Source organism: Niastella soli (assembly GCF_017742245.1).
Classification (GTDB): domain Bacteria; phylum Bacteroidota; class Bacteroidia; order Chitinophagales; family Chitinophagaceae; genus Niastella; species Niastella soli.
In genome coordinates this window covers 57,672-173,014 of the sequence record NZ_JAGHKO010000001.1, presented here as the reverse complement: position 1 = coordinate 173,014, position 115,343 = coordinate 57,672, and the positions used below count along the sequence as shown (strand labels likewise).

77 protein-coding genes (2 of these 77 cut by a window edge) are annotated in these 115,343 nt (G+C 45.2%); 58 read left to right on the top strand and 19 right to left on the bottom strand.

Annotation, left to right across the window (positions count from 1 at the left end):
- Both J7I42_RS00640 and J7I42_RS00635 read right to left on the bottom strand, forming a co-directional pair.
- Nucleotides 1-4,687, bottom strand: the 5' portion of a protein-coding gene (locus tag J7I42_RS00640) for a T9SS type A sorting domain-containing protein (protein WP_209136831.1). Its footprint begins 11 nt before the window's first position; only the first 4,687 of its 4,698 coding nucleotides appear in the window; it begins with the start codon at nucleotides 4,685-4,687; its stop codon lies off the left edge, out of view.
- Nucleotides 4,688-5,012: 325 nt separating this feature from the next.
- The gene (locus tag J7I42_RS00635) at nucleotides 5,013-5,891 is read right to left on the bottom strand and encodes an AraC family transcriptional regulator (protein WP_209136830.1); all 879 of its coding nucleotides are present in this window, start codon (nucleotides 5,889-5,891) and stop codon (nucleotides 5,013-5,015) included.
- Between the two features lie 473 nt (nucleotides 5,892-6,364).
- Between J7I42_RS00635 and J7I42_RS00630 the strand changes: the two genes are divergently transcribed.
- From J7I42_RS00630 to J7I42_RS00620, 3 genes are all read left to right on the top strand, one after another.
- The gene (locus J7I42_RS00630) at nucleotides 6,365-7,279 is read left to right on the top strand and encodes a dihydrodipicolinate synthase family protein (RefSeq protein ID WP_209136829.1); all 915 of its coding nucleotides are present in this window, start codon (nucleotides 6,365-6,367) and stop codon (nucleotides 7,277-7,279) included.
- 270 nt (nucleotides 7,280-7,549) lie between these two features.
- Entirely contained in the window at nucleotides 7,550-9,259 is a 1,710-nt protein-coding gene (locus J7I42_RS00625) for a DUF885 family protein (RefSeq protein ID WP_209136828.1), read from the top strand.
- A 183-nt stretch (nucleotides 9,260-9,442) separates the two neighbouring features.
- Nucleotides 9,443-11,713, top strand: coding sequence for a glycoside hydrolase family 127 protein (locus tag J7I42_RS00620; protein ID WP_209136827.1), 2,271 nt, complete (start codon nucleotides 9,443-9,445; stop codon nucleotides 11,711-11,713).
- 196 nt (nucleotides 11,714-11,909) lie between these two features.
- On the opposite strand, the gene J7I42_RS00615 is transcribed toward J7I42_RS00620, so the two are convergent.
- The gene (locus tag J7I42_RS00615) at nucleotides 11,910-12,113 is read right to left on the bottom strand and encodes a hypothetical protein (RefSeq protein ID WP_209136826.1); all 204 of its coding nucleotides are present in this window, start codon (nucleotides 12,111-12,113) and stop codon (nucleotides 11,910-11,912) included.
- A 432-nt stretch (nucleotides 12,114-12,545) separates the two neighbouring features.
- Between J7I42_RS00615 and J7I42_RS00610 the strand changes: the two genes are divergently transcribed.
- Complete coding sequence (locus J7I42_RS00610; protein ID WP_209136825.1) at nucleotides 12,546-13,133, top strand: SET domain-containing protein; 588 nt, start codon at nucleotides 12,546-12,548, stop codon at nucleotides 13,131-13,133.
- A 91-nt stretch (nucleotides 13,134-13,224) separates the two neighbouring features.
- Here the strand turns inward: J7I42_RS00610 and J7I42_RS00605 are convergent, their stop codons facing one another.
- Entirely contained in the window at nucleotides 13,225-14,010 is a 786-nt protein-coding gene (locus J7I42_RS00605) for an RMD1 family protein (protein WP_209136824.1), read from the bottom strand.
- Between the two features lie 489 nt (nucleotides 14,011-14,499).
- On the opposite strand from J7I42_RS00605, the gene J7I42_RS00600 reads away from it, so the two are divergent.
- The gene (locus J7I42_RS00600) at nucleotides 14,500-15,528 is read left to right on the top strand and encodes a Kelch repeat-containing protein (RefSeq protein ID WP_209136823.1); all 1,029 of its coding nucleotides are present in this window, start codon (nucleotides 14,500-14,502) and stop codon (nucleotides 15,526-15,528) included.
- 75 nt (nucleotides 15,529-15,603) lie between these two features.
- Here the strand turns inward: J7I42_RS00600 and J7I42_RS00595 are convergent, their stop codons facing one another.
- Nucleotides 15,604-16,968, bottom strand: a complete 1,365-nt coding sequence (locus J7I42_RS00595; protein WP_209136822.1) for a hypothetical protein — start codon at nucleotides 16,966-16,968, stop codon at nucleotides 15,604-15,606.
- 65 nt (nucleotides 16,969-17,033) lie between these two features.
- Between J7I42_RS00595 and J7I42_RS00590 the strand changes: the two genes are divergently transcribed.
- A complete protein-coding gene (locus J7I42_RS00590) occupies nucleotides 17,034-18,644 on the top strand; it encodes an NAD(P)/FAD-dependent oxidoreductase (protein ID WP_209136821.1) in 1,611 nt (536 codons plus the stop codon).
- Nucleotides 18,645-18,763: 119 nt separating this feature from the next.
- Here J7I42_RS00590 and J7I42_RS00585 read toward each other — a convergent pair whose 3' ends face one another.
- Nucleotides 18,764-19,972: a hypothetical protein gene (locus tag J7I42_RS00585; protein WP_209136820.1), complete on the bottom strand. Its 1,209-nt coding sequence runs from the start codon at nucleotides 19,970-19,972 to the stop codon at nucleotides 18,764-18,766.
- Between the two features lie 497 nt (nucleotides 19,973-20,469).
- The gene (locus J7I42_RS00580; RefSeq protein WP_209136819.1) at nucleotides 20,470-21,705 is read right to left on the bottom strand and encodes an ROK family transcriptional regulator; all 1,236 of its coding nucleotides are present in this window, start codon (nucleotides 21,703-21,705) and stop codon (nucleotides 20,470-20,472) included.
- Nucleotides 21,706-21,884: 179 nt separating this feature from the next.
- Between J7I42_RS00580 and J7I42_RS00575 the strand changes: the two genes are divergently transcribed.
- The 24 genes from J7I42_RS00575 to J7I42_RS00460 all read left to right on the top strand — a co-directional run bounded on the left by J7I42_RS00575 (nucleotide 21,885) and on the right by J7I42_RS00460 (nucleotide 57,509).
- Complete coding sequence (locus J7I42_RS00575; RefSeq protein ID WP_209136818.1) at nucleotides 21,885-23,120, top strand: AGE family epimerase/isomerase; 1,236 nt, start codon at nucleotides 21,885-21,887, stop codon at nucleotides 23,118-23,120.
- 290 nt (nucleotides 23,121-23,410) lie between these two features.
- Nucleotides 23,411-25,261 carry an FAD-dependent oxidoreductase gene (locus tag J7I42_RS00570; RefSeq protein WP_209136817.1) on the top strand — a complete coding sequence of 617 codons (1,851 nt, stop codon included), beginning with the start codon at nucleotides 23,411-23,413 and terminating at the stop codon, nucleotides 25,259-25,261.
- A 45-nt stretch (nucleotides 25,262-25,306) separates the two neighbouring features.
- Nucleotides 25,307-28,504 (top strand): SusC/RagA family TonB-linked outer membrane protein, encoded by a 3,198-nt coding sequence (locus J7I42_RS00565; RefSeq protein WP_209136816.1) that lies wholly within the window; start codon nucleotides 25,307-25,309, stop codon nucleotides 28,502-28,504.
- 19 nt (nucleotides 28,505-28,523) lie between these two features.
- The gene (locus J7I42_RS00560; protein WP_209136815.1) at nucleotides 28,524-30,230 is read left to right on the top strand and encodes a RagB/SusD family nutrient uptake outer membrane protein; all 1,707 of its coding nucleotides are present in this window, start codon (nucleotides 28,524-28,526) and stop codon (nucleotides 30,228-30,230) included.
- An 89-nt stretch (nucleotides 30,231-30,319) separates the two neighbouring features.
- Nucleotides 30,320-32,002: a DUF5018 domain-containing protein gene (locus J7I42_RS00555; protein WP_209136814.1), complete on the top strand. Its 1,683-nt coding sequence runs from the start codon at nucleotides 30,320-30,322 to the stop codon at nucleotides 32,000-32,002.
- Nucleotides 32,003-32,019: 17 nt separating this feature from the next.
- Nucleotides 32,020-33,429, top strand: a complete 1,410-nt coding sequence (locus J7I42_RS00550; protein WP_209136813.1) for an alpha amylase family protein — start codon at nucleotides 32,020-32,022, stop codon at nucleotides 33,427-33,429.
- Nucleotides 33,430-33,734: 305 nt separating this feature from the next.
- Nucleotides 33,735-35,132 (top strand): DUF5009 domain-containing protein, encoded by a 1,398-nt coding sequence (locus tag J7I42_RS00545; protein WP_209136812.1) that lies wholly within the window; start codon nucleotides 33,735-33,737, stop codon nucleotides 35,130-35,132.
- 108 nt (nucleotides 35,133-35,240) lie between these two features.
- Nucleotides 35,241-37,103, top strand: a complete 1,863-nt coding sequence (locus tag J7I42_RS00540) for a sodium:solute symporter family protein (protein WP_209136811.1) — start codon at nucleotides 35,241-35,243, stop codon at nucleotides 37,101-37,103.
- Nucleotides 37,100-37,780 (top strand): GDSL-type esterase/lipase family protein, encoded by a 681-nt coding sequence (locus tag J7I42_RS00535; protein WP_209136810.1) that lies wholly within the window; start codon nucleotides 37,100-37,102, stop codon nucleotides 37,778-37,780. The genes J7I42_RS00540 and J7I42_RS00535 overlap by 4 nt, the downstream gene beginning before the upstream one ends.
- Nucleotides 37,781-38,082: 302 nt before the next feature.
- Complete coding sequence (locus J7I42_RS00530) at nucleotides 38,083-38,649, top strand: GDSL-type esterase/lipase family protein (protein WP_209136809.1); 567 nt, start codon at nucleotides 38,083-38,085, stop codon at nucleotides 38,647-38,649.
- Between the two features lies 1 nt (nucleotide 38,650).
- The gene (locus tag J7I42_RS00525) at nucleotides 38,651-39,535 is read left to right on the top strand and encodes an alpha/beta hydrolase (RefSeq protein WP_209136808.1); all 885 of its coding nucleotides are present in this window, start codon (nucleotides 38,651-38,653) and stop codon (nucleotides 39,533-39,535) included.
- An 8-nt stretch (nucleotides 39,536-39,543) separates the two neighbouring features.
- Entirely contained in the window at nucleotides 39,544-40,479 is a 936-nt protein-coding gene (locus tag J7I42_RS00520) for a DUF4434 domain-containing protein (protein ID WP_209136807.1), read from the top strand.
- 476 nt (nucleotides 40,480-40,955) lie between these two features.
- Entirely contained in the window at nucleotides 40,956-44,189 is a 3,234-nt protein-coding gene (locus J7I42_RS00515; protein WP_209136806.1) for a SusC/RagA family TonB-linked outer membrane protein, read from the top strand.
- 25 nt (nucleotides 44,190-44,214) lie between these two features.
- A complete protein-coding gene (locus J7I42_RS00510) occupies nucleotides 44,215-45,780 on the top strand; it encodes a RagB/SusD family nutrient uptake outer membrane protein (protein ID WP_209136805.1) in 1,566 nt (521 codons plus the stop codon).
- A gap of 27 nt (nucleotides 45,781-45,807) precedes the next feature.
- Entirely contained in the window at nucleotides 45,808-47,397 is a 1,590-nt protein-coding gene (locus tag J7I42_RS00505; RefSeq protein ID WP_209136804.1) for a hypothetical protein, read from the top strand.
- Nucleotides 47,398-47,435: 38 nt separating this feature from the next.
- Complete coding sequence (locus J7I42_RS00500; RefSeq protein ID WP_209136803.1) at nucleotides 47,436-48,158, top strand: FadR/GntR family transcriptional regulator; 723 nt, start codon at nucleotides 47,436-47,438, stop codon at nucleotides 48,156-48,158.
- 36 nt (nucleotides 48,159-48,194) lie between these two features.
- The gene (locus J7I42_RS00495) at nucleotides 48,195-50,486 is read left to right on the top strand and encodes a chondroitinase-B domain-containing protein (protein WP_209136802.1); all 2,292 of its coding nucleotides are present in this window, start codon (nucleotides 48,195-48,197) and stop codon (nucleotides 50,484-50,486) included.
- Nucleotides 50,473-52,599 carry a heparinase II/III domain-containing protein gene (locus tag J7I42_RS00490; protein WP_209136801.1) on the top strand — a complete coding sequence of 709 codons (2,127 nt, stop codon included), beginning with the start codon at nucleotides 50,473-50,475 and terminating at the stop codon, nucleotides 52,597-52,599. The genes J7I42_RS00495 and J7I42_RS00490 overlap by 14 nt, the downstream gene beginning before the upstream one ends.
- 5 nt (nucleotides 52,600-52,604) lie before the next feature.
- A complete protein-coding gene (locus J7I42_RS00485; RefSeq protein WP_209136800.1) occupies nucleotides 52,605-52,943 on the top strand; it encodes a cupin domain-containing protein in 339 nt (112 codons plus the stop codon).
- A gap of 38 nt (nucleotides 52,944-52,981) precedes the next feature.
- Nucleotides 52,982-53,866 (top strand): alpha/beta hydrolase, encoded by an 885-nt coding sequence (locus J7I42_RS00480; protein ID WP_209136799.1) that lies wholly within the window; start codon nucleotides 52,982-52,984, stop codon nucleotides 53,864-53,866.
- A gap of 10 nt (nucleotides 53,867-53,876) precedes the next feature.
- Nucleotides 53,877-54,632, top strand: coding sequence for a polysaccharide lyase family 7 protein (locus J7I42_RS00475; RefSeq protein WP_209136798.1), 756 nt, complete (start codon nucleotides 53,877-53,879; stop codon nucleotides 54,630-54,632).
- An 11-nt stretch (nucleotides 54,633-54,643) separates the two neighbouring features.
- Nucleotides 54,644-56,014 (top strand): MFS transporter, encoded by a 1,371-nt coding sequence (locus J7I42_RS00470; RefSeq protein ID WP_209136797.1) that lies wholly within the window; start codon nucleotides 54,644-54,646, stop codon nucleotides 56,012-56,014.
- Between the two features lie 14 nt (nucleotides 56,015-56,028).
- Nucleotides 56,029-56,784, top strand: coding sequence for an SDR family NAD(P)-dependent oxidoreductase (locus J7I42_RS00465; RefSeq protein ID WP_209136796.1), 756 nt, complete (start codon nucleotides 56,029-56,031; stop codon nucleotides 56,782-56,784).
- Nucleotides 56,785-56,993: 209 nt separating this feature from the next.
- Complete coding sequence (locus tag J7I42_RS00460) at nucleotides 56,994-57,509, top strand: OsmC family protein (RefSeq protein WP_209136795.1); 516 nt, start codon at nucleotides 56,994-56,996, stop codon at nucleotides 57,507-57,509.
- A gap of 45 nt (nucleotides 57,510-57,554) precedes the next feature.
- On the opposite strand, the gene J7I42_RS00455 is transcribed toward J7I42_RS00460, so the two are convergent.
- Nucleotides 57,555-58,280, bottom strand: a complete 726-nt coding sequence (locus J7I42_RS00455; protein ID WP_209136794.1) for a cell division protein ZapB — start codon at nucleotides 58,278-58,280, stop codon at nucleotides 57,555-57,557.
- A gap of 458 nt (nucleotides 58,281-58,738) precedes the next feature.
- Here J7I42_RS00455 and J7I42_RS00450 point away from each other — a divergent pair, with 458 nt between their 5' ends.
- The 7 genes from J7I42_RS00450 (at nucleotide 58,739) to J7I42_RS00420 (ending at nucleotide 70,385) form a co-directional block, all read left to right on the top strand.
- Entirely contained in the window at nucleotides 58,739-59,326 is a 588-nt protein-coding gene (locus J7I42_RS00450) for an RNA polymerase sigma factor (protein WP_209136793.1), read from the top strand.
- A gap of 61 nt (nucleotides 59,327-59,387) precedes the next feature.
- Entirely contained in the window at nucleotides 59,388-60,452 is a 1,065-nt protein-coding gene (locus tag J7I42_RS00445; protein WP_209136792.1) for a FecR family protein, read from the top strand.
- Nucleotides 60,453-60,533: 81 nt separating this feature from the next.
- On the top strand, nucleotides 60,534-63,662 hold the full coding sequence (locus J7I42_RS00440) for a SusC/RagA family TonB-linked outer membrane protein (protein WP_209136791.1): 3,129 nt from the start codon (nucleotides 60,534-60,536) through the stop codon (nucleotides 63,660-63,662).
- Nucleotides 63,663-63,681: 19 nt separating this feature from the next.
- Nucleotides 63,682-65,229, top strand: a complete 1,548-nt coding sequence (locus tag J7I42_RS00435) for a RagB/SusD family nutrient uptake outer membrane protein (protein WP_209136790.1) — start codon at nucleotides 63,682-63,684, stop codon at nucleotides 65,227-65,229.
- A gap of 13 nt (nucleotides 65,230-65,242) precedes the next feature.
- Nucleotides 65,243-66,604, top strand: a complete 1,362-nt coding sequence (locus J7I42_RS00430) for an alkaline phosphatase family protein (protein WP_209136789.1) — start codon at nucleotides 65,243-65,245, stop codon at nucleotides 66,602-66,604.
- A 258-nt stretch (nucleotides 66,605-66,862) separates the two neighbouring features.
- Nucleotides 66,863-69,415, top strand: a complete 2,553-nt coding sequence (locus J7I42_RS00425) for a TonB-dependent receptor (RefSeq protein WP_209136788.1) — start codon at nucleotides 66,863-66,865, stop codon at nucleotides 69,413-69,415.
- A gap of 202 nt (nucleotides 69,416-69,617) precedes the next feature.
- Entirely contained in the window at nucleotides 69,618-70,385 is a 768-nt protein-coding gene (locus J7I42_RS00420) for a rhomboid family intramembrane serine protease (protein WP_209136787.1), read from the top strand.
- Nucleotides 70,386-70,487: 102 nt separating this feature from the next.
- Here the strand turns inward: J7I42_RS00420 and J7I42_RS00415 are convergent, their stop codons facing one another.
- Nucleotides 70,488-71,156, bottom strand: a complete 669-nt coding sequence (locus J7I42_RS00415; protein WP_209136786.1) for an FAD-binding oxidoreductase — start codon at nucleotides 71,154-71,156, stop codon at nucleotides 70,488-70,490.
- 180 nt (nucleotides 71,157-71,336) lie between these two features.
- Here J7I42_RS00415 and J7I42_RS00410 point away from each other — a divergent pair, with 180 nt between their 5' ends.
- Nucleotides 71,337-71,897, top strand: a complete 561-nt coding sequence (locus J7I42_RS00410) for a porin family protein (protein ID WP_209136785.1) — start codon at nucleotides 71,337-71,339, stop codon at nucleotides 71,895-71,897.
- 100 nt (nucleotides 71,898-71,997) lie between these two features.
- Here the strand turns inward: J7I42_RS00410 and J7I42_RS00405 are convergent, their stop codons facing one another.
- Entirely contained in the window at nucleotides 71,998-75,141 is a 3,144-nt protein-coding gene (locus J7I42_RS00405) for a TonB-dependent receptor (RefSeq protein WP_209136784.1), read from the bottom strand.
- 614 nt (nucleotides 75,142-75,755) lie between these two features.
- On the opposite strand from J7I42_RS00405, the gene J7I42_RS00400 reads away from it, so the two are divergent.
- Nucleotides 75,756-77,723 (top strand): cellulase family glycosylhydrolase, encoded by a 1,968-nt coding sequence (locus J7I42_RS00400; RefSeq protein ID WP_209136783.1) that lies wholly within the window; start codon nucleotides 75,756-75,758, stop codon nucleotides 77,721-77,723.
- A gap of 100 nt (nucleotides 77,724-77,823) precedes the next feature.
- Here J7I42_RS00400 and J7I42_RS00395 read toward each other — a convergent pair whose 3' ends face one another.
- Nucleotides 77,824-79,068: a WD40 repeat domain-containing protein gene (locus tag J7I42_RS00395; RefSeq protein WP_209136782.1), complete on the bottom strand. Its 1,245-nt coding sequence runs from the start codon at nucleotides 79,066-79,068 to the stop codon at nucleotides 77,824-77,826.
- 244 nt (nucleotides 79,069-79,312) lie between these two features.
- Between J7I42_RS00395 and J7I42_RS00390 the strand changes: the two genes are divergently transcribed.
- Nucleotides 79,313-79,663 carry a TfoX/Sxy family protein gene (locus J7I42_RS00390; protein WP_209136781.1) on the top strand — a complete coding sequence of 117 codons (351 nt, stop codon included), beginning with the start codon at nucleotides 79,313-79,315 and terminating at the stop codon, nucleotides 79,661-79,663.
- On the opposite strand, the gene J7I42_RS00385 is transcribed toward J7I42_RS00390, so the two are convergent.
- Nucleotides 79,664-81,502: a WG repeat-containing protein gene (locus J7I42_RS00385; RefSeq protein ID WP_209136780.1), complete on the bottom strand. Its 1,839-nt coding sequence runs from the start codon at nucleotides 81,500-81,502 to the stop codon at nucleotides 79,664-79,666.
- Nucleotides 81,503-81,670: 168 nt separating this feature from the next.
- On the opposite strand from J7I42_RS00385, the gene J7I42_RS00380 reads away from it, so the two are divergent.
- From J7I42_RS00380 to J7I42_RS00370, 3 genes are read left to right on the top strand one after another with little or no spacing between them, the layout of a single operon-like run.
- On the top strand, nucleotides 81,671-83,233 hold the full coding sequence (locus J7I42_RS00380; protein ID WP_209136779.1) for a sensor histidine kinase: 1,563 nt from the start codon (nucleotides 81,671-81,673) through the stop codon (nucleotides 83,231-83,233).
- Entirely contained in the window at nucleotides 83,211-83,894 is a 684-nt protein-coding gene (locus J7I42_RS00375) for a LytR/AlgR family response regulator transcription factor (protein ID WP_209136778.1), read from the top strand. Before J7I42_RS00380 ends, J7I42_RS00375 begins: the two co-directional genes overlap by 23 nt.
- 1 nt (nucleotide 83,895) lies before the next feature.
- Nucleotides 83,896-85,206 (top strand): serine hydrolase, encoded by a 1,311-nt coding sequence (locus J7I42_RS00370; RefSeq protein WP_209136777.1) that lies wholly within the window; start codon nucleotides 83,896-83,898, stop codon nucleotides 85,204-85,206.
- A gap of 94 nt (nucleotides 85,207-85,300) precedes the next feature.
- Here J7I42_RS00370 and J7I42_RS00365 read toward each other — a convergent pair whose 3' ends face one another.
- Nucleotides 85,301-86,461, bottom strand: coding sequence for an alginate lyase family protein (locus tag J7I42_RS00365; protein ID WP_209136776.1), 1,161 nt, complete (start codon nucleotides 86,459-86,461; stop codon nucleotides 85,301-85,303).
- A gap of 251 nt (nucleotides 86,462-86,712) precedes the next feature.
- Between J7I42_RS00365 and J7I42_RS00360 the strand changes: the two genes are divergently transcribed.
- From J7I42_RS00360 to J7I42_RS00330, 7 genes are all read left to right on the top strand, one after another.
- Nucleotides 86,713-89,343, top strand: a complete 2,631-nt coding sequence (locus J7I42_RS00360) for a sigma-54-dependent Fis family transcriptional regulator (RefSeq protein ID WP_209136775.1) — start codon at nucleotides 86,713-86,715, stop codon at nucleotides 89,341-89,343.
- 181 nt (nucleotides 89,344-89,524) lie between these two features.
- Nucleotides 89,525-90,280, top strand: coding sequence for an SDR family oxidoreductase (locus J7I42_RS00355; RefSeq protein WP_209136774.1), 756 nt, complete (start codon nucleotides 89,525-89,527; stop codon nucleotides 90,278-90,280).
- 54 nt (nucleotides 90,281-90,334) lie between these two features.
- Entirely contained in the window at nucleotides 90,335-90,538 is a 204-nt protein-coding gene (locus J7I42_RS00350; RefSeq protein ID WP_209136773.1) for a hypothetical protein, read from the top strand.
- 51 nt (nucleotides 90,539-90,589) lie between these two features.
- Nucleotides 90,590-91,540, top strand: coding sequence for a hypothetical protein (locus tag J7I42_RS00345; RefSeq protein WP_209136772.1), 951 nt, complete (start codon nucleotides 90,590-90,592; stop codon nucleotides 91,538-91,540).
- 14 nt (nucleotides 91,541-91,554) lie between these two features.
- The gene (locus J7I42_RS00340) at nucleotides 91,555-92,328 is read left to right on the top strand and encodes an alpha/beta hydrolase (RefSeq protein WP_209136771.1); all 774 of its coding nucleotides are present in this window, start codon (nucleotides 91,555-91,557) and stop codon (nucleotides 92,326-92,328) included.
- Nucleotides 92,329-92,365: 37 nt separating this feature from the next.
- Nucleotides 92,366-92,707 (top strand): YciI family protein, encoded by a 342-nt coding sequence (locus J7I42_RS00335; RefSeq protein WP_209136770.1) that lies wholly within the window; start codon nucleotides 92,366-92,368, stop codon nucleotides 92,705-92,707.
- Between the two features lie 420 nt (nucleotides 92,708-93,127).
- Nucleotides 93,128-93,850, top strand: coding sequence for a polysaccharide deacetylase family protein (locus J7I42_RS00330; protein ID WP_209136769.1), 723 nt, complete (start codon nucleotides 93,128-93,130; stop codon nucleotides 93,848-93,850).
- Here J7I42_RS00330 and J7I42_RS00325 read toward each other — a convergent pair.
- Nucleotides 93,847-94,320, bottom strand: a complete 474-nt coding sequence (locus J7I42_RS00325; protein WP_209136768.1) for a nuclear transport factor 2 family protein — start codon at nucleotides 94,318-94,320, stop codon at nucleotides 93,847-93,849. The genes J7I42_RS00330 and J7I42_RS00325 overlap by 4 nt on opposite strands.
- Nucleotides 94,321-94,394: 74 nt before the next feature.
- On the opposite strand from J7I42_RS00325, the gene J7I42_RS00320 reads away from it, so the two are divergent.
- Nucleotides 94,395-94,955 carry a sugar O-acetyltransferase gene (locus J7I42_RS00320; protein WP_209136767.1) on the top strand — a complete coding sequence of 187 codons (561 nt, stop codon included), beginning with the start codon at nucleotides 94,395-94,397 and terminating at the stop codon, nucleotides 94,953-94,955.
- A gap of 43 nt (nucleotides 94,956-94,998) precedes the next feature.
- Here J7I42_RS00320 and J7I42_RS00315 read toward each other — a convergent pair whose 3' ends face one another.
- On the bottom strand, nucleotides 94,999-95,805 hold the full coding sequence (locus J7I42_RS00315) for a class I SAM-dependent methyltransferase (protein ID WP_209136766.1): 807 nt from the start codon (nucleotides 95,803-95,805) through the stop codon (nucleotides 94,999-95,001).
- A 61-nt stretch (nucleotides 95,806-95,866) separates the two neighbouring features.
- On the opposite strand from J7I42_RS00315, the gene J7I42_RS00310 reads away from it, so the two are divergent.
- Nucleotides 95,867-97,690 (top strand): ABC transporter ATP-binding protein, encoded by a 1,824-nt coding sequence (locus tag J7I42_RS00310; RefSeq protein WP_209136765.1) that lies wholly within the window; start codon nucleotides 95,867-95,869, stop codon nucleotides 97,688-97,690.
- A gap of 7 nt (nucleotides 97,691-97,697) precedes the next feature.
- Here J7I42_RS00310 and J7I42_RS00305 read toward each other — a convergent pair whose 3' ends face one another.
- Nucleotides 97,698-99,599, bottom strand: coding sequence for a S9 family peptidase (locus tag J7I42_RS00305; protein ID WP_209136764.1), 1,902 nt, complete (start codon nucleotides 99,597-99,599; stop codon nucleotides 97,698-97,700).
- A 171-nt stretch (nucleotides 99,600-99,770) separates the two neighbouring features.
- Between J7I42_RS00305 and J7I42_RS00300 the strand changes: the two genes are divergently transcribed.
- Complete coding sequence (locus J7I42_RS00300) at nucleotides 99,771-100,949, top strand: hypothetical protein (protein ID WP_209136763.1); 1,179 nt, start codon at nucleotides 99,771-99,773, stop codon at nucleotides 100,947-100,949.
- Between the two features lie 116 nt (nucleotides 100,950-101,065).
- On the opposite strand, the gene J7I42_RS00295 is transcribed toward J7I42_RS00300, so the two are convergent.
- Entirely contained in the window at nucleotides 101,066-103,585 is a 2,520-nt protein-coding gene (locus J7I42_RS00295) for an Hsp70 family protein (protein WP_209136762.1), read from the bottom strand.
- Between the two features lie 14 nt (nucleotides 103,586-103,599).
- A complete protein-coding gene (locus tag J7I42_RS00290; protein ID WP_209136761.1) occupies nucleotides 103,600-103,917 on the bottom strand; it encodes a hypothetical protein in 318 nt (105 codons plus the stop codon).
- Nucleotides 103,918-104,046: 129 nt separating this feature from the next.
- On the opposite strand from J7I42_RS00290, the gene J7I42_RS00285 reads away from it, so the two are divergent.
- The 5 genes from J7I42_RS00285 (at nucleotide 104,047) to J7I42_RS00265 (ending at nucleotide 113,734) form a co-directional block, all read left to right on the top strand.
- A complete protein-coding gene (locus tag J7I42_RS00285) occupies nucleotides 104,047-108,597 on the top strand; it encodes an FG-GAP-like repeat-containing protein (protein WP_209136760.1) in 4,551 nt (1,516 codons plus the stop codon).
- A 161-nt stretch (nucleotides 108,598-108,758) separates the two neighbouring features.
- Nucleotides 108,759-109,628, top strand: a complete 870-nt coding sequence (locus J7I42_RS00280; protein ID WP_209136759.1) for a helix-turn-helix domain-containing protein — start codon at nucleotides 108,759-108,761, stop codon at nucleotides 109,626-109,628.
- Nucleotides 109,629-109,744: 116 nt separating this feature from the next.
- Nucleotides 109,745-111,088, top strand: coding sequence for a TolC family protein (locus J7I42_RS00275; protein WP_209136758.1), 1,344 nt, complete (start codon nucleotides 109,745-109,747; stop codon nucleotides 111,086-111,088).
- Nucleotides 111,089-111,100: 12 nt separating this feature from the next.
- Entirely contained in the window at nucleotides 111,101-112,150 is a 1,050-nt protein-coding gene (locus J7I42_RS00270; protein WP_209136757.1) for an HlyD family secretion protein, read from the top strand.
- 6 nt (nucleotides 112,151-112,156) lie between these two features.
- Nucleotides 112,157-113,734 carry an MFS transporter gene (locus tag J7I42_RS00265; RefSeq protein WP_209136756.1) on the top strand — a complete coding sequence of 526 codons (1,578 nt, stop codon included), beginning with the start codon at nucleotides 112,157-112,159 and terminating at the stop codon, nucleotides 113,732-113,734.
- Nucleotides 113,735-113,817: 83 nt separating this feature from the next.
- Here J7I42_RS00265 and J7I42_RS00260 read toward each other — a convergent pair whose 3' ends face one another.
- Nucleotides 113,818-115,343: the 3' portion of a DUF885 domain-containing protein gene (locus tag J7I42_RS00260; RefSeq protein ID WP_209136755.1), read on the bottom strand. 283 nt of this gene lie beyond the right edge of the window; the window shows 1,526 of its 1,809 coding nt (coding positions 284-1,809); its start codon lies beyond the right edge, outside the window — the gene reads right to left on this strand; its stop codon occupies nucleotides 113,818-113,820.

Below are 115,343 nucleotides of genomic sequence, written 5' to 3'. Positions count from 1 at the left end.
GCATCAATTTACCCGTATAAGACTTGCCATCCGTATTGATCAGGTAATAATAAGCGCCTGCTTTCATTTCTGTAGCAGGAATAGTTACCTGGTATTTGCGGTTGGCTGTTGCCATGCCTTTAAATAAGACCTTTTCGCAAGCGCCCAGCGCATTGTACAGGCTTATGGTGGTAAGCGCGTTTTGCGGACTGGTAAATTCAATCACTCCATACGCTATTACTGGATTGGGGTATGCTTTATATGTAAAATTGCTTACGCCAGTTACCGGAATGGTTTGTTCTCCTTTTCCGGCTGTGGTTACTTTACGCGCCCCACAATCAGAATAATCTTCTGTTACTTCTGTAAAGTCTATTGTGTTACAGCCATTGATCGGGTCGGTCACGGTGATGATATAGGTACCGGCGCCACTGGTTGTTGTGGTAGCAGCCATATCTACAAAATCAGGTCCCAGCCATAGGAACTCCGCATTGGGTGTAGTCGTAATGGCCGAGAGGGTAACAATCGGGTTGGCGCAACTGATGGGGCTGTTATTCGCAATGGTCACAACCGGTGCGGCCGTGTTTTCAGCTACATTGGTCGACTTACTGGAGGTACAGCCATTGGCCTGGTTAGTTGCAGTTAATGTATATAAGCCCCCGTACGTAACCGTTGCTGATGAAGAGGAGGAGAGATAACCCCTGGGTCCTTCCCATTTGTAATTCACATCCGATGATGACGAACTTCCTGAGATGGTTACGCTGCTGGTTAAACAGGTAATGATACCCGAGTTGTTGATCGAGATCTCGCCCGGATGAACGGTGTTTTCTTCCACGATTGTATTGGCGCTGGCGTCGCAACCGGTTGCCGCATTGGTTGCTTTAAGAATATAGGTGCCGCCTTTTGATATGGTCGGATTCAAGATAGTAGCGGTGAACCCGTTTGGCCCCGTCCAGCTATAAGTGGTGCCGTTTGCTGAAACAGTACCATTGATTACCAGGTTAGGAGTAATACAGGTAATCGATCCGGTGTGGCTGGCAGTCACTGCCGGTCTTGTTGTATCCTGGCTCACGGTAGCGGATGCAGAGGCGGTACAACTGCCCACGGCCACAGTTAAGATATAGTCGCCTGGTTTGGTAACAACTGGGTTTTGCAGGGTGGAGGTAAAACCATCCGGCCCGCTCCAGGTGTAGTTTGCGCCTGATGTCGCAGAACTTCCCTGAAGCGTAACCGAATTGTTTAAGCAGTTAATAGCCCCGCCTGTTGCATTGGCTGTTATATTGGCTGCTCCTGTTGCCACTACTTGCATGTTGTCAAAATAGTAGAACTCATCATCACCGGTAGCCCTGGCCCTTACAATGATCCGCAGGCTGGTATAAGTGCCATTCTGGATAGCAGTGGTCAGTGCCGTAGGGGTAGTGCTATGGTTGTTTATTACCCCTTTCTTTTCAGCAAATAATACTTCATTCCCGTTGTCGAGTTTGTAATAGAACCGGATGTAATCGGCATAATCGCCGGTTTCATTCATCACGGCATTATTGATGATAGAACTTCTTACGAGGGTGGAAACAGCTATGTTGGTCTTTTGCGTAATGTCAATAGAGGCTGAGGTCCATACAGATTCTCCTGTTGTGGTACAGTTGCTGATCCTTAGTTCATTATTAAGCACGGAGATCAGGGCCGTAGTCGGATTTTTAGTGACCGACCAGCTGGTGGCGCCATTATCGGAAGTAGTGCCATTGGCCAGGGTGAAATCTTCCAGCCAGGTAGCACTGATGGTATTACTGAATGTTACAGTTACACTGGTATTGCTGGTACAGCCGTTCAGCGGGTTGGTCACTGTCAGGTTATAAGTGCCTGCCTTGCTAACCACCGGGTTTTGGGCGGTGGAGTTGAAATTGTTCGGGCCGGTCCAGTTATAACTAACACCCGAAGTGGGTGATGTTCCTGAGAGGGTTGCCGAAGAACCGGTGTTACAGGTTAAAGGTCCGCTCACTGAAGCGGTGGCGCCGGGTTCTGTTTTATTCAGGGAAACAAGCGCTGTATCGCTTCCCGTGCAACCGGTGGAAGGATCGGTAACCGTAAGCGTATAAATGCCCGCTGTTGAAACCGATGGGTTTTGCGTTGTTGAGGTAAAGTTGTTCGGGCCAGTCCAGCTATAACTTACGCCAGAAGCAGTAGAGCTACCGGTAAGCCCAATGTTGGTATTTGTACAGTTCAGGATGTTTGTGGCAGTAGCCAAAGCATTCACTAACGGCAGGGTAGTACCGTTCACCTGCATATTGTCGAAATAATAGAATTCGTCATTACCGGTGGCACGGGCCCGTACCACAATTTGCAGACTGGTACCAGTTAATCCGGCACTTGATATGGGTGTATTGGTGGTACTGTGGTTATTGATGATGCCCAGTTTTTCGGCAAACAGCACTTCCGTACCATTATTGAGTTTGTAATAGAACCGGATGTAATCGGCATAATCACCGGTACCATTCATCACTGCATTATTGATAATGGAGCTTCTAACGCCTGACGAAATGGAGACGTTCGTTTTACCTGTAATGTCAATTACGCCAGAGGTCCACACGGTTTGGCCTGTGGTTGTACAGTTGGTGATCCTGATCTCATTGTTGAGCACAGAACAAACCGCAGTAGTGGGGCTTACAGTTGTAGACCAGCTGGTAGCGCCAGCGTCGGAGGTAGTGCCATTGGCCAGGGTAAAATCTTCGGACCAAAATGTGGCGGTTGTGCCGCCGGCTGTTACGGCAACGGATTGTGATGCGGTGCAACCATTGGCCGGATTGGTTACTGTTGCGGTATAAGTCCCCGCGGTACTAACCACCGGGTTTTTCGAGGTGCTGGTAAACCCATTGGGGCCCGACCAGCTATAGGTAGCGCCGTTTGTTGATGAATTTACATTCAGGGTAATACCCGATAAACAAGCCAGGGTGCCACCCGTAGCTGTGATAGTAGGTGCTGTTTTGTTTTCGGTTACTGTAGTAGTGGCGGTTACCGTACAACCAGAGGCCAGGGTAGCAGTCACTATATATTGTCCGCCCGCATTCACCACGGGGTTTTGCAGGGTAGAAGAAAAGCTATTGGGGCCTGTCCATGACCAGGCAGTTACGGTGCTGCTGGCGGTGGCCGACAATTGCGCCGATGCCGTACAGGTTACCGTGCCGGTTACGGAAGGGGTAATGGTGGTAGTGCCTGCATTACTACCGGTCAATTTAATATTATCAAAAAAGTAACGTTCAGTAGGATCTGAATTGCTCATTCTAATGATCACCTGCAGGGTATTACCGCTCAGGGTTGGGGAGGTAAAGGTCATGGAACCTGTTGTATTGGTGGTAGTGCCAATACCAGCCAGGTCTTCATAAGCCAATGTTTCTGCGCCACCATTCAATTTGTAATACACCCTGATGTAGTCGGTTGTTTCAAAAGCATCATTGGTGCTGGCCAGTTCACTCCGCAGGTCAACCGAAAAGCTGACATTTGTTTTGGTTGAAATGTCAATGGCCTGGGATGTCCAGGTGCTTATTGCCTGACCGGTATAAGAAACTTTGAACTCATTGTTTTGTACAGAATAGGTGCCAACCGTACCTGTGCTGGAGGATGACCATTGAGTAGTACCAGCATCGGAGGTAGTTCCGTTGGCCAAACCGGCAAAATCTTCGAGCCAGAATGTAGAAATGGCACTGGCTGCAACCGATACGGATTGTTGCGCGCTACATCCGTTGGCGGGGTTGGTCACCGTGACTGTATAGGTGCCGGCTGTACAGACCGTGGGATTTTGGGAAGTAGAACTAAAACTGTTTGGGCCGGTCCATTTATAGGTAGCGCCGCTAACGTTGCTGGTGGCGCTGATGGATACGCAGGAGCCACAGGCCAGGGCCCCACCGGTGGCTGTAATGACCGGGGCCGTTTTATTTTCTGTTACCGTAACGCTGGCTGAGCCGGTGCCAGTGCTATTGGAGGCAACAACGGTATATGTACCGGCTGTGGTTATGGTTGGGTTTTGTGCAGTGGAAGTATATCCGTTAGGGCCCGACCAGCTCCAGGTAGTGGTTCCCGTGCCAGTGGCGGTAGCAGATAAACCCAGTGAGGAATTAATACAGGTAAGTATACCTCCATTGGCGGCTGCTGCCGTTACATTGATCGCTGATAAAGCGCAGGGGCCTTTTTCTTTAAATACCCTGTATTCTTCAATATAGTATTTGGAGGTTTGGGTGCCGCCATTATTGTAGTTATAGATCTTTACCACCAGCTGTACATTACTGCCGGTAAGGGTACCGGAGATAAAATCTAATGTGCCGAAATTACCAGTGCGCGAGTCCAGTGGCGTTTCGGCGCCCCCATTGATCTTGTAAAAGATCTTTACATATTCCGAGCTATTCATATCTCCTTCTGCGGTAACCTTTACGGCCACCTGAAAGTCGGAATAACCAGCGGTAGAAAACACCCGTGAATACCAGATGCCTTCGCCACCCAGTTCCTGGGCATGCAGGCGGTTTGATTTTACGGCGAAATAACCAGTAGTACTTACACTGGAAGCATCGAGATACCACCCTGTTGCCGAAGCATCGGTGGTGGTACCGTCTACTTGTGAGAACCTGCCTGTAATGATGGGGCATTCAGGCGTAGCCGATAAGTAATTGCTAAGTAAAACAAAGAACAGTAATAAAGAAAACGGTTTAGGTATTCGTTTTTGCATATATAGGGAATTTGTTCGCTTATACGGTTGCGTGCAGGGCAAAGCATGCCCGCCCGCCTTAGCAGGGATAGCTATTAGTAAAAGGTTATATTAATGGATGGCACCATGCGTAGAAGGCATGGAATAGGGGTAATGTATGGGCGTAGGAAAGGCTGGCTATTATAGGGTTGTCTTTAACGCAGGTTATTGCAGGCGTTCAAATTAATAACAAAGTTTCCGGGGAAACACATTTATTTTCAGCTTATCCTTTTAACAGTGCCTGTCAATCGATGATAAGTTAGAATTATATACAAGATGAGGGGTATGAAAGAATGAAAATATATGATCAGTTTACTTTCTGCATGTATTCAGTAAGGAACTTTTTGGGAGGTTGTCCGGTGATCTTTTTAAAAACGCGGTTAAAGGTAACGGCATTGTTAAACCCGCTTTGATAGGCAACGGCTGCCAGGCTATCAAAATGCTCGCCTACTATTTTCTTACAGGCTTCATTGATACGCACTTCGTTCAAAAAGGCAACATAGGTTTTTAAGGTATGTTTTTTAAAGTACCTGCAAAAAGCCTGGGGGGTAAGGTGGGCCACATCGGCAATTTGTTTAAGCGTAATGTTCTCGGTATAGTGCGCCATGGTATACTGATAGATGTCGTTCATGCGCAGTCCTTCCGATTCGGTGATGGCGCTTTCAGTTTGCGTATTGGAGAGGGATTTGTATTGTTTGATGCGGCAGAGGGTTTGCAGCAATTGAATAAAGAATGCCAGTCTGATGCCATTTCTGGCTTCTTTTACCAGTAACATTTTTTTACTGATGTCCTGCTGGTAGGAAGCCGGTACCTGTAAGCCGGTGCAGGTAATATCCATAAATTTTTTAACATTATTCATTTCCGGTAGATCAAGGATCTTTCCAAAGGGACCGCGCAGGTCAACAAATACAGTAAGCGCATGAATGTCTTTCTGGCTGTTCTTTTCAAAGTAATCCGGGTCGCTTTTGAACAGGTGGGGTTGGTTGGCGCCCAGGATATAGATGTCGCCCGATTGAAAGCGTTGCATACAGGTGCCGGCTATAAGGGTTCCTTCACCTTTTATGATCCAGGTAAGCTGGGTCTCATTGTGACGGTGCAAATGATTGTAAAAATGTGGTAACTTATCTTCCTGAACCATGATGGAATGTTCCTGCGAAACCGGTATGGTGAAATGAACGACTTTCATTTGCAGTAGTTTGGTTGGTTTACCAATATTACCAATTTTTTCTCACAGTGCCGCGCAGGAAGTTAATATTGGTTAAGAAGTGGTGAATGGGCAGAAGGCAGAAGGCAGAAGGCAGAAGGCAGAAGGCAGAAGGCAGAAGGCAGAAGGCAGAAGGCAGAAGGCAGAAGGCAGAAGGCAGAAGGCAGAAGGCAGAAGGCAGAAGGCAGAAAAATTTAGGCGCCGCAAGGTAGTTATTAGTCTCAACAGTCGCGAGTCATGTTTGCCGTTTGCTGTTTGCCGTCTGCCGTTTGCTGTTTGCTGTTTGCCGTCTGCCGTTTGCCGTTTGCCGTTTGCCGTCTGCCGTTTGCCGTCTGCCGTTTCACGATTCACCACTCACCACTGACAACTCACTAGTTAATATCGGTAACAAACTGATTAAAACCCGCTATCCTATACTAACTGTTTCATAATACTTTTATTAAAAATTATTACGAATGAGTATATCATGGAAAGGGATTTTTCCTGCCTTCACAACCAAGTTTACAGCCAATGATACCCTCGACCTGGCATTGTTCGAAAAAGGCTTGCAGTCACAATTGGATGCCGGCGTGGATGGTATTGTATTGGGAGGCAGCCTGGGCGAAGCCAGCACGCTGACAACCGAAGAGAAAGAAACCCTGGTGAAACTGGCCATTGAAATAGCCGGACCAGTACCGGTGGTATTGAACATTGCAGAAGGCGCTACCAAAGAAGCCATCAAACAGGCTGCGTTGGGCAAAAGCTGGGGGGTAAAAGGGTTGATGTTATTACCACCCATGCGATATAAAAGTGATGACCGCGAAACGCTGACGTTTTTCAAGGCCGTTGCACAGTCAACTGATCTGCCCATTATGATCTATAACAATCCTGTTGATTATAAAGTAGACGTAACGCTCGATATTTTTGAACAACTCCTTGAATGCGATAACATCCAGGCGGTGAAGGAATCAACTCGTGATGTATCGAATGTTACGCGTTTGATCAATCGGTTTGGCGACCGGTATAAAATATTATGTGGGGTTGATACCCTGGCTATGGAAGAATTGCTGATGGGCGCCGATGGCTGGGTAGGTGGACTGGTAACCGCATTCCCCCGGGAAACCGTAGCGGTGTATAGATTGATAAAAGCAGGGATGCTGGAAGAAGCCCGCGCCATTTACCGCTGGTTCCTGCCGCTGCTGGAGTTGGATATTCATCCCAAACTGGTGCAATACATCAAGCTGGCCGAAACGCAGGTTGGATTAGGTTCGGAATACGTTCGTGCGCCACGGTTAACACTGATAGGGGAGGAAAGGGAAAGGGTTTTGTCGATCATTAAAGAAGGGATTGCTAACAGACCGGTATTGCCGGAGTTACAGTTTGCGAAATGATGAAGGCAGAAGGCAGAAGGCAGAAGGCAGAAGGCAGAAGGCAGAAGGCAGAAGGCAGAAGGCAGAAGGCAGAAGGCAGAAGGCAGAAGGCAGAAGGCAGAAGGCAGAAGGCAGAAGGCAGAAAAATTTAGGCGCCGCAAGATAGTTATTAGTCTCAACAGTCGCGAGTCATGTTTGCCGTCTGCCGTTTGCCGTCTGCCGTTTGCCGTTTCACGATTCACCACTCACAACTCACAACTGACAACTCACAATAGCCTCACTAAATCGCTTATGAGAAAACAACATACACTTATCCTGAGCATATTGCTCATGGCGGTTTCATCAACGGCCCAAACCGTATTGTATCAGCAAAACAGCGAAGTAAACAACCTGATGGTTCAATACGAAGCCGACCGCGGCAGCCTTAACCGTTTTTATTTTGTAGAAAACTCCCCTGAACGGCGTAACAGGTTTGCATCGCTCGTTACCGATTATACCAAACAGGTACAGCAAATAAATTACGACAACCTGCCCACCGGCAGCCGGATAGATTATATCCTGTTTAAAAGAAACCTAGATGAACAAACGCGTTTGCTGGAGGTGGAGAAAAGAGAATGCGAACAACTGAATAACTGGTTTTCGTTTTCAACAGAGATCTATGAAATGGAAAAGTTCCGCCGGCGTGGCTCCCAGCCCGATGCGCAACAATGGGCGGCGAATATGAAAACCAGTACGCAAAACATTAACCTGTTGTCCAGATCACTGTCCAAAGACTCCAGCATAACCATTGATCTTATCCGCCGGGCGCAGGGAATTGTAAAAGGATTACAGGCTGCCCTGAAAAGCGTGAATGAATTTTATTCCGGTTATGACCCTGGTTATAGCTGGTGGATGCCCGACACCTTTAAACACCTCGACAGTGCGCTGACTGCCTATGGTAAATTATGGCAGGAAAAAGGGAAAGCAGCACCTGGTGGGAAAGACGATGGTAGTCATATCGTAGGATATCCCATCGGAAAAGAGGAGATCATCCGTCAATTGCAACTGGAATATATTCCCTATACACCTGAAGAGTTGATTGAGATTGCCAATAAGGAATTTGCCTGGTGCGATGGGGAAATGTTGAAAGCTTCCCAGGAAATGGGTTTTGGGAAGGACTGGAAGAAGGCGCTGGAAAAAGTAAAGAATACTTATGTGCCACCTGGAAAACAACCCGAGGCCATCATGAAACTATACAACGAATCCGTTGACTTTTTGAAAAAGAATAAACTGGTTACCATTCCCCCTGTGGCGGAAGAAACCTGGCGGATGATCATGATGACGCCCGAACGGCAACTGGTGAATCCTTTTTTTACGGGCGGAGAAGTGTTGAGTATTTCTTACCCCACCAATACCATGGAAGAAGATGATAAGCTGATGAGCATGCGTGGGAATAATCCGCATTTTTCCCGCGCAACGGTACACCATGAACTTATTGCCGGTCATCACCTGCAGGGGTTTATGAACAGACGGTACAAAGCCTATCGAGATTTTGATACCCCTTTCTGGATAGAGGGGTGGTCACTCTACTGGGAAATGCTGTTGTGGGACCTGCATTTTCCACAATCACCCGAAGACCGGGTTGGCATGTTGTTCTGGCGGATGCACCGTTGTGCCCGCATCATATTTTCATTGAACTATCACCTGGGTAAATGGACGCCTCAGCAATGTATCGATTTCCTGGTTGACCGGGTAGGGCACGAGCGGGCCAATGCCGAAGGGGAAGTGCGGCGATCGTTTGTAGGCGGATATAGTCCGTTGTACCAGTTGGCATATATGATCGGCGGATTGCAATTCTATGCCCTGAAAAAGGAATTGGTTGATAAGGGTAAAATGACCTACCAGCAATATCATGATGCTGTATTGCATGAAAACGCTCTGCCGGTTACTATGGTAAGGGCAATATTGACGAATCAACCTATACCAAAAGATTATAAAGCTGAGTGGCGATTCTATAAATAAGAGTCTAGTTTGTAAGTTATTAAGTTCTTAGGTTCATTAGTTTGATGGCTTCAAAAACTTAATAACCCAATAACCTAATAACTGTGTCTTTATATGAAAAAGTGTTCCCTTATTACATATGCGCTATTATTTTGCCAATGCGTTTTCTCTCAATCTTATGTCCCGGAAAAAGTACAGCCAAAAATGAAAGTGAAGCCGGTAGTGCCGCTAAAGGCATACAGCTTCCATCTGCAGGATGTACAGTTGCTCGATGGACCATTTAAGGAAGCAATGGAAGCAGATGTACGTTATTTGCAGGTGATAGAACCAGATCGCCTGTTGGCCGATTTTCGCGAACACGCCGGACTAAAAGCAAAAGGGGCTCATTATGGTGGTTGGGAACACAGTGGACTGGCAGGTCATACCCTCGGTCATTATTTATCGGCCTGTGCCATGCAGTATGCCGTTTCGCACGATAAACAGTTTCTCGATAAAGTAAATTACATCGTAGATGAACTGGCCGAATGCCAACCTAAGCGCAATGGCTATGTAGGGGCTATCCCCAAAGAAGACAGCATGTGGGCCGAAGTAGAAAAAGGTAATATCCGTTCGCGCGGGTTTGATCTCAATGGCGCCTGGTCTCCCTGGTATACGGTCCACAAGATCATGGCCGGTTTGCTTGATGCGTATCTCTATTGCGACAACAAAAAAGCATTGACAGTGGAAACCGGTATGGCCGACTGGACAGCCCGCCTGTTGCGCAACCTGCCCGACAGTTCCCTGCAACGCATGTTATTTTGTGAGTATGGCGGTATGAACGATGTGCTGGTGAATACTTATGGGCTCACGGGCGAAAAAAAATACCTGGACCTTTCTTATAAATTCCACGATAAACGCATCCTCGATTCACTGGCCATGCAAAAAGACATCCTGCCAGGTAAACACAGCAATACACAAATACCAAAGGTCATTGGTTGCATCCGCCGTTACGAATTGACTGCAAGTGATAAGGATAAAACCATCGCTGATTTCTTCTGGCAAACCGTAGTGGACCATCATACTTATGCCCCTGGTGGCAACAGCAATTACGAATACCTGGGGCCTGCTGGTCAACTCAATGAAACGCTTACCGATAATACTATGGAAACCTGCAATACCTACAATATGCTGAAGCTGACCCGGCATTTGTTTGCATTGCAGCCCGCCGCCAGCCTGATGGATTATTATGAACGGGCCCTGTACAACCACATACTGTCGTCTCAAGACCATAGCAACGGGATGATGTGTTATTTTGTGCCGCTGCGCATGGGGACGCAAAAAGAATTCAGCGATTCGTTTAATACCTTTACCTGTTGTGTGGGCTCGGGTATGGAAAACCATGTGAAGTATGGCGAAAGTATTTATTACCAGGGAGTCGATGGCAGCTTATATGTAAACCTGTTCATTGCATCACGATTGAACTGGAAGGAAAAAGGGGTAACTATTGAACAACAAACACAACTGCCCGAAAGTAATTGGATAAGGTTTGCTATCAAGGCGGCAAGGCCGGTGTCGTTTCCCTTGCGTATTCGTAATCCCTACTGGTCAAAACAGGGTGTTTGGGTAGCTGTGAACGGAAAAGAGCAAACGAATATTAAACCCGATGCCGATGGCTATTTTACCATCACCCGGCTTTGGAAAACAGGCGATGCTATACTGTTTAAACCAAGTCTGCAATTATATACCCGATCGATGCCAGATAATGCCAATCGCCTGGCAGTTTTTTATGGCCCGGTGGTATTGGCAGGTGTATTAGGTACTAAGGAACCGGATCCGGTTACCGGTATTCCAGTGCTGGTGTCGGCAGAAGCAAACCCGGCCAGTTGGTTAAAGGCCGATGCCAATCAGCCCCTGGTCTTTCATTCTGTAAATGCAGGTCAACCACAGGAAGTTACACTGATGCCTTTTAACCAGGTACAAAAAGAATTTTACAGTGTGTACTGGGACCTGTTCACCCCACAAAGCTGGGCCGAACAACAAAAGGTGGTGGAAGCCGAACGAAAAAAACGCCATGAGATGGAAGTAAAGACGGTGGATTTGTTGCGCCTGGGCGAAATGCAGCCAGAACGCGATCATGAATTTGCAGGGGAGAAAGTAAATACTGGTGAAGAGCATACCCGGAAATACCGATTGGCATATCCTGACGGGTACTTCTCGTTTAACATGAAGGTCGATGCTGACAAAACAAACAGCTTGTTGTGTACTTATTGGGGAATGGATAATAGAGGCCGGAACTTCGATATACTTGTAGATGATGTAAAAATTGCCACGGAAGACCTCAATAAATACAAGGCCAGTAAATTCTATGATCTCATATATCCCATTCCTGTTGATCTCACTAAAGGAAAACAACAGATAAAAGTAACTTTTAAACCCGCGGCAAACAATATGGTAGGACCTGTTTATGGGGAAGTAAGGATGATGAGGGGGGAGTAAAGTTGCCCACCGATTCGTACGCCAGAGCTTTAGCGAAGGTGAAAGCTTTGCCGCGTCGCGGACTGTCGACTGCCGAATAATCGGAATTCCGCAATTAGGACTTTCACGTTTCTTGACTGCCCACTGCCCATTCAATGTCATTTAGTTAATACTTGTTTTAAGGAATCCTCCCGCAAAGCGGGAGGTAGGGGTGGGTTTACCTTTTGCCCATTGCCTTTTGCCCATTGCCTACTGCCCATTGCCCATTAACGGACCTGAGCGTAGCGAAGGTTCCGTCTGCCGTCTGCCGTCTGCCGTCTGCCGTCTGCCGTCTGCCGTCTGCCGTCTGCCGTCTACCGTCTGCCGTCTGCCGTCTGCCGTTTGCCGTTTGCCGTCTGCCGTCTGCCGTCTGCCGTTTCACGTCCCGTATACAAACAGTTTACATTTAATGAATTATGCCAGTTGCGTATGTGGTACTACATCCGGGCATGGGATTTTCTTACCGGTGGAAATCAGCATAAGTAAATGTGTGTAGTGGTCTTTAGCAAGGTAATTAGCTTGCAAAACAGGCTTCCGGCAACGTTGCCGGTAAAAAAGGCAGTTCCTTTTTAAGCGAGGAACTGAAATAATTACAGTTTTTGCAAGTTGGTGCTGGCAGGTGTAATGAAGCGGTATGTAAAAAATATCACTTAAGTTCTTATCTTCGACGCCTGTTTAACCATGCAATTTCGGTTATTGGCAAACGGAATATTATCGTATCTGCGCACAATAAACTAATGAATAGTACGGTTAATGGCCTGTTGGTTTTGATATATAGTAAAAGCATCTTTTAAACTACTTATTTATTTATTGAATGGCATTTCTGGAGAAACAGTTGTACGTTAAAACATCAACCTTACCTAACGCTGGAAAAGGATTATTTACCAAAAAATTCATTCCAAAGGGAACCCGTATTATAGAATACAAAGGCAGAACAAGGACCTGGAAAGAAGTTCAGGCCGATGAAGACGAAAGCCCTTATATCTACTATGTAAAACGCAATTTCGTAATCGATGCTTTGAACGATAAAAAAGCCCTTGCCCGGTATGCCAATGATGCCCGGGGATTAGAGCGGGTAAAAGATATTAATAATAATGCTGAGTATGCCGAAGAAGGTGTACGCGTGTTTATCGAAGCATCAAAAGATATTCCTGCCGGCGGTGAAATCCTGGTTGGATATGGTCCCGAATACTGGCAGGTGATCCGCCATAACATCCGGATCGACGAGAAAGAGAAAAAGAAGGCCCTGGCAAATGGCGCCAAAGTGAATAAAGCCAAAACAAATGGCAAGAAAGTTAATGGCAAGAAGGTCAATGGTAAAAAGACCAATGGCGCCAAAGTTAACGGTGCCAAAGTAAATGGTAAAGCTGCCAAAGTGAATGGAAAAAAAGTGATGGCTTAGAAAGAGGAGGTAGGTTGGTCGCCAGTTACCGGTTTCCGGTTGGGCTCGAAAGCGCCTGGAAGGCAGTTTTTCTCCTGGCAAACCGGCAACTTTACTTCATCAACTTCTCAATAAATAGATTGATCACTTCAACCAGGATGAGGATGATAATGATCCATTCCAGCACAATGCTGTTCCTGTATTGAAGTAAATCTTTAAATAAATCGAGGTTTTCCTTTACGATTTCCAAACCCTCGCGAATAGTTCTGAACCGGGCCTGCAGGTCGAATGTTCTTTTCAGACCAATGTCGAGCCGGTTCAGACCTTCATCATCCCAGGTCTCTTCCGGTGAATCAAAGATGTATAGGTTAGCCTCAATGCGGTTCTTCAGGTTCAGCGTACGGCCAATATATTTTTTCAGACTGCTGCCCGACAGATCCAAACGTCCTTTCTTTTCCAATTGCTGGGTATGATTGGTTGTTTCCTCCAGCAGCAGGTTGGTTTGCTGGCTAAAATGGTCCAGTGCCACCGACTGTGACACGTTTAACATGATCAATCGAAGACTATCGGTATTATCCCCCTCAATTTCAATTTTATTATAACCGAACTTATTACGACCGGCATTTACTTCAATGTCAAATTCATCACTAATGTGCTGTTCGAACGGGTTTTTACAATAAGGGGTAATTGCCTGGATGAACGCCATGATCTCCACCTCGTTGTAACCCAAAAAACTCACAATACCATATTTGAAGATATACGCAAACTTCTGTGCATGCGATTTCACCTGGTAAAACAATTCGTCGGAATCCCCATGTAACAAGTCGGCTTTGAACACCGTTTTAAATTCTTTAATATCAATGCCATCGGCTATTTGTAAGGATAATACTTTTGACATACCTCTACTGTTTGATTGATCTTTCTGAAAATTCCTGTCTATATCTAAAGTTAACTTTTAGTTCCCAGTTGCTTATTATATTGTTATTAATGATTGATTTTGAGCCCTCTTTCGCAAAGGCTTCGGGGGCGAGGACTAGGCAATGGGGAATAGGCAATGGGCAATGGTATTTAGTTAATGCGTGTTTTAAGGAGTCCCCTCCTGGGAGAGCCTGTCCCGCTTTGCGGGAGGTAGGGGTGGGTTTATATAGGCAATGGCAATAATGTTGGCTCAATCTGTTAACTCGTCAACTTCCAATATCTTACCTCTTATCTCGTACTTCCTGCCTCCTGTATTCCCCCTCGTCAACTGCTCAACCTCCCCAACTTTCCATGACAAACCCCCACTCGAAGATTTAACCGCCACATCGATCCATATACGAACCCAACTCATCGATTTTAAGAAGCCATTAGTAATACAACGGAATAGTTTTAAGTAAACTTAATTAGTATGCAAAACCGCTACACGCAACAGGTTCTCTTGGTGATCATAGGTATGTCCTGCATGATAGGTGCTTGCCATAAACCCGGTTCAGATTCCGAAGATATTAGTGGCAACTGGAGCACCGCTGCCGATTTTAAAGGCGATTCAAGATGCGAAGCCGTTGCATTTGTTATTAATGATGTGGCTTATATCTTAACGGGTACGTCAGACCGTGGCCCATATAACGACATGTATGCCTATGATGTTAGCAATGGAAACTGGACGAAAAAAACGCCACTTCCGGCCGCTGCCCGCTATAGCGCAATAGCCTTTGCTATCAATGGAAAAGGCTATATCGGCACCGGCTATCAAAGTGATGTTTTCCTGAAAGATTTTTGGGAATATGATCCTGTAGCGCAAACCTGGACACAAAAGGATTCACTGCCTGGTGATGCACGGTCCGATGCTGCGGCATTTGCCGTGGGTGGCAAAGGATATGTTTGTGGCGGATTCGATGGCAACAAGGCATTTAATGATTGCTGGGAATTTGATCCCACGGCTCCTGCTGGTTATCAGTGGAAAGAAAAAGCCAGCTTCCCGCACAAGACCCGCTCTGCGGTGGCATTTGTACTGAACAACAAAGGCTATATAGTTACTGGTAGCAATAACTCTGAAATTCAAAAAGAATTATATCAGTATGATCCGGAACAAAACGCATGGAGTACCAAACGTCCTTTATTTAATTACAGCAATGATCCGTACGATGATCATTATACTTCTGTTATCAGACAAAACGGTGTAGCGTTTACGCTGGGGAAATATGCTTTTATTGCTACAGGTGAAAATGGCGGTCCCTATGTGGCCAGTACCTGGGGGTATGATGGCGAGGCAGATACCTGGAAAGAGTATACCGGCTTTGAAGCAAAGATCCGCGAAGGGGCTGTTGCCTTCACCGTAAAAGACCGCGCATTTGTATTAACTGGCAAAACGGGTACCCTCTTTTTAGATAACATGTTTGAATTTAATCCCTTTGCAGAAAAAGTAGATAACGATTAGCGCTAAAAGAGAAAACCCCAAAGCCATATTTCTGTGGGCTTTGGGGTTCAATATATTATTTCGGTGAGATCCTTATTAGGCGTTGTTCGGTTTATTGTCCTCTTTAGCCGCCATTAGTTTATGTCTGTTAATGATAAGATAGCTTATGGCTGCCAATTGGAAAAGCACGGCTGGTAAAACAGTACGTCTTAATTCTATCCCCCCGGAAATACTAAGGAATAGTGCAAAAAAGAAAGAGGTGAAAAGGAGTATCACAACAAAAATAAGCAACTGTTTACCCGCGATGGAAACTGGCCTTTTGAATAGGGGAGTACCTTTCCTGCGCTTCCCGATCACCCAAACAATAAGGGTCAATCCGAAAAAGGCAAGGGCAAAATAAACGCCGTTCTTTCTCAGTATTTTAAAAGCTGGACCATAACAAATGTCTAGACAGGTAAGCCCTAATTGCGTGTCATTTATATATCTTGAAACAGACAAATTCATCAGATTGATCACGTCTTTTGAACGTTGGAAGTAAGCTATCTTAAAGGCTTTGTTTATTGTGTCTGCATAGGCTTTGTCGTTCACTTTCAGCACCTTTTGATCTTCCATTGGCGCTGTAAGCGGATCGGCGTTGTATTTGGTCTGAAGCACCTGAATGTCGTCAATGACCAGGCTGATGAAACGGGCTTCTTCGGTTGTAGTATCTTTTGCCTCATGCAATCTTGCTTTAAGATCATCCACTCTATCAGAGTTTGCGAGGAGATACACGATATTGGCTGAAGAGGAACTGTGGTCTATATTGTAGCGGTAGCTAAACGCAAAAGCGCCAATAGTTACAATAAACAGAACGAGGGCCGGTTTCCTGACAGCGCGGAATGCTTTAATAAACAATGTTATTACGGTGAACAACACACTACAGCCAACGACGTAGATCATGATCCAGGGCTTTAACGTAATGGCAAGCAGGGCGATCGCCAGTGAATACAGCACCATCGATACCAGTGAATTTTGACGTGCGGGAAAAAAGAGTAAGGATAAGAAAATGACAATCCAGATCTCTACCGCAAAAATGATGGATTCCGTTAAACAGATGCCAAAATAACTCCAGGTAGCGGGCATAAGAAGGAACACGATCAGGATGCCAAGATTTGCCAATGACAACAGGTTTTTACGTGGGCCACAAAACCAAAAGAAACAGACCAGGCTCGCCATTTGGATAAAGTAACAAACGATGCTTAATTTCAGGTGTAATGTGTTCGTTATTAGTATCAAAAGCGGAAATAAAATAGGACGGCTGGAAGAAGGATCACTCAGATGTTTTGCCGTTTCCATATAACCATAGGAATCGGGAGCAATGATGACCGGATTTATAATAAGCAATACCAACCAGGAAATTGAGAGAAATATAGCTAAAATCAGGAAAAACACTTTGGGTGTTCGGGAGGGTATATGTAGCATGCTCAAATGTAAAGAAGAAAACATAAACCCATGGAAAAATTATACTACTTTCGCGACCGTACTGCATGAAACAAGACACTGTTAATAACGACAAGAAAGCGATCATTATTGGGGCTGGGCCAGCTGGCTTAACAGCTGCCTATGAATTACTTACACGGACAAATATAAAGCCGATCATCCTGGAAAAAACCGGGGACATTGGAGGTATCTCCAAGACCGTGAACTACAAAGGGAACCGCATCGATATTGGTGGCCATCGGTTCTTTTCCAAATCGGACAGGGTGATGGAATGGTGGTATCGTTTTATGCCATGGGAAGCCAATTCCGAGGGTGAAGTAAACATTAACTATCAGAACCAATCGCGCAAATTAAATACCGCGGCAACTACCGGTTCAGCGCCTGTTGATAAGGACAGGATCATGTTGTTGCGCCGTCGCCTGTCACGTATTTATTTCCTGCGTCAGTTCTTTAATTATCCACTTAATCTGTCGGCCAGTACCCTTCGCAAGCTAGGCCTTCTTCGAACTATAAAAATTGGCTTCTCCTACACATTTGCCAGGTTATTTCCGCGTCGCGAAGAAAAGACGCTGGAAGACTTTATGATCAATAGATTTGGCAAAACCTTATATAAAACCTTTTTTAAAGATTATACCGAAAAGGTTTGGGGCGTTAGTTGTAGCGAAATATCTGCTGAATGGGGCGCCCAACGGATCAAGGGTGTTTCCATTACTAAAGCAATTGCGCATGCACTAAAGAGTAAGAAAAAAGATGACCAGGATATTGCGCAGAAAAATGTAGAGACCAGCCAGATCGAACGATTTCTGTATCCAAAATTTGGACCCGGACAACTTTGGGAAGAAGTGGCCCGGCAGATCGAAAGTCTGGGTGGTGAGATCGTCTTCAATCAAAAGATAACAAGCATAGACAACCGTAAGGACGGCGTTTCCGCTATTCGGTCTGTTGATACTGAAACAGGGGCGTCTAAGTCCTGGGAAGGTGACTACTTTTTCTCTACCATGCCTATAAATGAACTTATAGGCGGGATGTTAGGTGGCGTGCCTGAAGAAGTAAAGGAAGTAGCGGCTGGCTTGCTATACCGGGATTTTATTACAGTGGGCTTATTGCTAAAGCAATTCTCTGTGCCGGATAAAGCGACTGGCGGCTTCAAAAAACTTAGCCTGGACGATACCTGGATCTACGTACAGGAGAAAGATGTAAAAGTGGGCCGGTTACAGCTGTTTAACAATTGGAGTCCTTTCCTGGTAAAAGACCCCACAACAAGCTGGATCGGTATGGAATACTTTTGCAATACTACTGACGAATTTTGGAATCAGTCCGAAGAGGTCATTAAGGAAATTGCCATAACCGAACTGGAACAGATCGGGCTGGCCCGAAAGGAAGACCTGTTGGATTCCACCGTTCTTCGGATGGAGAAAACCTATCCTGCTTATTTTGGGACCTACGATCGTTTTGATGTTATCCGAAACTTTGTTGACGGTCTTCAAAACCTTTATCTTATTGGCCGCAATGGAATGCACAAATACAACAATTCTGACCACTCCATGCTGACCGCTATGACGGCAGTAGACAACATTGTTGCCGGCATTGCTGATAAATCGAATATCTGGTCTATCAATACTGAGATGGAATATCACGAAGAAGAGACTAAATCTTAACTGGTCAACTCTTTCAACATAATAATAAAGGCATCTCGATCATGAGATGCCTTTATCTTTTATTTCCCCTAATGGCGCAAGCGTCCGCTTGTGTCATGCAACTGGTCAACTGATCAACTCTATTCCATCGTTACCGGTATAAATACCAGCGGAGTAGGCAAACAGGAGGCGCCAGGTGGCGAATAGGTAAGTTTAATCACCTGCTCTTCGCCGTTAGCCGCAGGAGGAAATACCTGTACCAGTACTGCCTCCGGCGCTTTTCTGGTAACCAGTTTATCGGCAGGTAGTTGAATGATGCCTTCTTTGAATTTGCCCTTACTTACCACCATCGTATTGGCCATTGCACCGCACCATTGGTTATTATCGCTGCGGGCGTTCCAGGTAACCAGGGCCAAACCCCGGCCATCAGTGCTCTTCCATTTTATTTCCATGTTGTATAGCACCCCATAGTTCCCGGCCAGCGTGGCAATACGGCCACTGCTGCTTTCTTTACCCAGCACCCAGCCATCCTGTTTACCATCGGCAACAATGATCTGTGAAATGCCGTCTTTAGTATCAATAGTGTTCTGTGTTAACAACCGGTAATTGCTTACCCCAAAAATTCCCCGGCCGGCGCCACTCTGGCTTTTTGAAGGCAGTACATTCGTAATGCGTGCAAAAGAGGCCGCTGTAGAAGAGGTGGTGTTGGTTTGCAGCACACTTACTTCACCAGGTTGATCAATTACAAACTCATAAAAGCCATGCACCAGCTCATCGTATTTGACAATGTTTTTTTCATGCGCCGGATCAATGGCCAGCACACCGCCCGGTTGAATAGTACGTATGGTGGTTTGGGGAGTAGAAGCAAAGAAATCGGCCAGTCCCTGCTTACCGGCATAAAAATAACTGGTGGTAGGCTTTTGCGAAGAGAACTTCAGCATCCGCAAATGCATAGGGGTTTTCCCGGTATTCTTTATTACGGCTATTATTTTGGTAGTGATCTTTTCCGGCTCTTTCACGCCATTTACATTGTAAACATACAACCGTACAGTACCAGGTTCCACAGCCTCGCGAAAAGCAACACCTTCAGGTACCCGAATATATTCGGGATCGTCAGAGATCAAATACTGCGGACCGGGTTGCACAATTTTCTGATATGCATTCATGGGAAGCTTTTCCGTTAACAGCCCGGGAAGCTCTACTATTGAACCCTGGGCGGCGGCCAGCAGTTTATGGTTTATCCCCGAATCGATGGCGGGGCCTTGGGCATGAACAGCGGTTTGGGCAAACAGAGCAGCGCCAATGGCCATAGTAGATATGGAAAAGCAATTTTTTGGCAGCAGTTTCATAATATTTGGGATAAAAGAGGATGAAGTAAATAAAAAATATTATTAATTAAGACAAACATAATTATAATATTTATAAATGCCGCGGCTGAAAGAGGATTTTTAGTATTAAAAAGGACTTAATCAAATTGCTGGGGTTGTCTTTGGTATATCACAAGGAGTATCAACATGGCTGAGAGATTCACTTGGTATTGATTTGAGGTCCCTGTGAGATTCCTGGTAGTTCTGGGTTATACTTGCGGATGATTAATGGTTGTTCTGTACATGTCCCGTATCTATATAGGAACGGGATATATACAGGTCATATACGGGATATGTACGGGATATGTACGGAATATCAGTAAATCTGGCAGGGATCTCACCTGAATCTCACCTGAATAAATGAGGAATCCGGTACAGCGAAGAAAGGAGTGCAATACTATGTTGCAGGGATAATTTTCCTTTCGGGGAGCCTGCTAATTATAGCCAGCTGGGCTGTGGTCAATGGCTTTCACCAGCATCTAGTTGCCTATCGCTAACAACTTGTCCCTGGCTATTAAACAACCGCCAATAACCCCGGCCAGTTCGTGGAGTTTTGACATATGTAGCTGGGTATCATTGTTTACCAGGCTAAGGGAGTATTTATTCAGGGCACTTCTAATGGGCAGGCGAATGTAATCACCGGTTTCGGCAAGGGTGCCACCCAGGATCACCAGCTCCGGATTGAAAATATTGATGATCACCGAGATGCCCCGGCCGATCTTTTCACCGATGCCGGCAATCAGTTCAATGCTTAGTACATCCTCGTTTTTAGTGGCTTGTATGATGTCTGCCAGACGGATGTCTTCGGGGAGTTTGTTATGCTGTAACAGGGAAGAGGAGGAGCCCTGTTCTATCTTTTCTTTAAACTGTCTGATGAGGGCCTGGCCGCTGGCTTCCGTTTCCAGACAACCCTTTTTCCCACAATGGCAAATGATCTCATTCGCGAACAGGGGAATGTGTCCGAACTCACCGCCAAAGCCAGATTTGCCCCGGTAGATCTTTCCATCGATCATAATACCCAAACCAATGCCATAATCCAGGTTTACAAACAGCACATTCTTTTCTTCTTTAACAATGCCATTGTGAAATTCGCCATACGCCATGGCCCGCGAATCGTTCTCCAGGAACGTGCGAATGCCAATAGCCTGCTCAATGGTGGCGCTCAACGGCTCTTCATGAAAATGGAAAAAACTGTAACTGTACCCGCTTTCACTGTTGATACGGCCCGACAGGTTTACGCACATGGCCAGGATATTACGGCTTTGCACCGGCAGGGTGCTGATAAAATGCTGAATGATCTTGATAAGCTGGTCAAACGATTCCCGGGTATTTGCCAATACGTACGGCACATGCATTTCCGATGTCACGAGGTTCTTTTTGAAATCGAGCAGACCCAGGTTCACACAGTAATGCTTTACATCCACCCCAATAAAAAAGCCCGATTCCGCCACCAGTCCATACATACTGGCCCTTCGGCCACCTTTTGAATCCACCTTCCCGTAATCCTTTACCAGGCCATCTGTGATCAGTTCATTGATCAGGCTGGTGATCTTGGGCACACTGATATTCAAAGCCTGCGCCAGATCGGTAATGGTTGTATTGCCGATGGCATCCAGGTGATTGATGATCGTACGCTTCAGGGATTTGTTCTTATAAGCCACACCCGAGGTAGTCTCATCTGAAAACAGTTCAAATATGCTTTGCTGGCCAGTCATGGAGAAGGTGAGTTTTTAATTCTTTTTTAATAGTCTAAGGTAAATGGATGATTCTTAAGTAGAAAATGTACTTATACCCTTCCTTTAAATAAAATATTTTAGTAACTATATTCTATTTAATAAATTTAATTATAAATTTACTCGGCAAAGATAAAATAAATTAAAATAACACCGAAACTATGACTGCTGACGAAAGGAATGTAGGCTTTGCAGTGGAGACTATGACCAACAGCGAAGGTACCCCGGCTTCCTATGCTGCCCTTTATCGCCACGAACTGCTTGATAGTGTGCTGCCATTCTGGCTCAAATACAGTAAGGACGAACAACATGGCGGCTATTTTACCTGCCTTGGCCGTGATGGAAAAGTTTACGATACTGATAAATTCATGTGGTTACAGGGACGTGAGGTCTGGTGTTTCAGCTACATGTATAATAATGTAGAAAAAAATGAGACCTGGCTGAACATGGCCCTCCATGGCGCCCGGTTTATGGAAAAGCATGGCCGTGATGCCGAAGGCAACTGGTACTTTTCCTCAACAGCAGAGGGCAAACCCCTCGTTCAACCGTATAACATCTTCAGCGATTGCTTTGCGGCCATGGCCTTTGCCTCGCTCGATAAAGCAACACCTTCCGATAGATATAAAGAAATAGCAGTCACAACGTTTGAAAATATAATTCGCCGCCAGCATAACTGGAAAGGGATCTACAACAAAGCTTATCCCGGTACCCGTACCCTTAAGAGCTTTAGTTTACCTATGATCCTTTGCAATTTGTCATTAGAGCTGGAACATATTATTGGTACCGAACGGGTGAATGAGCTGGCGCCCATCGTTATCAGGGAAGTGATGGATGTGTTTTATAAACCTGAACATGGTTTGATCCTGGAGAACGTACATCCCGACGGAAAATTCAGTAACAGTTTTGAAGGTCGCCTCATTAACCCCGGACACACCATTGAAGCCATGTGGTTTATTATGGACCTGGGCAAACGCATGAACGATCAGCTGTTGATAAGAAAAGCCTGCGACATCATGCTGCACACGCTTGATTATGGCTGGGATAAAAAATATGGCGGCATCCTGTATTTTATGGATGTACTGGGTATGCCTCCGCAACAACTGGAGTGGGACCAAAAACTCTGGTGGGTACATGCCGAAGCGCTGGTAGCCCTTGCCAAAGGATATGCATTGACCGGCGATGAAAGATGCTGGAAGTGGTTTAAAAAAGTACATGATTATACCTGGGCGCATTTTCGGGATGAGCAATATGGCGAATGGTTTGGTTACCTCAACCGCCAGGGCGAAGTATTGTTGAATCAGAAGGGCGGCAAGTGGAAGGGTTGTTTTCATATCCCCAGAGCGTTGTACCAGGTGTGGAAGGTATTGGAAGGAGTTGATATAGGAAGTAAGAAGTAGGAAGTAGGAGGTAGGAAGTTGATAAGTTGAAAGAAGCGTGACGAGTTGAAGTGAGTCTAGCTATTAGTCGGAGATTGCCGATTGCCGATAATAATCGGAATTCTGCAATAAGGACTTTCACGTTTACGGTTTCCCGTTTCCCGACTCGGGCCTGAGCGAAGCGAAGGACCGATCTGCCGATTGCTCTCGGCTAAGCCGAGACCGATTCACGATACACGATTGCTTGCTGCATAGGACTTGCAGCATCATTAACCATTGACCCATTCACGAAAACCAGAATGAACGCTGCAATGAAACACATACAACTGCTGATATTACTGCTTAACGGCCTGTTGGTGACAGCACAACAATCTGTTTACAAAACAGACGTACTGATCATCGGCGGCGGGGCCAGTGGCACTATGGCTGGCATCCAGTCTGCCCGGATGGGTGTAAATACTTTGATCGTAGAGGAAACCAACTGGCTGGGTGGGATGTTAACGGCTGCCGGGGTGTCGGCCATCGACGGCAATCATCGCCTGCCCGCAGGTTTATGGGGTGAATTCAGAAAACAGTTGTATGACTATTATGGCGGCGCCGATTCAGTAGAAACCGGTTGGGTGAGCAATACGTTGTTTGAACCACATACCGGCAATGAGTTGCTGCAAAAAATGACTGCCGCTGAAAAGTCATTACAGGTATGGTTCAATACAAAATGGCTTTCGGTAAAACGGGACCAGCAACAATGGACCGTTACCATTCTCCAGGGAAAGAAACAACGCACTATTATCGCCAGCATATTGATCGATGCTACCGAACTGGGCGATGTGGCAGCAGCAGCGGGGGCCGGTTATCGCATTGGCATGGATAGCAGGCATGATACTGGAGAAGAGCAAGCGCCGGAGCAGGCTAATAATATTATCCAGGACCTGACATACGTAGCCGTATTAAAGGATTATGGACCGCAGGCCGATAAAACTATTCCCAAACCAGCCGGTTACGATGCCCATGTTTTCGGGTGCAGCTGTGATGTAAGCGATCCCGCTTCATTCGATAGCCCAAAGAACAACTGTTTTCGCATGATGCAGTATGGCCGGCTGCCGCACAACAAATACATGATCAACTGGCCAAAATGCGGCAATGATCTTTACCTCAATCTTATTGAGAGAACACCGGCAGAAAGAGAGCAGGCCCTTAAAGAAGCCAAACTGCATACCCTGCGTTTTGTATATTATCTGCAAACGGTATTGGGTTATAAAAACCTGGGACTGGCCGATGATGAATTTACCACGGCCGACAAACTGCCCATGATCCCATATCACCGGGAATCGCGCCGGGTAAAAGGCCTGGTCACATTCACCCTGCCCCATGTGGCTACGCCTTATGAAACAGCGCTGCCCCTGTACCGTACAGGCATTGCAGTGGGCGATTACACCATAGACCATCATCATCTTAAAAATACATCGGCGCCTACTATAGATTTTGTAAAGATCAAAGTGCCATCGTACAACGTGCCTATGGGGAGCCTTATACCGCAGGGGGTAGATGGATTGATAGTGGCGGAGAAAAGCATCAGCGTAAGCAATATCGTAAATGGGGCCACACGGTTACAACCCGTGGTAATGCAGCTGGGACAGGCCGCAGGATGTATGGCCGCGCTGTGTGTGCAGCAAAAAATACAACCTGCGCAATTATCAGTACGCGCGGTACAGGAACAATTACTAAAAGCCAATGGGTACATCATGCCATTTATAGATGTACCGGTTACTGATAACCATTTTACCATCCTACAAAAAATTGGCGCCACAGGAATTTTGAAAGGGACCGGTGTGCCGTATATGTGGGCCAATCAAACCTGGTTCTATCCCGAACAACCCATGCCGGCCTATGAGCTGGTGCAGGGACTGCGGTTGTATTATCCAACATTGAAAACTTACTGGGCTGCGTCCGGCGCCATGTGCACGGTGACGGATTTTATAAATATTATAAAGCAGACCGGTATTGTTATATCAGAGCAACAGGTTGTTACTGATCTGCAAAGCGCCGGCGTACAATACGCCGGTGCGGCAGGTCAATTAAGCCGGCGGGCCATTGCCATACTATTAGACCAATACCTTCATCCTTTTGAAAAAACGATTTCTATTTCAGGCATTCTGAAGTAGGCCATAAAAAATTTTGTAACCTCCACTTTTAACCAAAGTAACTGTATGAGACAATTGCGGCATCATTTGTTAGCAGTACGCGCACTATGTTTTAGTGTCATCTTTCTTCTTTGCCATCTCATTTCATTCGGCCAGTCACCAACGGTTTCGGGTATTGTTACCACTACTGATGGATCGCCGCTCGAAGGCGTTTCGGTTGTGGTAAAAGGAACCAACCAGGGAACTGCTACTGACGCCAATGGAAAGTTCACCTTACACATTTCTGGCGACAAAGCAACCCTTATTATTTCCCGTACCGGTTATGCCGAACAAATGCTGGTAGCTAAAGCCGGCACCCAGGTGGTGGCAAAACTGGCCAACAGTATCAGCGATATGGACCAGGTATTGGTGGTGGCATATGGGCGTCAAAAGAAAGGAAGTGTAGTAGGTTCTGTTGCGCAGATCAGCGGTGAAGAACTGAAGAAAGCCCCAACCATGAACCTGACCAATATGTTGGCCGGCCGGATCCCGGGTTTGGTAGCCCTGCAACAAAGCGGCCGCCCCGGTAATGACGACGCCGCCCTGCGTGTTCGTGGTATTAGCAGCTATGCTGGCGGCGCCGGGCCATTGATCATCATCGATAACGTGCAACGCCCTTCCTTCAGCAATCTCGATCCTAGTGAGATAGAAAGCGTGACCGTTTTGAAAGATGCCGTATCCACTGCCGTATATGGTTTACAGGCTGCCAATGGTATTATTCTCATTACTACCAAAAGAGGTAAAAATCAAAAGCTGGCCATCAGTTATGATGGCGCCTTTACTTCAAACAGCAATACCCGTTTCCCTAAATTCCTGAACGGACCAGACTATATGGAATGGTACAACAAGGGAATTGAAATGGATAATGATTATAACATGCACACCGGTGTAAATCCGGTAGCGCCTGTTTATACACAGGAACAAATTGATGCGGTTCGCAATGGTACCAATACCAATCCCCTGTTGGGTAATACCGACTGGGTGGGGATGCTGGCTGGTAATAATGCCACCTCACAACAACACAGTATTACCCTGCGTGGTGGAACCGACAGGTTGAAATATTTTTCAAGCCTGAGCTATTTCGATCAGCAAGGGGTGGTGAAAAATACAAACTACCGTCGCTACAATGCCCGCACCAATATAGACGGGCAATTGAACGATATCTTTTCTATGTCGCTCGACCTGGCTGTTCGCCAGCAATTGGGCAACACACCGGGAATTGCCCCGGATAATGATGCTTATATGAACCCCTTTTATCAGGCGGTTCGGATGACGCCTAACATGCCCATGTATGCGCCAAACGGTTTGCCGGTTGCACACAATGCCGGTTCCGGTTGGGTGAACCCGATTGCGGCAGTTGAAAAAACAGGGTACCAACAAAGGCAGGATAACGTTTTTCAGGGATCTATGACCTTAAATGCAAAAGTACCCTGGGTAAAAGGGCTCGAAGGAAAGTTACTGGTTGCTTATGACCGGAACATTACTGAAAATAAAAACTGGTTGACACCCTATCCATTAATGGGGCGCAACCGCGATCAGGTAACAGGAGATTATGTACCTGTTGCCAATCCCCCCGGGATCTCAAAAACCACGCTCCGGCAGATATACAGCCAGTACAACCGGAAAACATTCCAACCAAGCATTTCATACAACCAAACATTCGGGGATCACGCAGTGACCGCATTGGCATTGTATGAGTGGTCGGGCTATCAGTCCAACAATTTTTCAGCCGGCAACAGCAATTTCGCCATTACAGATCTTCAGTCTATCAGTTACGGCAGTACAGACAAGAATGACTGGCTTGCACCTACAGGGGGCGATTCTGTAGACAGAAGAGCCGGTACGGTAGTCCGGTTGAACTATGCTTTTAAAGATAAGTATCTGGTGGAAGTGGCCAACCGATGGGATGCCTCGGTAAGGTTTGCACCAAAGAACCGCTGGAAATCATTCCCTGGTGTTGGTTTGGGTTGGGTGGTAAGTAAAGAAGGGTTTTTCGACAACCTGAGCAAAACCGTGAGCTTTTTAAAATTGAAAGCCTCCTATGGTAAAATGGGGTCTGAAACTTATGTACCACCCTTCGCTTATATACAAACCTACGGTTTGACCACAGATCCGGTAGCCGTGTTTGGTGGTACTTCTACAGCCGGATTGTACTCCATGTCCTATCCTAACCCCGATCTGCATTGGGAAGTATCGAGCATGTTGAATGGGGGTTTTGAATCGGTTTTCCTGAATGGATTACTGGGTGTTGATTTTGAAGTGTTCTATAAAAGAACAGACGATATCCTCGATGCAGTGACCGCATTATATCCGTTGTCATTGGGTGGCTACTATCCTTCCCGGGTAAACTATGGAAAAGTGGACAACCGCGGTTTCGACCTGCAGATCCGTCATAATAATCATATTGGTGAATTGCAATACGGTGTTACCGGTAACCTGAACTGGGCGAAGAACAAGATCATTCGTAGAAATGAATCGGCCGGTTTGCCTGCCTGGCAACGTACAGTGGGACATAGTGTAGGTGAGAAAATGGGTTTTGTGGTAGAAGGCATGTACCAGGATTGGAAAGAGGCTGCGAACGGTATTTCACCCAGTGGTGGTGTGGTGGCACCTGGTTACTTCAAGTATAAAGACCTGAATGGTGATGGACGTTTAACCCGTACCGATGATATGACGTTTATTGGCCGCAGCAATACACCTCAGCTTGGGTTTGGGTTGAATATTGATCTTAAATACAAAGGCTTCGACTTTTCTGCGTTGCTCCAGGGTGCGGCATTGTGTGATGTAAGTTTGGCCGGTACTTATGAAGGAAGCAGCAATGTAAGCGGTATCGATGACAACACCCCCTTTACAAAAACTTTCTACAACTTTGGTAACTCACCTTATTACCTGGTAGAAGGCTCATGGACGCCCGACAATCCGAATGCGGCCTTCCCACGGTTAAGCTCCTATAAAGCTACCTTAAGTGCGCATAATGCAAATGCCAACTCTGGCTGGATCCGTGATGGATCATATGTTCGGTTGAAATCAGCTCAATTGGGTTATACGCTTCCCGTAAAATGGTTGAATGCAGCAAAGATCAAACAGGTACGGTTTTATGTATCAGGCTTCAACCTGTTCACCTGGGATAAGCTGAAATACCTCGATCCTGAAATGCCCAACGTAAACAATGGTTTCTATCCGCAACAACGTATGATCTCTGGCGGTGTAAACATCACTCTCTAATCAAAAATTGAAGAAGGCTATGAGCAAAATAATATCAATCATAAAAAATACGGTGCTGGCAGCAGGTGTGGTAATGTTGGTGGAGGGTTGTGAAGTGGATATTATGCCGACCAGCAGATATTCTGAAGAGTCAACCTGGAGCAACCCTGCTAATATAGAACTGTACATTGCAGAAAATTACAACGAATTCCAGCGGTTTAAGTTCGGTACTTTCCCCATAGGGTACGACAATGCCACCGATGCATTGACCGATATAATGAAGTATACTTCCACCGTATCAGGAAATGGAACGGTTAACATCCTGGCTACCGATGCTTCGCGCGTGAATGCGGCGGGGCCCCAATTGAATTACTGGCAAAACGCTTACGCACGCATCCGCCGCCTGAATGAATTCATTGATGGTATAAATAAGTATGGAAAGATTGACGACGCTGCTAAAAAGCAGTATGAAGGCGAAGCGCGCTTTATAAGGGGGTATGTATATTTCTGGCTGGTGAAGTTGCATGGCAGTGTGATCCTGTTCGATAATATAAACCAATATGGCGATAAAGCCCATGAGCGTTCTTCAGAGGAAGATTGCTGGAAATTCATAGCGGCTGATTTTCAGTTTGCGGCTGACAACCTGCCCGCACAATGGCCTACAACGAAGACTGGCCGTGCCACAAAAGGCGCTGCCTTCGGTATGCTAGCCCGTACCTGGTTATATGCTGCTTCCATTGCGGAATATGATAAAAAGCAATTCAATGCCGATGAGCTGACCGGCGTGTCGGCCGCCAATGCACAAACCTATTATCAGAATGCAGCAACAGCAGCCCAGGCTGTAATAGACATGGCCAGCCAGGGGTATTATGCGCTGGAAAGCAATTTTGCAAGCACTTTTTATAATAAGAATACAAAAGAAGCCCTGTTCAAAATTGACTTTGTATCACCTCAACTGAAACATACTTACGACCAGGGATTTGCACCACCGAATGACGCACCCGGCCAATGTTTGGTATACGGCGTGCCCACCGCACAATTAGTTGATGAATTTGAAATGAAGGACGGAACAAAATTTCTCTGGAGCAATTCCACGCAGGCAGCCAATCCCTATGCCAACCGCGAATCCCGTTTCTACGCCTCCATTTTATATAATAATGCAATGTGGAAAGGTCGGGCGTTGAATACCACTGCCGCCAACACGCAGGAAGGCTTTGCTGAATACGGCGTTTCCACCGAGCCCCGCAGAACGGTAACCGGTTACTATGCGAAGAAGATGCTCGATTCAACAAATACCACCTTTATTGTCAATGGGAGTACTCAACAGTGGATAGAAATGCGTTATGCGGAAGTACTGCTGATCCATGCCGAGGCAATGACCAAACTGAATAATATCAGCGCTGCCCAGCAATCGTTGAACAAAGTGCGCAATCGTGCCGGCCTGCCTAATACCAACGCCTCTACAACCGAGCAAATGATGGAAGCTGTAGAACATGAACGCAAAGTAGAGCTGGCATTTGAAGGGCACCGGTACTGGGACCTGAGAAGATGGCGTAAAGCGCATACCCTTTTAAATGGGGTACGTTTTTCCGGCCACCGCATTACACCCGCTGGTGCAGGATACAATTATGAAGTAGTAAACTGCGATAATGCCAACAGACAGTTTACACCGGCCCTGTATTATATTCCCATACCTACTACTGAATTACAAAACAACCAGGGATTAACGCAGATCAAGGGATGGTAGAGTCAATAGGCAATGGGCAATAGGCAATGGGCAATAATCAAACTAACCATTATCCATTGCCATATCACAAAGAAAATAAATTATCAGAAATGAAAAATTTACTCAACTATATATTGATTACTGCAACAGCTGCTGCTGTTGCTTCCTCCTGCCGCAAAGTAGACGCTGTTCCCCGTTCGAACGGAAACGCCATCAGTGATATGTTTGTAACGCTGGAGGGATATGGTAAAGATCGTTTGTTTGAACCCCGGTTCAGTAATGATACCATTTACTTTGATGTTCCATTTTTTTATACGGAAGATTCAGAGAATGCCACCGATATTAAAAGGTTGATCGTACGGGCCACCATCCCTACCGACGCTCAATTATCACCATCGATAGGGGAGCCAATGGACCTGACCAATCCGGTGAAATTACAGGTTACATCAGGCGAAGGTGCTGTGAGCTCTTATGTGCTGGCAGCGCGGCAGGTGGCAGATACGAAATTGCGCAAGGCTACGATCACCTTTACTGAAAACGGTGCAAAACAACAAATAGATGCCATCGTGAACAATGCTACCAATGAAGCTATCTTTTATGTAGTGCCCGGAACAAATGTTTCATCGGTATCAATTGCAACCACCATGAGCCCGCACTCAAAAGGTTCTATAGCCGATGGCACCGTTCTTAATTTAACGCAACCTGTCCCTTTTACCGTGACGGGTGTTGACGGTTCTTCCAGGACTTATACGCTGAAAGCAGTTGAACCGGTTAAATTGAATTATGGGGTTGGTATTAGCCGCATGTTATGGCGTAAAAGTGCAGCAGAGCTTACCGGTTTCGCCACCAATGATGTGAACCGTGCCATGGCCATAAGCGGTAATTACCTGGCAGTGGTAGTAAGCAATACACCTTCTACCTATAAGATCTACAACCGTAAAACCGGTGATTATGTTCAGGACATGACGGTGCCACCGGGAAGCCTTCGCAGCTTTGCCATTGCCAATGATACGGCCGGCCACATTCTGGTTTCCTCTTATGCCGCTAAAAACGGAGTATTCTATATATACCAATATAACAACGCTTTTGATGCCGCCCCGGTAAAACTAATACAATGGACGAATAACAACCCCGCTTCTATTGCAGGCGATGGTGGCGTGGGCAGAAGAGTGAATGTTTATGGCGATGTTACCAAGAATGCGGTGATTGCTGCCACTGCGGGTGTATCAAACGTGGTATATACCTGGAAAATCTCGAATGGAGTGCTTGTAAGCAATACTCCTACTGTACAAATTTACTCATCCATGACAGGTACCTGGTCGTTCTATGCTGAAGCACAACCAACAGGCACCACCGGCAACCCGGATTATTTTATTAACTATCCCGCTGAAATAGCCCTGGTGAATGGAAGCAGCAACAGCCGGTCTGTGGCCTTTACAACGGAGGCCTCGGTAGTTGGTACGCTGCACCTGGCCATGGATTACTTTCCTTTCAACAATGCCAACTTCCTGGCAGTGTCAACATTCAAGAATGTTAACAGTACAAAGGCTGGTTTAAGCTTGTTTGATGTAACAAAGGCTTCCAATATAGGGCTTACTTCCAATGCGGCCGGTTTCAACAGTTTCCGCGTGTTTGCTTCTGATGATGCGAATGATCTTACCGCTGCATCAAATGGGAATGGCGTAGCCGATGTATGCTGGGTATACAACGACGATCGGGAAAGGGTATGTGTGTATATGATGCTTACCAATGGTGGTATTGTAGGCTACGAATTCACCAAATATGCTCCTTAATCCTAAAAAACATTTACATGAAACGAATTACTCCTATAGTTCCCATAGCAGCAGTCTTGTTGTTGCTCCTGGTGGTGTCTTGTAAAAAAAGCGGGTCGTCTGACGGTGATGCTGGTGGTGGCACCGAAAACTCCAATGCCGATACCGTTCGCAGACGTAATGTGCTGGCGTGGGTCGATTGTCGTTCGAATGTATATGGAACAACAGGCCGTTTTAATGATACGGCCCAGATCAGGAAAACACTCGATACCTTAAAGAATATAGGTGTTACCGGTTTGGTTATGGATGTAAAAGGCAGCGCGGGATACACTATGTATCCCAGCGCTTATGCCACTCAGTATACTTCCATAGGCGGAAAAAGCTTTACCCCCAACGTAGATTACGTGGCTTTTATGGTTGAAGAAGCACATAAACGCAACATGAAGATCTATGCCTCTACCGTAACCTTTGTAGAAGGCGATGCCAGCCGCGGTATGGGCAAGCTGTATGATGACCCGGCCTTCAAAAGCAGTTATGAATCTATTGTCTGCGATGTAAATGGGAACCGGGTACCTATTACCAGCACCGGTCGTAATGGATTTGTAAATCCTTCCCAGCCCGCCGTACAGGAGCGTGCATTGAATATTATCAAGGAGATCGTGACAAAATATGGTGTAGATGGAATGATCCTCGATTATGCCCGCTATGCAGATATCTATGCGGATTATTCCGACTATAGCAAAGCACAGTTCATCAAATTCCTGCAGGATAAATTCCAGGACAATACAGCGGCATCGATGAACTTTCCCAAGGACATTGTAAGCAGCTGGAAAGAAAGTGCCGGCGCCATATTACCCAATACCACCGGCAAGTATTTTAATAAATGGTTGCTGTATCGCTCGGGTGTTATTTACGATTTCTTTAAAAAAGCGCGTGCAGCGGTAAAAGCGATAAAGCCTGCAGTTGATTTTGGCGTATATGTAGGCGCCTGGTATGGCACTTACTATCAGGTAGGCGTTAACTGGGCCAGCCAGGATTATGATCCGTTCAGTGATCAGTCTATACGTTTCGATTGGGCTTATCCAGGTTACAATGAAACTGGTTATGCCGAACAGCTCGATATCCTGATGACTGGTAATTACTATACACAGGTATTGTTGTCTGAAAACAGTGCTACTGCCAACCTGAAATACCACTGGTGGAGCATTGAAGGGTCAATAAACGGCATCAAGTACATCACCAAAAACAAGGTGCCGCATTATGGCAGTGTGGATATGGGTAACCTGAGCTGGTCGAGCAAAGCGGAATTAACCCGGGCAATCAAATATATTATTGACAATACAACTGGCGGGGTAATGCTGTTTGATATTGTGCATATGTATGCGCCGGAAACGAATCAGTTGAAGCAGCCTTTGTGGGATGCGGTGGCTGCGGGATTGAAGAAGTAGATGGGGAGTTAACACGTTAACACGTTGACACGTTAACACGTTGACACGTTGACACGTTGACACGTTGGTAAAGAGGAATGTTGACCAGTTAACCAGTTGATCAGTTGATGAGGAAGAAGGAAGTTAATTAAGTTGACAAATACGTTAGTAAGTTAATGGATAACCTCCCTCCTGCCGGGGATAGGGAGGGGGCCGCGTGGAGATCCGAAGGCGAATGATTCGAATTAGCATGATGAGTCGAAGAGAATTTAGCTATTAGTCGGAGTTTGCCGTTTGCCGATTCACGATTGCCGAAAATTACACCAATGAACCGCAATAAAAGTTTAGATGCATTACGGGGCTTCGCCATTCTGGCGATGGTATTATCTAGCAGCATTGCCTTTGGCATTTTGCCTGCCTGGATGTACCATGCGCAAACACCGCCGCCTGCACATGTATTTAATCCGGAATTGCCAGGCATTACCTGGGTAGACCTGGTATTCCCGTTTTTTCTGTTCAGTATGGGCGCAGCCATTCCGCTGGCCCTTCATAAAAAAGTAAAAGAAGGAAGCGGCGCAGGCGTGGTGATATATACTGCACTCCGGCGTTGTGCAGGCCTGGTATTCTTTGCCCTGTTCACCTTACACGCCCGCAGTACTACCATGACTGCTGAGCCAATGACAGGGTATTATGTGTTGTCGATGGTGTCATTTGTGTTGTTGTTCTTTCAGTGGTACAGTCCGGCCAAAACCCAACACAAGACCCTGTGGCTGATCATAAAAGCGCTGGCCTTTACAGCTGCTGGTTGTATGTTGTTCGTGCTGCCTTTTAAAGACGGGAAGGGATTTTCGCTTTACCGGAGTGATATCATCATTATTGTATTGGCAAACATGGCCCTGTTCGGTACCATCATCTGGTGGTTTACGCAGAACAGGCCGGGATGGCGGCTGGTTATCCTTCCTTTTGTAATGGCGGTAATGCTGGGAGCAAAGACCCCGGGAAGTTGGAATGAAATGGTTTTTCAATGGTCGCCGGCCAGCTGGATGTATAAGTTCTATTACCTGAAATATTTGTTCATTATTATACCCGGTACCCTGGCCGGTGACTGGCTGTTGGCGGAAGGTGCCAGTAATAAAGCAGGGGCATCGGTATTGCCATCGCGAACAGTAAAAATAATTGCGGCGATATCGGTAATTATTATAGTGGCGAATGTTATATTGCTGTTTGGCCGGCATACGACCATCAACTTATTATTGACTGTTTGTTGTTGCACCGCCTGCTATTTTATCCTGCATCAAATACACTATGAACAGCCTTCCCTGATACAAAGGTTCTTTACAGCAGGTTGCTGCCTGTTATTGCTCGGACTTTTTTTTGAAGCCTGGGAAGGCGGTATAAAAAAAGATCCCTCCACATACAGTTATTATTTTGTTACTGCGGGATTAGCCTTTTTTATGTTATTGGCTTTTGAAGGGCTACAATTGACGAATACAGGTAAGCGAATAATAGATTATTTCAGTTATAATGGCAGAAATCCCATGGTAGCCTATGTGGCCGGTAACTTATTGTTGTTGCCGTTGCTGCACCTGAGTGGCGGGTACGCCCTGTATACAGGAATGCAACAGAATATAGTGGGTGGGGTTTTGAGTGGATTGTTATTTACAGGTATTGTTTCAATAATTACGGTGTTATTCACCAAAAAAGGTTGGCAATGGAAAACATAGTTGAGTACGCATAAAAATCCAGTATCCAATCCTGAGAAAACCGGTTGTCACTTCGGGGGGAGATCAGCCGGTAAATTTTAAACTAATTGGCATCTTAATACAAGAAGCATGAATTTATCGACCCTTGACATTATTATTATCCTCCTGTACCTGCTGGTGATCATTGGCCTGGGATTCTGGATCTCGAAGAAAGCATCAAAGAATATGCAATCGTATTTTTTGGGCGATAACAATATCAAATGGTATTGGCTGGGATTCAGTAACAGCAGTGGCATGTTTGATGTGAGCGGAACTGCTTTTTATGTGGCCTTGTTATTTGTTTATGGGTTCAAAGCCGCGTGGCTGCCCTGGTTATGGCCCATCTGGAACCAGATCTTTGTGATGGTGTTCCTGGCCATTTGGATCCGGCGAAGCAATGCCCTCACCGGTGCCGACTGGATCATAAAGCGTTTTGGCGATGACCGCAGCGGCCGCCTGGCCCATATGATCGTGGTGATCTTTGCCATCATAAGTGTGATAGGTTTTATTGGATATGTATTTGTTGGGATAGGAAAATTTGCTGCCAATATCTTGCCCTGGGACCTGTCGAATGCAGTACTCACCAACCAGCAAACCTATGCTTTGATCATTGTTATCTTAACTACGTTGTATACCGTAAAAGGAGGCATGTACAGTGTGGTAGCCACTGAAGTATTACAATATGGTATTTTAATAGTAAGCTGTATCCTGGTGGTGATCTTTGCTGTGAAAGGCATTAATTATGATCAGTTGCATCAACACCTGCCCAATGGGTGGGCTTCCTTCTGGCCAGAATGGAAACTGAATGTAAACTGGGGCAGTACCTTTTCAAGCGCCAATGATAAAATAGCGGAAGATGGCTTCAGCTGGTTTGGTGCACTGGTATTGATGATGATAGGTAAGGGCATCTTTGCAAGTTTGGCCGGTCCGGTACCGGGTTTTGATATGCAACGGATCCTCAGTGCCAGAAAACCCTGGGAGGCCGCCAAATTAAGCGGGTTTACCAATCTGGTATTGTACATCCCTTTGTTCATGATGGTCAGCGCGCTCACCATGATTGCGTTCAACTCTTTTATGCCGGTGTTACAGCAGCAGTCAAAACCAGATTTTGAAGTGATCCTGAGCCAGGTTGTAAGCAATTACCTGCCCGCGGGCATTCGTGGAATTGTGCTGGCCGGTTTGCTGGCTTCCTTTATGAGCACCTTTTCTGCATTTGTAAATGCAGCGCCTGCTTACCTGGTAAATGATTTCTATAAAAAATATTTCAAACCCAATGAGTCGCCCCGCCATTATGTGAAGTGCAGTTATCTTACTTCCATAACCATCATCGCCATTGGTTGCTTCTTTGGATTGTTTGCCAACTCGCTTAGTTCACTCACCTTGTGGATCTCTTCGGCCCTGTATGGAGGTTATGCAGCCGCCAATGTATTGAAATGGATCTGGTGGCGTTTCAATGGGTACGGTTATTTTGCGGGAATGGTAGCCGGGTTGTTATCAGCCACCTTTGTCCCGAAATTAATGGTCTGGTTAAGCAATGCCTATTTTACCGATTATAAAGAACTTTTTGGCAGCGGTATCGGTACCCTGATCTCTTTCTTTCTTATTCTGGTACTGTCAATGGCGGCCAGTGTTATCGGCTGTTTGGTAACACCTATGCCCGATAAAAAAGTACTTACACAATTCTATACCAACACAAAACCCTGGGGCTTTTGGCAACCCGTGTTGCAATGGGTAAAACTGACTGAACCTTCCTTTGAGCCTAACCGCCAGTTTAAATGGGATATGCTGAATGTGCTGGTTGGTATTTGCTGGCAAATGAGCATGGTGATAATGCCGGTGTTTTTTGTATTTGGTTTTGTTAGCTATGGCTTTATGGCACTGGGTGTATGGGTAACCTGTATGGTCATTTTAAAATTCACCTGGTACAACAGACTTAAAATTACAGCGGCATGAAACAACAACTGATCTTTATATTATCGATGGTACTGAGTGCCAGCACTGCTGTGGCGCAAACGGAACCTGTTGACAGCAGTTATGCCAATGGTTATTATGTGGAGCGCATGAAGTTCTTCGATCAGCTGCATCCTGCCCCAAAACCGGTGGTGTTCCTGGGGAACAGTATCACGGAAGCGGGGCCCTGGAGTGAAGTATTGCCCGGGGTGAATGTAGTGAACCGCGGCATCAGCGGTGATAACTCCTGGGGAGTATACAACCGGCTGCCCCAGGTAATTGCGTTGAAACCGGTAAAGATCTTCCTGCTAATAGGGGTAAATGATCTGAAGCGCGGAGTGCCGGTTGATTATATAGTTCAAAATTATGACCGCATAGCAGCCATGTTAAAAACGGCATTGCCTAAAACAACGCTGTATTTGCAAAGTGTATTACCAGTGGCAGAGCCCATGCTGGCGAATATTTATGCAAAGATCAGCAACGAAAAGATCAGGCAATTGAACGAAGGGTTGAAACAGGTAGCGAAAAAATATTATTGTCCGTTCATTGACCTGTATCAGGAAGTGTTTGTTGATGAAAAAGGACAGATGCGCACCTCGTATACAACCGATGGGCTGCACTGCAAACCGGCCGGTTATTTAGCGTGGGCGGCGTATCTTAAAAAGAAGAAGTATCTATAAAAGTATAGTTAGTTATGAGAAGATTGTTTTCGTTTTTTTATACCAGTCCTGAGGAGAGTGGAAGGACTTGCCAGCCGACCGGGCATTTCAAAGTCAAAGGTACCAGATATCGGTTACGGGGGTTTTCTCTCTGTCCTCTGCCTTCTGCTTTTAATCGCCGTAGCCTTGGCGTAGGCGATCGTCTGCCTTCGCCCCACCGCCTATTGCCCTTAATTTTTTTAGTACTAAGTCTCCACTCTTTCGCACAAGACCCACCCAAAAAAATAGACAGTAACTACAACAACACCTACTACCAGGGTCGTATGGAGCTATTCAACAGCCTTACTCCTCCTAAGAATGCCATTGTGTTTTTAGGTAATAGTATAACCGAACGAGGCGCCTGGGGTGAGTTGTTACCCGGCCAGCCCATTATGAACCGCGGTATTGGTGGTGATAATACCTTTGGAGTACTGGCGCGGCTGGAAGGCGTAGCGAAAGCGAAGCCTAAAAAACTGTTTTTATTGATCGGTATAAACGACCTTAGTCGTGGTTTGCCAAAAGAAGTGATCATAAATAACTATCATCGTATACTCAGTTATCTCATCAGCCATACCCCCAAAACGAAGATCTACATTCAAAGTGTATTGCCCCTGTATGAACCCTTCACTAAAGAAGCGTACCTGAAAAACAAAAAGGATAGTATCCTGCAGTTGAATGCAGGGATAAAACAGGTGGCAGAACAATATCATATTCCCTATATCAACCTGCATGAGTTATTTGCTGATGTCAATGGTGATCTGAAAAAAGAATTAACGGCCGATGGTATTCACCTGCGTCCGGCAGCCTATGTGATGTGGGTGGAATTTCTGAAAAAGAAAAAGTATTTGTAACATGGTTGTAAGGACACTTTTGAAGACACTGGTTTTATTGTTGGGTGCATTGCCTGTGTTACAGGCACAAAAACCACAACGCATTACCTATGCAGAAAAGGATACCAGCACGTTGTGGTTCGATTGGTATAAGCCGGTCACAAAACCCAATGGGATGTCGGTGCTGTTTGTACATGGTGGCGCATTTACCGGTGGTGATCCGGTAAACCAGCAACCCATGGCAGACGGATTGACCAAACTGGGGTATAATGTATTTGTAATTAAATACAGATTATACCTGAAAGGAAAAAGCTTTGGTTGCGATATGGTGCTACCGGAAAAATTAAAAGCAGTTCAACAGGCGGTGGAAGATGCCCGGGATGCAACCAGCTATGTAATAGCTCATGCCAGTGAGTTACAGGTAGACACGTCAAAACTTTTTATTGCCGGCAGCAGTGCGGGCGCAGAAACGGTGTTGAACCTGGTGTTTAATCCCTTTACGCGTTCACATGATACCGCTTACAATCTGTATAAAACATTCCGGTATGCCGGGTTGCTGTCGTTCTCCGGCGCGGTGCTTGACATAAATACTGTGTACGATCATGCACCCATACCACTGTTTTTGATGCATGGTACAAACGATCAGCTGGTGCCTTATGCAACAGCGGCCCACCGCTTTTGTAAAGCAGTTGACCCGGGTTGGTTGATCCTGTTCGGTGCACGTACCCTGTACGATGACCTGCAAAAAAGGAACTGGCCCGTTGTCCTGTATTCATACCAGGGAGCCGGACATGAAGTGAGTAATTACATGTTCCGGAAGTTTACAGAGATGGACACGTTTATGCAACAGGCCATACAACACAAGATAAAAGCAACGCACTACCAGTTAAAAAAGGAAAATAATTAACCGGCTTTATGAAGATAACAGGCACCTTTTTAGATGAGATCAGTCATGACATTCCCCATCAAAACTGGGGCGCAGCCGAATGGCGGCGTGATTTTGAATACATGAAGGCCATTGGTATTGATACCGTTATTTTAATACGCAGCGGTTACCGCCGGTTCATTACATATCCCAGTGCTTATTTAATAAAAGAACAGGGTTGTTATACCCCACCGGTTGACCTGGTGCAGTTGTTCCTGGAGCTGGCAGATGAGTTGGGAATGAACTTTTATTTTGGGTTGTACGATAGCGGTAAATACTGGGATACCGGTAATATGCAACATGAAATTGACAGCAACCGGTTTGTGATCGATGAAGTTTGGAAACAATATGGCCATTACAAAAGCTTCAAAGGCTGGTACCTGAGCATGGAAATAAGCCGGAAAACAAAAGGGGCCACCGAAGCTTTTAAAACCCTGGGGCTGCAATGCAAACAGGTAAGTAATGGGCTGCCTACCCTTATTTCGCCCTGGATAGATGGTAAAAAAGCCGTGATGGCGGCCTCCTCGTCACTCAGCAAAGAAGACGTGGTTTCTTTAAAGGAACATGAACAGGAGTGGAGCGAGATCTTTGCAGGTATCCAGGGAGCTGTAGACGCGGTGGCCTTCCAGGATGGACATATCGATTACCATGAACTGGATGACTTCTTTGCCATCAATAAAAAAATGGCCGACCGGTTTGGCCTGCAATGCTGGACCAATGCCGAGTCGTTCGACCGGGATATGCCGATAAAATTTCTACCCATCAAATTTGAAAAACTGCGCCTGAAGCTGGAAGCAGCCCGGCGGGCAGGGTATGATAAAGCCATCACATTTGAATTCTCACATTTTATGAGCCCGCAATCAGCTTACCTGCAGGCGGGTCATTTATATAACAGATACCGGGAATACCTCGCCGGTTTAAAATAAGAAGCTTTGTAAGGAGTATGTTTTAGTGTTTTAATTAATAAGGTGGGTCACTCTTGCAGAGTGGCTCACCTTTTTTAATGGCACTCCGACGAGTCGGAGTGCCTGGTATGGATATGACCTGTAAGATCCATCACTGGTTCATGCATTATCAGGTTGGCGTCTTTGATCCCGCAAAGCGGGGCAGGCTCTGACAGGTCTTGTTCGTCTTACCTCAAACACGACCTTTCAGGATCGCATTAACTCTCTAATTGGTCAGATTTCGATGGCGAACCTGACAGGTCTTGTCCATATATTTTATTTATAGAATACTTACAATCATTGGCTTAGGCAGTCTTCATACCCCAAAAGCACAAAAAGGTCAATTTAAATTTGGTTAGTGTAGAATATACCCTACATTTGGTTAACCAATTATTGGTTAACCAATTCTTGGCCTTGAGATTTGCCCTATTTAGAAACGATTGCAAAACAAACTGCCAATGACGACCCCCCAAAACAGACTGCTAAAGCGCTGTTTATCAACCACCTTGTGTCTGCTTTTTAGCTTGCTTGCCCTGGCGCAGAAAACGATAGAAGGCAAAGTCACGGATGAAAAGACAGGTAAACCAATTCCGGCTGTCTCCATTACGGTGTTCGGCTCCAAGAATGCCGGCGTCAGCTCCGACGACAAAGGAAACTTCACCATCAAGATCAACAGTGTAAAAGCCAAATTAATGGCCAGCGCGGTGGGTTATAAACCCCAGGTGATTGAGCTGAACGGCAAAACCAGCATTTCCATTCAACTGGCGGTGCAGGCCGCGGTGCTCGATGATATTGTGGTGATCGGTTATGGGCAGCAACGCAAATCACACCTTACCGGCTCGGTTTCAAAAGTGAAGAATGAGAACCTCGATGAAATTCCAACCTCCAGTATTGATAAAACCCTCATAGGTAAAATAGCAGGCGTTACGGTACAAAACGTAAGCTCTGAAGTACAGGCAAGCCCCCGCATCAGGGTGCGTGGTTTAAGCTCTATCAGCGCCAACGCCGACCCGTTGGTGGTGGTAGATGGCCATCCGGTGCCTGATGGGTTATCGATGGTGAGCACATTTGATGTGGAATCAATAGAAGTGTTGAAAGACGCGGCTTCTTCAGCCATTTACGGTTCACGTGGTGCTAACGGTGTTATCATCATTACCACCAAGAGTGGTAAATCGAACAAACCAAAATACGGGCTGAAAGCCTACTACGGCGTGAAATCACCGTTCAAGCTACACCCGATCATGAGCACAACCGAGTACACTGAAAAAATGTACGATGAAGCTGCCATGCGGGCAAAAGACCCTGCGGTCACTGCCGATAAACAAAACCTTATTACCTCGCAGGAAAAAGCGCGTTACCTGGTAGAAAGTGTGCTGCGCAATGGCGATGGTACCAACTGGCAGGAGGAAGCTTTACAAAGTGCCTCCATCTACAATGTTCAATTAAACGTTTCGGGTGGTAAGGACCTGCGGTATTATGTGTCGGGCAATTACCAGGGCGATCAGGGGATAATGTCGCACAGCGCATTGAACCGCATGAACTTCAAAACCAAGCTCGATGGTAACCTGAGCCCGAAAGTAAAGTTCAGCGTTAATTTCAATCCTTCTTATTCAAGGTCTGAATCACCTGCTGCAAACTTTACCGATTATTATCGCTTCTATTCAGGCCTGCCGGTAAAGCATACCGCTGCTACGGCTGCCTTTGTAAAGCAAAATGCGCAATGGACCAATCTGCAACCAGGCGACTGGGCACAGGCGGGTCATTTCAGCAATCTTATTTACCAGGGATACATGCCTGATGGCACTTATTATAACAGCGCTACTGATCCCAGTGTAACTGATGGTAAGGTGATCCCATTCTCCAGCAGTAATAACACCCCAAAATCAATTGCAGAACGGAGCAACAGTTTTACTGATAACTACCGGGCATTGACCGGTGCCGATCTGACTGTTGAATTGATGAAAGGCCTGTCGGCCAAAACTTCGGCCAGCGCTTACTTTAACTATGTTGAAACAAACAGTTTCGCAAAAAAGAATGCCAAAGCCGATGGCGATGTGAACAAGGGCACGAGCTATACCAAAAAATACCTTGATCTGTTATGGGAGAACACTTTGAATTATAACACCAGCATTAAAAACAAACACAATATTACTGCAGTTGCTGGCTTTACTGCGCAAAAAACCAACATCCGTGAAAGTCAGCTCACAGGTTTGAACCTGCCCAGTGACGATATCCAAACCCTGAACCAGGCCTCTTCGATTGATCTGTCAAACACCTACACCCAAAAAACACCAATAGGGTTGTTATCATATCTGGGCAGACTTACCTATGATTATGATGGGAAATATTTGTTCTCGGCCAGTTTACGTACCGATGGCAGCGGTTATTTTCCTGAAGGTCAGAAATACGGTTGGTTCCCGGCGGTATCGGCCGGTTGGCGTGTCAGCGCTGAGCCGTTTATGCAAGACATTCATTGGTTGAGCAACCTGAAGCTCCGCGGCAGTTATGGTGCTACGGGTAATAATAAAATTGAGCCCTTCAGTTACCTCGAATTGCTGAATATGGCTAATTACGCTTTTGGCGCAGGTACCGGAACGATGGGGAGCGGGTTAGCGGCCAACAACGATGTATTGCCCAATATACTTACCTGGGAACGTACTTTTCAGTACGATGCGGGTATAGATTTCGGATTGTTTGGTGATCGCATCACTGGCAGCATAGAATATTATAATGGTACAACCGATCGCCTGTTGTTCAAACAGGCGGCCATGTCGTTCAGCGGCAGTAACCAGTACTGGAACAACATTGGTAAAGTGCGCAACCAGGGTTTGGAACTGGAATTGACCTCAATGAACGTGCGCAACAAAAACTGGCAATGGTCAACCAGCCTGAATATCTCCGGCAATCGCAACGAGCTGTTGCAAATGGGCGGCGAACCCTATCAATATAATTACGGTGAACGCAATGAAATATATGCTTCTGTAGTGGGCAGTCCATCCGTACAGTTCTTTGGTTATAAAACTGATGGCGTATGGAAATCTGACCAGGAAATTGCTGATGCCAAAGCGGACGGGTACAACAGTTCTATGGCGAAGTACTTTGTAGCGGGCGGATTGAAATTTGCCGATGTGACCGGTGACAAGGTCATCGATGAGCAGGACCGTACCGTGTTGGGTAAACCTTTCCCTGATTTTACCTGGGGCATTACCAATTCGGTTAAATACAAATCATTCGATCTGAGCTTTGTGGTACAGGGCGTACAGGGCGCCAGCATCCTGAATGGCGATGCTTATTACAACGAATCTAAATGGTACAATAAAAATTATAACACGGCTGGCCGTTGGGTAAGTGCAGCTTTCCCCGGTGATGGCAAAACACCGTATGGGTCACTCGGCAGTGATTGGTTGCTGACCGATTACGTAATTGAGGATGGATCGTATGTTGCGTTGCGCAGTGCCATGTTGGGTTATTCCTTACCAGCCAAACAGGTAAAGCGTCTGAAATTGAACGGCATTCGCATGTATGCTGCTGGTGAGAACCTATTGTACGTAATGTCAAAATCGTACCGTGGAATAAATCCGGAAGCCAGAGCTACTTCCGGTACCTATTCTTCGCCGCTGATCGATGGTTATCAGCGCGGTGCTTTCCCCATAGGAAGAACGGTGTCTGTAGGTATTGATATTAATTTTTAATGCTGCCATTGAAAAAACTGGAATTATGAATTGGTTCAAACAAATTTCAATAATAACACTCGTTGCAAGCCTCAGCGCCTGTAACAAGATCATTGACCTGAAACCGGAGTCGAATGTAACGGTAGAGAATTACTACCATAATTATGATGAAGTGAAAGTGGCGCTTTCCGGTTGTTACAATGGATTGCAAAAACCATTGGAAACAGAATGGATGATGACCGAACTGCGTTCCGATGTTTCTAAACAGGGTTCGCCGGGCAGCACCTCCGTTGCCAATATTGAGTTAAGCGATCTTAATACCTATCTGCAAAACTCATCGCACAGCCAGGTATATAACTATTGGTACTACACTTATAAAAATATCCGCAGTGCCAATTATGTGTTGAGAAGCCTGGGCATAGAATATACCGATGGAAAGATCACGCTGGGTGAACCCACGGCGCAAATGGATGATGCGCAACGGAAGCAACTGGCGGGCGAGGCGTTGTTCATCAGAGCGTACCATTATTTTAACCTGGTGCGGTTGTTTGGTGGTGTGTTCATTCTCACGAGATCAGAAGATCCGGAGGCATTAAAATCGATCAATCGTTCTTCTGTGGAAGACTGCTACAAACTGATCACCGCCGACCTGGAAGCTGCACAGAACTTTATGGCGAAAAAGAACTTCAGCGCCATGGCGCAGGAAGACCTTGGCCGCGCTACGGTGTGGGCTGCTAAATCGTTGCTGGCAAAAGTATACCTTACTACCAACCGCAAGACAGATGCCCTGCCGTTGCTGGATGAGGTGATCAACAACAGCGGTCACGATCTGTTATCAAATTATGCCGATGTATTTTCCATCAGCAATGAAATGAATAAGGAAATTGTTTTTGCTGTTCGGTACAAAGCAGGAGGATTGGGTCTGGGTAATTATATGGCCAATTCCTTTGCAGCCTTGAACAGCGGCAGCGCCATATTAAATGGTAATGGTTCGGGATTGAACTATCCTACCGATAATATGGTATCAAAATACATTGTGCCTGCAACGGGTGCTGCCGATAAACGAAAGGCTGCTACCATTGAGCGGTACAACACCCTGAATTATGTAAAGAAATTCCTGTCGCCGGTAATGTTAAAGAACGATGCGGAAAATGATTTCCCGGTGATCCGTTTTGCCGATGTGCTGATGATGAAAGCGGAGGCTGTAGGTTTTGATCCGGCTTCGGTTGAGATCATCAATCGAATTCGCGCAAGGGCAGGGGCGGCGACTTATACTACCGGTAGTTTCTCAGCTGCATTTTATCAGTATCCGGCAGCAGGGGCAGAAGCAATTACCAGCGTCACCTTCCTTACCAAATTACTCGATGAAAGAAGGATAGAACTGGCGTTTGAGAACCAGCGTCTGTTCGATCTGCAACGTACCGGTCAGTTTGTGACCACCATGCAGGGATATTATGCATCGGAATATGATGCGCATTATAAAAAGTTCAAACCAGCCATCCCATTGGCTGATCTGCAGGCGAATATTACTATCCGCCCGTTACTGCCGATACCGCAGCGGGAGCTGGATACCAATAACGAGATTGACATAGACCAAAATAAAGGCTACTAAAGCGACCTTAAACCAACGAAAGCCCATATGGAAAAAATACTCAAATTATCAATCACACTAGCAGCATGTGTAATGCTGATAGTGGCATGTCATAAAAAAGATTTTGTTCAGCCAGATGGAACCGTGGACAGTCCCGATTTTGTGTACAACGTGGCGCTGAAAGGGTTTCAACCCCAGACAAGCGTTAGCGGTTCTATCAACGCAACAATAAATATGGAAGTGATCTATTATTACCTGCAACGCGAAAGCAAACAGGATACGCTTATCCAGGTTGATTTTCCCCCTTCGGAAAACCGGCGCGATTACCAATTCGAGGTAAAGGCCGCATCATGGGCAGGTATTAACCTGGCAGGCGTAAAAGGCCTGAAGCTGTTATGCGTGCAGGACAACAGCGCTTCCTTTGAAAAAATAATCAACATTACCTACTTTGATCCTAATGCACCGGTATTAACCGGCTTACCCAACACCATGACACCTGCTTTAAATGGCGCTTCCTCCATAAGCGGGAAAGCATCTAGTGAAACCGGGTTGGCCATGATCTATTATGCGGATAACCGAAATGGCAATTTTGTCAATCTCGACAGTGTGAAAGGGAATGGAAGCAAAGAGATCACCCTTAATTATAACTATACTTATGGCGATGGCGCCGGACAGTTCCGTGTGATTGCAAAGGATATTTATGGATTGAAGACAGAAAAAATAATCCAGTTCGTAAATATTCCCTTTAAACCGGTGATCGCGTTTAGCGCCACTGAGCTGCAGACGGCGCTGCCAGATGGTAAACCTGAGATCAGCGGTACGTTGAAATCGTATTCACCGATCAGTACGGTAACGATCTATGCCGTGACCAATGGCGGGGAAACAGTGCAGGGTACGGTAACACCGGTGCTTACCAGTTCCGCCAGCAACGACTACAACTACAGCTTTACCTATTCAGGTTTTGGTTATGCAACAAATGTTACTGCGGCCAAACTGGTAGCAAAAGACGCCGGCAACAGCCAAAACAGCGCCTCGGTGCCTGTTAAGATATTGCCTTATTATTATTGGAAGAACATCACGATGATGTCGCAAGGGACGGCCACCGTCAATTCTGCTTCCTGTTTCTTTACCGGAGACGTAGCTAATCCAATTAAGGGAGGTTGTGATGTGGTGAACGATGCCAGCACCCATGCGAAAATTGATTTTGCCCTCTTCACTAACAGTGCGGTCTCGATCGCCTTTCAAAACCCGGCAAACATTTCAGCATCCACGCTGCTTACCTTTAAATGCAACGGCACCTCCTGGGCGCCGGCTACGCCTACCTCCAGCACCCTGAAGAAAACGTTGTTCCGCGTATTGGGTACCGGTTCGGCAGAAACCAATGTAGCTAATAGATTCAACAGTAATAGTATTACCGAGATGAGCGATGCCTTTTTTACCGGCGTATCAGCTCCTTCAGCCAGTGCGCCTAACAACACACAATTTTCAACAGGTTCAGTTATTTATGCGAAAATGACACCTGCCGGCGGTAGCGGACCTACTAAAAATATCCTGATCAAAATTATCGGGATCAACCCGGTAGCATCACCTAACCAGGGTACCTCTACTTTGACCTTTGATATAATGAAAGAACAATAAAAAATCAGTAACCTTACACCTGCATTAAACACAGTATTATGGATACCGCAGATATTATACAGAGCATTAAAAGCATAGAGTTTGAAAGTCCAACCGACAAGATCATACAACAGTTGAAACAGCTGATCGTATCGGGGCAGTTAAAACCGGGCGACCGGTTACCAGCCGAGCGGGTGCTGGCGGAAAAGCTGGGTGTGGGTAGAAGTTATGTGCGGGAGGCCATTCGCAAGCTGGAATTTTTCGGATTGCTGAAAACCTCGCCCCAAAGCGGTACCTATGTATCGGGCTATAGCATAAAAATGATTGAAGGCGTACTGACCGATATCATCAATTTTAATAAAGACGATTTTTCTGCCTTGATTGAGGCCCGCTATTATATGGAGATCAATGCCGCCCGCCTGGCAGCCATGCGGCGTACGGAGGAAGACCTGGCATTGCTGCGAAGTGCCGTGGAAGATTACGATCTAAAAGTAAATAGCAAACAGGACGCCATCCAGGAGGACATGTTCATTCACCTGCGCATTGCCAATGCTACCAAGAACTCCGTGTTTGAAAGCATGCTGTTGATGCTGTTGCCCGATATGATCCGCAACATTGTAGAGAAAAAGATCTGTGGCGATAACCGCGGTGTAAAGGCCATGGCCGAGCACCATGAGATCTTGCAGGCTATTGCCGACCAGGATGCCGATGCAGCAGGTGCGGCCATGGCAGCTCATTTAGATGATATATTTAGAATCAGTAAAGAGGTAAAGTTGATATAGTGGAAAGGGTTGAAAAGGGGTCTTAAAAAGCTGCTAATGAAAAAACTTACATGCATATCGTTTTTAATGGCTTTAGTGTTTGCGCAAAGGGTGCAAGCATCTTCTATACTTGTTAATGATCCCCGGCAATTACGGGATGCGTTATCAAAGGTGCAGCCCGGTGATACAATCCTGCTCAATAAGGGCCAATGGAATAATGTGGCGCTGCAAATTGAAACAAGCGGTACCAAAGAAAAACCGGTAGTGATTGCCGCCGCTGTACCAGGTGCAGTGGAATTTACCGGCAACTCATTTATTCAGTTTGGCAGCAACCACGTGGTGGTATCAGGCATTTGGTTTAGGAATGGCTTTGCCGAGAAAGGCGCCACCGTTGAATTCAGAAAAGACAATGACCACCTGGCCAATAACTGCCGCCTCACCAACTGTGTATTCGACAGCTACAACAAACCCGGCCGCTTCGATACCGAGAACTGGATCGTATTATGGGGACAGCACAACCGCGTAGACCATTGTACTTTCAGAAATAAGTTAACCAGCGGTCCTACCATTATTGTTGAATTGAATGATGAGCGTAGCCAGCAGAACTACCACCAGATAGACAGCAACTATTTCAATGGCCGCCTGCCACTGGGCTCCAATGGCGGCGAGACCATGCGGGTGGGGGTGTCGCGGTATGCACATACTTCTTCCCGCACCAATATTCACCATAACTATTTTGAACGCTGTAACGGAGAAGTGGAAGTGGTATCCATAAAAAGCGGCGACAACCTGATAAACTACAATACATTTTGGGAATGCGAAGGCGGACTGGTATTACGGCATGGTGAACGTAACAGGGTAATCGGAAATGTATTTGTCGGTAATAACAAACCCAATACCGGCGGCGTGCGCATAATTAACCCCGGCCATACGGTAAGTGATAATTTGTTTATGGGATTGGCAGGTGAAAGGTTCCGTTCTGCATTCAGCGTGTTGAATGGGGTGCCCAACTCCTTACCTAACCGATATGTGCAGGTAAAAGATGTAACTATTCATCACAATACTTTTATTTATTGTAAGAGTATTGAGTTTGGCGCCGGTAAAGACCCTGAGCGTACGGCGCCACCCCAAAACGTAACTTTCAGCAGTAATTATATTAGAACAATTGGCGATCCTTTGTATAAAGATGCCAATAACGATGGCGGGATCATATTTAGACAAAATTCATTCTTTGGTACGAAATCGTGGACAAATAATGGATTTGTAGATATCGAGCAGGAAATTTTAAGAATAAAAAAATTTAAGGACATAGAAATTCCTTTTGCCGGAAATACCAGTGATGGGGTAAGGGATGTGTTAGCGTGGATGGACGAACGAAATACCGGCGCCCAATGGTTCAAACCAGCACAACCAAAACTAACAGCCCCTGTAACTTATACTGTTTCCGCCACACAATGCAAAGAGCTACCGGCTATTGTTGCCAAAGCCCATGCGGGAGATATAATTATACTTACTGATACAGGTATGTATGCGATCAACGAACCGGTAGTGATCCGTATCCCTTTAATCATAAAAGGAAGCGATAGTAAAACAAAACCACAGCTGGTGAGTACCACGGAGAAAAGCCTGCCTGCGTTTATTATTCTTGAAAACGGCGGCAGCGCCACCGTAGAAAACATTCAATTCAACAGTGCGTACAAAAGTTATGGCGATGTACAGGCGGCCATCAGTACCACCACCAAACCCATGAACGATCATTACCGCCTGCAGGTGAACAATTGCGTTTTCTTCAATTTCAACGAAAGCAATTTCAGTTGTATAAAAGGCGCTAAAAGCACCTACGCCGATTCCGTGATCATTACTAACTGCTTATTCCATCACAATTCCGGCACGGGTATCGATTTCTCCGCTGAAAAAGACGATAAAGGCATTTACAACGTAGAACACCTGCTGGTACGTAATTGTGCATTTACTAATATGCTCAGCACCGCCATCAACGTATACCGCGGTGGCAATGATGAAAGTACTACCGGTCCGGACGTAACCATTGATCATTGCACCTTTAATGAAGTGGAGAACCGCATGCAGGGTTGCGTGGTGAAATTGCTGGGTGCTCAAACCGCCACGGTCACCAATTGTGTGTTTAACAACAGCGGCGCCGGTGGACGCAGCATCTGGTTTGAAGAAATGAGCTGGGATAAACTGAAAGTTGACTATTGTAACTTTAATAAGAGCGGCCGCGTAAGTTCATTCTTTAATAATGTAACCGGTAAGCACATAAACAATAATGACCCTGCAACGATTGGGAGTAAATTAATCAGTACAAATGCCACGAATGCAAAGAATTAGTTTTATCGGGTTGTTGATCGCTGCCTTACTGCAAACTGCGCAGGCGCAACAGCACCCTTCCATCCTGCTCACCCGGCAGAATATTGAAAGCGTACGCAATGGGGTTACCAAATTCCCTTTGTTACAGCAGTCATGGAAAGATGTAAAGAAGGATGCTGACAAAGCACTGAAAGGAACGATAGATGTTCCCATACCCCACGATGCGGGCGGTGGTGTTACCCATGAGCAACACAAAAAGAATTACCAGAATGTACTGGCCTGTGGCATTGCCTGGCAGATCACCAAAGACGAAAAATATGCCCGCTTTGTAAAAGACATCCTGTTTCAATACGCAGCCGTATACAATACCTGGCCGCGCCATCCCAAAGGCAAGGGTGACCCCGGTGGTAAAATGTTCTGGCAAAACCTGAACGATTGTGTGTGGCAGGTATATGTGATCCAGGGGTACGATTGCATTTATGATTATTTAAAACCCGAAGAGCGAAAGAAAATAGAAGACAATTTATTTGAACCGATTGTAAAAGAGTTTGCTGAAATAAATGGCGAGATCTTCAATAAGATCCATAACCATGGCACCTGGTCCGTAGCCGCCGTAGGCATGACTGGTTATGTATGTGGCCGTAAAGATTGGGTTGACATTGCCCTGCATGGCAGTAAAAAGGATGACAAAACAGGTTTCCTGGCGCAACTGAACGAACTGTTCTCGCCCGATGGCTATTATACCGAAGGCCCTTATTATCAGCGATACGCTATTTTACCCTTTATCTTATTTGCCAAAACAATACAACAATACCAACCCGAACTGAAGATCTATGACTACCGCAATGGTTTGTTGAAGAAATCGGTGAATACTGCCCTGCAATGCACCTACACCAATAAAGCGTTCTTCCCGGTAAACGATGCCATGAAGGACAAAACCTACGAAACCGAAGAACTGGTCTATGCCGTTGATATTGCTTACAGCGATATGCAATCGGGTGACGATCTGCTGGATGTTGCGCAGCAACAACAAAAGGTGGTGATAAGTGATGCGGGATTAAAAGTAGCCAAAGCGGTGGCCGAAGGAAAAACAAAACCATTCGCCTATCAACCCATGTGGATCAGCGATGGCGCTGATGGTAAAGGGGGCGGACTGGGTATCTTACGATCAGGCAGCAACGACGATCAGGCCTGTGTGCTGATGAAAGCGGCCTCACAAGGCATGGGGCATGGCCACTTCGACCGCCTGAATATCCTGTACTATGATAACAATACCGAAGTATTCAGTGATTATGGCGCCGTACGCTTTTTAAACATCGAGACCAAGAATGGCGGTAATTACACTAAAGAAAACAGCACCTGGGGTAAACAAACAGTAGCGCACAATACCATTACCGTAGATAAACAATCGCAATACCAGGCCAATGAAAAAAAAGGGGAGAAGACATCGCCCCAACTGTTATTCTTTAATGCCACCCCGCAATACCAGGTGGTAAGTGCCAAAGAAGACCATGCGTTTGATGGCGTTCAACTCATACGTACGGCGATACTCTTTAAACCCGAAGACGCACCCATGCCTTTATTGATCGATGTATTTAAGGCAAATAGCGAAGCGCCCCATCAATATGATCTCCCGTTCTGGTATCAGGGCCATTTGACCGATAGCAATTTCCCGGTGAACGCCAAAAAGGACCAATTGCTGCCAGCGGGGGATAATTATGGTTACCAGCATATGTGGGTGAACAGCGATGCCAAAGTGAATGCCGCCAATGGGGTGATCACTGTCATCAATAACAAACGGTTCTATACCACTACCTTCCTGGCCGATACCGGTACCAGCGTATGTTTTGTAACCTGTGGCGCCAATGACCCTGAGTTCAATTTACGTAATGAGAAAGGTTTTATCATTTCAGAAAAAGGGACAGCGAAACATACGTTCATCAATATTACTGAGCCGCATGGGAAAACCAATCCGATAGCAGAATATACAACCGGCTTTAAACCGCTGGTAAAAGACATTCATTTGATAAGCGAGGGGAACGATAATACGATGTTTGAGTTCACGTACAATAAGAAGACTTATCACATTACCCTTACGTATACCAACAAACAATCATTTATTACCATAAAATAGGCCTTATGATCCAAAGCAATGAGTTTCAGTTTGAGCAAGACATACCCTGGGAAGATGTGGGCAATGGCATTACACGACAGATCTTTGGTTACGATGACCGGGTTATGCTGGTAAAGGCAAAATTTGTAACCGGCGGCGTGGGTACGTTGCACCAGCATCCGCATTCACAGGCAACCTATGTAGACAGTGGCGTATTTGAAATGACCATTGGCGATGTAAAGAAGATCATTCGCAAAGGAGATGGCTACTATGTGCCACCAAATGTGTTGCATGGTTGTGTATGCCTGGAAGCGGGTATGCTTATAGATGTGTTCTCGCCCCACCGGGAAGATTTTTTGAAGTAACAGACCCATAGATTAGCACGATACTTAAACCTTTATAAATGAAATATACTTCCCTGATTTTTGCGGGCTTAATGGCCTGTCTGACGTTGCATGCCCAGGATGAAGCTCCCAAAAAGGTAGATTATCCAACCGGTTATACCGCACAGATAGATGTGGTGTACACCCAGGGCCCCGGTTGGCAACAGAAAATGGACCTGTACCTGGCGCCCAAAGAAAAAGGACCTGTACCCCTTGTGATCAATATCCATGGCGGTGGCTGGAATCATGGTACCAAGGAATCACAAACCGGGTTTAACTCCTTCTTCAAAGCCGGTTTTGCCGTAGCCAATATCGAATACCGGCTTACCCCGCAGGCAACGGCCCCAGCAGCGGTAGAAGATGCCCGCTGCGCCCTGATCTATATAGTTAAGAATGCCGCGGCTTTGAATGTAGATGTAAACAGGATCGTGGTAATGGGCGGCAGCGCCGGTGGACACCTGGCATTAATGGCAGGGCTGCTGGGCAATGACCATCGTTTTGATGGTAATTGTCCCGGTGTAGAAAATATTAAAGTTGCGGCTATCATTGACAAATACGGCATAACCGATGTGAACGACTGGGCATATGGTACGAATATTACCAGCAAATCGGCCACTAAATGGTTAGGCGATAAATCAAAAGACGAAGCCTTTATAAAATCGGTATCACCTATGAGCTATGTAAATAAAAACAGTCCACCCGTTTTTATTGTACACGGCGATGCCGATCCTACCGTGCCATATCAACAATCGGTTGACCTGCATAAGAAACTGTCAGCAGCGGGTGTGGAAACCGTATTCATTACCGTGCCTGAAGGAAAGCATGGTCAGTTCCCGAAAGAGAAAAATTCAGAAGTGAACAAGGCGATCATGGTTTTTTTAAAGGAACTGCAGATCATCAAATAAAGCCTGTTATATGATAAGAAAGAACCGTTTGTGGATTGCCTTATGCACTATTGCCTGTGTTACCACTTCAGGCATTGGAAACCCTGCTGACAATTATCCGGCCAGTGTACTGGACCTCACCAACTGGAAATTAAATATTCCGCTGGATGAGAATAAAGATGGGAAGTCAGATGAAATAAAACAACCACAATTAGCTACTTACGTGATCGATCCCTGGTTCCACAATAACAACAACAATACCGGTGTGGTTTTCCGCGCCCATTGTGGTGGCACTACAACCAGTGGTTCCGGTTTCCCCAGGAGTGAGTTGCGCGAAATGATCAATAATGGAAAAAGCGGCGCCAGCTGGTCATCCGATGCCGGAGCTCATACCATGGAAATAGAACAGGCCATTACACATTTGCCGGTGGTAAAGCCGCATATTGTAGCTGGACAAATACACGATGCCAATGATGATGTGATCGTATTCAGATTAGAGGGAAAGAAATTATTTATCGATCATAATGGCGCAGATGGCGCTGTGCTGACAAAAAACTATGAGCTGGGTACCCGGTTCAAGGTAAAAATGGAAGTATCGAATGGCGAGGTAAGAAGTTATTATAATGATGCATTGGTGGAAACCTATCCCGTGCATTTTGCGGGCGCCTATTTTAAAGCCGGCGCATATGTGCAATCGAATTGCGAGGGACGAAAAAAAGTAGCAGGCGAAAGCTGCGATTCCTTTGGCGAAGTAGTGATCTATAAAGTGACCGTAACGCATCAATAACCCCTATTAAAATGGAGCCATTGAAAATAGCACAAAACACAGCGCAAACGGACAGCTTACTGCGACGTCCCGACGAGTCGGGAGTAACCAGGCCGGCTTTTAAAATAAAAGGGCTGCGGTGGTATATAGTTGGATTAGTTGCGCTGGCTACCATCATCAATTACATCGATCGCGGCGCCATCAATTTTATGTGGCCCTACATTTATAAAGATTTTGGGATTGCCGATGCCGACAGTAAAAGCGCATTGGCGTTTATAACCACTTTCTTTATGGTAGCCTATGCCATTGGACAAACAGTGACCGGAAAGCTAATGGATGCCATAGGCACCCGGCTGGGCATGACGGTATCCATCATTGGCTGGAGTATTTCCATTGCCCTGCATGCGCTGGCCAAAAGTATTTTATCGTTCAGCGTATTCCGGTTTTTACTGGGTATAAGCGAAGCGGGCAACTGGCCTGGCGCTACCAAAAGCAATGCCGAGTGGTTCCCGGCAAAAGAAAGGGCCATTGCACAAGGCATCTTTGGCGCCGGCGCCTCCATGGGTAGTGTAGTCGCTGCACCGGTGATAGCTTCGTTGTACCTGGCTTTTGGCTGGAAGATCACCTTTGCTTCCATTGCCATTTTGGGTATTGTATGGATCATTCCCTGGTTGCTGATCAATAAACATACACCCGATAAACATCCCTGGATCACCAAAGAAGAGCAGCAACATATTCTGGACTGTCATGCCGATAAAAAGAATGCAGTACCGGAAGCGACCGTGTACACCTGGAAACAATTGTTACAATTTAAAAATACCTGGGGTATTATAAGCTCGCGTTTCTTTATTGATCCGGTGTGGTGGTTGTTTGTTACCTGGCTGCCTACCTTTTTGAAAGAGCAATATCATTTTGATATGAAACAGATCGGGGCTTTTGCCTGGGTGCCCTATTTGTTTGCTGCTATTGGTGGCTTGTCGGGCGGCTTTTTTTCTTCTTATTATATCAAACGAGGCATGCCTGCTGCAACAGCAAGAAAACGGGCTATGGCCATCGGTTCCATCTTAATGCTGGTATCGTTGATCTGTGTAGCTGCGTACCTCGATCATTTAAAAGATAATATTTCCCTGGCCATCACTTTGATCAGCATCACCCTGTTTGGGTTTCAGTTCCTGATCAACAACCTGCAAACTTTGCCCGGCGATTATTTCAATGGCAGGAATGTAGGCACGGTGGCCGGTATGGGCGGTACGGCGGCGGTTATAGGCACGCTCATTACAACCTGGATCGTGCCCGTGATCACCCGCACCAGTTATACCTCATTTTTTATAATGGGCGCGGCTATGGTACCCATAGCGTGGGCATGTATTACCTTTATAACATCAAAAAAAAGTATTGAATAAACCTAAAAACATCCATGATGAAACTTACAGGAAAAGTAGCAATAGTAACCGGCGGAGCAAGAGATATAGGCAGGGCCGTTTCGGTAAAGCTGGCACAGGAAGGAGCAAAAGTAGTAGTGAATTATAACAGCAGTGTTGAACAGGCCGAGGAAACACTGGCGCTGATAAAAAAAGCCGGTGGGGAAGGGCTTCTTGTAAAAGCGGATATCACCAAACGGGAAGATGTAATACGCCTTGTTACAGAAACAAAACGGGTGTTTGGTCATGAGATCCATATCCTGGCGAATGTGGCGGGTGGTATGGTGGCCCGTAAACTCATCACTGATATGGAGGAGGAATTTTGGGACCAGGTGATCACCCTGAATCTGAAGTCGGCTTTTTTAATGACAAAAGAAGTGGTGCCCTATATGCCTGCCGGTAGCAGTATCATCAATTTCTCTTCGCAGGCTGGTCGCGATGGGGGTGGTTTTGGTGCCTCGGCTTATGCTACCTCAAAAGGAGCGATCGCTACGTTTACCCGTGCTATGGCCAAAGAGCTGGGGCCTAAAGGTATCAGGGTAAATGCGGTAGACCCTGGGATGATCGCCACTACCTTTCATGATACGTTCACCAAACCCGAAGTACGTACGGCGGTTGCCAATGGAACGCCTTTGCGCCGGGAAGGGAATGCCAGTGAAGTGGCTGACCTGGTGGCCTATCTGGCTGGTAACGAAAGCAGCTTTATTACTGGCGCCAATATAGATATCAACGGCGGAACTTATTTCTCTTAGTGTTTTTATGTAGATCAGAGCTAAACCCGTTGGCCTCGTGCTTACGGGTTTTTTCCATTGTGGGCCGAAGCTTTAGCGTAGGCCCATTGTCCACCATAGCCTGCGAGTGCGAACCCGCCAGGTGGGGAGTGGGCAGGTCTCATCTCAGTTAATTGGCGTATCTTTTAAGTATCGTATCACACCAAACGACATTTAAAAATTGCCACCATATGAATGCAGAAGACCTAAAGAATTTACAATCACCCCTTAAAGAAAAATACCGCAATGAGCCTGGTACCGCGTTGATCACGTTAAAGGCACAGGGCAATATCAGCGAAGGCATTTCCTGTAATGTGGAAACAGGTAAAGCATTGGTACAGGCAGGGCTTCACCCGGCAACAGGTGGCACCGGTATGCTGGCCTGTTCAGGCGATATGCTGCTGCAGGCACTCGTAGCCTGTGCAGGTGTTACCCTCAACGCAGTAGCTACCGCTATAGGCATTGAAATAAAAGATGGAACTGTACAGGCTGAGGGAGACCTCGATTTCAGGGGTACACTCGGTGTATCAAAAGAAGCGCCGGTTGGGTTTACCCGCATTCGCCTGTCATTTAACCTGGATACCGATGCAGATGAGGAGAAATTGCAAAAGCTGCTGCAGTTAACGGAACGCTATTGTGTGGTATATCAAACGATAAAGGCAGGAACGTCTATTGAAACTGGTTTACTGCCCGGTAACAAAAAGTAAAAGGCCGTCCCAAAAATCGGGACGGCCTCGTATTATTACAGCTAATTAATTTTGATCAAAAACCTTCAATTTTCCTGCAAAAGTGAAATTGGTAGACATTGATTTACCCTGATTAGGTGTGTACCAGGGATCTACAGCATTGGTGTAAGTACCTGTTGCAGCGGCAGCAAATTTCATGGAGATGGCGCCGGTCGCAGTATTAAAATTATCGACAGTTATATTCAACGTGAGGCCAGTACCGGTATAAGAACCTTCATATCTTGCATTGTCATAATAAGAGTCGGCATCACTCCAGTATTGTCCACCTGATGCATTTGTAACTGCCTTGGTAGTTGGATTATAGGTAAATTCTGTCCATGCACCTTCGTACCATTCCACGTCACTGAAACGTTCAATATAGATGTAATAAGTACCGTTGCTATTTTTGATCGCTCTTTGCGTAGAATAATCAGAAGCCTTGAATTTGTAAGATCCTATAACCGTTCTGGTAGCTCCGGTGTTATCCTGGAACGTAGTGGTAGCTGCAATTGGCTCATCAGAACCCAATGAATTGATCACGCCATTCAATTTCTCCTGTAAAACGGAGTTGCGATTTTTCAGGGTGTCCGTTTGATCCTTTAAGTTGTTATTTTGATTCTTTAAAGTGTCGTTCTGACTCTTTAGATCAGTTACCTGGTTTTTCAGGTCCTTGATGTCGTCTTTCATTTTTTTACAAGATACAAAGGGAGATCCTGCAATGAATACACCGAAAACGATCAATAACTTTTTCATGGTAAATCTTTCTTTTTTGTTGTTTGGGGTTATGTATTATGTCTGCGTAAAAGTTTCTTTTTTTAATAGGCAATAACTACCCGTACCGCAATTGCATGTTGCAACGGTCATAATCAATCGAGTCACCATTCGGGTGCTAATCTGTAAACAAGATGATAGAATCGTTAAGGTGGTAGAAGTGCATTGACTGTGTGTAAGTGTTGTTTTTCATGGTACTGATTATTGGGGAGATGCTGTTGTTTAATTTAGTTTAGGGCTGCATCCGTTTGACAGGGCAAAGATGAAAGAAACTTGTTATGGGTGCAAGCTGTTTCAACCAGGTTGTAGTATTTACAGCTTCAAGTGTAGGTATCCCGTTCTGAACTGCTTCCAGGATCTACCTGAAATGGGTGTAGTTGCGCAGGTACTTAATAATTTCCTAACATTAGCGATTGGCTGGTATATTATAATTTTATCCCATGACCAGGGATGAGCAACAGATCACCAGGGAGTTCATAGGGGGCAACCACCGAGCCTTTGAACTCCTGTATAATCAATATAGCGATGCTGTATATGCCAACATCCGTAAAATGGTACGAGTTCCGAACCTGGCTGAGGACATTTTGCAGGATGTGTTTACCGCTTTGTGGACAAACAGGGCGAAAATAGACCCTGCTCAATCAATTGCCAACTGGCTGTTTGTGGTAAGCTACCACAAATCGTTAACCAGTCTGAAGAAAAAATTACGGGAAAATTGTATTCCCGCTGATGAGATCGCCCTGGCCGAGATTCCCGAAGACCCGGAATTTGATGAGAAATATTATGGCGCGCAGATCCACATCCTGAACACCGCCGTGGAAAACCTTCCCCTCCATAAACAAAAAGTTTTTCGCCTCTATCATTTTGAAAATAAGAGCTTCGAAGAAATAGCACAGGAACTCAATCTGTCTGTAAGCTCGGTGAAATTTTACCTAAAGCAATCAAGATCGTTCATCAGGAAATATGTAAGCGATCATTTCCCTCAAACCGTTGGGTTATCCCTGTTGCTGTTGGTAACAATTCCTTAACCTGAAATCATATTCCCCTTTTTACCGCATCGGAGTATTCATGGTATAGCAGACCGCTACTATGGATAATCTGGAGAAGCAAATACAGCAATTTTGGGAAAATCAAACCTCGGCTGAACAACGGCGCGAGATCCTTCGGCAATTAGAAGAATCGGGCATGGAGTGGAAGGAGTTTATGCAGCAGTATTACAGCCGGGTGCTTGCCGGTGAGGAAGCCAGTGGCCTGAACGATGAACAAAAAAGCAGGGTTTGGCAGCGATTGCACGATCAGCATTTGAGCGATGACAATACCGGGGCGCAGGTGATCCCCATTCGCCGGTGGAGGCATTTAATAAAAATTGCAGTGGCTGCACTGGTGGTCATTACCGGAACCCTCGTATTATATAACAGTTTTACAACAAGATCGGCTACCAACGCTGCCGGGAAACCTATGGTGGCACAACAGCCCGTAGTGGTAAATATGGTGATAAGAAAGAACACCAAACCGGGTGAAGATACGCTTACCCTTCCCGATCATTCTGTAGTACTGTTAACACCGGGCAGCAGTATCCGTTACCTGGAGCACTTTGAAGCACATGCCCGAAATATACAGTTGCAGGGGCGCGCGCTTTTTGAAGTTACCCACGATCCTACCAAACCTTTTACTGTAACCGCCAATGGTTTTGCTACCACCGCATTGGGTACCCGGTTTATTGTAGATGGTACCAAACATGTTGTTTCTATCAGGCTGCTAAAAGGAAAAATAGTAGTGAATGCTACCCCCGATGCAGGTATGGCCTTACAAAAAGTGTATTTAACGCAGGGGCAGGAATTGAGGATCAACACAGCCACCAAACATTTTGACCGGATCGTGACCGGGATCAAACAGTCGCCAAACAAAATGACCTATAGTGATAATGGCACGGCACTATCCTTTGAAAAAACCAGCCTGGCTGTGGTGTTCGAACGGCTAAGCAAATACTATAAAACCTCCATCCTATACGATAAAGCTGCAATACAAGACTTGTCGTTCACTGGCGATTTCAGTCCGGCAGATGAATTGGACCTGGCGCTTAAAGTGATCTGTAACAGTAACCACTTATCATTCAAAAAAGAGAGCGATCGTATTGTAATTAGTAAACAGTAAAAATCTAACAGTTATTATCAGGGCAAACTATCCGCCAGCTGGCGGACAGGCCGCCTATTGCACAAAACCGAAATTATACAAATGAAAACAAGAACGAAATGGTTGAGATGGGCTGTGTATCTGGGAGTGGTGGTCCTTGCTATACCAGCCTCCGCCCAGCAATCCGCCAAAATAACGGGCATCGTCCTCGATGATAGCGGAGACCCCGTGGCCGGTTCAATAGTATCCGTTAACCCAAGCGGTACTACGGATACCATACGCACTTATACCGACAAGAACGGGAATTTTTCCTTACAGAATTTAAAAGCCGGTAACAAATACGATGTACTGGTGCAAAGTTTTGGGTATAAGAATTTCGTTAAGCGTTCCTTTGTGGTAACCGCCACCGATAACAACAGCATATTCGTTCGCATGGCGCCTACTTCAAATATTCTGGACGAGGTGGTGGTTTCCTATGGAACGCAGCGCCGGTCATTGGTATCGGGTGCGGTGGCTCAACTAAAATCAGATCAGTTACAGGATATGCCGGTATCACAGTTTGCACAACAGTTGCAGGGAAAGATAGCCGGTGTTCAGATCAATCAGACCAGCGGACAGCCGGGACGGGGGATTGGGTTTATTGTACGAAGCTCCGCCTCTTTTTACAGCAGCAACCAGCCGCTTTTTGTGGTAGACGGAATGCCGGTGACCGGTAGTATCAATAATATCAATCCATCAGAAATTGAGAGCTACAGCTTTCTGAAAGACGCTTCCGCTACTGCCCTGTATGGTTCAAGGGCCGCCAACGGCGTGGTGCTTATTACCACCCGCCATGCCAAAGCCGGCAATTCCAGCGTGGAAGTATCTTCTTATTATGCTGTTCAAAAAATACCCACCGAGCGGGTGCCCAAAATGATGAATGCAAGGGAGTTTGCTACTTTCATGAATCAACGAGGCGAGGATGGCTTGAAATATGAACCAGGTTATAAAATAACGGCCGACTATCACGCTGCCTACGACAATCCGGAACAATATGGGGAAGGCACCAACTGGTACAAACTATTAACGCGTACGGCTCCCATGAGCAATATCGACGTTGTTATGCAGTCGGCCCGTGAGCATTCATCTTCCTTATTCATGGTCGGGTATCAGGAGCAGCAGGGGGTTATCATCAACAACGGAACTAAATTATTTTCGGCGCGTTTCAATCATGACATCTCGGTAATAAATAACAGATTGAAAATGGGGGTGAATCTGGCGCCCAGTTACCGTATAGATCATAACAACCGGTTAGGCACCGATGGGGTGGGCGGTTATTTCGAGCGCTTTTTCGAAGCAAGCCCATTGGTCTCGCCTTATAATCCTGATGGCACCTACGTACGTAATGTGACATCGCCCGGTATGGTGGCCTATATAAACCCGCTGGCTACCTATAATCTTACCAATGATGATTATTATACTACCCGTTTACTCGGTAATGCCTACCTGAACCTGGAGGTCATCAACGGGTTGTTCATAAAGACAAATGTTGGTATAGACAAAGGTGCTGAAACAAGAAAATATTTTCAGCCCGGGTTGGTAACAACTACGGCGAACCAAACAGCCGGTACCAGCGAGGCGGTGGACAATTATTCATGGACGGCAGAGGCCAACATCGAGTATAAAAAGACCATTGCCAAAGACCATAACATAGAAGCACTGGTGGGTTATTCTGCGCAAAAATTCAATACCTACAGCAATACGCTGAACGGAACGGGTTATGCGCTGGACGACATCCCTTATTTGAACCAGGCTTCGAGTTTTACATCCGGCACTGGCAGCGGCAGCTCGTCCTACTCCTTATTATCTACTATTGGCCGGTTGAACTATAACTATAAAAAGAAATACCTGCTTTCTGCAGCCATCCGGCGTGATGGGTCATCGAAATTCGGTACCGACAATCAATGGGGTAATTTCCCCTCTGTATCGGCTGGCTGGGTAGTTAGCAATGAGCCGTTCATGAATGCCATACCGGCCATTGACTTCCTGAAAATACGGGCAAGCTATGGTTTAACAGGCAACAACTTCTTTGGCGCCTACGATCCCCAGGCTACATTCAACACCTATTATAATGATTTCAACAACACTATAACCCAGGGTTTGGCAATGAACAGGGTAGGCAACCCCTTGTTGGGCTGGGAGCGTAATAAACAATTAGATATAGGGTTTGATGTATATCTCTTTAAGAACCGCGTCAGCTTTACATATGACTATTACCGTAAGATCACTGATGGCCTCATCCAACAACGTGCCCTTCCAACTTCTTCGGGTTTTACCCAGATCATTTCGAATGTGGGGGCACTTAAAATGTGGGGACATGAATTCACGCTTAACACTACCAACCTGGAAGGAAGAAAGCTGAAATGGAATACCACGCTCGTTGTATCTGTAGACAGGAACATCATTACCAACCTGGTTGACCCGGGCTACATCCGCCGGAATAACACCGTTTCCAGCGATTATTACCGTCAGCAGGTGGGCCATCACCTGGGTGAGTTCTATGGGTTCGTATTTGAGGGTTTATATAAAGATGCAGGCGATCTGGCCAAATCCCCCAAATACCAGGTTACAACGGGTAATCCCAACGGTAGTTCTGACGTAGGTACCATAAAGGTGAAAGACATTAATGACGATGGTGTTATTGACGATGTGAATGACCGCACCTTCATTGGCAACCCTACACCTAAGTTCACCGGCGGTTTGGTGAACCGCTTTTCTTACGATCATTTCGATCTGAACATCGATATGACCTATTCAGTAGGTGGTAAAATAATGAATGCGGCCAAATGGGCTTATCAAACTAACATGGATGGCAGCCGTGTTCCCCTGGCTGCGGCTTTGGACTACTGGCGGTCAGAAGAAGAACCCGGTTCTGGCATGTATCCCCGCACCAAGACCGGTACTACTGCCATGGGACGACAAGTGAATTCCCAATGGATAGAGAATGGTTCATTTCTGGCGCTGAAGAATGTAGCATTGGGTTATACTATTCCCTTGAAAAACGTTCCCTGGTTGAACAACTGCAGGGTATATGCCTCTGTGCAGCAGGCCTATATCTTCACCAAATACACGGGTATGAACCCCGAGGTGAATGTGGGTGGTTCCGATCAGACATCGGGTGTGGGCATTGATGAAAATGCCTATCCCATTCCAAGAACTTTTTCACTGGGTATAAACCTGTCTATCAAATAAATCTTTCAAATCAGGTATAATGAAAAGAATTGACCTTATTATCGCCGGCCTTTTACTGATGGGAGCAACAGCCTGTAAAAAGGATTTTATAGAGCTGACCCCCGTTGATGCTTATACAGTCGATAATTTTTATACAACAGAGGCCCAATTTCAGTCGGCCATCGTAGCGGCATATGCGCCTTTACGCGATGTGTTGGTGAACGATTATTTTACTTCTGAAATGCATTCAGACAATACCATATATCAGCCTTATGCTGATCAGGGAACAGCCTATGTACAAAGAAGGAATATAGCAGACTTCACGAATACCTCTACCAATGCGTATGCGAATGCTACCTGGCAGCACAGTTACACAGGCATCAGCCGCTGCAATGCCATCATAGAAAGCCTGCCGCTGCTGAAAACCATCTCTTCCGACTCGGTGCGCAAGAGCATTGACGGGCAGGCCAAATTCCTGCGCGCCCTTAACTATTACAAGCTGGTACAGCTGTACGGAGCGCTGCCCCTGTTCCTGAAAGTGATCACCAAAGCAGATGATGCCTTTATTCCCAGAACAGGTGTAGACAGTATTTATCAACAGATCATTGTCGATACAAAAGAGGCGATCGATGAACTGGCGTTGCCAAAATTCACGCAATCGGGCATCGCCACAAAAGGCGCAGCCACCATGCTGTTGGCCGATGTGTATGCCCAACAAAAGCGCTGGAGCGAAGTAGAAGCCTTATTGAACACCCTGCCGGCTATGGGCTATAGCTTGTATGCCAATTATGGCGACGCTTTTCTGCCTGCCAATAACACGGGTAAAGAATCGCTTTTTGCGATCCAGTTCCTGGGTGGTACCGCTACGGGCACTACGCCTAATGTCACCACGCTGCATTTTATTCCCCGCAGCAAAAATACCGTACTGCTCACCGGAGTTGACAAATTGGATAATACCGGATCGGGTGGATGGAACACGCCTTCCAGCGACCTGATAGCGTCTTTTGAGCCTGGTGACGCACGTCTTGACTCCTCGATCGGTATCATTGAGGGTACCTATGACGGAAGCTATTATATGACCTATTCAGCCGTTAAAAGCATTGTGAATTATAAACCCGCAGCCGGGAAGATCGGGATCCCTTATATAAAGAAGTACCTGCATTCGCCCTTGCCCGCCAGTACAGGATCCAGTGATGATTTCCCCATTTACAGATATTCAGAAGCGTTATTGCTACTGGCCGAAGCGTTGAATGAGCAGGGTAAATCAGCCGCTGCATTGGTGCCTTTAAATAAAGTGAGAACAAGAGCCGGACTTGCAGCCACTACCACTACTGACCAGACGCAACTGAAAAACATCATCTGGCACGAACGCCGGGTAGAGCTGGCTTTTGAAAATCACCGTTGGGAAGACCTGCTGCGCTCAGGTAAAACCAATGCCCTGGCCGTGATCAATGCTTTTGGCGTAAAGATCAGGCAGGAACTGAGCTATCTGCCATCTGATTCCCATGTAGTGAACGAACATAACCTCTTATTCCCAATACCACAAGGCGATCTGGACCTTAATAAACTGTTGACCCCAAACCCGTAATTGAAAACGTGTGATGATAAAGAGAAAATATAATCCGTTGGTAGCTGTGCTGCCGTTTCTTTTGCTCCCTATGTTGATCTGGTCGCAGGAACGCCCTGCGAAATATATCGTGTTGATCACCATCGATGGATTGCGCCCCGAGTTTTACCTGGACCCTTCGTGGGGCATGGTGAACCTGCGTCATATGATGGATGAAGGTGTGGCCGCAAAGGGAGTAAACCCCGTGTTCCCCTCCGTTACCTATCCTGATCATACAACGATCATTACCGGTGTTACGCCTGCCAAACATGGCATTTACTTCAATGCGCCCTTTCGCCCACGTGGCGAAGCCGGCCAGTCGTACGTATACTACGATTCCATTAGAACGGAAACATTGTTTGATGCCATGAAAAAAGCTGGCCGCACCACAGCAGATATTATCTGGCCTGTAACGGTACATGCACCTATCGATTACAACGTACCCGATATTTCCCAGCCAGGGTCAAAGGACAGGCGCGGCATCACTGCTGATAATGTATCTCCTGCTGGTCTATGGAAAACTTTGCAGGACAGTGCTGTTGGGCAGTTGGAAGCATTGGACTGGAATATGTTCGATGATGAGTTGGGCATGGATGAGAACATTGGCCGCATGGGGGCTTATCTTATTAAAAAGCACAGGCCAGGTCTTACCGCCATTCACTTTGCCGCCGCCGATCATTACCAGCATGAATATGGGCGCGATGGATATGGAGTGAGAGCAGCAGTAGCAGGTATTGACAGAGGTATAAAGACCCTGCTGGAAGCCATTCGCCGGGCCGGGATTAAAGATAGTACTGCCATCATTGTTACCGGTGATCATGGGTTTGAAAATGTGTACCGCAATTTTCAACCCAATGTGCTGCTGAAACAGCATGGTATACTTAGTGATGTGCGCAATGATCAATGGCGCGCCCAGTTTTATCAACAGGGCGGATGCACCTTTCTGGTTTTGAAAGACCCCAATGACCAGCAAACCTTGTCAGCAGTGCAGTCGTTGCTGAAGGGCCTGCCCGACTCTATAATGCAATACTTTAAAGTGATTGATAAGCGTACTTTAGAGAAGAAAGGGGCTTTCCCGGGTGCAGCGCTCGCCTTAACAGGACTTAAAGGAACGGGCTTTGGTAGTAAACAGGAGGGCAATCTTATGGATGTGCTGCCTGTAGTGAAAGGAATCCACGGCTTCTTTCCTGACCATAAAGAGATCCAGACCGGCTTTGTTGCTGTTGGTCCGGGCCTAAAGCCAGGTGTAGTGTTGCCTGAGATGGACCTGGTGGATATTTGTCCGTTGATCATTCGCCTCACTGGCATTTCGTTCAAACCCATGGATGGGAAGTTATACCCTGAAATGTTTAGGTAAAGTTGATCAGTTGACCAGTTAGTAAAAGGCTAGTTGAAAGGGTTTGACAAAGATCAGCTGGATAAATAAATGGCAGTAGCGGCCAGAAGTAGGAACTCCTATTTCTGGCCGCTGTTCTTTTACTGACCTCGCTGACTGCAGCAACTTTTAAACTATTTCCTTCCTGATTAACAGATCAACCACTTTTGGGCAGCCTAACTTAAAACCCCCTATATTTGCGTTATATTCTTAAGGAGATAACGGATCAACTGCTTATATATGGGTTATGTAAAAAAGATGCTATGCGTTATAGCATGTTCTTCGACAACTCTTACCCTGGTTGCCCAGGACAAACAACCGGAACAAACAGATACCAGCCACAAAGTGCATGTGCTGCAGGAGATCGTGATCTCTGCTTCCCGCCTACAGGAAAAACAACTGACCGCCCCGGTGAGTATCTCGAAATTGAGCAACGCTCAGATACAGCAAACCGCTGCGCCGGGTTTCTTCGATGCCATCGGTAGTATGAAAGGGGTGCATATGATAGTGCCCAGTATGGGATTCAAGATCATCAATACCCGCGGTTTTTCAAATACCACCAATGTTCGTTTTGTACAAATGATCGATAATATCGATAACCAGACGCCCCATATTGGCGCGCCCATTGCCAATGCGTTATCGCCCGGTGATCTGGACATCGATCATGTGGAAATGGTGCAGGGGGTGGCATCTGCATTATATGGTATGAACGCTACCAATGGGCTGGTGAACTTTACTACCAAAGATCCATTCACCACACAAGGGTTCAGCATACAACAACAGGTGGCGGTGAACCATGTAAACGACCCCAATGATGTGAGCGCCCGGTTGTATAACGAAACCAATATTCGCTGGGCAAAAGCATTGGGCACCAAATGGGCCTTTAAAATAAATGCCGGGTACAATCGTGGGTACGATTGGGTTGCTGACAACCGGAACGATCTGTTCCCCAACGGCAATGCTACCACCAATTTAATGGGGGCCGATAATCCGGCCTATGATGCGGTGAACGGCTATGGCAATGAATCTTCCAACCGCAAAACGCTTACCCTGGGTGGAAAGAATTATGTAGTGGCCCGCACCGGTTATTACGAACGCGACGTAGCGGACTACAATTTACAAAATGTAAAAGGGGATATGTCACTTTATTTCCGGCCTACAGCTAATGCGCAGCTTTCCTATACTTATCGTACTGCCTTTCTGAATAATACCTACCAGCGATCGAACCGATTCCGTTTACAGGATTATTTATTGCAACAACACATTGTTCAATTTAAGAACTCCCTGTTACAGGCCCGTGCCTATATTACTTCAGAAAATACCGGCCACTCTTACAACCTACGGTCAATGGCAGAGACCATGGACCTGAACTTTAAAGACAATAATAAATGGTTTGCCGATTATACCAATGCATTCAATACGGCTTATGCATCAAAACAGGATGTGGCTGCTGCTCACCATGCCGCGCGTGATGCGGCTGACTATGGCAGGTTGGAACCAGGTACTGAAGCCTTTAAAGACAAATTGAAACAATTACAGGAAATAAACAATTGGGATATCGGTGCCGCCTTAAAAGTAAAAGCCCACCTGGTACATACAGAAGGCTCATTTGACCTGGGGAAATTATTGCACACAGGGTTGGGTTTGCAGGTAGGCGCCGATTTTAGGGACTATATCATTGTGCCTGATGGTAATTATTTTATCAATCCAACCGACTCAGGACATAACCTGAACTATACCAGCTATGGCTTTTTTGTGCATGCCTCAAAAAGATTGCTGCATGATAAATTACAACTGAGCGCCGTGTTACGTGCTACTGGTTATGAGTATTTCAATTTGAAATGGAATCCCCGTCTTACTGCCGTATATGAGCTGACGCGTAATGATTTTGTTCGGTTCTCTTATCAGAACGGCTATCGGTTTCCCAGCATCTTTGAAGGTTTCTCCAATATCAACAGTGGTGGGGTAAAAAGAGTAGGCGGGCTAAAAGTTATGTCGAATGGCGTATTTGAAAACACCTGGTTAAAAAGCTCTATCGATGAATTTACTGCTGCGGTAAACAAAGATGTAAATACCCAGGGGGTAAGTCAGGCCGCTGCCATTGAAAAGAACAAAGGTATTTTGAAACATAATACCTATAACTATATCCAACCGGAACAAATGCATTCTTTTGAAGTCGGCTACCGCACCATTATGCTGAATAGCCGGCTTTCTGTAGATATTGATTTCTATTACAATTTCTATTCAAACTTTATTGCGCAGATAGAAGGCAGTATTCCCAATACTACCGACAGCGCACTGATACCGGCCTCGTTGTATGATAAGAACAAACAGGCCCGTTATCGCTTGTGGACCAACTCAAAGACCCTGGTACACAATTATGGCACGGAGATAGATCTGTTGTACCTGATCGATGGTCATTACTCCCTGTTTGGTAATGCAAGTTATCAGACTTTAAAAAGAACAAACACCAACGATGGACTGGAAGACGGGTTCAATATCCCCAAATGGATGGCGAATGGTGGAATAAGAGGAACAAATGTGTACAAGAACCTGGGCTTTTCCTTATCGGGCAGATACCAAAGTAATTTTTATTATCAATCGTTTTTGATAAATGGAAATGTGCCGGCTGTTTTTAATGCCGATGCCATGGTGCAATATGTGTTTAATAAACCCTCGCTTACTGTTAAAGTTGGCGCTACCAATTTCCTGAACCACTATTACTATTCTATCCTGGGTGGACCACAGATCGGTGGATTTTATTATACCACGCTCACATATTCCTTAAAATAATGCTGACCTGTAAGGTCCATCATTTGAGCTTGAACAATTATTAGGTTTAATTGGACCTGACAGGTCTTTCGCTTTATTAAACCATGACCTGTCAGGGTCGCTTAAACCCACCGATTGTTCAACACCCGATGGCGAACCTTACAGGTCAATCCGATAGCTGACAGTCCGGTACATCTTTTGCCTAACTTTGACAAAAAGTAATATGGTCTTCCCCATTGGAGATGACAACAAAGACAGGAAAACTTTTCCTGTGGTTAATTACCTGCTTATTGCGCTTAACATTTTTGTATATATATACTGGCAGCGATTAGGCCATGACTATAACGTTACTTTAGGTTATTCTGCAGTGCCCGCTGAAATATTGACCGGTCACGATATCGTTACCAAATCATTGATTGAAAAGGATCCGCTTACCGGCAATCTTATTGAATTGCCGGGTTTAGCGCCTACCAACATTCCCGTTTTTCTTACCTTGTTCACCTCCATGTTTATGCATGGCGGGTTGGCGCATATCGCCGGTAACATGATGTACTTATGGATCTTTGGCGATAATGTGGAAGATGCGCTGGGGCATATAAAATACCTGTTCTTTTATTTAATATGTGGCATGCTGGCCGGACTGAGCCATGTGATCACCACATTGGTATTTGGACAAAATTTGCTGATCCCCAGTCTGGGTGCCTCGGGTGCTATCTCGGCCGTATTAGGTGCCTATTTGCGATTGTTCCCGGGTAAAAGCGTTCATCTCTGGATCTTCTTTCTAATCATATCAGTGCCGGCATTTATAGCTGTAGGCGTTTGGTTTGCCTTCCAGGTAGTGAATGGATTAGGCGCCCTGGGTGGCCAGGAAGCTGGTGGTGTAGCCTATGCCGCGCATATTGGTGGATTTGTTTTTGGTTTATTGTTAGTGGGTTGGTTTGGGAAGGAGTTTCTTGTGAGAAGGAAGGCTGGAAGAAAAAGATGGAGGTAAATTACTATCATTATTCTTTATAAGAAGTCGAAGTAAGAATTATGAAGTAGGAGGTATGAAAATTCGGACTCTTCTTACTTCCTACTTCTTACTTCAACTTTCTTACTTTTCAAAAACAACGAGATCCGGCTTAGCACCTAACTTTTCTAGTGTCGCATTAATATCCGCAATCATTTTATCTGGCCCACACACATAAAAGTGTTTATTGAAATCGCTGACGTGCGAACGCAGATAGCCCTCGTCTATCTTTCCGCTTTCATAACCCTCTTTTTGTTCCCGGCTAAGAATATTGATGTCATTCCTGCCCAGGATATTCTTCAACTCTTCTTCATAGATAACATCTGCGGCTGTTTTGTTTGAAAAGAACAAGGTGTTGCCGTCAATTTGATTATCGCGATGCAGTTGGCGGAGTATGGCCAGGAATGGCGTGATGCCTGCTCCCCCTGCGATAAAATAACCCGGACCCTTATATTCAATAGCACCCCAAACATCGTGCAGGATCAATTCATCACCGGGTACCAATTGGTGAATTTGATTGGTAACACCATTATGGTCAGCATATCTTTTTATGGTAAATTCAAGTGTAGGTTCATTGTTCAGCGAAGTAAAGGTAAAAGGTCTTCGTTCATTCTTCCAGCCTTCTTTATTAATAGCCACTTCCGTTGCCTGTCCGGGTGTGAAAACATAACCATCCGGTTTCTCTATGCGAAAACTTTTTACGTCGTGCGTTACCTGTTTGATGGTTTTTATTTTAACAATATGCGATTCCATAAGTGGTTGCTTTTTAATGAATATTATAAGCAATCTACAGATTTAAAAGCATATTGCCCAAATCATTCCCCAGTGCGAAGTTTGTATTTTTCAATAGGTTATAACGTTGATAAGGCTGAGCAGTAGAGGTGGTATCTCATTTGCAATAGCTATTGCATATTGTTAAATTAAACCAGCATTATGAAGAGAATCATCATTTCAGCAGCATTGTTATTGCTGATCAAAGTTGCAAGTGCGCAACATGTTGAGTATGGTATTAAAGGTGGTGTTAACTTTGCCAATATAAAAGATGATGCTGCCGACAGTAAAGCAGATGCAAAAACCGGGTTTCATCTCGGCGGTCTGGCCCATATCCATCTCACCCGGGCTTTTGCTGTTCAACCGGAATTGGTATACAGTACACAAGGTGCTGAATATAACGATGGCAAATTAAGATTGAATTACATTAACGTTCCTGTATTAGCTCAGTACATGTTTGCTGAAGGCTTTAGATTACAGACCGGACCCCAGTTAGGCATTTTAACTACCTCTAATTTCAAGAGTGACCATTCTGAGACTGATGTCGACAACTTCAGTAATGCCGACTTTGGCTGGGTATTTGGCGCAAGTTATCTAAGTCGTAGTGGCTTGGGTGTTGATGCCCGTTATAATATGGGGCTAACTGATGTTACAAAGAGCAATACTAATGATTTTAAGAACAGGGTATGGCAACTGGGACTCTTTTACCAGTTTAAGCATTAGTGCATTTTGGTCAAAAAGCTAAACTTTAATGAAAGCGGCGCAGCTTTGCAGAACTAATTTCTGCCAGCTGCGCCGCTCATTTTTTTTATAATGCTGTTGATTAGAAGCCGTAGCGAATACCTATTTGTATCTGCCAGGGATTTCCGCCTTTTGAGATGATACCAGAATTGGTCAATACTTTGTAGTCATAATTTTGAGAAGCTTTATCAAATCCAGCTGTTTGATAAATGCTTTGTTTACCCAGGTTCTTAGTAGCACCCCAGTTTTTGTTGAGCAGGTTTTCTACATTGAAGATGTCGCCGGATAATTCAATGTATTGTTTTTTCCACACATTGACCTTTTTGGCAACACGCACATCCCACACGCCATTAAACTTGTTGATGCCACCATTGCGTTCGGCAATCTGTCCCATGCTTTTGTTAATGTATTTTTTATAACTTTCACTTACATCGGGGTTTTCCAGGATAGCAGCAATACCGGTGCGATATTTTTCTGCTACTTTAGGGTCGTTGATGTCGAAGACGTAAGCCAGATCGTTGGTGGCAACGAAATCGCCATTTACGTTTCCACTTGCCAGTGAATAACGGGTGCCGCCAATGCCTGAATAGCGGATACCTACGCTCACGCCAAAGAAGGTGGGCAATGTTCCATAGAATACCGCTTTATGACGGAACTGGCCATCAGAATAGGTCATTCTGCTCAGATCGCGTGGGTCATCTTTTACCATCAGGGACAGGGTGGCGCTGTTGGCAACATCTCCATTATAGGAAGTGTTGTCTTTGCTATCGTTCCAGGTATAGCTGAATGAGATCTCTCCGTCTTTGAAATAACGCCAGGTACCATCTACTACAAATGCAAACTGGTTTACTTTACCTCCACTGTTCAGTTCCAGTACACGACCCAGATTGGTGCTTTTACGGCCCTGCATCCAGTCGGTAACGCCTGCTGTGGTAATGCTTTCAGCGGGAACAAACACACCGCGGTTGCCTTCATTGCTCAAACGGAAGAGTGGTTGGTCAACCATGTTTCTGTCAACATACATATAGTTATTGCGGGCAATCGTGGCGTAGAATGTTACCCCCATTTTGAAGTTATTGGTGATAAAGCGGCTGTACGACATGTTGGCTTTATATACGACAGGGATGCGCGCATCAGCTCCATTCATATTGATGGTGGCCAAACGTGGAACACCCTGATCGAATAACTCCTTTCCAGGTGCTGAAGCAGGATTGCTGCGATAGCCCGGGAAGTTTGGTTTTGGAATGTTTTTTTGAATGTCTACAGACAATACTTTAGTACCATCAAACACCATGTTGTTGATCATGGCATAGTTGTTAATGTCGGAACCAAATATGCCGGCGCCCAGGCGTACGTAATCACGGTGTTTTTCATTAATATCCCAGTTAAACTGGATACGTGGTTGTATCTGGAGCGTATTCAGCGAGCGGTTGGTAACAAGACCCAGTTCATCATATGCCAGCTGATAGAAGTTGGGTTTGTTAAAGTAATTGGTATAATCTGCGCGGATACCGGCTGTCATTTCAAGCCCGGCCATCAATTGAGTTTTTAACTGAGCATATAAACCAGCGTTCAGGATGTTCTGGTCAACGCTTGGATCATCGCTCAGGGCTACTTCACGCGCATAGCGATAGGGGGTAAGGTTGTCGAAATTGCTCAGTCCGTTGAAGTAATAGCGACCGTTCATTTCACTTCCATACAGTGAGTTCATATGGGTGTACTGGATGTCGGCGCCAAAAGTATAGTTGAACTTGTTGGTGTTGTAATACATGTTGTTCACCAGTTGAAACACATTGTTGAAGAAGTGTTCAGGTGAATAACGCTGACCGCCGAATTGGATCATGGTACTTCCATCGGGACTGGCGATGCGATCTACAATACCCCTTGGAATATTTTGATCGGGAAGCTGACTACCGGGTGAGCTTTCTTCAAAAGTATACAGGTGTTGAAATTTTAATTCGTTGGTGATCTTGGAGTTTACCACGGTACGCAAGGTGGCCAGCAAGCTGTTGTTCCAGGCATGGGCATCCGCATATACTTCATATAAATTGTAAGTGGAGTTGTCATCACGGCCCAGTGGTGCCCGGTCGTTCACATAGTTGTCCCGTAAAGTAAGCAGGTTCCGGGCGTTCAGTTGCCAGTCAATCCGCAGGAAGGCCGCATCGGTATGTCTCACTTTATTAAAAGAACCGGTCTGTGGTGTATTGGCTACGCCGTATTTGTCCCTGGCAATTTGAAGATAGCGGTTCAATGTATCGAGGGTAATGCCCAGGCGCTTTGCGTCGGCTGCATTTTGGATATCGAGGATCTGTAAAGGCCGGGCGTCGTCCTGACGGTCCCAGGCAACAAAGAAGTGAGCTTTGTTTTTGATGATGGGACCGCCTACAGAGAACCCGTACTGGTTAGTGGAGAAGTCATTCACGCGGCGGGCACCCTTCATATCGTATTTGCTCGATAACCAGTCGGCCCTTGAAAAAATAAAGGCGCTGCCCGACAGGGTATTGGTACCAGCTTTGGTAACCGTGCTGATGGTACCACCACCGCTGCGACCATAAGTAACGTCATATTGGTTGGTTACTACTTTAAACTCGCGAATGGCCTCCATAGACATGGCATACGGACCACCAATACGGCTATTGGTACCACTGCTGGACGTAGGGTTTTTAGCAGAGGTCCCATCGATGGTAATATTAGTAGAGGAGCCCAACTGACCAGCAAGGTTGCTGCCGCTGCTCAGGGGTGACAGATCGATCAATGAAGTAAAGTTGCGGCCATTTACCGGTAACCTGGAGATGTCGCGGGCTGATACTGAAGTAGCGGCGCCAAAGTTCTCTGATTTTTTCCGCTGGCCGGTTGCAGTTACGGTTACCTCATTCATGCTGGCCGCAGAAACCTGCATGGTGATGTTCACACGCAACAGGTCGCCCTGGTTCAATGAATAGTCTGTACGTTTTTGTTCGCCATAACCAACATAGGTGGCCTTGATAGTGTAAGGGCCACCAAGGGGCAACTCCTTAAAAATATACTGGCCTTTTTCATTGGTCAGGGTAGCCGTAGTAAATCCAGTTGATTCATTGGTCAATACAATACTGGCTCCATCAACTGGCTTTTTGTTCTCATCAGTAATAATGCCGATGATGGAAGCTTGTGTAGTTTGTGCAGATAGTTTGTGGCCTGCCAGGCTTGCCAATAGCAAGGCCAACAGCAGAATGATCGGTTTCTTCATCTGATGGGTTACTTTTAATATATGAGAATTAATAATACCTAGGGTAGGGTACGTACTGGAGGCATGAATGCCCTGATGCGGCATTGACGGACAAAGCAATCGATTGGTACTACGGTTTGGGAGAATATAATTTTACAGTAACATGCAACCGTATTTTTCACGCGGCGAAAATAACGTGTGGTTGTATGAATGAACACAGTAATCAATTTGATAACAGTAAGTTCATTTCTGGTTTACACAGGTACGGTAGTTGAATTATTATGATCAATTATAATGTTAACAAATAAAAGAAGAGGGAAAGGGAAGTGTGATTATCAGGACAAGTAAATTTGCCGCATCAATGCACCCCTTCTTCTTTGGCATTGATGATCAGCACCATCATTCCCGATTTACTGTATAGAATAGAACACCTACGTAAAGTGATTTGCCTACACTATTTTCCTAATTGATAAGGTCGGCATAGACCCCCTGGCTTTATTGTGCCCCTCCCTAAATTGTATTGCTGCAGTTGCAAGCAGCAAAAAAGCCCTTATTGCCATATCTATAATTATTTGCTGTAACACTGTTACGGCCCGGGTGATCTATTTCTTAATCTTTTAAATAAACAGTATCGTATGAAAAGGATGTTTACTTTGGTTTTTGCCTGGTTACTGGCAATTGCTGTTGCTGACATACAGCAAGCTACGGCCCAGCTTTCCCGGCTGACCGCTAATGGTTCTAAAATTGTAAATGCTTCCGGTCAGGAGATCTTTTTGAAAGGGGTAGGCCTGGGAGGCTGGTTGCTGCAGGAAGGATATATGTTAAACCCGGGTGGTGGTGGTACCCAATGGTCATTTAAAAAGCGTTTATACGATCAGGGTGTATCGGAAGCTGATGTAGAAACATTCTATCAAAACTGGCGCGATAATTTTATTACAAAAGCCGACATAGATTATATCGCCTCGCTGGGTTTCAATTGTGTAAGACTCCCTATGCACTATGAATTATTTCTTACCAATGCCCAACGTTCCGTGCGTAACAGCGTAGCCCGTAATTCAGGCAATTATAATAATTACGTCTCCAGTCTTACCAACTGGTATAACGGCAATACGCTGTTTACGGATGCCAATCTGGAAGGTTTCCGTATTATTGATAATATCCTTGGCTGGTGCGCTGCCAATAACATGTATGTGATCCTCGATCTGCATGCTGCTCCCGGAGCACAGGGTACAGATGCCAACATTTCTGATGCCCTGGTAGGAAATGATCTGTGGAATAAAGCTATTTACAGAGACATTACTGTTCGGTTGTGGCAAAAGATCAGCGCCCGCTACATCAATGATGACCGCGTTGCATTTTACGACCTGATCAACGAACCCAATAATGTGCCTTCGAATCCACCTATTCATGATCTGTTCGAAAGACTCATTAATGCGGTTAGGGCACAGGGCGACAACCACCTGTTGATGATTGAAGGAAATGGCTGGGGTAATAACTATGATTACATGGAGCCATGGACATTTAGCCACAGGACCAACCTGATCTACAATGCCCACCGCTACTGGCTCACCAATTCTACTACTGAGACCGATGGCAACCCTAACCAGATCAATAAGATTGCCAATATGGTCAATTTCCGCAACGCGTATAATGTGCCGGTATGGGTAGGGGAAACAGGTGAGAATAACAATGACTGGCTGAAAGGGAACATTGCTGCGCTGAACTCAAAAGGCATTGGCTGGTGCCATTGGACCTACAAACGGTTTGATGCGGGCGAGAACGCTGCTTTGATGCATATCAATCCGCCCTATCTTACAGATGGTAGCTGGACAATGAGCACGGTGCTAAACAATATCAAATTTGCCAACTGTGTTCGCAATAATGGAACTATTGCCGCAGTTGCTCCTGGAAAACCTTCCACGACTGCGCCTATCGGAAAAACCATCTGGCTGCAAGGCAACAACGGTTTGTTTGTAAGTTCTGAGAATGGTACCCAGGCTATGAATTGTAACCGTGCAACTACACAGGCATGGGAGCAGTTCTATGTTGGCGATGCCGGCAATGGAAAAGTGACTTTGATGAGCATGAGCAAATTCGTTTCTTCAGAGAATGGTACACAGGCTATGACCTGTAACCGCGCCACAGCACAAGGCTGGGAACAGTTCGACTGGTTCGATAATGGCGATGGTACTATTTCACTGCGTGGTTACAACGGAATGTTTGTTTCTTCTGAGAATGGTGAAAAGCCAATGAATTGTAACCGTGCTGCGATCGATGGTTGGGAGAAATTCAGATTTGGTACCGTCTCAGGTGCAAGAGTGGTTGCTGCGTCAACAACACCTGCTAATATAAATGCCAATGCAGTTGGGTTGGTTTATCCTAATCCGGTACAACGCGGATCGTTGTATACCATTAAGGTTGATAAATACAATTCCAATGCGCCGGTACATGTTACAGTAATGGACCTTTCAGGTAAAGCCATTGCGCAATACAATAACGGCAATGCAACGGTAACTATCCCTGCTGCAAAAAGCACAGGCATATATCTTTTAAAGATCAGCAACGGCGCTAATAGCTATACGAAAAAACTGATAGTTAAATAATACATACGGCCCTCAAAGCAAGTTCAATGATGTTTAGTGTGAGTTAGCAATTGTGTGCGCCCTTGTGTAATAGCTTTCCTCCGGGAAAGCTATTTTTGTTTTACCATACCAGTGGCTCTGGTTCGTTTTTCCAAAAAATTACCCTGAACTCTTCATTAATATTGCCATTGCCAATGGTGTGGTCATCGGGTTGTTCGCCATTGAGTTTCAATTTATGGACCATGCCCGAACCGGAAGCCACCCATAGTGTTTTTTCATCTTCAGAAAGTGTCATGCCGGTAATGATGGAACCAATAAAATAGCTCCAGCTCTTTTTGCCTTCTTTATCGAATGCCTGAAGATTGCCATGGGCATCGCCAAAAATGTAGTGTTCAGCGGTGGTAGCTGCTGCATACACCCGGCAGCTGTTATCGATAATGGTATGGCTGTCGTCCCCTCTTTTGATGGTATGAATGCCAGTAGCAGGAACACTGATGGTAGTGCCATCGCACGAATGGCAGGAGTTCAATAGGATCTGTTGACCGTCCTTGGAAAATAAAGCATAGTGTGGGTAAGAAGAGTGCGGGTCGATTGTTGCAATGTGATTGCCATCCCGGTTTAAGATGCGGTGCGCCGAAGTTTGATCGCCCACTACAATAAGGCTATTGTCATAGGATAAGGCAGCATGTTCCATATCTATATAAGAACTCCAGTCCTTATCTTCCAGGTCAGGAACGGGATGTATCATGGAGTGCCCCTGCGTAGTGAGCAGGTAAATGCCTTCAGATGAAATGAGCAATACGGATAGTCCGTCGTTAAAAGGAATAAGCTGTGAAATAGGTAACACTACAACTGGTGGCAATTTAAATTCAAAGATCTTCCTGCCCTCCCAGTTCTTATAGGTAGTTATGGAATTGGTTTTTGCAATGGCATAAATATTATTCAGGTGCGAGCGGCCAATGGCCCGGATGGAATCGGAAAGCTTTTCAATATTTCTGTTAGTGAGCACATACGCCTTTCTTTTTTCATAGGCCGAGCCTATAACAAAGGCGATGGTGTCCTCATTTATGTAACAGAGGTTTTCTATGTTTTGCCCCTGTTCCTGAATGATGTTTATAAATGGGGCATATGCCGGTGGGTAAGAAGCTCTAAAGGTGTCGATGGTCCCTTCTCTATTAGCTTTTTTTAAAAGTGCCAATACTTCCAGCGCCAGCTCATCCCGCTTATCTGCCGGTTCTTTTCCCATCCAGTCAGGCATACCATGTTCCTCAATAAATGCCTGGTGTGCATTTATCTCTTTAGCATATGAATGTCCCTGTATGTTCCACTGTGATTCCAATAAATAATTATTGTCTGCTAAATTCATGCAGGCTGTTACTTTTTATTTCCCGAAATGTGACTTGAGCGATGGCTGGTTATCGTATTGAATTAGTGCTGCAAACCGTAAAACTAAAACAAGATTTCAGATATTATATTAATAACTTAATAAGTGTGTTAATTTGGTCGATAAGTGTGCATTTTTAGCCTATAAGCGTGCATAGCAACAGCACCGATTGAACACTTTTTCGTATTTTCCAGTGACCTTTTTGTAATAACTCAAATTAGTTTTAATGGCCTACGATATTAAACTGGCAGACAGAATACGGGAATACCTTGTTCAGTTTCCCAAACTAAAGATTGAAGAGAAGAAAATGTTCAGAGGGCTTACATTTATGATAAACGGTAAAATGTGTGTTAGTGTAAGTGGGGAGAATCTGATGTGCCGGTTCGATCCTGTTTTGCAGGAGGAGGTGGCTGAGAAAAATGGTTTTCAACCCATGGTCATGAGAGGAAAGGAATATAAAGGTTATTGTTACATTTATCCGGAAGGATTTAAGTCAAAAAAGGATTTTGAGTACTGGGTTGGTTTATGTGTTGCCTTTAATGAAAAAGCTAAATCATCGAAAAAGGGGAAAAAATGATTATAATTTGTAGTAGGGACTCATTGCGTCTATTGGATAAATGTTTCTTATAAACCAGAATTGCGCCGGGTTTACCTTGCCATTGATGATATTGCTATAGATCACTGATTCTTCTGATGGTGATGTTTTATCATAGTATATAAGTGCTGCCCTGATCTTTGTTGAAAACTCTCCCTGGTATTTGGGGATTTTGAATTGCCAGTATGTATTGGGCTCCAGCGTCACCTGTCGATAGCTATTACCACACTTGCTACCAGGTAAATATTCTATATCTATCCATTCACCTTTTTCGTTTTGCGCCTGCAGATCCATGTATAGCCTGCTGTCTTGTGCCTCGAATCTTATAATGTCATCGGTCGTATTACTAAGATACAATTTGTAGCCGGCATAGTGGTGGGCAAATGTGTCTATGGCAAGCGTGTCAATTATTATACTGAATTGTTTGTTGGGAAAATGGAGGGAGGAGACTGTTCCGTCACTGTTGAGGTTACCGGTTGGATGTTTTGGCAGTAAATAGGTAACAAAATACCCCCGGTTCATATAGTCCAGATTAAGTGGTATAATGCGGGAGGTGTTTTCTTTTTCCTGCCATATGATGTTTCCTTTTTTGTTGAGATAAGTGAGTTTGTCGTTTACGAGCGCCTTTATAATGCCATTTATGAACCCGTTCTTATCAAAGCTCTCAATAACAGGATTGATAACTACGCTGCCTTTCAGATTGGCAACCCCATAACGATTCCCGCTGATATTATAATCATTGTATTTTTTAAAGAAGAAATACCCGTCAACTATTCCAACATAATCGATTTCCGAATAGGCAGGTTGTACAAGGTAGTTGCCGTTTGTATCAATGATGCCGACCTCTTTATTTTTTTCTACAATGGCATAACCATTCCGGAACGAAAAGCCAGGGATTTTATCATAGGTATTTGTCCCTACCTGTTTAAAATTTCTATCTACAAGAATATAGTTTTGATTCTGTCGCCTTACAAATGCTCTTCCATTTGAAAAATCTGTTACCTCTTCAACCGCAGGGTCGTTTAATACCGCTTCGCCTTTCAGATTTATGTATCCGGCATAGCTTTTTTCGGTTGAACGGAGGCGCATTTTAGCGTATCCATTATGGAACTCTCCGGCTATAATGGCATTGTTGGCGTTTTGTCTCGTAAACACAAGTTGCCCTGTTGTGTCAATTACCCCCTCTGTAATGCTGTCTGTTTTTACCCGGGCATAACCTTCAAAGAAAGGGTTGATGGTATAATGTTTTTCAAATGGTACAATGTAATTCCCATTGGTATCAAGAAGCGCGTTTATATTGTCTGGGTATTTATTATCAGGCAAATTGAATGCCTTGAGAATGCCGGACCAGGTATAATGAATGGATCTAAAGACCGTGTCAATGATCAGTTTTTTTGTGACCATGTCTATTAGGCCCTGTTTCTTTGATTGGGTGGTTAGAATAGCCTTGCGGGGATTTATAGGCCTAACTTCGTTGTAAACAGCAGGTAAGGCAGCCTTTCCGGTTTTGTCAATGAAGTAGGACTGTCCGTTTTTATAAACCAGCGCCAGTCCATTATTAAAACCGTAGGCCAGGTCAAATTCGGGTTGAATAACAAATTTTCCCTGTTCATTAATATAACCGTAACGCCCGTTTGGCCTCACCGCCGCCAATCCCTCCGAAAAGTCAGTTCCATTATGGAAAACAGGTTTTATTACTACTGCACCTGTATTATTAATATAGCCAACCTTTCCATCTTGTACAATGGTATAAAGTGTCTTAGTTTGACCAAATGAGAGCTGGATGATCAGGGTGGAAAGCAGTGATAAAACGGTTTTCATAACGGCTGGTTAAAATCAAAGTGATTAGGGAACCAAAATGCACAAATTACCCCGGTTTTACAACTGATGAGCCGGATATTTTCTGATCTCATCCCTTTTTTGCGGGTTTTATCACATTTACGACTAACGTATGGAAGTATGATTTAATCTTGTTGAAAATTAACCGGCATGAAAATCAGATGGCGGGAACATGAAATTATCTTTATTGCCCTGTTGGTTATCATCCAGATAATCGTATACCTGAAGGAACTTTATTATGCATCATTAGGTATTATAGAGATCGATTATGCAAAGGGTTTCAGGGAGGCAGGATTGGGGTTTGTATATTGGAAACAAGTGTTTTTACCACAATTATCGGCTGTATTGTTGGTGTTTGCCGGCTATTTGTCGGTGAACCTGGTCATAATTCCATTGATAAAAAAGATCTCTTTCGATGATATAGAACGAATTTTTTCAAAAAACATATTTTTAGCCGCCATTGCTATCATCTGTACCAGTTACCTGTTGGCATTAGGCGCAAATGTTATATCTTATTTTGCCAGGCCGCATCAGTTTTCCTATTGGGGACACCCGTTCCTGGCCTGGTTTGGTTATAATGACAGGCCCTTGTCGAATGTATTCCAGGGATTTGGAAATAGCACAGGCACGGTCATTCGGTTTACTGCGTTGGCGGGTTTGCGTGAATTTATCTGCTGGCTCATCGGGCGGCCGGGTGGTAAAAGGGAATTCAGGGTGCTGGTTACAAACAATATAACGCCCCTGTTCTTTATTTACCTGCTGGTATTGACTGTGTTAAACCCGCTGCACGAGGACTTTCTGCTGTATTTTGGCTGTATTACCCCGGTGTTCCTCGTATATTTATTTACCACTTTCTGGATCTTTCCATTAAAAAGAGACGCTTCTTTTCTGCATGCACCGGTACTTAAAAGGATCCTGTTCACTACATTTCTGTGCTCTTTACTTTCCAAGTTTGCCTTTAAACATGACAAGGCAATGCTTTTCTATAGTATGTATTGGGCTTTCCTTTTATTGGCGGTGGTACCACTCAGTTGGCTCTTATATCAACAACGTAAAAACCAGATCCTGCAATTGAAGGGAATGGAAACCGCACTGGCTAAGTCTGACGCAAATCTTCAAATGCTGCGTTCTCAGATAAACCCGCATTTCCTGTTCAATGCCCTGAACACCCTGTATGCCACTGCGCTGCAACACGATTCGGAGCGAACGGCTGAAGGAATTCAACAGTTGGGCGATATGATGCGGTTTATGCTGGAAGATAATACGAAGGAGTTCATCCCGATGGAAAAAGAAATGGATTATCTTAAAAATTATATCAGTCTGCAAAAGTTGCGGGTCTTGTCATCACCTGAGATCCGGATAGAAGAAAACCTGGAAGAAGTTCGTTGTCAACACCTGGTGGCGCCTATGCTTTTTATCCCTTTTGTGGAAAATGCTTTTAAACATGGCATCAGTGGAAAGGAAAGATCCTGGATCTTTATTAAAATGGAATGTAGTGATAAAGAGCTCCTGTTTGAAGTAAGGAACAGCATTCACCGGCGGGTTGATCTGGAAGCCGGAAGAACGGGGATTGGATTGCAGAATGTAAAAGGCCGGTTAAGCCTGTTGTATCCACAACAACATGAGTTGTTGATACAGGAGAAGGATAATGAGTTCATTGTTCGGTTACATCTTAAAATACAAAACAGCCATGTTGCAAGCGATCGTAATTGATGATGAGCCCAAGGCCCTGGAGGTAATACGGGAGCTGACCCGGAAAGTAACTTTCATAGACGTAAAAGGGTACTTCACAGATGCTTTTGACGCATTGGGATTTATGCAGCAGAACGTGGTCCAACTGGTTTTTCTCGATATCAATATGCCCGATATTTCCGGGATCCAGTTTGTTAAAACCATGCCCGATCCACCAATGATCGTTTTTACCACCGCCTATAGTCAATATGCGGTAGAAGGTTTTGAATTGAATGCGATCGATTACCTGTTGAAACCATTTTCACTGGCCCGTTTCCTGATGGCCTGCAATAAGGCTTATGAGCAATATCAATTAAGACAAAAGAAACCGGTAACCCTCCCGGCTGTATTCATTAAAAGTGGGTACGAACAGGTGCGGGTAGAACTGGAAGAAGTGCTGTATGCAGAAAGCTGTGGCAATTATGTTCAGTTTGTAACTACCGGTCAAAAGATAGCTTCCCGGCTTACGATGGGGGAGGCGGAAGCCTTATTACCCGCCAGTCATTTCATTCGAATACACCGTTCTTATATCGTTGCCCTCAAACACATCACCAAAATTGATAGAAGGGCGGCCTGGATTGGTAAAGGGGAACTACCAATTGGGCCTGCTTACCTGTCAGAAATTGATAAGAAAATAAAATAACATGAAACATCTTGTTCTTTTTTTGTTGGCCCTCGGGTCAATGGGGAATACTATTGCCCAGTCAAAACAATTGGATGAACTGGTGAACGCTTATGCGAAAGTAAACCAATTCAATGGCGCGGTACTTGTAGCACATGGCAACCGCATTCTATACGAAAATGCATTTGGAGTAAAGGATGCTGCCCGGCAAACGAACAATGATACCAATACGCTTTTCAGGATCTACTCCGTTACCAAAACATTTACTGCTACAGTTATTTTTAAATTGATAGAAGAAAAGAAATTGTCGCTCGATGACCGGTTAAGTAAATTTTACCCTGACTTTCCAAAGGGCGACAGCATCACCATTCAACACCTGCTGATGCATAAATCCGGTATTTATGATTATGCCCGGGGAAACGATATGAAAGATCAATCGGAAGCCAGCTTTATCCGTTTTCTATCTGCTAAACCATTGGAGTTTTCCCCCGGGAAAGGCTGGGGCTACAGCAACTCGGGTTATTGGTTGTTGGGGTATATCATTCAGAAAGTAACTGGCATTACTTATGAAGAAGCGGTTAGACGCTATATTTTCCTGCCCTGCAAAATGGACCATAGTGGTTTTGACTTCAAGACACTGCAGCATAAAAATAAGGCGACGGGTTATGAATTGTTTGCCAGTGGGCTAAAAAAGGAAGCGGAGGATCTTGATCCGCCGGGGCCCTATGCTGCCGGAGCGATCTATTCAACGGTAGGTGATCTGTATCGCTATTATAAAGCTCAACAGGCATTTAAATTGATCAGCCGGCAGTCGTTAAACATAGCCTGGACGCCAGACACTATCAACAAACATTATGGTTTTGGCTGGCAGCTAGATAGTATCCATGGTAGAAAGGCTATTTCTCATGGTGGGGGCGGGCCGGGGTTTAAAAGCATTCTTTACTTTATACCGCAAGACAGTATTTGCGTGGTGCTGCTAAATAATAATGAGGTTTCCAACCTGGATGTCTTAAACCATTCAATCTGTAACCTTCTTTACGGGAAGAAATACAATATCCCAATCGATATAGCGGTGGACAGTTTCAAACTACAGCGGTATGTAGGTCATTATGTATTTGCGCCAACCTTTTCGTTAGATATAACTGTGGAAGGAGGAAAATTGGTTGCCCAGCCTGTAGGCCAGCCAAAGCACGTGATGCTGGCGGAAAAGGAAAATTATTTTTATGCAATAGAACATGACGTTTCCCTGGAGTTCTTAGTAGACGAAAGCGGGGTATGTAACGAAGCAGTACTGCGCCAACGGGGTGATGAACATCATGGGAAGCGGCAATGATTGATCGGAGGAACGCAGATATTGATATACAAGCAAAAGCCCCGACGCGATGGTCAGGGCTTTTTTATTATGCACAGAACGTATTTACAAACAATTACAGACCGGCCACATTAAAGTGGGTGTAAGAGGTGAAGCCCAGGAATGTTCTGTCGTTAGGCCATCCCAGTGGGTCCTGTAACTCTCTTAATGTTTTCAGGTTGGCAGTTTTATAATAGTTATACGCTACTTCAGTACCTGGGAATACAGGGCTGCTGGTAGAGCATTTGTCGCAGCCTGCATTGTGATTATAGGCTTTGAGCATATAATCATATCCTTTGCTCAACAAGTTGGAGCCTTGCGTGAACAATGAGTTGTCACCCTGAATTCTGGCCAGCTCTGCGGCATAAGCAAAAGCCGTTAAAGAATACTGGTAGTGCACACAGTCGTTACGGTCGCAATATTCAGGAATGGTGCCATCAGATTGGATGATGATAGGTAAATGGGCCTGAATGATATTATAACCGTTTTGGTAAACTGTGGTGTTATCAAGGAAGATGCCTATACACATGCGGGCATAGCCAGCAGAGGCATTCCAGTTATTGTTATACGCTGGCGTATTATTGATGTAGCTGTTTTTTACCAGATCGATGTAACTCTTGAACTGATTGATATCAGCATCTGCCCAGCCGGAAGCTTTGCCAAATGCTTTATAATAGCGCAGGATCTCTGCTGCAGCAACAAAGCTGGGGGTAGTCCAGGATGCTTCCAATGAAGGTTGCAGGGCATTGGAGCCAGACAGTACCGCATAATTTTGAAAAGTGTATGACCAGCCGTTCAGGATGGCGATCGCCTGCTGGGCATATGTCATGGTACCGGTTTTGGCCCACCGTAATGCCAGCGCATAAGCTAATATGGCATCTTTTCTGATTTGACTTTTTGATTCGGTAGTAGCGCCGTTTGAACCTACTGTGACCGTTGCGAAGAATTTGGTAGGCAAGGGGTTCTCGTTAATGTAATCCAATACCTTGTTATAAGCGGCTAAGCGGACCGGATCGCCGCCATTTACTTCGGCACCAACCTGATCGAGGCTTGCTGCAGTGTTAAGGATACCAGGATGCACAAACGTAGTAATTGCTGCGATACTAACCGTAGATTCCTCTTTCGAAGAAAGTGTTTGTACTTGCGTGCTGTCCTCCTGCTTCTTACACTTTAATAATAATGTTGACAATGCCAGTAATGCAAGACCGGCAAACAGGGATTTCCCATTTTTTTTCATGATGGTAGTTGAAATTTTAATGTAACAGAATTTGTTAGTTGAAGAAGGTTTGGGGGAAGTGCAAATGTGTTGCCACACTTTACAAGTTTAAAATAAATGATGGATAATTTGATGAAAATGCGCTACGTCTTAACTACGTCAGCTCAAAATTCAGAGAGAATACCTTCATTTATACAAGCTTAATTTTTGTAACATAATTCGATCGTATTTTCCCTAACTTGCTAATTGTACCAGCTCCCCAAACGTATTTCATGAAGAAAGAAAATGATCAGGAAACTGAGCTTCTTGTTCCATCCAAAACGGCTCTGGAACAGGAACGAAAGATTTTATTAGCGCTTGGCACTGACATCGCCCGGGTCCGTGAAAAAACCGACCTGATCACGCTGTTCTCCAAACGGATCAGAAGCTTTTTCTACTTTACCCATACTATTGTCACGCTTATTGAAAGCAAGGACGAAACCTACACCCCCTTCCTGCTCGATCATGAACATTCCCCCATCTTTGGCCATAACAGGTACGGGGAAATGGTAGCAGCCCACTTTTCATTGAACGAGCCATTCATTCAGGCTGTTTTACAGGCAGATGGGCCGATCTCCTTTTTGTTGGAGGACATTATGGACAAGCCACAAAGCCCTGCCTTTCTACGGGTTAACTACGAGCGTGGAGTTCGGGAAATACTGATGACCACTTTGCGGAATGAAGAAAAGCCGGTGGGGTTTATTCATATTTATACCGACCGCGAAGATGGCTTTTCTGATGAATTCAGAAGTATTATTAAAGGCATTACTCCGCAGTTGGCCAGCGCCGTAGCCAATATCATCAAGAATGAAGAGATCCTGAACAAAGAGAAAGAAAAGTCATTCCTGCTCGATTTCAGCAGAGATATTTCTGCAGTAAGAACAAAGGAAGACCTGGCCTTTGCTGTAAATACAGGGTTAAGCAAGTTAAACGCTTTGCGGGGCTATGTAATTCGTAAAATAAACGAAGACGGGGAAAGCCTGAGTACTTATATCTATGATCCCGGTATCGCCAATTTTGATGACCCGGAATGGGTCGCGCTCACTACCGCCCGCTTTCCTTTAAACGATGGATTGCAGAGCCGGGTGCTGGAGAGTTATATCCCATTGTTGTTTAGTGTAGAACGGGAAGTGCAGCGGGGCATTACTTCTTCCTACCTGCATTACTGGAAAAAAGTAGGTTACAAAACAATGGTGGGGATCCGGTTACATTATGGCATCACCAATTTGGGCATTTTGTGGTTGGGTATTGAAGAGATCAATATCCAGTTATTACAGGGAATTTGTTTCCAGATCTCCGTTGCCATGGCCAACATTATGGCTAATGAGCAGGTAGAAAAGACGCAGCAGGAACAGGCCTTTCTGCTCGATTTCAGCAATGATATTGCGCAGCTGAAAACAAAGGCCGATCTGGAGACTGCTATTTTCAAGGTGCTGGGCAATGCCCTGCATTCCAAACTATCTATGATCCGGCTCATTGCCGACGATGGCGTCACCATGCCTGCATACATGTTCGATAATACGTTGTTTGTAAAGGCCGGGATCACATTTGATCAAATGGCTAATAGTGTGATCACTATCGACGAACCCTATACGGCACAGGTGCTGGCCAGCCAGGATGGCGTGGTGTTTAATATAGAAGAAGAATTAAAAGGCGGTAGTGCTTATGCCAAATTATGGGAAACCACCGGTTTGAAAAATGTGTATGCCCTGCCGCTGCGGGCTGGTAATAAGGTCCTTGGTACAATCTGGTTGCATTCCGACTGGCTAAGCCAGTTGGTGTTGCGGGGTATTTGTGCACAGATCTCCGTTGCCATTGCAAATATCCAGGCCAATGAAAAATTACTGGCTTATAAAAAACAACTGGAAGTAGAGAATGATTATCTGAAAGAGCAGATCAAAACTATTTATAATTTTTCAGAGATCGTTGGTACGGGTGAAGCCATGCAGGAAGTGTACCGGCTGATGTCGATTGTGGCGCCTACCAATTCTACAGTACTGGTACTGGGGGAAACGGGTACGGGTAAGGAACTGATTGCACGTGCCCTGCACAATGCGTCGCCCCGTAAGGATAAACTGATGGTGAAGGTAAATTGTGCTGCCCTGCCCACCAACCTTATAGAAAGTGAATTGTTTGGACATGAGAGGGGCGCCTTTACCGGTGCGCTTGACCGGCGTATTGGTAAGTTTGAGCTGGCCAATCACAGTACGTTGTTCCTGGATGAAATTGGAGAATTACCACTGGAAGCCCAGTCAAAATTACTACGTGTTATCCAGGAACGAGAACTGGAGCGATTGGGTGGCAAACAAACCATTAAAGTAGATGTGCGGTTGATTGCGGCTACCAATCGCAATCTGGAAGAAGAAGTAAAAGCTGGCCGTTTCCGCGCCGACCTGTATTTTCGATTGAATGTTTTTCCTGTTAATCTACCTCCTTTGCGTGATCGTCAGGAAGACATAGAACCGTTGATCCATTTCTTTGTTGACAAATTCAGTAAGAATACCGGCCGAAAGATCAGGAAGGTGTCACCCAAGGTAATACAGCAATTACGCAGTTACTCCTGGCCGGGTAATGTGCGGGAACTGGAGCATCTGATTGAACGCAGTGTGCTGCTGAGTACTGATGGGGTATTGCAGGATGTATTTATTCCCAAACAAACGGCTACCGATAAACAAGACCTTTCCTTTATTCTAAATCGCACCCTGGAAGAAGTGGAGCGTGGTTATATAGTGGAAGTATTGAAGCGATGTGCCGGTAAGATCTCCGGACCGGGCGGCGCTGCTGAATTGCTGGATGTCCCCGGCAATACGTTACACTCCAAAATGAAAAAACTGGGCATTACCAAAGCCGAGTATTTTGCCTGAGGATCATTAAACCCGTACTCCCGGTTTTTCACTACATTTAGTGTAACCGCTCGTGTTTTCACTAAATGCAGTGAAAAATTATTAGGCTATTCGTCCTTACCTTATTGATTTTCATTTGATTAATTGATTGGCATGTCGTTGGAATCTATATAGGCATCCAAAACAATTAAAAAATATAGTTATGAAAATCGTAGTAATCGGAGGCACAGGCCTTATAGGAAGTAAAGTTGTTGCACATCTTCGCCAATGGGGGCACCAGGTAATTGCCGCTTCGCCCAACACCGGTGTAAACACAATTACCGGCGAAGGATTGGCCGAAGCAATGAAGGATACAGATGTAGTGGTAGACCTGGCCAACTCGCCTTCTTTTGAAGATAAAGCCGTAATGGAGTTCTTCCAGACTGCCGGTCATAATTTGCTGGCCGCAGAAATAAATGCCGGCGTAAAACACCACGTAGCGCTTTCAATTGTAGGCACTGACGAAATGCAGAACATCGGTTATATGCGTGCAAAACTGGTGCAGGAAGACCTTATCAAAAAATCTGGTGTGCCCTATACCATTGTTAGAAGTACTCAATTCATGGAGTTCCTGGGTGGTATTGCCGGCGAAGCTACCCGCGATAACGAAGTACACCTCTCCGCTGTACAATTTCAACCCATTGCTGCCAATGACGTAGCTATGTTCGTGGCCAAAGCCGTTGTAGAAAAACCGCTCAACGGTATTATGGAAATAGCCGGCCCTGAACGTTTCAAAATGTATGAAATAGTAGAACGTTACCTGAAAGCTATAAATGATCCCCGCCCTGTAATCCCAAATGGCGCATCCCGCTACTTTGGTGGAGATATCAATGATGGTTCCCTGGTCCCTGCCGGTAAAGCGAGCCTGGGAGAGCTCAACTTTGAAAAATGGATTGCCTCTCAACTGGTAAAAGCATAAAATGGTTTTGTCTGGTTTGCTGCAGTATTATTATTCATTCTAAAATCCAACGCCATGCTGTTTGATTATTTGCATCCTTTTAAGCTGAACACGCGGGCAAAAAGCCAGGAGCCTACAATAGTTAGGTTACATGCGCCTGCACACGATACCATGGAAGGGGCCGAGTTCCTGGACGATGCACTTCGTTTTGAGGACGAACTGCCGCTTATGCAAACGGAAGTAAGCATTGCGGCCGGAAGCCCTGAAAGATTGTTATAAGTATTTCGTGATGCCCTGCCATTAATCATCGCTCACTGATCAATTAAAATTATGAACGTATTACACCATACGCCTGAGACCGCTTTGCTATTAGCGAAAATAGCTGATACCATCAGGGAATATCAGGACCCGGTTGACCGGTACCTGCAGCAGAGTGGGGAGTATGAAGTACTGAACCCGCTGCAGAATGCCGGTGAAACGGGAACTCAGCATGTGGAAGCATATTTTCCTTCCACGTTCTGGGATAGGCTTGGAATACGTCATGTAATAACAAATATTCACCACAGCAAAACGGCATCCCAGGGCCAATGGACAACAACAACGGAGACGGTTTCTTTTAGACGGGGTCACATGAGAAATGAAGGGTGTGTTGACGTGCTTACAAAATACTTCAGTAACTGTTCCATTATACAGTTTGCTGATTATGTAAGCGTGAAAGAGGCGGCGGGCTTTTGGGATGGCCTTTTTGCTGATGTGATAAAAAATGCAATTGAAAAACGGACCATTGAATACATTTTCCAGTTAGGTGATATTACCGGAAGGACAGTTTTTGAAGTAGATGAAGTGCTTGATATAATTGGTCAGTACAACAAACATGGCAGAGTTACCCTGGTAATGGATGAACAGGAAGCGCTTAAATTATGGGACCTGTTATGTGGGATCCATTACCCGGCTTCAACAAAGGAAAAATTCCAGCTCCAGTTCAATACCATGCGTATTGATACCCTGTTGGTTTTTTATAATAATGGCGTTCTTCAGTTTTCGAAAAAAGAACAATTCGAGTTCGCTGGCCGTACCCAAAACATAAATACGTACCCACATGGCCGGGAGTTCTTCCTGGCAGGATATCGATTGGGATTGTTACTTCACCTGACTATCCCGCATGCAATTACCCTGGGCCTGGCCGTTTCAGGAACATACCAGGCAAATGCAGCCGTACCCACCTCCCGTACATTGTTAACTTATATCAACGATTGGGTGTCTACCATTTCAATAATCTAAAAAAAACACCAGTTATGTTCAGTTTTAAGCAAATCATGTCAGCCGTGATGCTGGCAGCAGTTATCTTTTTGTTTTCACTTCCTGTACAATCACAACAGGTTTCAAAAGGAGTAAAAAATATAGTGTTGGTCCATGGCGCATTTGCCGATGGTTCCAGTTGGGCAAAGGTTATTCCTGTATTACGCGCCAAAGGTTATAATGTTATTGCTGTGCAAAACCCGCTCACTTCACTGGCAGATGATGTGGCTGCTACCAAACGGGTCATTGCATTGATGGATGGACCGGTACTGCTCGTAGCTCATTCCTATGGCGGTGTGGTGATCTCGGAAGCAGGCAACGACCCCAAGGTGGCTGGATTATTGTACGTATGTGCCCTGGTCCCTGAAGATGGGCAATCTGCAGAAGATGTAACAAAGCGGGTGCCGCCCGCACCTGGCAGTGGTGAGTTTAGACCGGATTCTTTTGGTTTTTTAACTATCTCATCAAAAGGTATTCACAATTATTTTGCCCAGGACCTTTCTCCCAATGAAAGAGAGGTTGTTTTTGCCACTCAGGTGCCATGGGCCATAAAAGGCACCGCTGAAAAAATAACTACTGCCGCCTGGAAGAATAAGCCATCCTGGATGGTTATCGGCTTAAACGATCAAACAGTACCACCCGCCTTGCAACAGCAGGAAGCAAAAATGACAAAGGCAACGGTGATAGAACTAAAATCAAGTCACGTTCCAATGTTGTCGCAACCCGATAAGGTATCTGCCTTTATTATTAAAGCTGCAGGCACATTATAAATGAACTCAACAAACACAAATCCTAAAATAAAGAAACATGCAGGAGTTTTTAATCGCGATCCACCGGGATCTTACCAGCAAACATCCCGTACCAACACCCGAACAAATGAAAGAGGCGTTTAAACCCTACCAGGACTGGATTGCCGGTATTGCATCCAGCAACAGGCTGGTAGCGCCACCCAAAAGATGGGATGTCGGCGGAAGAGTGATCACTGCTGATAGTATCGAGGAAGGGCCCTATGCCGAAAAGAAACATTCTATTGGCGGCTTGTTCCTGATAAAAGCAAAAGATTATGCGGAAGCGGTAACAATTGCCAAAGAGTGCCCCATTATTAAATATGGTGCTGTAGTTGAAGTACGCCAGGCTATTGTAGCCTGATCAGGGTTTGATAGATAGACATAGCCCCCGACGGTATTGTTGGGGGCTTTTTGTCATTATAGCGGTTAATGCATTGAAAATGAGGGAGTATTGTATGGTTGTCTGGTATTGATCTCCCTGTATTGTCCTTAAAAATAGGTCTCTGTATCTGCTTTATATTCATGCTGTTAGTAAAGATATCCCGGAGATATCCCGGAGATGTCCCAGGGGTGTCCCGGTGATATCTCACCTCTTATTAGAGGCGGAATATCTCCGTAACAGGGCTCTTTTAACTGTAAGTCAGAACTTTAATTGGCATACTATTCTGGATAAGGAGAGGATGTCTTATTTATTGCGCAGGTATTAGAGCTTGACTGTACAGGAAAGTGCTTTGTTGTAAAGAGGTTATTTTAGAGGGAATTATAAACGTTTGTTGACGCCATGGTTATAAGATCATTCTTTCTTTTGTTTGTATTAATGCCGCTTGTGCTTCTTGCCCAAACACCCCCCAAAACAGTGGTATTAACCTTTGATGATGCGCCACAAAGTCATTATAGTTTTGTAGCGCCGCTGCTGAAACAGTATGGCTTTGGCGCCACGTTTTATGTTTGCGAGTTTCCGGGTGTGTATCCCGACAGTTCTATCAGCCTTAACTGGCGGCAGGTGGGCGCGCTTAATAAAATGGGTTTTGAAATTGGCAACCATACCTGGCACCATAAACATGTACCCAAGTTAAAGGAAGAAGAGCTGATAAAAGAGCTGGCTTATATAGAACAAAAAGGGGATTCATTGGGCATTCCTAAAATGACCAGTTTTTGTTATCCGGCTTATGTTACCGATACGCTGGCTGTACGCGTATTGAAACAAAGAGGGTATACCAACGCCCGCACCGGGAACGACCGGCCCTATGACCCAACGACGGATGAACCTTTCTATATTCCGAGCTATACCATCAGCAAAGCAAACAAGGACCTTTTTTATAAAGCATTACAGGATGCAAAAGACGGACAGGTCACCGTGTTCTGTTTTCATGGGGTGCCCGATAACCCACATCCCTGGGTAAGTACCGAGCCCGAAACATTTAAGGAATACATGCAGTATTTGCACGATCATCACTATCGGGTGATTGCCATGCGGGACCTTAATTTTGTGCCTGCCCATTAATGCAAACTGATAACCCGGGTAATTTTCCATTGACCGTTTTCGTGATGCCAGATATGAATGAACCGGGCATATTGGGAGTCGCCTGTATCATTTTTATTACGGAACCGGTGATACCCCATTTCCACTGCGCCATAGTTTTTGATGGGGTACACTTCAATGCTTCCCTTTAACAATTCGCGGGTAACTTTGCCGCAGATATTGTTTTTTAACGCTTCTATCAGCGCTTTTTTGGATTTCATAACCCCACTCCGGTCGTGATAAAATTCAAGATCATCGGAGATTATTTGTTCCTGTACATCCAGCCTGCAATTGTTATAAGAGTCTTCCCATACGCTGTCCATATGAACAATGCTATCGTACAATTCTTTTGATTCAGGTTTATAGGGTGGAGCCTGTTGCTGTCCTTGGGCGCTGACTGTGGTGCCAGAAAATACAAAGGCAAACAGGAAGAACGTGGTTATAATTTTCATGATAGTGTTGATTAGACAGAACTAATTTAAACAAGCTGTCTCACATAAGGCACGATTTTTTCACGCCAAACAACATGAGAACAGAAAAAGAAAAAATGCTGGCCGGCGAGTTGTATGACCCGCTGGATGCACAGCTTTCTGAAGAAAGAGTAAAAGCCAGGCTTCTTCTTAAAGAACTCAACGACACAAGAGAAGATGAGACCAACGAGCGCAGCCAGTTGCTAAAAAAGCTTCTTCCAAATGCCGGGGAAGGTCTTTGGTTACAGCCCCCATTTTATTGTGATTATGGTTACAATATCAAACTGGGCGAAAAGGTTTTCTTCAACTTCAATTGTGTGGTGTTGGATGTAACGCATGTTACCATCGGTAGCCGCACGTTGTTTGGCCCTAATGTGCAGGTATATACCGCCACGCACCCCATGGACCATAAAGAAAGAGCTGCCGGGCTTGAGTTTGCCAAACCCATCACCATTGGGGAAGATGTATGGATTGGTGGCAGCGTAGTGATCTGTCCAGGGGTAAATATTGGCGACCGGAGCGTTATCGGGGCGGGCAGTGTAGTAACAAAGGATATTCCAGCGGATGTATTTGCCGCCGGAAACCCCTGTAAAGTTATACGACCGTTGACGCAATGATATAATTGCTACTCGTTCCGCAAAGTCTTCATTGGATTGGCCACTAATTATTACGCCCATGGATGCCCCTTAATACCAGGCGCATGCTTTGCGCTTCCGTATCACACCAATGTTTATACTCACTGGCCGCCTGTATACGCTGTGCTTCAGAAACATAGCCATCGGCTACCATTTGCTTACCGCGGGTTTCCGCAACAACCGCCCAGATGTTCACGTGTTGTAAAAAGCCTGTTTCAGGCTGTTGATGATATTCGGAATGATCGGCATTGTAACAAATTTCCAGACCGTATTCCTTCATTATGTCACCTGTATGAATGGCGATCTGATTATCCATTCCGGCATCGCTTCGCCATTTCAGGAATTGTTCATAAAAAAACTGCATACTGGCAGGAGGTTGGGGTTGCCAGGTAATGGCTGTATGGTCATAATCGAGCACACAAAGTAAACCATTGGGCTTTAAAAGTGTTTTCATTTTTCGGATCAGGTCCTGGGGATTGGCAACCCATTGTAACGTACGGGCCGTAGTGATCACATCAAAAAGATAGGGTGGGTTATAGTCCAGGATATCACCGGCAACGAAGTGTAAATTTTTTATATTCGAATAGGTGTCTGCCGCCTGTTGAATAAGGGCTTCGCTGCGGTCGATGCCAATCACTGTTCCGGTTGGGCCTGTAATGCCGGCAATACCGTGGGTGATGGCGCCGGAACCACAGCCTGCATCCAGCACGGTTTGGCCTGGGGACAATACAGTCAGCAGATTGGCATTGGAGGCGGCCAGGGAGCGTTTGTCAAGCACGGCGTTAGTACCGCTGGGCATGGCAGCCCGATCTTTTGAAAGGGAATCGTTCATGGTTTGTTGTATCAATAGGAAAAGTTATTGAATCGTATTTTGCATTTAAATATAATTGATTTTGGAAAGAAAAGGCGCTGCAATAGAAGAAGTAACATTAAAAGACCGGTTTTCCGCTTTAAGTAATCTGCCGCAGTTTTTCAAATTGGTGTGGCAGACGAGTCGGGTTTTCACGATCACCAGTGCGCTTATCCGCATAGTTCGTTCGGCCATTCCTGTTGCTATTTTATATGTTGGAAAATTAATCATTGACCAGATCGCACACCCTGGTCAGGGTGGTGTTTCCCACAATTATTTGTGGGAATTGGTAGTTGTGGAATTGACCCTGGCAGTCCTTTCAGATGTATTAGGACGTGCTACCGCGTTAATTGATAGTTTGCTGGGGGACAGGTTCGCCAATTTTACTTCCATCAAAATTATGCACCATGCGGCCACGTTAGACCTGGAGCAGTTTGAGGATTCTACTTTTTATGATAAACTGGAAAGGGCTCGCCAGCAAACGGTGGGAAGGACCGTATTACTGTCACAAGTATTAAGCCAGGTGCAGGACCTGATCACGGTAGGTTTTCTGGCAGCGGGGTTGGTGGTGTTCAACCCCTGGCTTATTCTCATTCTTATTATTGCGGTGTTGCCTGCCTTTTTGGGTGAGGCCCATTTTAATGATAAAACGTATTCCCTTAGCAGAAGACAAACCCCTGAGCGTCGAGAGCTGGATTACATGCGTTACATTGGCGCCAGTGATGAAACGGCCAAAGAAGTAAAACTGTTTGATCTGTCGGGGTTTTTAATTGACCGTTTTAAGCAGTTGTCGGATAAATTTTACAAGGATAATAAACAACTGGCCATCAAACGATCGATATGGGGTGCCGCTTTTTCGCTTTTTGGTACCTGTGGCTATTATGGTGCGTTTGTATTTATCGTTTATAAAGCGGTGCAGGGAACCATCTCCATAGGTGATCTCACTTTCCTGGCCGGTTCTTTCAGACAGTTAAGAGGTTTGCTGGAAGGTATCTTAACGCGTTTTACCGCCGTGTCGCAAGGCGCCATTTACCTGAAAGACTTTTTTGAATTCTTTCATATACAGCCAAAGATCGTTCATGCTGGAAAATCATTGCCTTTCCCGGACCCAATCAAAGAAGGATTTGTATTTGAGAATGTAGGATTTAAATATGTGAATTCAGAAAACTGGGCCAACAGGCACCTGAGTTTTACCATGGCGGCGGGTGAAAAGCTGGCGCTCGTTGGCGAGAACGGCGCGGGGAAAACAACGTTGGTGAAGTTGCTGGCCCGATTGTATGATCCTACGGAGGGGAGGATCCTGCTGGACGGACACGATTTGCGTGACTACGATTTAGTGGAACTGCGCCATAATGTGGGCGTTATCTTCCAGGATTATATCCGGTATCAAATGACGGTTGCTCAAAATATTGCGGTGGGTAATATTGGTGAAAAAGAAAATATCGGATTAATTGTGCAGTCAGCCAAAAAAAGCCTGGCCGATCTATTGGTGCAAAAGTTGCCGGGCGGTTATGAGCAACCGTTGGGCAAACGCTTTAACCAGGGTGTTGAACTTTCGGGCGGGGAATGGCAAAAGATCGCATTGGCAAGGGCCTATATGAAGAATGCCCAGTTGTTGATCCTGGATGAGCCGACAGCCGCGTTGGATGCCCGGGCTGAATATGAAGTGTTTCAGCGTTTTTCAGAACTGACCAAAGGGAAAACGGCCGTATTGATCTCTCATAAATTTTCCACTGTTCGCATGGCCAATAGAATTCTGGTACTTGATAAAGGAGAGCTCCTGGAGATAGGCACCCACCAGGAGCTCTTACAAAAAAATGGCCGCTATGCAGAGTTATTTAATCTGCAGGCGAAGGGATATCAATAGTGTTGTATTAGAAACTTTTCTTGTCATTGGCCGGGTTATTACCGCTGCCAAGATATTTTTCACAAAACTCCAGCGTTACCCGCGCCGCTTTTATTTGATTTTCCTTTTTTCTGAAGCCATGGCCTTCGTCGGGGAAGAGTACATATTCTACTGGTGTTCCATTCTTTTTGGCGCCGGCAACAATTTCATCACTTTCTACCTGCAACACCCGGGGATCGTTAGAACCTTGTAATACCAGTAAAGGAGTTTTTATCTTGTCTGTATTGAACAGGGGAGAAATAGACCGCAGGCGCACTGAATCGGTGACCGGGTCGCCAATTTCTTCGTATAGTGCCTTGCGAAAGCTTTCCCAATAGGCGGGAACGCTTTGCAATGTTCTTAACCAGTTGGTGACGCCAAAAAGATCAACGCCTACCTTAAATTCTGTGGGGTATTGAATGATACCTGCCAGTGACATAAAGCCGCCGTAACTGCCGCCATAAATGCCGATACTTGTAGGATCGATATAAGATTGTTGCGCCAGCCATTTTTTGCCCCATACGCAATCTTTCAGGTCTTTATCGCCATGGTTCCTATTGTCCATTTTATAAAAGCTTTTACCATAACCACTGCTGCCCCTGTTGTTTACGGCAAAGATGGCATAGCCATGGTTCACGAAATATTGAATGGACTGTGAGTAACCGGCTACGCTTTGTCCGCCGGGGCCGCCATGTACCCAAACCAGTGCAGGTACTTTATGACCGGGTGAAGCGATCTTTGGCTTATAAAATATGGCTGGTATTTCAAGGCCATCGAACGATTTAAAACGTATTACCTGTGCATCTACCAGGTCATTGGGGTCAATCTCAGGATTAAGCGAAGTGGTTAGTTTGTCCAGCTTTAAGTTGGCAAAGTTGTAAGAATAAAGATTGAGTGGCGACCGGTCGCCCCCAACCTGCAGCACCATATTTTTTTCGGTTGGAGAAATGATCACACTCTGTACATATCCTTCTTTGAGGGCGGGGAATGGCAATTTTTTACCGGTCTTGTGATCGAACAGCAAGGTCTTGTTCCTGCCGTCCTCATTAACGCCAATCACGCGGTACTTGCCATTTTCGCTGATGTACATATACCTGACATCCCATTTGTCGGAAAATATTTTTTGTTGTTTTCCCGAAGCGATATCATATTTAATCAGATAGTCAAACTCACTGCCATTGTTGGTGGCGTAATAAAAGGCGCTGTTATCGAGTTCAAAGCTTTGTGGTGAATAGGTGGATTCCGTTTCGGCAGATAGTTTTTTGAGCTCATTGGTTTTACGGTTGAGCAAATACATTTCGTTTTTATCGGTGGTAATGGTTTGGGTTAACACCAGCCAGTTTTCGTCAGGTGAAATGCTGGCTACGTCCAGTCCTTTTTCATTTTGATACAGCAGGCTGGGTTTCCAGTCGCTGATGCTCATTTTATACAGGTCAAAGAAACGGGCATCGCGCAGGTTGCTGGTATAATAGAAGGCAGTTTTTGGATGGTCCCAGCCAACGAAACTGGCTTTTTCCTTTGTGCCTGGTGTTAAGTCGGTAACGGTACCGTCTGCTTTTTGCATATAGATATGAGAATTCTCATTGCCTCCTTTGTCGGCCGAATACAGGAAGTCGTTACTACCGGGTATATAGTCGATGGAGAAATAAGATTCCTTTTCCGAGCTGGTCAAGGGCTTTTTTTCTTTGGTAGCGAGATCGATCTCGTATACATTGAAGATGTTGGTGCTGTTGTCGGTGACAAGTATTTTATTCTCGGCTTTATTAAAATTACCGCCGCCGAAGGCGATCGTTTTATAGAATTGCTCAATTGTATATTGCTTAACAGCTGTTTGGGAATAGCTGCCAACAGCAAAGAAGATCAGGACAAACGCAGTCAGGACTGGCTTCATGGTATTTGTTTTAGTGTGATAATTTACAATTTCTTTTTGTAAGCAAACCTGGGTTTTCAAATACCTGTTTTCAATCATATATTAAATTGTTTCGATTATATATAGCGGTGGGCTATTGTATCTGTAGGTAATTATGTGTATTTTTCGCCGTTTGAATTACAATCGACCCTGATGCAATATTTATCACCAGCCAAGTTTACCGGAGAATCCACCTTCTCACCCCTCGATAAAAAAGCCATTCAATTAGCAAGGAAAAAGCTGTTTGCCGACCTGGAGTTGGGTGGGGAAACAACGATTGAATTGAATGGGGTGCACTTTTCCAAAAATGATATCATACTGTATTTTGAAGACCTGTTGAAAGAAGATGTGCTGAGTTATCACAATGCGGTAGGGGGAGACGGGATCTTGCTGCGTTTTCTGGAAGAGGCAAAGATTGAGAAGAAAGAGCGGTTTCAAACCAATCCTCTGTATGAAAATGAACAGTTTATACAGTGGATCAGCCCTTTTTTCAGTGATTCCTTCAAAACTTTCATGGAAGGCTGTCTGCTGGGGGAAACGGAAGAGGACTCAATGATCGCTATGCTCGTTAATCCTTTGCTGATGACTGGGAAGGACCTGGAGCAGGCCTGGGAATCAGTATCCCGGATCATTTTGAACAACATAGCCATTCTGGAACGCTTCGGGGAGATGGTTAAGGCCAAATACATGGATGGAAGCGTAGCGCCAACCCAGGCGAGGGACCTGATGGAATTCCGTTATATCAGGCTGCTTCAATTGCTGCCACAGGGCAGGTTTTCAGCCCTAAAGGATAAGTATGCTCATGCTATGCTGGTCACCTGTATTGCGATCTTTAATAGTCATATCAAGCATCGTAATCATGTGAGGACCTGGTTGGAGAATGCTGAATTGCTGGCTGATTCCGAAAGTGTGAAATCGGAGATCAATAAAAAAATGCAGGAGATGGAACGCATTCAAACGGCGTCGCCTGCTGCAGCTGCTCAGCGGAATAAGGAAGACTCTTCTTCAGGTGCTGGTGTGCTTAAGATTGCAGTAGTAGTTTTGATCTTTATAATAAGACTGGCTACCTGTAAATCCCATTCTTCCAATTACAGTAGTGGCTATGAGTACCAGCATTCGACACCCAAATACCAAATTGATACTTCTATTCTTAGAATATTACGCGAACAATCCAGACCAAAACACACAACTGAATCCGAAGGTGAGGCATCGAAGGATGAAGGGATAGTTGCTCCTCCAGACGACGGCATCTATAGACCCAAAAGTAACAATCACCTGGATACCTCAAAAGCATCCATCACTTATAAGATAAAACGGCATAAACACAAATAAGCTTTCTGTAGGAGGCTGTATCAAAAGTAAACGAGCGACTACCTGGTCCCATCAGGTATCAAAATACGAAAAGGCTGTCCCATTCATCGGGACAGCCTTTTCGTATTTTACAGGCACTAACCCCGCAGTCCGGTACCTTTAATAGATTCTTCCTGGTTTTTATCGATAAGCAGCTCATACATCCGGTAGACGATGCTCAGGATCTCATCAACGTTCTTTCTACCCAATGCTTCGTTGCCCCGGGCCTTCAATAACTTTATTTCATTAAGATTGCTGTAAGCGTCATCGGGTTTCATGGCATAATACATGTACAAACTGGTAACATAGGAAATATCCCGTTTCCTGATATTCCAGGAAAGGCGGTCCATTTCGCTGATCTTTAACCGCAGGTATTGCGTGCTGCAGTTGTTGAGCCAGGTGGCTTCCTCCGCATTCATCTTATCAAGACGTGCCAGCTGGTCATTGTCGCCTATTTGTTGCAGCATTTGCCGGTAGCCCTCCCTTTTTTCATAATACTCTTCTTTCAGTTCCAGCATGCGGTCACCTTTCTCGGCGGTGTCGATGATCTGGGACAGCCGTCTTTTTTGATCATCCAACTGGTATTTAGTGTCAGTTACATCATCTTGCGACAGCCGTTTTAGTTTCTCCTGTATAGTTTCCAGTTCCCGCAACGCTTGTTGCAAGTTGGCGCTCTCTTCGTACATTTCATTTTTCAACAGTTTGTCGAGCTGTCGTTTACCCAGGCGATACAGATAATCTGTTTCCTGCTGTAGCCTGGCTACGTTTACCGAACGGGCCGAAGGATTGAATACCTGTTTAAATTCTTCATCGATCATACTGATATAAGCCGTCACTGTTATATCCCGGCTTTCGCTGATCTCGAAAGTGAGGTCAATATCGGCGCCTTTTACCAGGTCAGATTTGAGATGCTGGCCGGTAATACTTACGATACCGATTGGCAGGTTCGATTGTGGCGAGGCATACCGGCTGCCCTCCAATACATTGATCAGCAACTGGTCGTCACTGCCTTTAACAATGGTCCTGCTTAAAGTTTTGGTGATCGATTTCTTGATGGGAAGAATGGCATTCCTTTCAAAGATCACTTCCAGGTGGGTAATATTATTTTCGGGATCGTCTACTTCCAAACAAACGTCGTGGGGCAGGGGCTGGCCGTAAATAGAAAATTTACCCTGTACAATGGTGATCTCAGGAATGGACAGCGGCAACGGAAAGCCCTGTTTGTCGAACAGTTTCAGACTGAAAATATTCAGCGTGTTTGGCAGCAGCAGCAACATTTCACTGATCTTTTCTGCTACTGGTTTAAGACCGCTGTCGAAGCCGCCGTCGGAACGGGTAATGCGGTAAGTACAACCGGCCGGTGCATTTTTAATGGTGGCGGCAAAATATTCTTCCGCATCCCGGCTGTTTGCCTGGTAAGCGGTTTTCACTTCGATGGAATCGGCCTGCGCGCTTTTGTTACCGGAACCTGTCGCCGCAGGTTGCTGGTTGACGGGCAACGGTTCCGCTTTGCTGGGTCTTCCGCCGGCATACCAGGCAGCGCCTTCTACAACTGCGGTAGTAGGATCGATAGAGGTATTTACTTTGATGCCGAGGTCCTGGCTCAACAGGGTGCGCACCAGGGGAATATAGGTGCTACCGCCTACCAGCACCACTTCTGTAATGGCTGAAGGCTCCATGTTGTTCCGGGTTAGCAGGTTTCTGATAAAAGCAATGGAGGCCAGTACCCGATCGCGGATGATGGCGTCGAACTGGTCGCGGCTTATAGAGAAATATACTTCATGTTCGTTGCCGGCTTCATCTTCAAAATCAAATTCAATATCTACAGAGGCATGGCTGCTTAAAGAGATCTTGGCCTCCTCTGCTTTATACAGCAATTGGAAATACAATTTATTGTACTTACCGTTTGCGCTTAACATCTTTGATGCCAGCTCCTGAATATTGTACTGGCTTTCCAGATAGGGGATGAATAATTTCGTAATGATCTCATTGTCGAAGTCTACGCCGCCAAAGAAATTATCACCTTCGTGGTCAAGCACCTTCATTTCATCATCCTGAATAACTACCAGGGCTACGTCAAAAGTACCGCCACCGAGGTCATATACGAGCCATTGTCCCTCCATACCCGATTTGCCTTCTTTGTTGGCGAACGCGAGACTGGCGGCAATGGGTTCCTGTAACAACAAAACTTCCCGGAACCCTGCGGCATAGCCTGCTTCCTTAGTGGCATTGCTTTGAATGGTATCGAAGCTGGCCGGGATGGTGATGACCACGCTGGCCGGCGATTCGCCGGTAAAGATGAAATTCTTTAACTCCTGCAGAACGATGGTGCTTAATTCGATGGGTGTTTTAAATGATCCGCTGTTGGGAATAAAAAAACTTTCCCCGGTGCCCATTTTTCTTTTAAAAGCCGCAAATACATTGGACGGGTCTTTTTCAACGTATTCCCGCGCTTTATCTCCAATAAGGATCCGGTCTTTCCTGAAGGCCACCACGCTTGGCAGAGTTACCTTCATGCCCGAAGGGTTTTTGAAAATATCCACACTCCCGTTATTTGCCCGGGCGATCAGGGAATTGGTAGTGCCCAGATCGATGGCAAAATTGATAGTCGATGACATATATGTTAATTATTTTATTTATTACCTACTATGACCACCCCTTTTTGTAATAGGGAACGGCCGCCTTCCTGTTGGGTGTAAACTATGGGTTTAATAACATCCAGCACGTGGAGCTTACCGGCAGCTTCGCCAGTGATGCTGGCTTCCAGATCGGTACGGGCCTCATTATAAGGCTCATCCAATGGATTGAGTAACAATAGCCCCGCTTCTTCCAAAACGCTTTTCATGCGGTCTATATTACGAAGGATGCCGGTGGATGGCTGTCCGGCGACTAATTTCTTTTCCAGTTCAAATACAAGATTGGCCATTTTTATCCATAGGGATTGGGGCATAGGACACTATTTGCGTACAATATAGAAGCATGGTTCCAAAACTCAAAACTTTTCTTCTTCACGTACATGCAATAGTTATTTCATATCTTGTTTTATATTTTCTACAAGGTAATTCTAACCCCCTGCGGAATGAAAGTAAATCTTCCCGTGAATATTTCACACCAGCGCTTTTCTCAACGATATTGGTATCTAGTATTTTTTTTGTTGTTGGCACAAATGGCTGCGCTTACCACCCAGGCGCAAATGCGGCAGCTCTATATAGATGCCGATAATGCGAATGCCATAAAAAAGATCAGCTTTTATTCTCCCACCCAGGGATATGTGGCTTTTAACAAATGGGTAGGTTATACTACTGATAGCGGAAGAACATTTGTTAAAAAATACATTACTAACGGAAATGTGAATTTCAATGGTTTTACTAATGTAAATATCCTCTTTGGATTTGGGATAACAGGCGTAAAAGCATTTGATGCAAATAACCTGATCGTGTATGGCCATTTCGGCTACGTTCCTGCCATTTTACAATCTTCAGATCAGGGGAATACTTTTACCTTAATTTATTTGTCGTATTTAAACGCGAAGAAATTTACAGACGGTACCATGGATATGGTTTTCCCGACCAATAGTGTTACCGGCTATGCGGTGGAAGCTGATCGAATTGTTAAAACTATTAACAGGGGTTATTCCTGGTTTTCAGTATATGAAAGCGCCAATAGCTTTTTTGATTTTGTAGAAGCGGTGGATGATAATACGGTATTTGCTTTCAGTACGGATTATAACGGCAACAAACTGCTAAAAACAACCAATGGCGGCAGCTCCTGGGTCCGGATCACTATTCCGCAGGGACAGGTCAAATATGCGAGTTTTGTTTCTGCCAGTAATGGCTGGTTGCGGATGATTGATATAAGCGGCAATTGGTTGTTGTATTACACTTCTAACGGCGGTTTAACCTGGACGCTTAAAAATGATCTGATGCCCGCTTCCTATTTTACTGCCAAAATGAAATTCATCAATGACAGTACCGGGTATTCCGTTTCGCCCAACTCTGTTATTTATAAAACCACCGATTCGGGAAGGGTTTGGGAACCTTTGCCTCAGGATAATGCCAGTGAATATTACCATAACGACCTGCATTTTTGGGATAAGGACCAGTTTTGGGCTGGCGGAGAACATGGGTTGTTAGAAATTTCAACCAATGGTGGCGGCACGCCATTGCCCAGGGCTTATTTTAAAGTAGATACAGTAGAGGAATGGAAGACCCGGATAGTGAACCTCCATAACTTTTCAAAATCAGGCTATCAATATAAATGGTATGTGAATGATGTTTTAATAAGCACCAGTTACAATACTTCGTACACGCATGATCTGACAAGTCAATTGGATAGTGTTAAACTGGTGGTCACCCATGGCGGGCTGAGTGATTCTATAACCCAATACCAGCTCTTTTTCGTGCCTGTTTTTCCAAGCATAACATCGTTTACCCCCATCACAGGAAGCACAGGAACGTTGATCACCATTTATGGAAATAATTTTGCGAACCTCTCCGATGTGCAATTTGGAGGGACCAGTGCTACCTCGTTCACCATTGTTTCTCCCAACAAGATCACCGCAGTGGTGGGGGCTGGGGCCACTGGTAACATTTCATTGGTCCATTTATATGGAACGTTTTCAGCGCCCGGGTTTACCTACTTTGCACCGCCTGCCTCACCACCACCGGTCATTACATCGTTTTCACCGGAAGCAGGACCGGTAGGAACAACGGTCACGATCAGTGGAAGTAATTTTGACGCGGTACCAGCCAACAATGTTATTTATTTTGGCGATACACGAGCCACCATCAGCAGTGCCAGTACCAATCAGTTAACGTGTATTGTTCCGATGGGTGCCAGCCATAAGCCCATTTTTGTATTGAATACTACCACCCATTTGTCGGGGGAATCGTTTAAACCATTTATAACCACTTTTGCAGAAAGTGTCGAATACTTTACCGGTAAATCCTTTACCCAGGCGTATGCATCGTATTATCCTTATTTGCCCGGAATAAAAAGCGCAACCAGTGTAGATGTGGATAATGATGGTAAAACGGATATTATAGCCGCCTATAGCGTCAATAACTACGACACCATTATTGTACATCGGAATACCACCAGCCTGGGCGGGTTTTCATTTGAAGACCGTTATACGGTTGGCCCGCTGATGAGTATACTGGCAGAGACTATGGTGCATACGGCTGATATGGATGGCGACGGATTGCCCGATATTTTGGGTGCTACCAATACCGATCAGATAACCATTTACAGAAATGCCAGCGTGCCGGGTAATATTTCATTTGCGGGCCCGCTGCAAATACCGGCGAATGCGGGCATCCAGGATGTAAAAGCCAGCGATCTGGATGGCGATGGGAAACCCGACCTGGTTGCCATTGGCATTACGGGTAAAAGTGCTGTATCGGTAATAAGGAATACCAGCTCACCGGGTTATCTTTCTTTTGCGCCGGTGATCAATTATCCTGTTAACCTGGGTACAAATGTGGCTATCGGTGATATAGACAATGATGGAAAAAGTGATATCGTTGCTTTCACGGCTGTTAACTCCAATTATACGATCACCTTATTTAAGAATACCAGTACCCCGGGTTCCATTTCATTTGCCGCGGGGGTGGATATTATAAGCGGAGGGAACGGCTATGGCTCCGTTATACTGGCTGATATGGATAAAGACAATAAGCTTGATGTCGTTCTCAATGTGGACAATAAATATAAAATTGGCCGGAATATAAGTGCTTCAGGATCTATAGCCTTTGATTTCACATACAGCGGAACGGCCCTGGCCGGCAATGCTGTGGTGGAAAGCTTTAGTGGCGACTCCAAACCCGATTTTATTTCCGGTCTGTTTGATGCCTATGTGAATACAGCTGTTCCGGGAACCATTACCCAGACTGGTCCGGTAAGCTTCGGCGGTACGGTGTTGTGTGCGGGTGATTTCAACAATGATGGCAAACAGGATGTGGTTATTTCTGGTAGAAAGGACCAGACTGCAATGTTGATTGTTTTAAAAAATGGGGTAGGGGTACCGGTTGATTTTTCTGTTTGCGCCGGCAGTGCGACTATCGACGCCGATGTGAATGGTTCCGGTTTTCAATGGCAGCAGGATGATGGCAGCGGGTTTGTTGATATCAATGACAATAATAACTTTCTCGGCTCGCGCACCCGGCAACTCAAATTGAGTAATGTGCCGGCCGGCTGGACTGGTTATAAATACCGTTGTGTGACAGGCGGGAATATATATAGCAGTGTTTTTAAGATCTTGAACAAGACGCTTCCGCAGCCTGATGTTAGCATCAAGGCTACTGCCACCACTATTTGTTATGGGAACAGCGTTACATTTAGTGCCTCGGATAACAGTGGAAGAATAGTTACACAATATCGCTGGCAGATAAATGGCAACGATTGGTATACTTATACGCCGCTGTTTACTTCTTCTGTTGATTTGCGAAATAACTGCCAGGTAAGATTGATTGCAACTTTCAGGGATGATTGCTGGAATACCATCACTGATACCAGCAATGTGATCACCATGACGGTAAATGGCGAACCTTCTGCTGTTACGATCAGTACACCTGCAACGGTGGTGTGTGCAGGTTCACCGGCCAGCTTTACTGCTGTACCCGTAAATGGCGGCAGCAACCCCACTTATCAATGGCAGGTGAATGGCGTGAATACAGGAACTAACAGTCCGGTATTTATTGCTACCTCCTTGGTCAACAATAGCCAGGTACGTGTGGTGATGACACCCTTTACTACCTGTCCATCTCCCTATATTTCAACAAGTAATTCTATTAATATAACCGTGCAAAGCGCCATGCCTGCGGTATCCATCAGCGTGCCTTCTAATGTTATTTGTCCGGGTGCCAACCTGTTTTTTACAGCTACCCCTACCAATACAGGGAAAACGGCTACTTATCAATGGAAACGCAATGGACAAAATGTGGGTACCAACATTCAGTACTACGCCGATAATACGTTGGTGAACGGCGATGTTATTTCGGTGGAATTAACTACCGATTACGCCTGTACTGGCAATAATGTTGTTGTTAGTAGTGCGGCGCTGCCAATACAGGTGCTTGCTGCGCAAACTCCTTCGATCGCTATAAGCGGCAATACAGTTGTTAATAAAGGGCAGGCAACTACGTTACATGCTACGGCTATCAATGCAGGTAGTTTGCCGGATTATCGATGGGAAGATAGCACGCAGGCACATACATGGCTATTTGTTTCGTCAACACCTGATCTGCAGTATACCCCGGTAGCAACCGGCGATAAAGTACGATGTAAAGTGGTAAGCAGTGCGGTTTGTCCCACGGCAGGGAACTATTATAGTGTACCCCTTACATTTACTGTGAACATTCCCACCGCAATTGCGCCTGAGCCGGTAGCGGGGCAGTTTCATATTTATCCTAACCCGGTAACAACCTTATTAACGCTGGATTCGCTTAAGCTATCAGATACCTGGACCACACTTGAAATAACAACTGTCAGTGGAAGCAGGGTCCTAACACAAGCTGTCAGTGGTAAAACAAGGGTTGATGTTTGGGTTGAGCGGTTGAGTAAAGGCATGTATATAGCGCTGTTACGTAAAAAGAATGGTGAAGCATTTTACTATAAGTTCTTGAAGATGTAGAAAAAATTGCCCGCTTTCAGGATCTGCTGGCAATTATTTCCGGGATCCTGGGGGAGATTGAGAACTGACCGCGTAAATATGTGATTTGTCCACCAAATGCTGCGAAAAGTAGGATAATTCAAGTGCCTGAAGGGGTAATTTTGTGCTGCAATCAGAGTGAGATGAAAAGCAAAATACCTATCTGGCAATTAAGAGAAAATATCTCCGGCGTTCGGATCGATCTGTTCAGCGACGCCTATATTTCTTCTACATTGAATGATGTTAGCAAACTTCATCGCAACGACCACTTTATATGTTTATTATTAACATCGGGCGAAGGCGAACTGTTAGTTGACTTTAAGAAGGTACCTGTTGCTAAGGAAACGCTGGTTTTCCTCATCCCAGGGCAAATTCAGCGGGCCGTTACATTCAATAATAGCAGTAAAGGTTGGATATTATTTTTAGATGATAAGCTTGTTGACGAACACGCCAGGTTAATGATAGAAGATTCGTTGCATAAAGGCCCGCTGTTATCCCTGTCTAAATCAGATTTTGAATGGTATACCCGGTATTTTGAACTGTTGTATCAAACCTACCAGGATAACACATTAGGGGCACTCCATAAATTAGCTGTTAATGCCTTAGCTGCTCCCTGTATCTATAAGATCGCCTCCGCATTTCAGGCAAATACTGAATTGTCGGGACAACATTCCCGCAGAAGCGTTGAGCTTACAAATAAATTTAAACGATTGGTGAGAAAACATTACCGGGAGTTAAAGAAGTCGGGCGATTATGCGGACCTGATGAATTTCTCTGTAAGTTACCTGAATGATACGGTAAAAGCTGTTACCGGATTCACCGTTTCTTATTTTATACAACAGGAAATGCTTAGAGAGGGGCAAAGGCTGCTTGGTTATACTGACCTAAGCATAAAAGAGATCGCTACTTATTTGGGGTACGATGATCCCAAGTATTTCAATCGCCTCTTCACCAACCTGGCTGGCATTTCGCCAGGCCGTTTCCGAAGCGATTTCAAATCGAATAAACAATAACAACTTTTTTTTAATGGGCTAATAATAAATGTTATTGGCCATGGCTGGAATGCTGCGAGGGCAGCATACTGGATATTTTTTGCCCTGATCAAAGAATACTAAAAGTAATGTAGATAATGAAATACAGTTTTGAAAATATTGTAAAGCCCGGCATTTGTCTCTTGTTTTTTGGGGTTTCGTTTTGTAGGGTTCATGCACAGCATGGAGACAGTACGACCATGACGTTGTCACTGAATGAAGCTATTCAGTATGCAAAAGGATCAAATAAACTAATTGGCGTGTTAAAAACCGAGGAGAAGGCCACGCAGGTAGATGTGGAGGATGCGAAATTGGGCGCTTTTCCTCGTGTTTTCAGTAATGCATCCTACCAGCGTTATACCAATGTAACGCTTTACAAGGACGTACTTGGTGACTCCCATACCATTCCAAAGCCGCCAAATGCAAATGCTGGTGGAGTAAATATAGAAGCTGCATTCAATTTATATGCTGGTGGAAGACAGCGGTACGCGGTAACAGATGTTAAGCATAAAAATGAACTGGCTTGTATAAATACAAAAGAACAGGAGGCAAATATTGCCTTGCAGGTAGCGCTTCAATACCTGGATATGATCAGGGTGTATTTTCAGGAACGGCTTATAAAAGATCAGATAGCCAGGGCGGAGACCCGGGTAAAGAATATAAATGCATTTTATGCGAATGGTAAAGTGACAAAAAGCGATTTGCTAAGAGCTGATGTTGGGTTGTCTAATGTGCTTTTAAGCGAAAGGGCAAATAGAAATGATTATCTGATAAGCAATCAACGGCTGAATACTTTTCTGAACCTGAATGAGTTTACAAAGATCATCCCGCTTGACACCGCATCGCTGAGCCTGCCCGATAGTTTGGAATTGGAAAGCTTGCTTCCCCATTATTCAGGGACCTATGTGCTTTTAAAAGCCCAGAAGAATATTGAGCTGCAGGAAAACAGGGTAGCGCTGGCGAGAACGGCCAATCTTCCTACTATAAGTTTATTTGGCGGCTATGGGTTTAACTATCCAAACACGCTTGTTTTTCCACCCCAGGCGCAAACTGTAGCCGTGGGCCTGGTTGGCGTGAAGCTCACTTATGACATTTCATCGCTGTATCAGAATAAAAATAAGGTGAGATCAGCCAGCATGCGAGCTGATGAACTGAAACAGCAGAAGGATTGGTTACAGGACAATGTTCAGCAGGAAGTGAAGGCTTTACAGGTTAAATACTATGAAGCTGTTGAACGGATGCTTGTTGTTAAAAAGACCATTGAGCAAACAGAAACGAACTACAATATACAAAACACCAAGTATACCAATCAGCTTAGTTTGCTGACCGATCTGCTGGATGCTGATAATCTTTACCAGGAATCAAGGTATAATTACATACAGGCCAATATTGCAGCCTTGTCAATATACTATCGTATACTTTTTATAACCGGAAAACTTTAATGAATTAATAAAATGGAAACTAAAAAAAATAAAAGAACGGGCTTTATGAATAAACTCACCATAGGGGCCGCGATACTGGTTGTTGTGACCGCGCTTGTTTACTTTATAGGATATCTTTTATATGCAGAAGTTTATGAAGATACGAATGATGCACAGGTTGAATGTTTTATTAATCCGGTTTCTGCCCGGGCTGGTGGTTATATAAAAGATGTGTTGTTTGATGAACACCAGCAGGTGAAGCTGGGAGATACCCTGGTGGTGCTGGATAACAGAGAGTATGTGCAAAAAGTAAAAGAAGCGGAGTCTATGCTGGAAGATACCAGGGCGCAACAGGAAATACTGGATGCCAGTATAAGATCGGTGCAAACCTCAACACTGGTTAACAAAGATCAGATCAATGCCGCCCGGGCCAGGCTTTGGCAACAGGAGCAGGATGTAAAAAGGTTCAGGAATTTGTTAGACCATGAAGCGGTGACCTTATCCGATTTTGAACTGGTGCAAACAAAATATGATGTATCAAAAAGTGATTACAGTGCTGCTATAAATGGGTTGAAGACCGGCGATAGCAAGGTGCATGAACTGCAAGCCAGGTACAATTCGCTTTTTGCAGCACGGAAACGGGCGGAAGCGCTGCTCGATCTGGCAAGGATCAATTTAAGCTATACGGTTATAACGTCTCCTTATAGCGGATATACGGGAAGGAAAACCATTCTTGAAGGACAGCAGGTGCAGGCTGGGCAGCCGCTTGTGTCTGTTGTCAATACAAATGATAAATGGGTTATTGCGAATTTTAAGGAAACGCAGGTGCATGGCATGTATGTTGGGCAGGCTGTTCAAATTGAAGCAGATGCCATCCCCGGCAAAATGTTTCCCGGCAAAATTGAAGCGATCTCCGCTTCCACGGGTTCAAAGTTCTCCTTATTACCTGCAGATAATTCTACCGGGAATTTTGTAAAGATCATTCAACGTATTCCAGTTAAAATACGGTTTAATGAGCAGGATGTGACGGAACTCAAAGCCGGGATGAACGTAAAGGTCAGAGTAAAGAAACCAACCAAATAATACAAGATGGAACAGTCGATATATATTAACAACTGGTTAAACCGGCAGGTAGGTCTTGTAAGGGTGTCGCTGATCCTGATACTGTTTGCGGCAGTGGCCCAGTTCGCTTCCTTCGGATTGATCCAGGCACATGTGGTCTCTTTTTATGGTGCACAGCAGGAGGATATTTCCTTTGCTTTACAGATCGCTTATGTGGGCATTATTGCAACCTTGCCTATACAATTCAGACTACAAAAGCATTTTAATACCCGAAGTTATCTTTTGATAGCTTTTATAGCAGGTATTGTGTTGAATGTCGGATGCTTATTCACGCACGATCTGGTGCTCTTTTCTATATTACGGTTCCTGACCGGAGTGATCACCTGTATTGTTGCTGGCTGTATCCTTATTGTCTTATTTACTACATTGCCCGAACCGAATAGAATGCTTGTTGGGGTATCGCTGTTCTTTTCATTGATACTAACTTGCGGCGTGCTGATTGGAATAGGAGCGTCCTGGGTGGTGCTAAGAGCAAACTGGACAGAGATATATTATGGGTTGATAGCCTTACAGGTAATGGCTATACTGCTTTGTATCTGTATTTTTAAAGCCAGGCCAGCAATGAAGCCATACCCTTTATATCAAATCGACTGGTCCGGAGGGATAATATTTATGTTTGGTGCAGCGGCCACTTTATACGTAATGGTATATGGGCCCAAAAGGTATTGGTTTGCAGATCCCGCCATTAGAAATACCGCTATTTTCGCTATTGTTTCTTTAACACTGTTCCTTTTCAGACAGGCATCTCTTAAAAGGCCTTTGGTGCATTTGAGCGTCTTTAAGTTTGGTAAATTTATTTTTGCCATCTTCCTTATGCTGCTATTTTGGGGAATTAAGGATAGTATAAATCTGATCTACGGTTATTCTGTAATGGTGCTTGGTTGGAATTCGGCCGACGTGGTAAATTCGGGACTGTTTAACATAGCGGGCGTTATAGTAGCGACGTTTATTGCGGTAAAGGTTATTATGAGGAATAAGCAAAACTTACCAAAGCTGTTGCTGTTTGGGTTTGCTATAATGTTCTATTATCATTTATTGGTGTACAGGCATCTTACGCCCGACTTATCCTTTGCAGAACTTTGCTTTCCCATCTTCGTACATGGCTTTGCCTGTGGGTTATTGTTTGTTCCGGTAAGTGTGTTTTGTATAGCGGCTGTTCCTCAAAGTACAGGGATGACTGGTATTGTTATCTGTACCTATACCCGCTTTATTGCAACGCTCAACTCCATTGCCGGGTATTATACCTTACAATTAAACTATAATCAACAGTTCAAGGAAAGTTTTTTGAGTAAACTGACCCCCGAAAACGGGTTGGTTACTCAGCGACAGGAATTATATAAAGGCCTCTTTGTCTCAAAAGGATATACGCCCGGTGAAGCTGCCGGTATTTCAAATATGCTGTTAGCAAAATCTTTAAGTATCCAAAGCCAGCTGTTAACGCTTAGGGCCATATTTTTAATTGGGGCAATAGTAATGGCGCTTGTATTCGCCATTCTGTTAACTTTTGCGGTTGTAAATAAAGTAAAGGCGGCCCGAGCAGGCTGACCATACGGAGGACTTCAATTTAGGTGTTAGGAAACAAAAATCCCTCCCGATTCAGGGAGGGATTTAGTTTTATTGATCCTCTATTACTTATTGGCCGCAGCCCATTCATCCATATTTTTTTCCACCAGTTCAAGTGGCATACAGCCAAAATGAAGGAATTCGTCATGAAAGGCAGATAGGCTAAATTTATTACCCAGTTCCTGGCTGTATTTGTTGCGCAGCTCACGGATCTTTAAGGCGCCGATCTTATAGCTTAATGCCTGAGCCGGAAGGGCCATATAACGTTCGATCTCTGCCGTAGCACCTTCTGCTGAGATAGCCTCATTTTCCATCATATAGGCAATGGCTTCCTCACGGGTCATGTTTTTTTCATGCATGGCCACATCTACCACCAGTCGAATGGCGCGATGCATTTCATCACCCAGCGCACCAGCATATTGATAAGGATCTGTATACAGGCCCAGTTCTTTGCCCAGGCTTTCGCAATACAGGGCCCATCCTTCGCCATATGCGCCATACCATAAATAGCGTCTGAAGGTAGGCAGGGCAGTGTTTTCCAATGTTAAACTCACCTGGTAATGGTGGCCTGGAATAGCTTCATGTAAGAATAAACTTTCCATACCACTGGTGGTGTTGAAGGTTGTGGCATCCAGAATAGGGATGTAAAAAATGCCAGGGCGTTTTCCGTCTACGGTACCCTGTTTGTATTCGGCACTGGCGCTGGCTGCCCTGAATGCTTCTGTTTGCCTGATCTCGAATTTCATTTTCGGGGTGTGGCCGAACATGTCTTTCAGGTGAGGTTCAATGCGGGCCTGGATATTCCTGAAGGCGTTCAGTACTTCCTCTGGGGTTTTATAAGGCATAAAACGTTTATCGGTGCGCATGTATTCAAAAAAGGCCTTCAGGTCGCCTTTAAATCCTACCGAATTTTTAACGCTATCCATAAGTCCACGGATGCGTTTTACTTCAGCCAGACCGGTTGTATAAATCTCGTCTGGAGTTTTGGGCGTGGTGGTCCAGTATCTTACCAGGAAATTATACAAGGCAGGTCCATCGGGAACTTCTTTTATCCCGGTGGTTGTTCTGGCTTTTGGCAGGTATTCTTTTTTTAAGAAGTCAGCCAGCTTTTGAAAAGCAGGTGACAGGGTATTTTGTATGAGTGGGGTAAACGCAGCGGTCAGTCTTTTTTTATCAGCATCAGGAAAACTGTCGGGCATATTTTTTACGGGACCGTAATACACGCTTTTTGTTACATCACCGGTCACCATGTTTTGCATTTGGGTGATCATTTTGACAACCAGTTTGGCCGGAAGTACATTGCCAGTGGCCATGCCTTTTTTAAAATACACGATGGCACTGTCGGCCCAGGCGGGGAACGCCGCAGCCCGTTTTATCCAGTTGTCATAGTCCAGAACGGTATTAAAAGGTTGAGCGCCTGCGCCGCTTCCCATTTGTCCCAATGTAAGCGGTAAACCATAGTACTGGTTAAAAGGCACATGGCCATCGATACTATAATCGCTAGTAGAGAAATACTGGTGGGTAAGCCCTTCAATACTCATTTCCATTTCCCGCTTGAAGATATCATAGCTGGTACGGTCGGTCTCGTTGA

Excerpts from the sequence above, each read along its gene's own strand:
- J7I42_RS00635 (WP_209136830.1), bottom strand. The coding sequence starts at position 5,891 with ATGAAAGTCGTTCATTTCACCATACCGGTTTCGCAGGAACATTCCATC.
- J7I42_RS00630 (WP_209136829.1), top strand. The coding sequence starts at position 6,365 with ATGAGTATATCATGGAAAGGGATTTTTCCTGCCTTCACAACCAAGTTT.
- J7I42_RS00625 (WP_209136828.1), top strand. The coding sequence starts at position 7,550 with ATGAGAAAACAACATACACTTATCCTGAGCATATTGCTCATGGCGGTT.
- J7I42_RS00620 (WP_209136827.1), top strand. The coding sequence starts at position 9,443 with ATGAAAGTGAAGCCGGTAGTGCCGCTAAAGGCATACAGCTTCCATCTG.
- J7I42_RS00610 (WP_209136825.1), top strand. The coding sequence starts at position 12,546 with ATGGCATTTCTGGAGAAACAGTTGTACGTTAAAACATCAACCTTACCT.
- J7I42_RS00605 (WP_209136824.1), bottom strand. The coding sequence starts at position 14,010 with ATGTCAAAAGTATTATCCTTACAAATAGCCGATGGCATTGATATTAAA.
- J7I42_RS00600 (WP_209136823.1), top strand. The coding sequence starts at position 14,500 with ATGCAAAACCGCTACACGCAACAGGTTCTCTTGGTGATCATAGGTATG.
- J7I42_RS00595 (WP_209136822.1), bottom strand. The coding sequence starts at position 16,968 with ATGCTACATATACCCTCCCGAACACCCAAAGTGTTTTTCCTGATTTTA.
- J7I42_RS00590 (WP_209136821.1), top strand. The coding sequence starts at position 17,034 with ATGAAACAAGACACTGTTAATAACGACAAGAAAGCGATCATTATTGGG.
- J7I42_RS00585 (WP_209136820.1), bottom strand. The coding sequence starts at position 19,972 with ATGAAACTGCTGCCAAAAAATTGCTTTTCCATATCTACTATGGCCATT.
- J7I42_RS00580 (WP_209136819.1), bottom strand. The coding sequence starts at position 21,705 with ATGACTGGCCAGCAAAGCATATTTGAACTGTTTTCAGATGAGACTACC.
- J7I42_RS00575 (WP_209136818.1), top strand. The coding sequence starts at position 21,885 with ATGACTGCTGACGAAAGGAATGTAGGCTTTGCAGTGGAGACTATGACC.
- J7I42_RS00570 (WP_209136817.1), top strand. The coding sequence starts at position 23,411 with ATGAAACACATACAACTGCTGATATTACTGCTTAACGGCCTGTTGGTG.
- J7I42_RS00565 (WP_209136816.1), top strand. The coding sequence starts at position 25,307 with ATGAGACAATTGCGGCATCATTTGTTAGCAGTACGCGCACTATGTTTT.
- J7I42_RS00560 (WP_209136815.1), top strand. The coding sequence starts at position 28,524 with ATGAGCAAAATAATATCAATCATAAAAAATACGGTGCTGGCAGCAGGT.
- J7I42_RS00555 (WP_209136814.1), top strand. The coding sequence starts at position 30,320 with ATGAAAAATTTACTCAACTATATATTGATTACTGCAACAGCTGCTGCT.
- J7I42_RS00550 (WP_209136813.1), top strand. The coding sequence starts at position 32,020 with ATGAAACGAATTACTCCTATAGTTCCCATAGCAGCAGTCTTGTTGTTG.
- J7I42_RS00545 (WP_209136812.1), top strand. The coding sequence starts at position 33,735 with ATGAACCGCAATAAAAGTTTAGATGCATTACGGGGCTTCGCCATTCTG.
- J7I42_RS00540 (WP_209136811.1), top strand. The coding sequence starts at position 35,241 with ATGAATTTATCGACCCTTGACATTATTATTATCCTCCTGTACCTGCTG.
- J7I42_RS00535 (WP_209136810.1), top strand. The coding sequence starts at position 37,100 with ATGAAACAACAACTGATCTTTATATTATCGATGGTACTGAGTGCCAGC.
- J7I42_RS00530 (WP_209136809.1), top strand. The coding sequence starts at position 38,083 with ATGGAGCTATTCAACAGCCTTACTCCTCCTAAGAATGCCATTGTGTTT.
- J7I42_RS00525 (WP_209136808.1), top strand. The coding sequence starts at position 38,651 with ATGGTTGTAAGGACACTTTTGAAGACACTGGTTTTATTGTTGGGTGCA.
- J7I42_RS00520 (WP_209136807.1), top strand. The coding sequence starts at position 39,544 with ATGAAGATAACAGGCACCTTTTTAGATGAGATCAGTCATGACATTCCC.
- J7I42_RS00515 (WP_209136806.1), top strand. The coding sequence starts at position 40,956 with ATGACGACCCCCCAAAACAGACTGCTAAAGCGCTGTTTATCAACCACC.
- J7I42_RS00510 (WP_209136805.1), top strand. The coding sequence starts at position 44,215 with ATGAATTGGTTCAAACAAATTTCAATAATAACACTCGTTGCAAGCCTC.
- J7I42_RS00505 (WP_209136804.1), top strand. The coding sequence starts at position 45,808 with ATGGAAAAAATACTCAAATTATCAATCACACTAGCAGCATGTGTAATG.
- J7I42_RS00500 (WP_209136803.1), top strand. The coding sequence starts at position 47,436 with ATGGATACCGCAGATATTATACAGAGCATTAAAAGCATAGAGTTTGAA.
- J7I42_RS00495 (WP_209136802.1), top strand. The coding sequence starts at position 48,195 with ATGAAAAAACTTACATGCATATCGTTTTTAATGGCTTTAGTGTTTGCG.
- J7I42_RS00490 (WP_209136801.1), top strand. The coding sequence starts at position 50,473 with ATGCAAAGAATTAGTTTTATCGGGTTGTTGATCGCTGCCTTACTGCAA.
- J7I42_RS00485 (WP_209136800.1), top strand. The coding sequence starts at position 52,605 with ATGATCCAAAGCAATGAGTTTCAGTTTGAGCAAGACATACCCTGGGAA.
- J7I42_RS00480 (WP_209136799.1), top strand. The coding sequence starts at position 52,982 with ATGAAATATACTTCCCTGATTTTTGCGGGCTTAATGGCCTGTCTGACG.
- J7I42_RS00475 (WP_209136798.1), top strand. The coding sequence starts at position 53,877 with ATGATAAGAAAGAACCGTTTGTGGATTGCCTTATGCACTATTGCCTGT.
- J7I42_RS00470 (WP_209136797.1), top strand. The coding sequence starts at position 54,644 with ATGGAGCCATTGAAAATAGCACAAAACACAGCGCAAACGGACAGCTTA.
- J7I42_RS00465 (WP_209136796.1), top strand. The coding sequence starts at position 56,029 with ATGATGAAACTTACAGGAAAAGTAGCAATAGTAACCGGCGGAGCAAGA.
- J7I42_RS00460 (WP_209136795.1), top strand. The coding sequence starts at position 56,994 with ATGAATGCAGAAGACCTAAAGAATTTACAATCACCCCTTAAAGAAAAA.
- J7I42_RS00455 (WP_209136794.1), bottom strand. The coding sequence starts at position 58,280 with ATGAAAAAGTTATTGATCGTTTTCGGTGTATTCATTGCAGGATCTCCC.
- J7I42_RS00450 (WP_209136793.1), top strand. The coding sequence starts at position 58,739 with ATGACCAGGGATGAGCAACAGATCACCAGGGAGTTCATAGGGGGCAAC.
- J7I42_RS00445 (WP_209136792.1), top strand. The coding sequence starts at position 59,388 with ATGGATAATCTGGAGAAGCAAATACAGCAATTTTGGGAAAATCAAACC.
- J7I42_RS00440 (WP_209136791.1), top strand. The coding sequence starts at position 60,534 with ATGAAAACAAGAACGAAATGGTTGAGATGGGCTGTGTATCTGGGAGTG.
- J7I42_RS00435 (WP_209136790.1), top strand. The coding sequence starts at position 63,682 with ATGAAAAGAATTGACCTTATTATCGCCGGCCTTTTACTGATGGGAGCA.
- J7I42_RS00430 (WP_209136789.1), top strand. The coding sequence starts at position 65,243 with ATGATAAAGAGAAAATATAATCCGTTGGTAGCTGTGCTGCCGTTTCTT.
- J7I42_RS00425 (WP_209136788.1), top strand. The coding sequence starts at position 66,863 with ATGGGTTATGTAAAAAAGATGCTATGCGTTATAGCATGTTCTTCGACA.
- J7I42_RS00420 (WP_209136787.1), top strand. The coding sequence starts at position 69,618 with ATGGTCTTCCCCATTGGAGATGACAACAAAGACAGGAAAACTTTTCCT.
- J7I42_RS00415 (WP_209136786.1), bottom strand. The coding sequence starts at position 71,156 with ATGGAATCGCATATTGTTAAAATAAAAACCATCAAACAGGTAACGCAC.
- J7I42_RS00410 (WP_209136785.1), top strand. The coding sequence starts at position 71,337 with ATGAAGAGAATCATCATTTCAGCAGCATTGTTATTGCTGATCAAAGTT.
- J7I42_RS00405 (WP_209136784.1), bottom strand. The coding sequence starts at position 75,141 with ATGAAGAAACCGATCATTCTGCTGTTGGCCTTGCTATTGGCAAGCCTG.
- J7I42_RS00400 (WP_209136783.1), top strand. The coding sequence starts at position 75,756 with ATGAAAAGGATGTTTACTTTGGTTTTTGCCTGGTTACTGGCAATTGCT.
- J7I42_RS00395 (WP_209136782.1), bottom strand. The coding sequence starts at position 79,068 with ATGAATTTAGCAGACAATAATTATTTATTGGAATCACAGTGGAACATA.
- J7I42_RS00390 (WP_209136781.1), top strand. The coding sequence starts at position 79,313 with ATGGCCTACGATATTAAACTGGCAGACAGAATACGGGAATACCTTGTT.
- J7I42_RS00385 (WP_209136780.1), bottom strand. The coding sequence starts at position 81,502 with ATGAAAACCGTTTTATCACTGCTTTCCACCCTGATCATCCAGCTCTCA.
- J7I42_RS00380 (WP_209136779.1), top strand. The coding sequence starts at position 81,671 with ATGAAAATCAGATGGCGGGAACATGAAATTATCTTTATTGCCCTGTTG.
- J7I42_RS00375 (WP_209136778.1), top strand. The coding sequence starts at position 83,211 with ATGTTGCAAGCGATCGTAATTGATGATGAGCCCAAGGCCCTGGAGGTA.
- J7I42_RS00370 (WP_209136777.1), top strand. The coding sequence starts at position 83,896 with ATGAAACATCTTGTTCTTTTTTTGTTGGCCCTCGGGTCAATGGGGAAT.
- J7I42_RS00365 (WP_209136776.1), bottom strand. The coding sequence starts at position 86,461 with ATGAAAAAAAATGGGAAATCCCTGTTTGCCGGTCTTGCATTACTGGCA.
- J7I42_RS00360 (WP_209136775.1), top strand. The coding sequence starts at position 86,713 with ATGAAGAAAGAAAATGATCAGGAAACTGAGCTTCTTGTTCCATCCAAA.
- J7I42_RS00355 (WP_209136774.1), top strand. The coding sequence starts at position 89,525 with ATGAAAATCGTAGTAATCGGAGGCACAGGCCTTATAGGAAGTAAAGTT.
- J7I42_RS00350 (WP_209136773.1), top strand. The coding sequence starts at position 90,335 with ATGCTGTTTGATTATTTGCATCCTTTTAAGCTGAACACGCGGGCAAAA.
- J7I42_RS00345 (WP_209136772.1), top strand. The coding sequence starts at position 90,590 with ATGAACGTATTACACCATACGCCTGAGACCGCTTTGCTATTAGCGAAA.
- J7I42_RS00340 (WP_209136771.1), top strand. The coding sequence starts at position 91,555 with ATGTTCAGTTTTAAGCAAATCATGTCAGCCGTGATGCTGGCAGCAGTT.
- J7I42_RS00335 (WP_209136770.1), top strand. The coding sequence starts at position 92,366 with ATGCAGGAGTTTTTAATCGCGATCCACCGGGATCTTACCAGCAAACAT.
- J7I42_RS00330 (WP_209136769.1), top strand. The coding sequence starts at position 93,128 with ATGGTTATAAGATCATTCTTTCTTTTGTTTGTATTAATGCCGCTTGTG.
- J7I42_RS00325 (WP_209136768.1), bottom strand. The coding sequence starts at position 94,320 with ATGAAAATTATAACCACGTTCTTCCTGTTTGCCTTTGTATTTTCTGGC.
- J7I42_RS00320 (WP_209136767.1), top strand. The coding sequence starts at position 94,395 with ATGAGAACAGAAAAAGAAAAAATGCTGGCCGGCGAGTTGTATGACCCG.
- J7I42_RS00315 (WP_209136766.1), bottom strand. The coding sequence starts at position 95,805 with ATGAACGATTCCCTTTCAAAAGATCGGGCTGCCATGCCCAGCGGTACT.
- J7I42_RS00305 (WP_209136764.1), bottom strand. The coding sequence starts at position 99,599 with ATGAAGCCAGTCCTGACTGCGTTTGTCCTGATCTTCTTTGCTGTTGGC.
- J7I42_RS00300 (WP_209136763.1), top strand. The coding sequence starts at position 99,771 with ATGCAATATTTATCACCAGCCAAGTTTACCGGAGAATCCACCTTCTCA.
- J7I42_RS00295 (WP_209136762.1), bottom strand. The coding sequence starts at position 103,585 with ATGTCATCGACTATCAATTTTGCCATCGATCTGGGCACTACCAATTCC.
- J7I42_RS00290 (WP_209136761.1), bottom strand. The coding sequence starts at position 103,917 with ATGCCCCAATCCCTATGGATAAAAATGGCCAATCTTGTATTTGAACTG.
- J7I42_RS00285 (WP_209136760.1), top strand. The coding sequence starts at position 104,047 with ATGAAAGTAAATCTTCCCGTGAATATTTCACACCAGCGCTTTTCTCAA.
- J7I42_RS00280 (WP_209136759.1), top strand. The coding sequence starts at position 108,759 with ATGAAAAGCAAAATACCTATCTGGCAATTAAGAGAAAATATCTCCGGC.
- J7I42_RS00275 (WP_209136758.1), top strand. The coding sequence starts at position 109,745 with ATGAAATACAGTTTTGAAAATATTGTAAAGCCCGGCATTTGTCTCTTG.
- J7I42_RS00270 (WP_209136757.1), top strand. The coding sequence starts at position 111,101 with ATGGAAACTAAAAAAAATAAAAGAACGGGCTTTATGAATAAACTCACC.
- J7I42_RS00265 (WP_209136756.1), top strand. The coding sequence starts at position 112,157 with ATGGAACAGTCGATATATATTAACAACTGGTTAAACCGGCAGGTAGGT.